The sequence below is a fragment of the Bacillus atrophaeus genome (genome assembly GCF_039519175.1).
GTDB classification, from domain to species: Bacteria; Bacillota; Bacilli; order Bacillales; family Bacillaceae; genus Bacillus; species Bacillus atrophaeus.
The window spans coordinates 4,081,433-4,196,775 of sequence record NZ_CP154443.1; the positions used below are offsets into that span (position 1 = coordinate 4,081,433).

Below are 115,343 nucleotides of genomic sequence, written 5' to 3' on the forward strand. Positions count from 1 at the left end.
ATTTCAATCGCGCTTGTCTCACGTGCCAACACAACACGGTCAAGCCCCTCTTCCTTCCAGAACTGCACAGCTTTCCAGTTTGAAAGAGACTGCTGCGTACTTAAATGAACTTCTACATGAGGAGCGACTCTGCGGCAGGTTTCGATAATGAGCGGATCCGCTACGATGATACCCGCAACCCCGGCTTCTCCTAAACCTTTTAAATATTCATCAAGGCCGTCTATGTTTTCATTATGGGCAAAAATATTGGTTGTTACGTAGATTTTCGCACCGTATTTTTTTGCAAACTCTACGCCTTCAGCGATTTCTTCCAATGAAAAATTGTCAGCATTTGAGCGCAGCCCGTATTCCCGGCCTCCGATAAATACCGCGTCCGCACCGTAATGGACAGCGATCTTAAGCTTTTCAAGGTTGCCAGCAGGAGCGAGAAGCTCGGGCTTTTTCGTAATCACGCGCTTACCATTCACAATTTCGGAAATCTTATCATTTACGGCATTCATAGCTTAACCCCCTTTTATTAATAAACCGTTTCTTTGAAGAAAAATCCGGTATCTATGCTTCTGTTAACAGGCTGTATGCATTCGATCCGTTCAATCCAGCCTTCTTTTTTATCTTCATATTCGTCACGTTTTTCGATGCATAAATCAATCGCTTCTCTGTACATCCGTGTCACTTCAATCAAATATTCAGAGGATTTTAATACCCCGTCGATTTTGAAAGAGTCAACGCCGGCATCGATCAGCTCTTCCAGTTCGTCAATGATGCATACATCGTTCGGGCTCATGATATGTGTTCCGTTTTCATCTTCAAAAATTGGATATTTGTTGTGACGTTCCTTATCATGCAAAAACAGGCCGGTTTCTTTTTTCTTTCCTTCAATATCCATAACCTTGCCTTGGTATTCAAAGTAATTGCCGACTAATGAACGCTTTGATTGGAACATGCATGTCATGCCGTGGACCTGAATTTCAATCTCAACTTCGGCGTTTTCTTTAATTTCCACAATGCTGTCCATATTTAATTCCTTAGCCAGCACCGCGCGGACCGCACCTTTTCGTCCCCAATAATTGCATGTATAATAATTGGTTCCCGTAGTCTCTGTACTCCAGTGAAGCTTCAACTCCGGTGCTGATTCTCTCGCAGCCATGAGGACGGCCGGATCGCCGAACACCGCGGCATCAACGCCCGCTTCAGATAAGAAAGCGAGGTAGTCACCTAGTTCTGCCACTTTGTCATTGTGAAATAAACCGTTTACCGCCGCATATACCTTTGCCCCTTCTTTATGGGCGATATTGACGGCCGTTTGAATATCTTCTCTAGTGAATTCGCCCGCCAATCTCAGGCCGTATCTCTGTTCTCCAACTAAAAACGCTGTCGCTCCAGCTTGAATGAGCGGCAAAATATCCGCTGTATTTGTGGGTGTCACCAAAAGCTCCGGTGTTTTCATCACGTTCACCTCTTCTTTTTACTAATGGCCAGTCCGTCCCCGACGGGTATAATTGCTGTTTGATAGTCAGGGTGGTCCATCAGCCATTGATTGTAATGATCAATTTTTGAGATCAGCTGACGCCTTCTCTTTGGTTCGATTTTGCTGTAATCCTCCGCAACCAGACCTTTAAACAGCACATTGTCTGTTATAATCACCCCGTCCGGCGCAAGCATCGGTTCATATAGATGAAAAAAGTTTTTGTACTGGCCTTTTGCCGCGTCGATAAATATCACGTCATACGGCGCCGCCGGACGAACTTCATCTGCCAGTTCTAGCGCATCTCCGTAAAACAAATGAATCCGATCCTCCAGCTGAAAGTCCCTTACATTGTTCAAGGCTTCTCCATGTCTTTTTTCATGTCGCTCAATTGTATATATTTCGGCTTCTGGCAGTTCGAGTGCCATACGAATGGCGGAATACCCGATTGCCGTTCCGATTTCCAATATTTTTTTCGCCTGTTTCACAGACAAGATTTGAAGCAGCACTTCCATGCCTGCTTGCTCCATAATCGGAACATGATGTTCATCCGCATATGTTTCGAGCTTTCTTACTTTATCCGGCTGAGGCTTCAGCAACGCTTCTATATAGTCATTTATTTGTTCATACCGGTCATTCACGACAAATTGCCTCCCCGTCCTAAAAAGGAGTGCCCCTGGCTTTTCACCGGGCACTCTCTGAACTCAACATTTATACATAAGTAAACAACCCGATATATTTTACCATAAAACCTTACGGAATGCGAATAAAAGGAGAGCTTTTGCCCTCCCCTTATTCACTGTCTTTATTTGTAATATACTTTTCTTTCGCTTTGTTATGTTCTTTTAATGTTTTGGTGAATACGACTTCACCATTTGATTTGGCCAAAAAGTAAAGATAATCGGTTTTGTCCGGGTTGAGCGCCGCATCCCAGGAAGATTCGCCCGCATTGGCAATCGGTCCGGGCGGCAGCCCTTTATTTTTATACGTATTATAAGGCGAATCTATTTTTAGATCTTTATAAAACACACGGTCTTTATGCTTGCCGGCTGCATATAAAACGGTCGGGTCCGTTTGAAGCGGCATGTCTTTTTCAAGCCGGTTATAAAAGACGCTTGCGATTTTGTGGCGGTCCACTTTCGCCGTCGCTTCTTCTTCTATAAGAGAAGCCATTGTGAGTGCGTCGTGGATGGAGAGCTTCTTCTTCTCCAACTTAGATTTGTACGTCTCCACATATGAGTTTGTTTGCTTAATCATCGCCGTGATAATGTCTTCAAGAGACGCATCCGGATCTGTAAATGGATATGTAGCAGGGAACAGATACCCTTCCAGAGGATGCTTAATGTCATTATTTGAAACATCATCTGTAATCGTGTCAGGATATTGTTTTTTCAGCTTGCTGATAAATGTTTGGTCATCCAGTTTAGCGATAATGTCTTTTTCCGAGTATTTCGTTTCCTTAGCGATTGCCGATGCAATCTGCGTGAGCTGTTTACCTTCAGGAACAGTAATTTGAAACGCGTAATTTGTTCCTCCGTTTGTAAGCTTTTTGATAATGGTGTTCAAATCCATTCCTTTGGTTAAATGGTAATATCCCGCTTGAAAGCCGGAGGCGCCTTTATATTTCACATAATATTGAAAAGCCTTCTCGCTTTTAATCACATTATTTTCTTTTAATATATCGGCAATGGCAGATACGGATGATCCGCTTGGAATATTGACATTCACTGTTGTTTTACTGCCTTTTTTGACTGGCTCCAGCAGTGATTTCCCATATAAGAATGCTCCGCCTATGACTAAAACAAACACAATAATGGAGGCCAGCGCAATCGTTCTTTTTTTATTGTCGGCTGTTATTCTTTTGAGAAATGGTTTTTTTGGCTGATTGATATACATACAGGTCTCCTCCCATCAGCTCTTATACTACATGATTCAAGTACTTTCGGCAATTTATTACAAAAAAAAGCCGCCGATCGGCAGCTTCACTTTTTCGAAAGAAAACGAAAGGCCAGAGCTCATGTGTAAGCCCCGGCCTTTTCGCTTTTTTACTCTTCGTCCTCTTCAGCAAGAAACGTGTTTAATGTTTCTTCGATCATATCCCACTCTTCATCGGTTTCGATCGGTGTTAATTCGCCGTCTTCTCCGTCCGCGTTTGGCGTGAAGCTTGAAGCGTGAATTTCGATTTCTTCCTCACCTTCAGAAGCGATCGGGTAGTAAAGAACGTAAGATTTTCCGAATTCGTCGTTTTCAAATGTGAACAGCACTTCGCAAAGCTGTTCGTTACCTTGATCATCTACAATTGTAATTTGTTTTTCGCCATGTTCCATTTTTTTCACCTCTTAGTTTAAGCTGTCCAGATATCCCTGAAGAATCATCACAGCCGCCATTTTATCAATGACTTTTTTTCGTTTTTGTCTGCTGACATCAGCAGCAATCAGCATTTTTTCAGCCGCCATTGTGGTAAGACGCTCGTCCCACAGCACAACAGGAACATTGTACGTTGTTTCAAGCAGTTTCGCAAATGTTTGGCTGGCTTCGCCTCTCGGACCGACAGTTCCGTTCATATTCTTCGGAAAGCCCAGCACGATTTTATCTATAGTATGGTCTTTTGTCAGTTCTGATAAACGGGGCAATCCATAATCGCCTTCCGCCTCATTAATCTTTATCGTTTCAATGCCCTGAGCGGTCCAGCCCATTTCATCGCTCAGCGCAACGCCAAGTGTTTTCGTTCCCAAATCAAGCCCTAATATTCTCATGTGTAGTTTACGCCTCTTTATGCTGTTCTAAGTATGACTTTACCAATTCCTCGATTAATTCGTCTCTTTCAAGCTTGCGAATTAAATTACGAGCGTCACGATGCCTTGGAATATAAGCGGGATCACCTGACAGCAAGTATCCGACAATCTGATTGATGGGATTATAGCCTTTTTCCTGAAGCGCGTCATAGACCGTAATCAGCACCTCATTTACGTTTGTTTCGGCAGAATCATCGGAGAAATTAAATTTCATCGTTTTATCAAACGAGCTCACCGTTTTGCACCTCTTTCCCAAATTCGCAGGCAAAGTTCAGCCTGAGTCCTTATCTTACCATCATTCTACACTACATAAACGAATTATAAAACGGATTTCACCCATTCTTCCACAGAAGTTAATGCGTCTTGCAGTTTTTCAGGCTGCTTTCCGCCCGCCTGAGCCATATCAGGACGGCCGCCTCCGCCGCCTCCGCACATTTCTGCCGCTTGTTTCACAAGCTTTCCTGCATGAAGGCCTTTGTCAATCAGATCTTTTGTGACGCCTGCTGAAATATTCACTTTATCATTTTGAACCGCGCCTAGCACAACAACCGCTGAACCGAGCTTCGCTTTTAGCTCATCCACCATTGTGCGCAAATGATTCATATCTTTGGCGTTCACCTTTTCAGCAAGAACCTTTACGCCGCTGATGTCTTTTACGTTAGAAAGAATTGCGCCTGCTTCTGCGTTTCCTAATTTCGCAAGAAGGGATTCATTTTCTCTCTGTGCCTCTTTCAGGTCAGCCTGAAGTGCAGCGACGCGTTTTGGCACATCTTTCACATTTGTCTTCAATTCCCCGGCTACTTGTTTCAATAGTCCGATTTGGCTGTTCATCTCAAGGTAAGCGCCCTGCCCCGTGACAGCTTCAATCCGTCTTGTTCCCGCACCGATTCCGGATTCAGACACAATTTTAAACAAGCCGATTTCAGCGGTGTTTTTGACATGGCAGCCGCCGCAAAGCTCAAGACTGTAACCGCCAACTTGAACGACACGCACGATATCTCCGTATTTTTCGCCGAATAAAGCCATGGCGCCCATTTCTTTCGCTTCGTTGATCGGTTTTAAATCAATGCTGACAGGAATGCTCTCCCAGATCTTTTCATTTACGATCACTTCAATCCGCTCCAGCTCTTCTTTCGTCACCTGTCCGAAGTGTGAGAAGTCAAAGCGGAGGCGGTTTTCAGTTACGAGTGATCCCGCCTGGTTGACATGTGTGCCTAATACATCTTTAAGCGCCTGATGCAAAAGGTGAGTGGCTGTATGGTTTTTAATAACGCCGCTTCTCATATGGTCTTCTACTTCCGCTGTCACGTGCATTCCTTTTTGAAGCGTTCCGCTTTCAACAAGGCCTTCATGCACATTCTGCCCGTTCGGCGCTTTTTGCACGTCTGTAATTCTTACAACAGCCTGAGCGCTTCTCAAATAGCCTTTATCGCCGATTTGACCGCCGCTTTCTGCATAAAAAGGTGTTTCGTTTAGAAGAATTTGAATGGTTTCGCCTTCATGAGCCTCTTCAATTAATTCACCGTCTTGCAGAAGCTCAACAACACTTGAGTCAGACTTTGTATTTGTATAGCCGACAAACGTGCTTTCAACTGTCACATCGCGTAAAGCTCCGCCTTGCACCTGCATGCTTCCGACATCTTGGCGAGCGTTTCGGGCCCGAGCGCGCTGCTTTTCCATTTCTTCTTCAAAGCCTTTATGGTCAACTTTCATTTGCTCGTCTTCCGCGTATTCTTCAGTTAACTCGACCGGGAATCCGTACGTATCATAAAGTTTGAAGACATCTGTGCCAGAGATGAGGCTGCTGCCTTTGTCTTTTTCTTTCTTAATCATTTCTGACAAGATCGCAAGCCCTTCATTTAAAGTTTCGTGGAAACGTTCTTCCTCAGTTTTGATCACTTTAGCGATGAATTCTTCCTTCTCTTTAACCTCAGGATAGAAGTCCACCATGATTTCAGCGACTACCGGAACCAGGTCATACATGAACGGGCGGTTGATATTGATCGTTTTGGCATAGCGCACAGCCCGCCGGAGAAGTCTTCTCAGCACATATCCTCGTCCTTCATTAGATGGAAGCGCTCCGTCACTTACCGCAAAGGCAACTGTTCTGATATGGTCGGCGATCACTTTAAACGCAGTGTTCTTTACGTCATCTTGGCCATACGCCTCACCGGAAATCGTTTCAGTCGCCTTGATGATCGGCATAAATAAGTCAGTATCAAAGTTTGTCGGTACATTCTGGATGACAGACACCATTCGTTCAAGCCCCATGCCGGTATCAATGTTCTTCTTCGGCAGCGGTGTGTACGTGCCGTCCGGATTATGGTTAAATTCAGAGAAAACGAGGTTCCACACCTCAAGATAGCGGTCATTTTCTCCGCCCGGGTACAGCTCAGGGTCAGCCGGATCGTTACCATACGCTTCGCCGCGGTCGTAGAAAATTTCGGTATTTGGTCCGCTCGGGCCTTCTCCGATATCCCAGAAGTTCCCTTCCAGACGGATGATTCTCTCCTCCGGAACACCGATTTTTTTCGCCCACAGCTCATACGCTTCATCATCTTCTGGGTGAACTGTCACAGAAAGAAGCTCTTCGTCGAAACCGATCCACTTCTCACTTGTCAAAAACTCCCACGCCCAAGTGATGGCTTCTTCTTTAAAATAATCTCCGATGGAAAAATTGCCGAGCATTTCAAAGAATGTGTGGTGGCGGGCTGTTTTCCCGACATTTTCAATATCGTTTGTGCGGATTGATTTTTGCGCGTTAACAATTCTCGGGTTTTCCGGCACAACTCTTCCGTCAAAATATTTTTTCAAAGTTGCTACCCCGCTGTTAATCCATAGCAATGAAGGATCTTCATGCGGCACTAATGACGCGCTCGGTTCAACCGCATGGCCTTTTTCCTTAAAGAAATCTAAAAACATTTGACGCACTTCAGCAGAAGTTAAGTGTTTCATTATATGTCCTCCTCTATTGAAATCGAAATTCTCTTCAGCGACAACAAAAAAGCTCCCTCCCTATGCAAACAACACGTTCACACAGGGACGAGAGCTGTCTCGCGGTACCACCCTGATTACGGAGAAAAAATGAATATTCCCCGTCACCTTTGATCCTGTAACGCAGGACTTGCGGCAGCTTTTAACTGCACTCAGGATTAGCTTCCTCCGATCTTCTGTTAAAGCTCCTTTCAGCAAATGGAGCTTCTCTCTTTAACAGGGCTTCGTCGTACTCAGATCCGTCACTCGAGATTCGTATGTATTCTACTCGAAATTATAGACAAGCAGGCTTCCGATGTCAATGCTCCGTCCTCATCCGCAAAAAATGGATCATCATCACCTTCAGCACAGCCGCGGCGGGCACCGCAACGATCATACCGATGATGCCCGCCAGCTCTCCTCCGGCAAGAAGCGCAAGCATGATCACAACGGGATGCATCTTAAGGCTTCGGCCGACAATCAGCGGGCTGAGAATATTGCCTTCTAAAAACTGCAATATCAAAATGGTGATGACGACGGTAATCACAGCTTTCGCCGAGACAGCCATCGCAATCAACAGCGCAGGGACCGCTCCGATAACAGGCCCGAAATAAGGGATGACATTTGTAAGCCCAATAATAAGTCCCAGGATTAGCGGATACGGCAGATCAAAAAACCAGAACGACACCCCGGCTCCCAAACCGATTAAAAAACAGACCAGCAGCTGTCCGCGAATATAATCACCCAGAGAATCATCCACATCCCGCAAAAAAGCACTGCCTCTTTTTCTCCAAGATTTTGGCGTTAAATACCAGACGGTTTTTTTCATGAGATCAATATCCTTTACCATATAAAAGACGAGAAAAGGAATCGTGGCCGCAATGAGAATATAATCAAAGACAAATCGGATGCTCCTTATCGTCCCTTCTATCGTTTTGGCGACAAATTCCTCCGTCCGCTGAATAAACCGGTCCATTCGGCTGTGTATGCCGTCCGGCCATTCGTCGGTATGGTCATGAAGTTTCAATAACAATCCGTCATAAGTCTCAGCAATCCCGGGAATGCTCTCTGACAGATCGGTAAGCTGTTCAATCAAAACCGGGACCCCTTTATACAACCCATAACCGATCCCGCCGAAAAAAAGCAGATAAATAATCAGCAGGCTCAGTGTTCTCGGAAGGCCTGATCTATGAAGCCATTCAATAATAGGGAGTAATAGATAAGAAATAAAAATGGCGATTATAAGCGGTATCAAAATAGATTTTACGACAAGACAAAATGGCGCCCATAGCATTTCAAGCTTGATGAATACATATACTATCAACAATACAAGCAAACAAACAGCCGCCCAAATTAAAAGCCGCAGCGGTTTTTGCATCATCACCCATCACCTCCCTCTTATCTTTTGACGAATGGGCCGAATTATTCCCTTCCCAAGACTAAAGACGGCCAGCCTTAAGTATTAGCCATTTCCGCATAAATAATTATCTGAAATTACAAAATAGTTTGACTAATGTTACATTTGCTCTATATAATATCAATACAATGTTATTTTTCTTGACAGCAAGAGTCATAAGACTTACATAATTAACCAAAACAAAATACAGGAGGTTTGCAATGATTTTATTTGAAGAAGTGAACAAACATTATGGCAGCTTTCATGTATTAAAACAGATTAATCTTCGAATAAAGAAAGGAGAAGTTGTGGTTGTCATCGGTCCTTCCGGTTCCGGCAAAAGCACCATGCTCAGATGTATTAACCGGCTCGAATCAATAGATGACGGAACTCTCACCGTTAATGGAACCGTTATTAATGACAGAAAAACTGACATCAATAAAGTGCGCCGGAATATCGGGATGGTGTTTCAGCATTTCTACCTTTATCCCCACAAAACGGTTTTGCAAAATATCATGCTCGCTCCGATGAAAGTCCTTAAACAATCCGCAGAAGAAGCAAAGGAAACCGCTCAATACTATCTGCAAAAAGTCGGGATTCCCGATAAAGCAGACGCCTATCCATCCCAGTTGTCAGGCGGTCAGCAGCAGCGGGTCGCAATCGCCAGAGGCCTTGCCATGAAGCCCGAAGTCATGCTGTTTGATGAACCGACATCCGCCCTCGATCCCGAGATGATCGGAGAAGTCCTCGATGTAATGAAAAAACTCGCAAAAGAAGGCATGACAATGGTCGTGGTTACACATGAAATGGGATTTGCCAGAGAAGTGGCAGATAGAATCGTATTTATTGACGAGGGAAAGATTTTAGAAGAGGCACCCCCGGCTGAGTTTTATGCCAGCCCGCGCGAGGAACGGGCGCGTCTATTTTTAAGCCGGATATTAAATCACTAAAAAAGAAACGGGGGACGAACAAATGTCACGTATCAAAAAACTATTATCAATCGGTTTCATCTCATTGGCGGCGATTCTTCTTTTAGCAGCTTGCGGAGGCAAGGAATCCAGCTCAGGAACATCAAAAGACAGCAAAAACACATTAGAAGCGATCAAAGACAACGACAAAATCGTTTTCGGCGTTAAAACAGATACAAGATTATTCGGACTGAAAAATCCAAGCTCTGGAGACATTGAAGGGTTTGATATCGACATCGCCAAACAACTGGCGAAAGATATAGCAGGTGATGAAAACAAGGCGGAGTTTAAAGAAGTAACATCTAAAACAAGAATTCCGATGCTGCAAAACGGCGACATTGACGCGATCGTAGCCACGATGACGATCACGGATGAACGAAAAAAAGAAGTCGACTTCTCCAATGTGTATTTTGAAGCAGGCCAGTCGCTTCTAGTGAAAAAAGGAAGCGCCATAAAAAGTGTAAAAGACCTTAATAAAGGGACAAAAGTTCTTGCAGTTAAAGGCTCTACTTCCTCACAAAATATCCGAGAAAAAGCGCCTGATGCCACTGTGCTGGAATTTGAAAATTATGCGGAAGCCTTCACAGCCTTAAAATCCGGCCAAGGCGAAGCCCTCACAACAGATAATGCCATCTTATACGGTATGGCCGATGAAAATAAAGATTACCAGTTGACGGGAAAAACATTTACAGATGAACCTTACGGCATAGCCGTTAAAAAAGGCCAATCAGAACTGGTGAAAGAAATCAACGCTTCTTTGAAAAAAATGAAATCTGACAGAAGATATGATGAAATCTATAAAAAGTGGATTAAAGAAGACCCAGAACAGTAGCTAACCACATCCGGGATGAGCAGAGCGTGCTCATCCTGATTCATTAAGGAGTGAAAAGCGCATGAACTTCTCTATTCTAATCGATAACCTCGACATGTATCTCGACGGCTTTTATCATACCTTGCTTGCCAGTGTCATCGCCTTAGCCGGAAGTTTTGTACTGGGCGTGCTCGTTGCGGTTATGAGGATTACAACCTTTAAACCGCTGCAATGGATCGGAACGGCCTATGTTGAATTTATCCGCAATATTCCGCTCCTATTAATTACATTTGTATTTTTCTTCGGGCTGCCTAACGCCGGAGTAAAGCTGGACGGTTTTCAAGCGGGCACCATCGCGCTGACGATCTACACGTCGGCCTTCATTGCAGAAGCGATCAGAGCGGGAATTCAATCTGTATCAAAAGGGCAGATGGAGGCGGCCAGATCATCGGGTTTTACATACAGCCAAGCTATGCTTTATATCATTTTGCCGCAAGCGATTAAAATTGTTATGCCGCCTCTTGGAAATCAGTTTTTAAATCTGGTCAAAAACTCATCCATCCTTGGCGTAGTAGCCGGTCTGGATCTGATGTATCAGGCAGATTTAGTTTCTTCAAGAACACTGGTCGTCTTTGATGTCTATATTTTTGTCGCATTGTTTTACCTCGTGCTCACCATACCTCTGAGCCTTGGTGTCACATATTTGGAAAAACGGCTTGAAAGAAGCTATTAATAAAGGAGGGAGTAACCCATGAATTTCATCGAAGCCTACTCATCAGACCATTTAACATTTTTATTAGACGGCTTTCTCGTTACCCTATATGTTGCATTTATTTCCATTGTTCTCAGCTTTATGTTCGGAGGCGTAATCGGGACACTGCGCTATGCAAACATCCCGATTGTCTCCAACATTCTCGCTGTCGTCGTAGAAACCATAAGGAATCTTCCCCTGTTGTTAATTATCTTCTTTACTTATTTTGCTCTGCCTGAAATCGGGATTAAATTAGAAATTACCGCCGCAGCCATAACGGCTTTAACGATTTTTGAATCAGCTATGCTGTCTGAAATCATCCGCAGCGGACTGAAATCGGTGGAAAAAGGGCAATCGGAAGCAGGGCGCTCATCCGGTCTGTCTTATGTGCAAACTCTGTTTCTCATCATTATGCCGCAGGCTCTCCGCCGTATGGTCCCTCCGATTGTAAGCCAATTTATTTCTTTATTAAAGGATACCTCGCTTGCCGTTGTTATCGCGCTGCCGGAGCTCATTCATAATGCGCAAATCATCAATGGGCAAAGCGCTGACAGCAGTTACTTTTTTCCGATCTTTTTACTAGCGGCTTTCATGTATTTTGCAGTCAATTACAGCCTGTCCCTCGCCGCCAGAAAGCTCGAATTGAAACAAATGTAAAAGGATACTCTTTTTTGCAGAGTATCCTTTTTCTCATTAAAACATTTTGTTCATGCGTTTTCTCATTCGTTTCATCGTTTTTTTATTTGGCATATCATATTGTGATGCCATTCTGTACATCAGCGCGCCGGCTCCCAGTGTTAAAAGAGAGGTCATTGTTTTGTTCATAGCAAAGTTCCCCCTTCATCATGTTTTAAAGATTCATGGTGCGTTCATCATCTGTAAACAGATCATCAAGACTGCTTAACGTTCCGTCTTCTTCTACTTGATGAGTCGATATTTTTCCCTTTGCCACCGTCAACTCAATGAAACAGCCCCAGCAATAATATTGGTTCACGCCGATCTTACCGATATCTTTACTTTTGCAGTTCGGGCATAAAAGCACGCGCAACACCTCTTATCCGTTCAGGACGATGCCGTCTTTCCCCGCTTCAACAAGCGCATCCGCTTTTTGGATTTGGCGTTTGCTTCCCGTCAAATCAGAAAAGAAGCCGTCCGAGAGTTCATATGCTACGATTATGCCCTTATCCAAACAAAAGTATACATCTTCCAATAAACCCAAAATGTCTCCCTTTTGGGTTTTAACCAGCTGCAATTTAAGCTCCCCATATGTTAAACAATCCTTCGGGAGAGGTTTAAGCTGCTCTGAACCGATATTTGCAATGACGCTGTCGTCAAGGATATACGCCACATCAGCAGCCTGCAAAAGCGCATGACGGTGATGGAAAAATCGTTTCTGTTCAAGAATAAAACCAAGACAATCTCCTTCAAAGGAAAAACAGATATCTGAAATGGTTCCCAGAAAAAAAGAGGTGCTTTTTTCGTAAACAGATCGCCCTTCTACCTCATGACATGTTCTCAAAGTGTGATCAACCACCTTCCGAACACCTTTAGGTTTTGCAGCGCGCCTGTGCGGCATACAAAGAAATGACTTCCACCAAAAACAAAGAGGCTTCCGCATGCTGCGAAAAGCCTCTTTAGCTATGTTCTTCTTTCATAAAATCAAATGGCGTAATGCCTTCCATGCCGATATTTGCGTCGTATACGCTAAACGGCAGCTCTTTTTGAAGAGCTATAAGTTCTTCATCCATTTCCTCAGCCTGCAGGGTCAGCCTTCTTTGTAAAGAGGTTTGTCTGACTGTCGCATCATTATTTTTCACGCCCCACTCCAGCGCTTCCTCTTCACCGCATAAAATGAGAAACTTTTTCGCTCTTGTAATTGCCGTATAGAGGAGATTTCTTCTCAGCATTCGATAATAGCCTTTTACAACGGGAAGCACGACTATCGGAAATTCACTGCCTTGAGATTTATGAATGGAGCAGCAATAGGCGTGCGTAAACTGGCCGAAGTCTTTTTTGGTGAAGGTCATTTCATTTCCGTCAAAGGAAACAACCGCCATATCTTCTTTTTCTGTATTTTCCTTCGCGTAGAAAATGGATGTAATCTCACCAATATCACCATTAAACACATTATTTTCCGGCTGATTCACAAGCTGTAAAATTTTATCGCCGGTTCTATAAACAACATCGCCGAATTTAATTTCGCGCCGTTTTTCTTTCGGCGGATTTAAGATGCCCTGCAGCAGCACATTAAGCTCATTAATGCCTGCTTTTCCTCTGTACATCGGAGCCAGCACCTGTATATCCCTTGCTGTGTAGCCCTTTTTCAATGCATTGGTGACGACCTTTTCGACAACTTCTTTGATTTGTAATGAGCCGCAGCGAATAAAGGAACGATCCTTGGTGGGTGCTGTCAGGTTAGCCGGAAGCAAGCCTTTTTTCATGTCGTGAGCAAGCTCCACAATAGATGAACCTTCCGCCTGCCGGTAAATATCTGTCAGCCTGACTGTCGGAATGACCTGCGAAGCCAACAGATCCCGCAGCACCTGTCCCGGCCCGACAGAAGGAAGCTGGTCCTCATCCCCCACTATAATAATTTGAATATGATCGGGTATCGCTTTAAACAAATGGTTTGCGAGCCATATATCAAGCATACTCGCTTCGTCTATAATTAACAGCTTTCCTTCAATCGGATTTTCGTCTGTATGAGTAAACCCTTCAGCCCCGTTCCAGCCAAGCAGCCTGTGAATCGTGACGGCCGGAAGTCCGGTCGATTCACTCATTCGTTTTGCGGCTCTTCCTGTCGGCGCAGCCAAAACAAACGGAAAAACTTCATCTTTCTTATAATCGGACGGATCAAGCGAAGCGCCGTGAAGCTCACTGTATAACTCCACAATCCCTCTGATAACGGTGGTTTTTCCGGTGCCGGGTCCTCCCGTTAACAGAAGCATCGGGGACGAGAGCGCTTTTTGAATCGCTTCTTTTTGGCTTGCCGCATACTGAACTTTCGTACGCTCTTCGAGATCACCGAGCGCGAGTAAAAACTCAGATTCAGGAAATTGGTCTTCATACTCAGTTTGGCTTGCAATATGCCGGACACGCTTGGCTACGTTTTGTTCCGCATAATATAACGATGGAAAGTAACAGCGGTCATCCTCAATCATGATAGCTTTATTTTCGCCAAGCGCGATGATTTCATTCGCTGCGTCCATCTCTGTCACCAGCTGTCCTTCTGATGATTGGTTCAAAAGCTTTTGCGTATCAATAATAAGCTGCTTTGTTTCTATGTACGTATGTCCTTCTGAAAGACATGTCGTTTCAATGGAATACAAAATCGCTGCTTTAATCCGCTCAGGGTGATTGCCGGAAATCCCCATTCTTCCCCCGAGTTCATCGGCTTTCACAAACCCGATGCCTTCCACATCTTTCACAAGCTGATACGGATTTTCTTGAATCTTCTCAAGTGTTTCCGATTCATATGCCTGATAAATTTTCATTGAAAGCTGCGGACCGAATCCGAACTGGTTCAGCGAGATCATAATTTGTTCCAGGCCTTGATGCCGCTGAAGAGCTCCTGCCAGCGTATCAGCTTTCTTTTTTGACAGCTTCGGCACATCGTAAAGCACTGAGGAGTCAGCGAGAATTCGATTAAGAGCGCTGTCTCCCAGTCTTTTGACGATTTCTTCAGCCGTTTTCTTTCCGATTCCTTCAAACAGATCACTTGATAAGTATTGGATGATCCCTTCCTTCGTAGTCGGGATCTCTTTTTTAAAGTGCTCCGCTTGAAACTGGAGCCCGAATTTAGGATGGGTGGCTGTTTTTCCGTAAAACGTGTAGGTCTCTTCTTCTTGCAGCGCAGGGAAGTAGCCCGTCACGGATACGACTTTATCTTCAATCGCTTCGGAGGTCTCTGTGACTTTCACTTTCAATACTGTATATAAATTGACATCATTATGATAAATGACAGTGGTTACCGCACCTTTTAAAAAGGGTTCTTCCTCCATTTTCAGCTGATCCGGATGCTGCTGCACGAGCCTTCCCTCCTCCTGTGCTTTCCCTGCATGTTATGATTGTGTGATGAGCTGCTTTGCATGAAGCGCAAGCATATGATCCGGCTGAACCTCGAGCGCGCGATCAAGCATTTCAAGCGCTTTTTCCCTGTTTTCTTTATAAGCATAAGCTACACCTGCATTATAAAAAGCATCAGCGTGCCCGGGATCATGTTCAGTGACAATCGTGAACTGGCTGAGCGCTTCGTCGAGCATTTCTTCATTGGCAAGGCACATTCCAAATTGAAAGCGCGCCTCATCGTCGTCCTCATTTAACTCGACAGCCCTCTGCAAATACGGCAAAGCAAGCTTCGGCTGTTCAAGCTTCACAAGAACCGTGCCGAGCATATAAAATAAATCTCCGTTTTCCATGCCGGCTTGCAGCGCTTTTTCAAACATATCTTTAGCTTCTTTATAGGATTCTTTCAGGACATATACATTTCCTGCTCCATAGTAAGCGGTTGCCGCTTCACTGTCCAATTCAAGCGCTTTTTCATAAAATGCCATAGCGCGTTCTAACTCGTTGACAGACGAAAGCAAATTCGCAAAATTGATATAAGGAATCGGATCTTCTTTATTTTCTTCAATCGCTTTTGTAAAAGCTTCGGCCGCTTTTTCGAAATCGCCTTCCTGCATCGCCTCTATACCCGTTTGGTTATAATCCATCAATATCTTCCTTTCGCTAAAAAACCTCAACTCACATGTTGAGGTTTTTAAGAATTGTTTTTACACATACCATAGTTTCGTTCCGTCTTTAAACACATCATCAATTGTTCCGCCGCCCAAGCATTCTTCGCCGTCGTAAAACACAACCGCTTGTCCGGGTGTGACGGCGCGGACCTGTTCATCAAAAATCACTTCCGCTTCGCTTTCTCCCGTCATTCTCACCGTGACTTTATAGTCTTCTTGACGGTAGCGGAATTTAGCGGTGCAAGAAATTTCTTTGCCGTCAAGTATGCCGGGCCGGGTCCAGCTGACATCGGCCGCCGTAATTTTGTCCGAGTACAGAAGCGGATTATGAAACCCTTGATCGACATATAAAATGTTTTTTTCAAGGTCTTTCCCGACAGCAAACCAAGGTTCTCCGCTTCCGCCGATACCAAGGCCGTGACGCTGTCCTATCGTGTAATACATTAATCCGTCGTGGCGCCCCTTTACTTCTCCGTCCATCGTCATCATATCGCCGGGCTGTGCCGGAAGATATTGACTGAGAAAGGTTTTGAAGTTGCGTTCGCCGATAAAACAAATTCCTGTGCTGTCTTTTTTAGCCGCCGTCGCAAGCTCCGCTTCCTTCGCGATCTCGCGCACACGGCTTTTTTGCAGCTCACCGATCGGAAACATCACTTTGCTAAGCTGTTCTTCTGTAAGCTGATTTAAAAAGTAAGTTTGGTCTTTGTTTTCATCCAGGCCGCGCAGCATTCTTACTTTGCCGCCGCTTCTGTCAACACGCGCATAATGTCCGGTCGCCAAATAATCAGCGCCGAGCGACAGCGCATGCTCTAAAAACGCTTTGAATTTAATTTCTTTGTTGCACATGACATCCGGATTCGGTGTTCTTCCGGCTTTATATTCATCTAGAAAATATTGAAACACTTTGTCCCAATATTGTTTTTCAAAATTAACGGCATAATACGGAATGCCAATTTGATTGCAGACGCGGATAACATCTTCATAGTCCTCAGTCGCCGTGCAAAAACCGTTTTCATCTGTATCATCCCAGTTTTTCATAAAAATTCCGATTACATCATAGCCCTGTTCTTTTAATAAAAGGGCTGCCACAGACGAGTCCACACCGCCGGACATGCCGACAACGACTCTTGTATCCTCCGGCCGTTTTTCCATTTTCATTCACTCCATTAAGAAACTGATTCCGCCTTATTGCGCCAGGCGTTTAACTATAGCGGCCGTCTGTTCGGCAGCGGTTTTGACTTGTTCAGCCGTATTGCCGAGCCCGAAGCTGATTCGAATAGAAGAGGTCAGCCGGTCACTATCCTCCCCAAACATAGCAGTCAGAACATGAGACGGCAAAACCGATCCGGCCGTGCACGCAGACCCGCTTGAAACGGCAATGCCCGCCATATCAAGATTCACCAGCAGCGCTTCAACCGATACGTGCGGGAAGTAAAGGTTCAATATGTGCGGCAGACTGTGCTCACGATCTCCATTGACCTCGGCCTTAACTCCGGCCTTTGTAAGGGTATCGATCATGATATCTTTAAATGTCCGGTACATGGCTGTTTTCTCTTCCCGTTCCTCGCCCGAGAGGACGACAGCTTCCTTCAAGCCCACAATTCCCGGAACATTTTCCGTTCCGGCGCGGCGTTTTCTTTCCTGCTCGCCTCCAAACAGCAGCGGAGAGAGCTTCACATCTTTATTTGCATATAAAAAGCCTGTCCCCTTGGGTCCGTTTAGCTTATGCCCAGAAACAGACAGCAGGTCAATATGGCTGTTTTTCACATCAATCGGAAGAAAACCGAACGCTTGTACAGCATCGGTATGAAAATAAGCCTGATGGCCGTTCAGCAATTCGCCTATCTCAGCAATCGGCTGTACAGTGCCGACCTCATTATTTCCATACATCACTGTCACTAGGATTGTATCATCACGCAGCGCATCTTTCACCTGATTTGCACTGACGCGGCCGTTTGAGCCGACATCAAGATAGGTCACTTCAAAACCGTCTTGTTCCAGTTTTTCACATGTGTGAAGCACAGCATGATGTTCTACTTTTGTGGTGATGATATGTTTTCCGAGATCCCGTCTGGCCAGAGCGCTTCCGAGTATCGCCAAATTATCAGCCTCTGTGCCGCCGCTCGTAAAGATGATTTCCTGTTCTGCGGCCCCGATTTGATCCGCAATTTGCGATCTCGCTTCATCCACCCATTTTCGCGTTTCTCTTCCAAAAGAATGAATGCTGGATGGATTGCCGAAACTTCCGGTGAAATGCGGCACCATTTTTTTCAGCACACGCTCATCCATCGGCGAGGTCGCGGCATGGTCTAAATAAATCCGTTCCATAATGTGTACACCTCTGATTTAAATATAGAACATATAGGCTTCTTGCTCTCCGTCTGTATAACTGGCAAGGTCCTCTAATGTTGTACTGTCTAAAACTTCTTTCACGGCGTCTCTGATGCGTATCCACAGTTCGCGTTTAGCGGGCTCCTCATCTTCAAGCACCTCAACAGGGCTGATAGGCCCTTCTAACACGCGGATAATATCACCGGCTGTAATCGTCTCAGGCTCGCTGCCTAATACATAACCGCCGTACGCGCCTCTGATGCTTTTCACAAGACCGGCGTTTCTGAGCGGAGATACAAGCTGCTCAAGGTAGTGCTCTGACAGGTTATTTGTCTGGGCGATGGTTTTTAATGAGGTCGGGCCGTCACCGTGCTTTTTGGCGAGCTCAATCATAATGGTGAGTCCGTATCTTCCTTTAGTCGATATTTTCAACTCTAACACCTCTGTTTTTTTTTCTGGATTTTACAATTTATATTGGTATTTTTATATGAATTATCCGTTTAGTATCTTATAGACCAACTGTTATTATAACATAACGAAAAGGAATTTTCATTGAACGCACGTAAGGCAGAGCCGCCCCCTTTTCTTCTCCTTCGTTTTCCGTTACCCTGTTATTATGTAAGGAGAGATGATAATGAAGCCTTTGGCGTTTCGGATGCGTCCGACGAAAATAGAAGATATTATCGGTCAGCAGCATCTGGTCGGAAAAGATAAAATTATCGGCAGAATGGTTCAGGCGAAGCATTTGTCATCCATGATTTTATACGGACCGCCCGGCATCGGAAAAACCTCGATTGCAACGGCGATCGCAGGTTCCACAAGTATTGCATTCCGCAAGCTGAATGCTGTCATAAACAATAAAAAAGATATGGAAATTGTAGCCCAGGAAGCAAAAATGTCAGGACAGGTCATTTTGATTCTCGATGAAGTTCACAGGCTTGATAAAGGCAAGCAGGATTTCCTGCTGCCTTATTTAGAAAACGGCATGATTATCTTAATCGGAGCAACAACGGCCAACCCCTATCATGCCATTAACCCGGCGATCAGAAGCCGAACACAAATTTTCGAGCTTGAGCCTTTAACACCTGAACTGATTAAACAAGCAATGGAAAGGGCGCTTCAAGATGAACATCACGGACTTGGTTCCTACAATGTGTCGGTTGATGATCAGGCAATGGACCATTTCGCCCATGGATGCGGAGGAGACGTCCGTTCCGCTTTAAATGCGCTTGAACTCGCCGTATTATCAACAAAGGAATCCTCGGACGGAACAATTCACATATCGTTAGCAACTGCTGAAGAATGCCTTCAGAAAAAAAGCTTTGCCCACGATAAAGATGGCGACGCTCATTACGATGTGCTGTCCGCCTTTCAAAAATCAATCCGCGGCTCTGATGCAAATGCTGCCCTGCACTACTTGGCAAGATTAATTGAAGCAGGCGACTTAGAAAGCATCGCAAGACGGCTGCTCGTCATCGCCTATGAAGATATCGGGCTGGCAAGCCCCCAAGCAGGGCCAAGAGTGCTTCATGCCGTCCAGACGGCTGAGAGAATCGGCTTCCCTGAAGCACGCATTCCGCTTGCCAACGCGGTGATCGAGTTATGTCTGTCACCGAAATCTAATTCCGCTGTGCTCGCCGTCGAAGCAGCCATCGCAGACATCAGAGCGGGAAAAATTGGCGATGTTCCGAAGCATCTGAAGGACGCTCATTACAAAGGAGCAGAAGAGCTGGGCCGGGGAATCGGTTACAAATATCCGCACGACTATGATAACGGCTGGGTTGAACAACAGTACTTGCCTGATCCTTTAAAGAACAAGCAATATTACAAGCCAAAGCAGACGGGAAAATTCGAATCCGCTTTAAAACAAGTATACGATAAGCTAATGAAACAAAAAAAATAGCAGACAAGGACCAACATTGTGTCCTTGTTTTTTTGTGCCGTTTTTGGTCCTTTCCGCACGGGCACCGCACCTGCTTGACAATCATTGTTTGCCACCCGAAGCTTATTTGAAGTTTTCCGCCAAACCATCCGGGTCAATGGCGGATTTATTTAATTGATCATTGAGAAGTGAACCGCAAAAAGACCCCAAACGCATAAAAGAGGCCGGAATATATCCAGCCTCTTTTCACCGATTCTTTTTATTTGTCCTTTACTCTTGTAATTTGAATATCTTTCAGGAGATCCATCACAACGTGCCCGCCCATAATTAAACCGGCAACCGACGGCACGAATGCATTGGAAGACGGCGGCATTTTCGCTTTGCGGATGTCCGCGTTGTCATTCCCTACTTCTTTTCTGACGTCTTCACGGATGACAATCGGACTTTCATCAGAAAAAATCACTTGGACACCTTTTTTAATGCCTTCTTTACGAAGCCTTGTTCGGATAACTTTTGCGATAGGGTCCGTATGGGTTTTGGAAATATCAGCGATTTGAAAGCGCGTCGGGTCTGTTTTATTCGCCGCGCCCATGCTGGAGATTAAAGGAATGTCTCTTTTCAGGCATTCTTTAATTAAGTGAATTTTATAATGAATCGTGTCTGATGCGTCAATGACATAGTCAAGATGATAGTCAAAAAATTGTTCATAGGTTTCTTCCGTGTAGAACATTTTTAAGGCGATAACCTCACAATCGGGATTGATATCGGCAATCCGCGCTTTCATCAAATCCGTTTTCGGCTGGCCGACAGTTGACAGCAGCGCATGAAGCTGGCGGTTTACGTTTGTAATGTCTACATCGTCTTTATCTACGAGAAGAATGCGGCCCACTCCTGAACGCGCAAGAGCCTCCGCTGCGAAAGATCCGACGCCTCCGACTCCCAATACAGCCACGGTGCTGTTTTTGAGCGTCTCGAGCCCCTCTTTTCCGATAGCTAATTCATTACGAGAAAACTGGTGTAACAAGAACCTCACTCCACATTCGTATTCTGATTTCATATCTTAATGGCTGATACAGCCGTTTTTTTAGCGCACAAAAAATAAAGTCCCAATTGTGCCGTTGCCGCTTTCCTTTGTTTTGAACCCGCTCTCAGCAGGTGGGTGCCCTTTTCTAAATCTTGTAAGTCCTCTTTATCGAATGAAAAGAGGCATGTACGCCATTTAAAAATACGGGCTCCCAAATCAAAAAAATGTTCGGTCAAAACTAGGTGTACAACTAACACATCAGGACTTTATTTAACTTGTAAAAATCATATCACAGGCGTTTTTGATTTTCAAGAATCGAGAGATGCAATTTGCATATTCAATTCTTCACTTTTCTATTCACCGCAAGATGCAGTTCGTCAAGCTGCGCTTCGCTCACTTCTCCCGGCGCATCTGTCATCAGACAGCTCGCACTTGCAGTTTTCGGGAACGCGATGGTGTCTCTTAAATTCGTGCGGCCGGCAAGCAGCATCACCAAACGGTCAAGTCCCAGTGCGATACCGCCATGCGGCGGCGCGCCAAATTCAAAAGCTTCCATCAAGTATCCAAATTGCTCATGGGCTTCTTCTTTTGTGAAGCCTAAAAGCTTAAACATTTTTTCCTGAATCTCTTTTTCAAAAATACGGATTGATCCGCCGCCAAGCTCATAACCATTCAAGACAAGGTCATAGGCTTGCGCCTTCATGTTTTCCGGAGCGGTATCAACAAGTTTAAGATCCTCACGCACCGGCATTGTAAATGGATGGTGAGCGGCATAAAAACGGCCTTCTTCCGCGTCGTGCTCGAGCAGCGGCCAGTCAATCACCCATAAGAAATTAAAGAGACTTTCATCAATAAGGCCGCGCTCTTTCCCAAGCTTCAATCGAAGTGCGCCAAGTGATTGAGCGACAACTTCAAATTGGTCTGCTCCGAACAGGAGAAGGTCTCCATCGTTTGCATCGAGCGATTTAATCAGCTTAGCCTGCTTTTCTTCATCAAAGAATTTCGCGATCGGCCCTTTTACGCCTTCTTGCTCGACTTTAACCCAGGCAAGGCCCTTAGCTCCGTAGTTCGCAGCGAAAGCGCCGAGAGCGTCAATATCTTTTCTTGAATAGTCTGCCGCAGCACCCTTCACATTGATTGCTTTGACAACGCCCCCGTTTGCAACCGCGGAGGAGAATACCTTAAATTCTGTATCTTTCACAATATCAGACACGTCAGTCAAAAGCATGGCAAAACGGGTATCCGGTTTGTCGGAGCCGTATAGATTCATGGCATCTTCATAAGTCATTCGAGGCAGCGGAAGAGATACTTCTACCCCTTTTGTCTCACGCATGACCTTCGCCATCATATCCTCTGCCAAAGCCATGATCTCTTCTTGGCTCATGAAGGACATTTCGATATCAATCTGCGTAAACTCAGGCTGGCGGTCCGCACGTAAATCTTCATCCCGGAAGCAGCGGGCGATTTGATAATAGCGGTCTACCCCTGAAACCATCAGCAGCTGTTTGAAAAGCTGAGGCGACTGAGGAAGCGCGTAAAATTCACCCTCATGCACGCGGCTCGGCACTAAATAGTCACGGGCTCCTTCAGGTGAACTTTTTGTTAAAATCGGTGTTTCAATATCGAGAAAACCATTTTCGTCTAAGAAATGGCGTACCGCTTTCGTCACATTATGGCGCATTTGCAGCGTATTAAACATCGCCGGCCGGCGGAGGTCCAAATAACGGTGCTTTAAGCGGACGTCTTCAGAAACCTCATCGGCTTGGTCAGAGATGGCAAAAGGCGGTGTCTTAGCTGCGCTTAGCACAGCCACCTCGTCAGCATGAATTTCTATGGCTCCTGTTTTTAAATTCTTGTTAACAGTACCTTCTTCACGCGCTACTACGGTCCCTTGTATATCAAGAACGTATTCGTTACGGATTCCTTCGGCTATTTCCAGAGCTTCTTTTGAGGCGTCAGGATTAAATACCACTTGAACAATCCCTGAACGGTCACGCAAATCTATAAAGATCAAGCCGCCGAGATCACGTCTTTTTTGCACCCATCCTTTAAGTTTAACGGTTTCGCCTATTGCTTTTTCAGTGATGTCACCACAGTAAAATGTTCTTCCAAACAAAGCGTTCCTCTCCTTTACCCCAGTTGGTTAGCTTTCATAAAACGTATCAATTCATCAAGAGCCACTTCCAGCTGTTCCCCGGTCTTCGCATCCTTTACATTGATTCGATTTTGAGCAAGCTCATCTTCTCCCAAAATCGCAATGAATCGCGCGTTCAGACGGTCCGCCGTTTTAAATTGGCCTTTCATTTTCTTATTTTCGTAATCAATTTCACTTGAAATGCCTGCTTCTCTCAGTTTGTACACAAGAGAGACGGAATAATCCTTCGCTTTTTCTCCAAGCGTGACGATGTAGCAATCAATAGCCTGGCTGACAGGAAGTTCTGTCTTTTCCGCATCAATGGCGGCAAGCAAGCGTTCAATACTCATGGCAAAACCGATCCCCGGAGCTTCAGGGCCTCCGATTTGCTCAACCAAGCCGTCATAACGTCCGCCGCCGGCAAGCGTTGTGATCGCGCCAAATCCTTCCGCATTGCTCATAATTTCAAATGCAGTATGGTTATAGTAATCAAGCCCCCTCACAAGATTAGGGTCGATTTCAAACGGAATGCCTAATTCGGTTACATACTGCTGGACTTTTTGGAAATATGCTTTTGATTCTTCGTTTAAATATTCAAGAATAGACGGCGCAGTCTTCATCAGTTCATGATCTCTGTCTTTCTTACAATCTAAAATTCTGAGCGGATTCGTGTGCAGCCGTGATTGGCAATCGGAACAGAATTCATCAATGCGCGGTTCAAAGTGTTTGACCAGCGCTTCTCTGTAACTAGTCCGGCTTTCTTTATCACCAAGGCTGTTAAGTACAAGCTTAACATTCTTTAGGCCCGCTCTTTGGTATATACTCATCGCAAGCGCTATGACTTCAGCGTCAATCGCAGGATCCTTGGAACCGATCGCTTCGATTCCGAATTGATAAAACTGACGAAAACGCCCCGTCTGCGGCCGTTCGTAGCGAAACATCGGACCGACATAATACAGCTTTGTCGGCTGTACGGGATTTGCAAATAATTTATTTTCGGTAAATGCGCGAACCGCCGCCGCTGTTCCCTCCGGACGAAGCGTCAGGCTTCTTCCTTTTCGGTCCTGAAAGGTATACATTTCTTTTTGTACAATGTCAGTGGATTCTCCGACCCCTCTTGCAAACAGCTCGGTATGTTCAAAAATCGGCGTGCGGATTTCTTTATACTGATATGTGCGGCATGTGTCCCTCATTATTTGTTCAACGTACTGCCACCGGTCTGATTCACCCGGCAGAATATCCTGTGTTCCTCTTGGAATGTTATATGCCATATGTAGCCCTCCTTGTTAAGTTTCTTTACTAAAGATACCGTATGTTTAAAATGATGAAATCAAAAAACTCCCGCCTCTACTATACATGTATAGTAGGGACGAGAGTTATACCCGTGGTGCCACCCTAGTTGGAACATATGAAATGTTCCCGCTCAATCCTTTAACGCAGGTTCACGTTCTCTGCCTAATGACGTTTGCAAAAAAAGCACAGCGTTCAGCAGGAAACCTCCGGAGTGTTGTTTCGAGAAAGATGCAATGCAGAGCCGCTTTCAGCCTAGGCGGTTCCTCTCTTTACATGCAGTCTGACCTACTCTTCTCCATTACAGGTTCAACAATTCATCATTTATATGTACATCAATTTCTATTATAATAATGGGATTGCCGTTCTCTGTCAAGCTTTATTCCGGGTGTTTTTCCGCCGCACTGCTTCTTTAGACGCAAGGCCGAGCTCTGAAGAAGTCTCTTCAAGATAGCCGATTGTTTCAGAATCAACGTGGTCGCTGAAGTGCGTATTTGCTTCTTTGTCGTGTAAAGCGCGTCCTAGTTTTGGATGATATTTCATGATTTGCACACCTTTTTTACCTTATTTATAAGTAGTATAAACAAATCATTTTCATTTTATTTAACATTCAGCAAGGAATTTACGATAATAAACAAGAATGTACTTGTTCAATGTTTTTTCAGAAAGGAGGAAGCCATGAATAAGAAATGCACTATTCTTATTTTATGCTTTGTTATTATCGCAGCGTTATTCTCCCCTCCGCGCACGGTTACAGCCGCACAGGGAGAAGCTGTTATCGCTACAGACGAGATGAACGTCAGAAGCGGCCCCGGGCTGAGCTACGGGATCACGGCTGAAGTTAAAAAAGGAGAAAGCTACCCTATCCTGAAGGAGGACGGGGATTGGGTGCAAATTCAGCTTAGCTCCGGAGAAAAGGGCTGGGTTGTTTCTTGGCTGATCAAAAAGAAAACAGGAGAAAGCAACCGTGCATCAGCCGGCAGCGAAACTGTCACATCGACCGATTCTGATTTAAGAATCAGAAAAGGACCGGGCACTTCTTATGAGGTCATCGGCAAATTCCCGCAAGGTGAGCAGGCAAAGATAATTGATAAGGACAATAGCTGGATTAAAATTTCATATCAAGGTGTGACCGGATGGGTTGCTTCTGTCTACACATCCAAAAGCGGAGGAGGCTCACAGGAGAGCGGACAAGCAAGCACTTCGCAAAACAAAAGCGGCACAGTCGGCGTTTCTTCCCTGAATGTCAGAAGTTCGGCCTCGCATGATTCAGCCATCATTACTAAGTTGACGCGAGGAACAAAACTGTCCATTTTAACCGAGGAGAACGGCTGGCTGAAAATTGAAGCAAACGGGCAAAGAGGATGGGTTGCCAGTCATTATATCGTGACAGGCTCAAACCAATCGACCAGCTCATCAGGCGGCAGCGGCAGCAGCAGCGGCAGCAGCGGCAGCAGCAGCTCTTCCTCAGCGAAAAAAGCGTATATCGTTTATGGAGGAACCAATTTAAGAAGTTCGGCTTCGACATCCGCCTCTATTGTCGAACGGGCTGAAAAAGGCTCTTCATACACGATCACCGGCACAAAGGGCAGCTGGTATGAAGTAACACTTGAGAACGGGCAAACGGCGTACGTAGCCAACTGGGTGGTTCAAACGTCGAAAAAAGACGAAGAAGCTGGTGAAGCACCCGTAGCCAAATCATCTTCTTCCGGCAGCGGCTCTCTGCAAAACAAATCGATTGTGGTTGATCCGGGTCACGGCGGAAAAGACAGCGGAACAATCGGCTATACCGGTAAATTCGAGAAGAACTTAACGATTAAGACGGCAAATCTTCTTGCAAGCAAACTGCGATCGGCGGGAGCGAATGTGTATGTGACGCGTCAAGATGATACGTTTGTCAGCTTACAGTCACGTGTTTCCACATCACACTACCGCAATGCAGATGCCTTTATCAGCATTCACTATGACAGCTACGCAAACTCTTCTGTAAGAGGCAGCACCGCCTATTATTACAGTCCTGCGAAGGATCGGGAGCTTGCCTCCGATGTTCATTCAGAAGTAGCCAAGCGCTCCCCTATACCGGATCGCGGCGTGCTGTTTGGCGACTATTATGTGCTTCGGGAAAATAAACAACCCGCCATGCTGTATGAACTTGGGTATTTAAGCCATCCGCAAGAAGAATCTATCGTACATAGCGGCTCATTCCAAGAAAAAGTAACAGACGGGATTGAAAGCGGGCTGGAACAATATTTTAATTAGAACGACAAAAAAGCTGCCTTCGGGCAGCTTTTTACAGTTTAGAATCAATAATCAATGTGACCGGACCTGAATTTGTGAGCTGTACATCCATCATAGCACCAAATTTCCCCGTCTCTACCTTTATCCCTTTTTCCCTCAGCAGCTCGTTAAACTTTTCATAAAGACCGAGGGCCTGATCAGGTTTTGCGGCATTCATGAAGTTGGGGCGGCGTCCTTTTTTTGTTTCTCCGTAAAGAGTAAATTGAGAAACGGATAATACCTCTCCTCTTACATCAAGCAACGACAAATTCATCTTGCCATCACCGTCTTCAAAGATACGGAGATTGGCGGTTTTATCCGCTAAATAAACGGCATCTTCCTCCGTGTCCTCATGAGTCACGCCGACAAGCACCATAACGCCGTTGGCGATTTGACCGATAACAGCGCCGTCCACCGTCACATTCGCTTCTGTTACACGCTGAACAACTAATTTCATTGTCTATCTCCTTTAATTCATGACTCGGCGAACAGAATATATATCTCTTATTTGCTTAATACGTTCGACAACTTTATGCAAGTGATTGATATTCTGAATAAAAATCGCCATATGAATCGTCGCCACTTTGTTGCGGTCCGATTTGCCTGAAACGGATGAAATGTTCGTTTTTGTTTCATTTACAGCCTGAAGCACCTCATTTAGCAATCCGCGGCGATCATAGCCTAATATTTCAATTTCGACATTATATTCTTTACGCTTCTGAACTTGTGATTCATGCTCCCATTCAACAGGTATCAGTCGCTCTTGCGCTTCATTCGTCTTGACATTCGGACAGTCATCACGATGGACGGAAACCCCTCGGCCTTTCGTAATAAACCCGACAATATGGTCGCCCGGCACTGGATTACAGCATTTGGACAAACGGACAAGGAGATTGTCGATTCCTTTAACGCGCACGCCCGCTTCCCGTTTTCTGCCTTGGGGATATGATTTTGGCTCCGCGGTGACTTCCTGAACGGTTTTTTCTTGTTCTTCCTGGTCACGAAGCTTTCTCTCTTTTTCCGTCAGGCGGTTTGCAACCTGCAAGGCGGTGATTCCATTGTAGCCGACTGCCGCATACATATCCTCTTCATTCGAGAAATTAAATTTATCGGCAACTTTCTGAATATTTTCGGCTGTCAGCACATCTTTCACTTCAAAATCCAGATTTTTAATTTCTTTTTCTACCAATTCACGGCCTTTTTCGACATTTTCTTCGCGCCGCTGTTTCTTAAAAAACTGGCGGATCTTATGCTTAGCCTGTGAGGTCTGGGCAAGCTTGACCCAATCCTGGCTGGGCCCGTATGAATGCTTGGACGTCAAAATTTCGACAATATCGCCTGTCCGAAGCTTATGATCCAGCGTCACCATTTTCCCGTTGACCTTCGCGCCGATCGTCTTGTTGCCGATTTCCGAGTGGATTCTGTATGAGAAGTCAATCGGGACTGAGCCGGACGGCAGCTCAATGACGTCGCCTTTTGGCGTAAAGACGAACACCATGTCCGAAAACAAGTCGATTTTTAAGGACTCCATAAATTCTTCCGCATCAGTTGATTCATTTTGAAATTCTAAGATTTCGCGGAACCAGGAAAGCTTCTTCTCAAATGTTGCTTCTTCATTCGCCGCTTTTCCTTCTTTGTAAGCCCAATGCGCCGCGACTCCATATTCAGCAATTTCATGCATTTCAAAGGTCCTGATCTGCACTTCTAAAGGATCGCCTTTAGGTCCTATCACTGTCGTATGAAGGGACTGATACATATTCGGCTTCGGCATGGCGATATAATCTTTAAACCTGCCCGGCATCGGCTTCCAGCAAGTATGGATAATGCCGAGTACAGCGTAGCAGTCCTTTATGCTCCCTACAAGAATACGGACCGCCAGCAGGTCATAAATTTCATTGAACTGTTTATTTTGCAGAACCATTTTTCTGTAAATGCTGTATATATGTTTCGGCCGGCCGGAGAAATCTGCGCTGATGTTGACCTCTTCGACTCGGTTTTTCACTTCATCGACAACCTCTTCGACATACTGTTCACGTTCCGCGCGTTTTTTCTTCATGAGGTTGACGATTCTGTAATATTGCTGAGGATTCAAATAACGGAGTGCGGTGTCTTCCAGCTCCCATTTGATTTTTGAGATCCCGAGGCGGTGCGCCAAAGGAGCAAATATCTCCAGCGTTTCATTAGAAATTCTGCGCTGTTTTTCTTGCGGCAGATGTTTCAGCGTCCGCATGTTGTGGAGGCGATCCGCCAGCTTGATCAATATGACCCGGATATCTTGAGCCATAGCGACAAACATTTTGCGATGATTTTCCGCCTGCTGTTCTTCTTGAGATTTATACTTAATTTTACCGAGCTTTGTCACCCCGTCCACAAGCATTGCCACTTCTTCAGAAAAAGCTTCCTTCAGGTCATCAAGCGTTACATCCGTATCTTCCACCACATCGTGGAGAAATCCTCCCGCAATGGTTGAAGGGTCCATTTCAAGGTCAACGAGAATGCCCGCCACTTGAATCGGGTGGATGATATATGGCTCACCTGACTTCCGGTACTGCTCGCGATGAGCGTCTTCAGCGTACAGGTATGCTTTTTCTACAAATGCAATATGCTCATCGGTTAGATAACTGCGCGCTTTGTCAATCACTTGCTCGGCAGTTAATACTTGTTCGTTCGCCATGGAATCACCTTTTTTTAAATGTAAACTGTATTGTAGTTTATTATCAAGAAAAAAACGATAGATGTAAAGAGAAGAAGTTCAATCTCCAAAGATTACATAAACAAATAATCAGATAATAGGAAAAAAGCACCCGGATAGAGAGTGCTTTTTTCCTTTATGCGGTTTAGCCTAGTATTGCATTAACGTTAAAATATCGTATTTATCAAGCTTTTCTCTACCATTAAGATACGTAAGCTCGATTAAGAAAGCGATACCCGCTACTACGCCTCCAAGCTCTTCAACAAGCTTGATCGTCGCTTCTATTGTGCCTCCTGTTGCCAAAAGGTCATCTGTGATGAGCACACGCTGGCCAGGAAGAATCGCGTCTTTGTGGATGGTTAACACATCTTTGCCGTATTCGAGGCCGTAATCTACCTTCACGACTTCACGCGGAAGCTTGCCTTCTTTACGGACGGGCGCAAAACCTACGCCAAGCGCGTATGCCACCGGGCAGCCGATGATGAAGCCTCTTGCTTCCGGCCCGACAACTAAGTCAATTTGTTTTTCATTAGCGTATTCAACAATCTGGTCAGTCGCATATCGGTATACGTCGCCTTTATCCATTAATGTTGTAATATCTTTAAATTGCACGCCCTCTTTCGGGTAGTCCGGCACAATTGTTACATATTTCTTTAAATCCATCTGTTTTATGTCCTCCTCGTACTTTCATAAGCCCCTGAATCTTGATTCATCAGCTTATTCAGCCATTCCTTCAGCTCTTCAGCCGCAGAATAATTCAGCTTCTGATCCAATTCCATCAGCTGCTGTTTTGCCTGATAGGTTTGCGAGTCTGTCAAATCGCGTTTTTTCACATCATAAATAACAGACAGCACGCCATTCTCTATTCTAACAAAACCGAGATCAAAAAACACCTTTGTCATGAAATTGATTGTGTCTTTTGTCCAGCCTTTATGTTTTGCAAGCTCTGAACCGTGTGTTTTCAGATCGAAAGTTCCTCTTTTCAGCAAGAAACCGTAGTACCATTTAAAATAATCCCGGGTCGGAAATGCTGACAGAAAATGCTCCTCGTTATTCATAAAGATAAAATAGACACGCTCGGGTCTCTTTCCTTCTACCAAGCTTGAAAGCAGATCTAATGAAGGAGGCGCATCAAGGAATACCACATATGCGCCGTCCAGTTCAAGGTCTCTCGCTTCCTGCTCCGAGCTCACCGCATGCAGCTGATGGCGCAGCTCTTCGTTTTGAAGCAGCTGTTTCGTTTCCTCCTTAAAACAAACAATGACCCGTTTTTCAGACGGAAGCGCAACTAATGTCTCTTCCCACGTACGTTTTCCACGCAAGTCAAACAGCTGCCACTCAGAAACGGCTGCATCCTTTATCATTAACTGAGGTTTTTTTCTGTTATTCCATTCGTTAATCGACATTTCGCCGACTAATGAGATTCTTGAACCTGGCACAATACCTGTCTCAAGCTCCCCCTTATGAAAGCCGACACAATCAAGCTTTGCCGATTGGTCTTTGACCGTCATTTTGATATGGTTTTTATTGGCTCCGATTCTCCGGACGTCTTCCAAAAGCGCATTTTCCACCATCACATGCGGTTTCGGATTCTGCATGCCAAAGGGAGACAGGAGATTGATTTCAGAAATGCTTTCAACCGTAATATCCTCTACGCTGCATACGAGATCAATTTCCTGAACCGGAATAAAATCCTCTTCTGTAAGCGTCTCATCCGCGATTTGATTGAGCCTGTCCCTCAAGTCAGATACATCATCAGCAGAAAGTGTCATTCCTGCAGCCATCGGATGTCCTCCGAAATGGGGAAGGATGTCTCTGCAAGAAGAAAGGCTTTTAAATAAATCAAAGCCTTTAATGCTTCGAGCCGATCCTTTCGCGATGCCCTTTTCTTCATCAATTCCAAGAACAACGGCCGGACGGTAAAAACGGTCAACAAGCTTTGAAGCCACAATGCCGACAACCCCGGGGTTCCAGCCGGGCTTTGCCACTACGATGGCAGATCTATTGAGCCCTTGCTGCTCAATCATTTCAATCGCTTCATCCGTCATTTTGCTGACAATCTTTTGGCGCTCTTTGTTGAGCTGGTCGATTTCAGTTGCAAGCTCATCTGCTTCGAACTCATCCTCTGTCATCAGCAGATGGACAGCCGGATCAGCCTGTTCAATTCTCCCGACAGCATTAAGCCTCGGTGCAAGCTGAAATCCGATTGTTTCTTCATTCGCTTGCCCGATGTCACCGCCTGATAGTTTAATCAATGCTTTTAGCCCCGGCCGGTTTGTCATTCGAAGCTTCTGCATGCCTAACGTTGCTAATAATCTGTTTTCATCATGCAGCGGCACAAGATCGGCTATAGTTCCGATTGCCGCCAAATCGAGCAGGTCCTCAGGCAAAGCGCCTAAAAGAGCATGTGCAAGCTTAAACGCCACACCCACTCCGGCAAGCTCCTTAAACGGATAGGTGCAACCCGGCTGCTTCGGATGAACAATGGCACACACATCAGGCAGCACAGGGCCGGGCTCATGGTGGTCAGTGATGATGACATCCAGTCCTAGTTCCTTCGCTGCCTCTGCTTCATGAACAGCCGCAATCCCCGTATCAACCGTGATAATAAGAGAGAAGCCTTGCTCTTTAATCGAGCGGAAGGCTTGCTCATTCGGTCCGTAGCCCTCTTTAAACCGGTCAGGTATGTAAAAGTCAACGTGAGCCGAGAGCTTTTGTAATGTTTTCAGCATGACGGACGTACTGGTGACGCCGTCCGCATCATAATCTCCGTATATCATAATGGGCTCTTGCTGTGAAATGGCCTCTTTAATCCGCTCAACTGCTTCTTTCATGCCCTTCATCTCAAAGGGATCATAAAAATCAGCTTCTTTTGTATTTAAAAACAGCCTTGCGCTTTCCGCTGTATCAAATCCTCTTTTTACAAGCAGAGATGCCACAAGAGGTGTTATGTCCAATTGTTCTGTGAGTGATTTGACCTTATCCTGATCTGGTCGCTGTATTTCCCAACGCATTTTTGACGCTAACATAAATTCACCCCTCAACCACCCTATTATACTAGAGCAAGCTGAGGGGTTTCAAATGTTATTCGAGAATCTAATCCTTTTTCTCCAACGGAAGCGCCGAATCCGCCTTCACTGCTTCGCTGTCATACTGCTGTACGCCTTCTGTTTCAGGCATAGGGTCTTGTTGTATGGCTTTTCTTTCTTTTCTTAAAGTCTTGATTTCACGCTTTAATTTCATAACCTGAAATATACCTGCGGAAAATACAATCAAGGCCCCCATTAATACTGATCCGAGAATCACGAGAATTAAAGGCCATTCTGATCTTCCGAAAAGGTAATCTACTTCAACAGACCTTACGTTAATCACTGCAAAAATAGCAACAATCAAAGTAAATATAAGAGCAAAAATAATCGTCCATTGTTTGTTCATGCTGGTTCCCCCAAACTGGCTTTTTGAGGTAAGTTTCCCTTTTGCTTCCCGTTTTAAACAGGTTTTCAAAAGAGAATCAAGTCTCAGATGCGGTTAATTTCTCTTGAATCAGCTTTTTCAGCCCTTTTCTTTCTCCGGAAATGACCAGTGTATCTCCTTCTTCAATCACCGTATCAGACCCCGGATTCAGCTGTTTCTGCTGATTTTTTTTCACGATGGCAATGACTGTAACCTGATAATGCTGCCGAACGTCCAAGTCGCCGAGTGTCAGTTGAACAGCAGGGGCTTTTGCCTCTACTTTGAACCATTCAATGATCAAATCATCAAGCGCTACCTCAACCGATTCAAGAGCCTTCGGTTTATACGCCATTCCTCCCAGAATAGCGGACAGCTGTCTCGCTTCTGCGTCATTAAACTGCACGGATGTTACACATTCTTCGTGATCATTCTCATCAAAATAATACAGCTCTCTTCTGCCATCATCATGGATAATAATGCAAATTTTATCCTGATTTCTGGTCAGAATCTCAACTTTTTGCCCTATTCCCGGAAGCTCCGACTCACGAACCTTCATAAAAACCCTCCTACATCATGTTACAACCTGTTTATACCAAAATGATCATGACACCATTTATATGTTTTATTGTAAGCGTATGTCATTATAGCAAATGTATATTTCAAGTTCAATGAAACGTAAAGAAAAATAATGGAAAAGCGTTAAGGATAAAAAAACAGGCTGCCCGAAAGACGGACAGCCTGAGATTTTGTTCATTATTCTTCAATACGTTGTTTATCCTTTTTAAATTCTTTCCCTTTCCACACGAGCCAAATTTGCGCTGCAATGTACAGAGAAGAATAGACACCTGTCAACAAACCGATCAATAACGCGATTGAGAAGTTTGTAATCGATGTTGATCCTAACAGCAAGAGAACGACAACAACAATCACTACCGTAAGGACAGTGTTGACCGAACGGGTAAAGGTCTGCTGCAAACTCAGGTTTACAATATGGTTTAAATCAGCAAACGTTTTAGGCTTGCGCTTTTTCATATGCTCCCGAATCCTGTCAAAGGTTACGATGGTGTCGTTTATCGAATAACCAATAATCGTCAGAACCGCCGCAATGAAAGTAACGTCCACTTCCAGCCTTGTCACGCTGAAAAATGCGAGAATAAAGAAAGCGTCATACAGCAATGAAACAATAGCTGCTATCGCCATTTTGTATTCGAACCGGATGGACACGTAAATAATAATGCCGAGAGAAGCGATGGCCACTGCATATAAAGCGTTTCGCGCCAGTTCCTTCCCGACTGTCGGCGAGACTGTGCTGACATTAGGCTCAGATCCGTACTTATCTTTAAAGTAATCTTTCACCTTGGCAACTGTTTCTTTATCAGGGACACCTACAAACCTTGCAACCCCGATATTGCTTTTTTCTCCCGACAATACAATAGTATCAGGCTTCATGCCAAGTGAAGTGAAATCTTTCTCAACCTGCTGGGTGGTCAGCTTATGATCACTCTGTACTTCAATCCGCGCGCCGCTTGCAAAGTCAATACCGAGGTTCAGCTTAAATACCAGCAGCAAAATAATCCCGGCAATGGTTATGGCACTTGAGAAAATAAAGAAAAATTTTCGTTTGCTCGTAAAATCCCATTTTTCAAATGGAGTGTACGGCTCTGTATATTCGTCCGTCTTCTGAATGTCCATAATATGTTTCTTCTTAACGCCGAACCAGCCTTTTTTCCGGTCAAGCCATCTGCTTTCCACAAGCAGCGACAGCAGGAACCTTGATAAGAAAACAGCTGTAATAAAACTGGTCAGAATCGATAGGATCAGCATTGTAGCGAATCCCTTGACAGAACTTGTCCCGAAAACAAAGAGCACAACGGCAGCGATGATAGTGGTGATATTTGCGTCAAGTATCGTCGCAAATGACCGTCGGTTCCCCGAACGGAACGCCGAACGGACAGATTTACCGAGTTTCAGTTCCTCTTTAATTCGTTCATAGGTGATGATATTCGCATCCACCGCCATCCCGACACCTAATATAAGCGCGGCGATTCCCGGCAGCGTCAGGACTGCATTCATCCAGTCAAAGACCTGCAGGGTGATATACACATAAACTGACAGAGTAATAACGGCAATCAGCCCAGGCAAACGGTAGTAAAGCAGCATAAACAAGAAAATAAGAGCAATACCGATAATACCCGCGTAAACTGTTTCATTCAGCGCCTGCTGCCCAAATTGCGCACCTACTGAAGTAGAATATTTTTCAGTCAGTTTCACCGGCAGCGCCCCGGCATTTAAAATACTGGCTAAATCTTTAGCTTCCTGAACTTTAAAATTGCCCTCAATTGTCACGTCTTTTGTGTTTAATTCTTGGCTGACATTCGGAGCAGATACATATTTAGGATTCTCTTTTTGGACTTCTTTTTTAAAAGAATCGCCTTTTTCGTAATCCATCCAAATGACCAGCTGGTTGTTCGGCGCCATTTTCAAGACTTTTTTTGTCACTTCTCCGAATTTATCAGCGTCTTTGAGTTTCACACTGACAATCGGTTCATTTGTAGTTCCGTCATAAGTTTGTTTCGCGCCATTTTCGACAAGATCAGAGCCGTCTAGAAGCTCTTTATCATTTGTATCTCTGAATGAGAGCTGAGCTTCTGTAGATAAGATTTCGCGCGCCCTGTTCTGGTTGGTAACACCCGCAAGCTGAACGCGAATCCGGTTATTCCCTTCAATCTGGATGTTCGGCTCACTGACCCCAAGCACATTGGCCCTGCGGTTTAACGCTTCAACCGTGCTGACGAGAACATCTTTTGTGATTTTATCACCTTTTTTGACGGGTTTCACATCGTACAGAACCTCAAATCCGCCTTGTAAATCTAATCCCAGCGTAATATTCTCAGCTGCCGGCTTTGTGAAATATCCAAGTCCGGTGCCGATCAATAATACGAATAGGAAAAACGCAATCAAGCGCCCCTTTTTCATTATGTATATCCTCCTTAACCTAGGTAAATCAGACAGTGCTATTTCAGCAGCTCGTCCAAAACTTCTTGACCTTCTTCACTGCCCAGCCAATTAGACGTTTTAAATGATTCTACGGTTGCATAGTTCATAAATTCGCCAATTTTCACTGATAAAATATCGCTTGCCAATTCATAAATCTGTTTTTCTGTTTTCTTTTTCCACTTTTTATTTAATAAGTATGACCATAAACTGTCAAGCTCAACATCATCGTACCCGAGGATTTTGAACTCTTCCAGCTTACTGTAAAGAAAAGGCCTCAAGTGGTCTTTATATATGCCGGCGGGATGTTTATCCACGAACTGCACGCTCCTTTTTTTGTTTTTCAAGAAGACTTGTCATGCTTGGACGATATATACGCATATCTTTATTGTATATGATTACAGGTTGTTTGAGAAGGCAGGGGGTCAAAATGACGAAACAGACGTTTTTAAAAGGCACACTTATTCTCATCGCTGCGGGGATGATTACAAGGATGCTCGGCTTTGTCAACCGGGTGGTTATCGCCCGGTTTATCGGTGAAGAAGGAGTCGGGCTTTATATGATGGCGGCTCCCACTTTTTTCTTGGCCACAACGCTGACGCAATTCGGGCTTCCCGTCGCCATCAGCAAGCTTGTCGCTGAAGCCAGCGCGCGGGGAGACCATCAAAAAACAAAGAATATTTTAGTCATGTCGCTTACGATTACCGGGGTGCTCAGTCTTATCTTTACCCCGCTGTTCTTATTATTTGCTCCGGTAATGGCGGAAACGATGCTGACAGACGGCAGAACGGTTTATCCTCTGCTGGCGATTACACCGGTTGTGCCGATTATAGCGATTTCCAGCGTGCTGAGAGGATATTTTCAAGGAAAACAAAATATGAACCCGCTCGCTGTTTCGCAGGTCCTTGAACAAATTGTGCGCATTTCCCTTGTCGCCGTCTGCACGACGATCTTCCTTCCATACGGGATTGAATACGCGGCAGCCGGAGCGATGATATCCTCTGTTATCGGCGAGCTTGCATCACTGGTTTATTTATTCATTGCTTTTAAATTTAAAAAGAAAATCAGAATCAGAAAGCAGTTTTTCCACTCGATTAAAACCGGTAAAGATACGTTTTCTCAATTAATGAGTGTGTCGCTTCCTACGACAGGAAGCCGGTTTATCGGCAACCTGTCTTGGTTTTTCGAACCGATCGTTGTCGCTCAGAGCCTCGCTATCGCCGGGGTCGCAACAGCCGCGGCAACAAGCCAGTACGGAGAGCTGACAGGACTTGCAATGACGGTTTTAACACTTCCCAGCTTTATTACGTATTCTTTATCGACAGCGCTGGTTCCTGCGATTAGCGAAGGGATGGAGCAAAAAAAGCTGCAGGTGGTGGAATACCGGCTGGAACAAGCCATGAGGCTATGTCTTCTTAGCGGAGGAATATCTGTTGTTATTTTATTTACGTTTGCAGAGGAACTGATGAGCGTGATGTATGGCTCATCTGGAGCAGCTGTATTTATAAAAGTTATGGCGCCTTTTTTTCTGCTCTATTATTTTCAAGGCCCTCTACAGGCTGTGCTGCAGGCGCTTAATCTGGCGGGGGCTGCCATGATGAACAGTTTAATAGGAGCGGTCGTAAAAACAGGCCTTATCTTTGCCCTTGCAACCAGACCGTCTCTCGGCATTATGGGAGCGGCCTTGGCTATTGTAACCGGCATGGTGCTCGTTACGCTTTTACATGCGGCTACTGTGAGCAAGGTCCTGCCGATCAGCATAAAAATAAAAGAATACGCAATGTGCATCGCCATTATTTTCGTCAGCGGTTACCTCAGCTCCATCATGAAACATTACATTCGGTTCTCCGGGTCTGAGGCTGTGAATCTCGTCGGATGGGTCACATTAAGCGCGGCGCTGTATATCATTTTACTTCTGTTGTTCCGCTTAATAAAAAAAGACGAGCTCCGCCGCATTCCCGTCATCGGCCGGTTTGTTGCCCGATAAACATTAAGGCCGGACTTGCTCGTCTTTCAGGTCAACATAAAATGCACCGTCCGTAAAGCTGCAAAACGATATATCTGAAATGTTATGATAACCTCTTTTTGAAAGCATCTTTATAAGCCATTGTTCGTCTTTTCCTATTCTGTCTACATGTTCTTTTTGAATGACGCCATCCACGATAAGCGGGGTTTCAAGCTGTTTATGTTTTTCATTAGGCTCTTTTTGGACGACCGTCAGTTTGCCTGACGGCTCAAGAATAGCAAATGACACATCGGCAATCCTGTCAATGTTATTTTCTCTGAGCTGAACCATTAGGTCATCAAAATTATAGCGCTGTGATCTCATTGCGCGTTCATCAATTTTTCCGTGCTCAATGATGATGGTCGGCTTGCCGTCAAGCATCTGGCGCACTTTCTGGCTTTTTAAAGACAAATACGCTAACGATACTTGTATGATCATTAAAACGATCATCGGCACAATCGTATGAGAGAGGTGATCTTCTACATCTTCAATCGCCAAAACCGCAATTTCCGCAATCATGATAAAAACGACCAGATCCAAAATACTGAGTTCACCGATTTCCCGCTTTCCCATTAAACGGAAAATAATAAGAATCACAAAATACAGCAGGATTGTCCGAAACGCAATAATGAAAATTTCTTCCATAGCGCACCTCCATCTCATCATAGCCTGCATCAAATTCACTGATTTATGTAAGAAAAAGCAATGTGATAATTATGCTTTTTCAAGTCTAATTCTCCTCATGAGAGAATACATTTTTAAAAAGACGAGCCGTCTGCTTGTATGGCGGTGAGTTGAAGAAAGAACCAGACAGCCTTTGGGCTGGAAGGCAGAGAGGAGACACTCACTCATGGAGGAAACAAAACAAGTAGGAAAAGGCATTCTTTACGGCCTGATCGTTATTTTTGCGGCAATGCTTGCCACAAGTTTGGCCATTTCACTTTTACTTACAGCTACTTCGCTGCAAGAGTCATCGTTCAACTGGCTCGTCACCGCCCTTTCGTTCCTTTCTTTATTTATCGGCGGGTTTATTTCAGGAGGAAAAGCAAAGGAAAAAGGCTGGATGATCGGCGCATTGACCTCTATATGTTTTTCATTGATCATTTTGTTATTTCAGTATTTGGGGTTTGGGAAAACATTTACCGGCGAACAGCTCCTCTTTCATCTCGGCTTTTTAGGAGTTTGTATGCTCGGCGGCATTTTTGGAGTGAATTTGCGGGGCAGCAGATCGTCATAACGAAAAAAAGAGCGGATTTCCGCTCTTTTTTTCGTTATGTATAAGCTTCGCTGTTATTCAGCGGAAGCTTCTCTGATCGCGCGCCGGTCGAATGTAAGGCGGGTATTTTCACCAGTCTTAATCACGACTTTGCTTTCGTCGATCGAATCAACGGTGCCGTGCAATCCGCCGATTGTCACAACCGCGTCGCCTTTTTTCAGTTCTTCCTGCATTCTTTTCACAGCTTTTTGCTGCTTTTGCTGCGGACGAATTAATAGGAAATAAAGAACCGCGAACATTAAAATAATAGGAACCAAAGTGCCTAATGTACCTGTCATCTGTTTCACCCCTTTCGAAACAAAATAGCCATGAGGCTTTTTATTTAGAAGCTTTTCGCATTTGGCTTGTTATAGCCGTAACGCTCAAAGAACTCTTCTCTGAAATCACCCAGGCGATCCTCGCGAATGGCCTGTCTTACTTGCTCCATTAAGTTTAACAGAAAATGAAGATTATGATAAGTTGTTAATCGGATTCCGAATGTTTCATTACAGCGAATTAAATGTCTGATGTAAGCGCGTGAGTAATTTTTACAAGTATGGCAATCGCACTCTTCATCAATCGGGCGGAAATCTCTTTCGAATTTTGCATTTTTCATATTGAGACGTCCTTCAGCCGTAAACACGGTTCCGTTTCTCGCAATACGGGTCGGCAGCACACAGTCGAACATGTCAACACCGCGCAACGCTCCGTCAATCAAAGCATCAGGAGATCCGACACCCATCAGGTATCTCGGCTTATCTTTCGGTAAAAGAGGCGTTGTGAACTCAAGCACCCGGTTCATGACATCTTTCGGTTCGCCGACAGACAGTCCGCCTATAGCATAGCCCGGAAAATCAAGAGAAATCAAGTCCTTCGCGCTTTGTGTCCGTAATTCTTCATATTCTCCGCCTTGTACGATGCCAAACAGACCCTGTTCGTCTGAACGGCTGTGGGCTTCAAGGCAGCGCTCCGCCCAACGGCTCGTCCGTTCAACAGACCGTTTCATATAATCATATTCAGCTGGATATGGCGGGCATTCATCAAACGCCATCATAATATCGGATCCGAGCGCATTTTGGATTTCCATTGCTTTTTCGGGTGAAAGGAACAGCTTATCTCCGTTTAAGTGATTACGGAAATGAACGCCTTCCTCTTCTATATTACGAAACTTACTTAACGAAAAGACCTGAAAACCGCCTGAATCCGTTAAAATCGCACGGTCCCAGTTCATAAATTTGTGAAGGCCGCCCGCTTCTTTGACGATGTCATGGCCGGGTCTCAGCCAAAGATGGTAGGTATTGCTCAAAATAATTCCCGCGTCCATTGCCTTCAGCTCGTCAGGCGACATCGTTTTGACTGTCGCCAGTGTGCCGACCGGCATAAAAACAGGTGTGTCAAAGGAGCCGTGCGGAGTATGCACTCTTCCCAAGCGTGCTCCCGTTTGTTTGCATTCTTTTATAAATTCATAGCGTATTGGTTGTTCAGCCACTTTATATGAGGCCTCCTGTCTTTCAAATTAGATAATCAGCATCGCATCGCCGAAGCTGAAAAAGCGATATTCCTTTTCCACCGCATGGTTGTACGCGCGGAGTACATGTTCTCTCCCAGCAAGTGCGCTGACAAGCATAATAAGCGATGATTTCGGCAGATGAAAATTCGTAATCATTCCGTCAATCGCTTTAAATTCATATCCGGGGTAAATAAAAATAGACGTCCATCCGCTCGAAGCTTTAAAGGTACCGTTATTCTCCCCGGCAATGGTTTCAAGCGTGCGCGTTGATGTCGTACCGACCGACACAATCCGTCCGCCCGTTTCCCTTACATGATTTAAAGCAGCCGCTGTTTCTGCAGACATTTCATAAAACTCCGCGTGCATATTGTGCTCCTCTACTTCATCGGCACTGACAGGACGAAACGTTCCAAGTCCGACATGCAGAGTAATAAACTCGATCCGAACGCCTTTTTCCTTTAATTCACCTAATATCTCTTCCGTAAAATGGAGTCCCGCTGTCGGTGCAGCAGCAGACCCAATTTCTTTAGAAAACACCGTTTGGTACCGCTCTCTGTCATCGAGCTGCTCTTTAATATACGGAGGAAGCGGCATTTCTCCTAAGGATTCCAGCACTTCATAAAAGATCCCGTCATATCGGAATTCAACTTTTCTCCCGCCGTGTTCCAGCTCTTCTGTGCACACTGCCTGTAACAAGCCGTCGCCGAAAGTCAGAACGGTTCCTTTTTTCACGCGTTTCGCCGGCTTGACAAGGGTTTCCCATCTGTCACCTGTTTCCTGCTTTAATAAAAGCAGTTCAACTTTGGCGCCCGTATCCTCTTTTACTCCGAATAAACGGGCAGGCAAAACGCGGGTATTGTTCAGGACAAGACAATCCCCTTCCTTGAAAAAGCTTACAATTTCCTTAAACGAGCTGTCTGACAGCCCGCCTGTATGTTTATCAAGCACCATAAGCCTTGAAGCATCACGCTGTTCAAGAGGCACTTGGGCAATTAAACGCTCTGGAAGTTCAAAATCAAATAACTCGACTTTCATAATTTCACCTTTATTCTGTCAGTAGTCTTTAATTATTTCATTCTGCCGAAAAGGTTGATTAAAATTGATAATACCACACTAATGATAATACAACTCACAACCGGAAAGAAAAAAGTAACATTCCCTTTTTTAACAAAAATATCCCCCGGCACCTTTCCGACAAAGTGGAGCACCGCACCGGCAATGAGCAAAACAGCGCCAAGAATCATTAATATCTTAGGAAATTCAATCATGCCGGGGAGCCTCCATATTAAAATGATGATATACAGCCGGTGTCACGATACGTCCGCGCGGCGTTCTCTGAAGAAACCCGATCTGCAGAAGATACGGCTCATACACATCTTCAATTGTATGAGGTTCTTCGCCAATTGTCGCGGAAATGGTATCAAGGCCGACCGGACCGCCGCTGAATTTTTCGATCATACCCATCAGCAGCTTGTGATCAATGTGATCCAGTCCAAGCCGGTCAACCTGAAGCCGCTCCAGCGCATCCTGGGCAATATCGTCCGTAATGCGGCTGTCGCCTAGCACTTGGGCAAAATCGCGAACTCTCCTGAGAAGCCGGTTGGCAACCCGCGGCGTTCCCCTTGAACGTCTCGCAATTTCGAGCGCTGACGGTTTGTCGATTTCCACTTCGAACAAATCAGCCGTTCTCACGACAATATCGGACAGCTCTTCCTGTGTATAATATTCAAGACGGGACAAGACGCCGAACCGATCCCTTAAAGGCGCCGTCAACAGACCTACCCTTGTCGTTGCGCCGACGAGCGTAAAGGGCGGAAGATCAAGGCGGACGGAACGGGCGGAAGGGCCTTTTCCGATCACAATATCAAGACAAAAATCCTCCATAGCGGGATACAGCACTTCTTCAATCGACCTGTGGAGTCTGTGAATCTCATCAATAAATAATACATCTCCGGGTTCCAGAGCCGTTAAAATGGCTGCCAGATCTCCCGGCCTTTCAATCGCCGGCCCTGAGGTGGTCCGCATTTCCACACCCATTTCATTGGCAACGATGGAAGCAAGCGTCGTTTTCCCAAGTCCCGGAGGCCCGTAAAGAAGGACATGATCAAGCGTCTCTTCTCTCATTTTTGCCGCGTCAATGAATACGCGCAGATTTTCTTTCACCTTTTTTTGGCCGATATATTGAACCAGACTTTGCGGCCGCAGGCTTTGCTCTATCGCTGATTCATGGTTGTCTGCTTCACTTGAGACAAGCCGTTCATCCATGAACATCACCTTACTTTAATAGTTTTTGTAATGCTTTTTTCACATATTGATCAGTGGTAAGCGTCGTGTCCTCTTTTAGATGAGGAAGCACCTTTTTAATTTCTTTCTCCGCATAGCCGAGGACACGCAATGCTTCAAGCGCCTCATCAAGAGCAGTCTCAGCCGTATGCTTTTCGATTCTGTCCTCATGGTTAAACAGATTTTCAATCATTTCAGGCACAACATCGGCGAGCTTCCCTTTTAGATCGAGAATAATCTGGCGCGCCGTCTTCTTGCCGACGCCTGGGAATTTCACCAAAAAAGCTTCATCTTCCTGTTCAATGGCTTCAATGACAGCCCCCGGGTCACCGGACGCAAGAATGGCAAGGGCGCCTTTAGGCCCGATGCCCGTCACATTTAAAAGCTTCGTAAAAAGCGCTTTTTCTTCCCGCGTGGAAAAGCCGTATAAAGAAAAAGCGTCCTCTCTGATATGATGGTACGTAAAGATTGTTTCTTGATTTCTCTCCTTGTATATGAACGGATTCGGCGTAAAAATCTGATAGCCGATTCCGCCGTTTTCTATCACAATATATTGGGGAGATACATAATCAATCGTCCCTTTGACAAATTCAATCACCCATATTCACCTCTTTGACTGTTCTTCATTGTACCATAAAAACAGGCAAAGTCTTATAGAAATGTTAACGTATGTTCGCTTTCGAATCGATCTTTTCACGAAAAAAAAGACATGGGGGCATGTCTTAAAACGTCAAGCAGCACGGGTCATCCGCTGTATGTCTTTATATTCTCGATGACGTGCTCAAATTCGGCTTTTGTGCGAAACGGAATGCCGTTTTGCAAGTTTTTTTGGATCCGGCTCTCCAATCTCTCTAAATCAATTTGAAAAAAAGATTGAATCGGTTCAGCTACGGAATCAGGGCGTCCGTGAAAGGTGGAAATTACCCCGTCGTCCGTTATCCCGATATAACCGTTTACCTTGCTGAGGGGAGAAATATCATCCACTTGTTTCCGAAAAAGGACAAATCCTTTTTTTTGTTCAACGAGTGTCCACCCGGCATATGCCGCCCAGAAATCTTCCATGGCAAGAACCGTCTCGTGCTTATGCTCAATGCTTACATCTCCGTCCATATACACTTTTTCAAGCTGCACATGAAGCTGCAGCGGTTCATAGTGCTCAACTTCAGCAGCAAATACGGAAGATGTACACAACAGCAAAGCCGCGGCTGCACAGAAAACCGCCATCATAAGACGCACGCTGAAAATTTGTTTCACCATTAACACCTCTTTATATACACTAGATCAAATCAGCTTTACGCCTAGTTTGACCAAAGGTATTACGGCTTAACCATTTTCTTGAAATTTGTTTTCACCACCCTGCTGACCGCCCTTTTCTCCGTATGGACAGCACCGGACTCAGGCAGCTTCAGAAATTGTGTAAGAAATGCGCTGAAAAAATATAAGACTGCAAAAATCCAAATCACGCCGCCCGCACCTAACGGGCCGATAAAAAGACTGACGATGCCGGGTGCGATAAAAGCACATAAACCTGAACCTAGATTTAACACAGACATCGCCGCCCCTTTATTATCAGGGGCAAGAGTCGGCATAAGAGCACTTAACGGAATATAACCGGCAAGACACGCCCCGTAGCAGCAGGCAATGATCATTAATACCCAGTAGTTGTGTCCGATGATTTGCGGCGTATAGTAGATAGCCAGCGTGAAGATTCCGCTCCCTACCCCGCCGAACCACATGACGGTATTGCGCCAGCCCAATTTATCACCGACAATGCCGAAAATTAAATTAAACACGATATTGACAAAAAACAGCGTCCCCCAAATTTGCAGCCACTCTGAAACAGAATAGCCATAGCCTGCCAAATAAGTCGGCAGAAATATGGCAAATCCAAATTGGCCAAGGGCATTAATTGTTTTCACGATTCCTCCGATGCCGACTTTCGGATTTTCATACATAATCGTGAACGCTTTTGAAAGCTCTTTCCATTTATGATCGCTTTGTTTTGCCGTTGCCGTAAACTTATCTTTATTAAAAAACAATGCGAGAATGCCGCCTGCAGCAACGAAAACAAGTGCGCTCCAAAGCGTATTGATTTCTCCGATGAGCGGGACTGCGAAGCTTGAATAAAAAGGGCCGAGCACGTTGAGGCCGCATGTAAACACAAACCAAAACCAGCCGACTGCTTTACCAAGAATCTGTTGGGAGGTGCTGTACGATACCCATACGAGAAAAGAATAAGCAAACAGCGGGTAGCCTAATCCTCTGAGCGCGTAGCTTCCCAATAGAGCAGGATAATACATGTGAGGAATGGCCCATCCGATAAATACGGCCGAACCAAGAATAAATGCAATAAGGCCTGCGGTCATCGCCTTTTTTGGCCCCCATGCCTGTACAAAGATGCCGGAAAACCAGGCAGAAATCGTCACGGCGATACCATAAAAGGTGTATAACGATGCAGATTGCTGCATGCTGAGTCCGTGTTCTACTAGAAAAGGAGACAGCCAGCCTTGCTCAAGTCCGTCCCCTATCATAAAGATCACGATACCCATGTACCCCCAAACCAAGTGAGATGGGATTCCTATTTTGTTTAAAAAAGCTCCTTTAGTTTGTACTGAGTTCTTCATTCTCTCCACCGCCTGCTTTTGCTTTTATGTATGAATGCATCTTATATACCCCTCACTTTTTCTTTTTAATCCTGCAAACTGTTTGTCATATTTCATATTTAGAAAGCGCTTAATTTCAGGGTCATAGGTGCTTTACATAAGCGCTTTTCAAGAATCAATGCTGGCAAATATTCGCTTCACTATTTCGCTTTGATGACAATCAATGCATATATGTAGCCATCGCCTCCAAGACCAGATACACTATAAATAGCTCTTTTCCTTAACAGTTAAGGATTTTCCTATAGACAACTGCATAAAATAGAGCAAAGAAGGTGAATGAAATGCTTACAAAAGCAGCGGCACTGGCTCATTCAGTTATATACCACTCAAACAGCAGAATGGATAAACTCAAAGAAAAACCCGATGAATTAACCTTAATCGGAAAAGGAAGAAGCGCTTATGTGTTTGCTTTCACAGATGGTAATAAACAAAAGGCTCTCAAAGTGTTTTTTCCTGAATTTCAAGCGACTGCACTAAAAGAAGCGAAGATATATGAAAAACTGTCCGGATCACCTTACTATCCTGACATTTATGAAACCGGCGATACATTTATATTAATGGAATATATTAAAGGCTATACTTTCTATAATTGCCTGACAAAAGGGATTTCAATAAATGATGGCATGATACAGCAAGTGGAAGACGCTCTCAGCGAAGCAAGGGCTGCGGGTCTGAATCCGTCCGATATTCATTTGCGTAATCTGATTTTGACAAAGAGCGGGGCCGTAAGAGTTATTGACGTCGCCAGATTTAATCAGTCAAAAACGTGCACCCAGTGGGATGATTTAAAAGGCGCCTACAATACCCTGTATAAAAAACCGGTCTTCCCTAAGAAAATCCCGGCCTTCTGGCTGGAAGCCATCGCCTTTTTATATAAGAAAAACTGGTTTCAAAAATCCTTTTCAGAACGCAAAAAGAAATATTCCTCATAAAAAAAGGCAGCCGGTTATACGGCTGCCTTTTTTGCTTTTCACGCAAACTCTTCTGTTTTAATACTGTTCACATTCCGCAAATTGATAATGTCATCGTTCATTTTAAACCAGCTGTTTGCTTCATCAATTTTTTTAAAGAAATCATACGTGGCAGGACGGGTAATTTCGAATGTCAGCTCTTCTCCATTGTTCATATGAAATGTGAGTCGATAGGTTTTCATCATTCTCCTCCTTTTATTCTGTTACACTAATACCCTTATTTACGGCATCTTTAACAGAAAAAAAGCATTAAAAACAAAAAATCAGCGCGGTGGCTGATTTTTACTTGTTATTTGCGATTAGCGGAAATAAGTTTCATTTGTTCGGGAGTCAGTTTGATGCAGTATCCCCTGACAGTCAGGTATTCCACGTCAGATGGTTCGTTGTTTTTATCGGATCGCCATTCTGTTTTAATCGGCACGTTTTCTCCCCCCATCCCTTTGGTTGATATTTTCATCATAACAAGGCAATGTAGAGGCCGTTTTAAAGAAATGTAAAGTGTTTGTGAAAGTAAGGTAAAATAATGTTAAAACTTGGAGCGAACACGATGAACACACGAGCAAAATCCTTCTCGGTCCCTCTTCTTATGTTCACTTGGCTTGTTCAATTGGAAGTTTTTTTCACTAAACGGCGTTCCGAAAGGGACTCTCGTACAAATGGCTGCTATGCGGTAAAGATCTATTCTTCAGGAAATTCTTTTACGACGATTATGGCTTAGCCGAAAACCAATATCGCTGATTTCACCCGAGGCAGACAAAAATTAATGGGCCATGCTGGGATTGAAGCTTGTGACCTTAGCAGCAACATTCTACGGAGCCGTTAAGACTGCGACGTTGGCATGGGCACTGGGCCACGCCGGGCTAGGCATTATGGTTTAGCTTAATGTGATTGCGATTGTATTGCTTGCCAAACCGGCGCTGTTGCCTCTGAAAGACTACGAGAGACAGAAAAACAAGGGCTGGATCCCGTGTTTGATCCTAAAGCCCTCGGTATTAAAAATGCTGATTTTTGGAAGAAAAAATATGTTCAACGAAGATGAACGCGTTTCGTAAACAATGTAAATGAAAAAAACGGCAGGCTTGGAAGGACATATTCTGCCGGCCGTTTTTTATAAAATTTTTCACATTTATTTCCCTAATTGGTTCCATCTGGCATGACCCCAACGGATCTCTGCGTTTAATCTTCGTCAGCACCGGATGTAAAGTTCGTGTACACTTCCTGCACATCGTCATCATCCTCAAGCATGTCAATCAGCTTTTCCAATTTTTCCGCCGCAGCTTGATCGACTTCCGCAAATGTTTGGGGAATCATGGTGACTTCGGCTGAAACGATTGGGTATTTTCCTTCTAAGGCTTTTCTCACTTCTTCAAATTTTTCCGGCTCGGTAAAGATCTCGAATAAATTGTCGCTTGTTTGAAGATCTTCCGCTCCTGCTTCTATCGCTTCCAGCATCATCTCGTCTTCAGCCGTTTTCAGGTCTGTACGGTCAATCGCGATAAATCCTTTTCGGTCAAACATGTACGAAACGCAGCCGCTTTCCCCCAGGCTGCCTCCGTTTTTGTTAAAGGCGGTTCTAACGTTTGTCGCTGTGCGGTTTTTATTATCTGTTAAACATGTAACCATGACGGCAATTCCTGAGGGACCGTAGCCTTCATAGGTGATGTCCTCATAGTTGTTTCCGTCATGATTTCCAGCTGCTTTTTTTATAGCCCGGTCTATATTGTCATTTGGCATATTCGCCCCTTTTGCTTTGTCAATAACCAGCCGCAAGTTTGCGTTGGACTCCGGATCTGTTCCTCCTTGCTTGGCCGCTACATATAATTCTTTGGCGAGCTTCATAAAAATCTTTCCGCGTTTTGAATCCTGTGCGTTTTTTCGTTTTTGGATGTTTTTCCATTTAGAATGTCCGGCCATTTCTTCTCCCTCCATTAAAACCTGAATTTTCTATGTACACTGTAAATGATCTGCTGCAAGCTTGTAAAGGCAAAAAAACTGCCGGATAATTCCGGCAGTCAGGCTGTCGAGAAAATTGAGCCATCGAACTCAGTGAGCCAATTGGCAACACTGCCGGTTATTTTGGATCATCATACACCACTTCATCCCTCGTTGGGACAAGCGTGACCGGCAGCAGATATCCAGGTGACACACCATCGGGCGCACAGTGGCAGCATTCAGGATCGATCGCCGTATCAGAAACTACAAACTGCAATATGCGATGGACACTTACGGAAGGCAAAGCGGTTCACCTGTATTTGGCAAAGCAGTTCACGCGGCCCATGCTCTCTTGCGGTTATGCGAATGGAGTATACGGAGGTTCTTCATACAACAGAGGCACCCGTATCACAAAAAGAGTCTTTGATAATTCCATAAACTAGAAACACAGCGCGCGATAAGGACATGAAGACAGCCCGCTTCCCTCGGGAACGGGCTTGTCTTCGTTTTTTGCTACAGCAGTGCTTGCCGGAATAGGAGCCGCCCTCACTGGCCTTTCAGACTGTACTTTTTACCATCTATGGTGATGGTGAAATGAGATGGTCCGCTGATAGGCAAGTAATAGACAAGCTGAAACTCCTCTGTCTCACCTGGTTTAATTGACTTCCAATTTGATAGGGTCACACCGATGCGGTGGAAATCTCCTGTCAGCCCGCCAATGTTCGGCCCTGTATGCCCTTTAGAAATGACTTCAACCTGGTCACCGCTCCAGCTTCCAAATCGGGGTGAAGTAGAGGTAGGCACATCAAATTCAATCACAGATCCTCCTGTTATTGTGACATCACTGTTATTCGTCAGTCTCATTTTGGGATGGATGGGGTAATTTTGATCTCCTAACGGATAATCGGTAAACTCTATATTGATATCTAGTGATTCGCCAGGTAAAGGTGACGTACTGAGCCAATTATCGTATGGTGTCGTGTCCGCAAATTTATGATATAAGGTTCTCGTTAATGTCTTGCCGATACCATACTCTCCATTGTTGCCATTTCTGTCGGGATACCAGTCATAGTCACCGCTTAAGTCCCAAAACATGACACCGCCGATTCCTTTTTCAATGACATAATCGGCCTTTGTTTCTATTGATTCCTCGTCTTCAGTAGATAGAAACACTTTCTTTTCGTCATTCCATAGCCAAGGTGCCGCAAGCGCTGAGTCATAATATCTAGTGTAAGCGCCTTTTAAATCGGCTTTGCTTAGTCCATACCTTTCTAAATAAGAACCGGCAATGCCTTTTTCGAGATTTTTGGCATGCCACATCGGATTTGCTCCTGCCCCCAGTTCATTTCCCTGTTCATCTTGATCATGCCAAATATTATCGATCCCGACTGCCCCGTCGCCGCATTTGGTAAGGCCTTGAGGACAATTTGAACCTTTAGCGCTCCCCCACAAACCGTTTACTCCTCCGCTCACGTTTTTCCAGCCCCTCGTATAATAAGGAACACCGATATTGATTCTGCCTGCCTCCATCGCTCCCCTAAAATAATGGTAAGCCCAGTCTGTATTTAAATATCCGATCCCCTCATATTCCGGCGTGCTGTATATGTTGGACTGCTTTAACTCCGCATCCTCGCCGTTATCATATAAGGATGCGTTAGGTCCTACAAACTCATTCCAGGCTCCATGGAGATCATAGGACATAATGTTGACATAATCGACATATCGGAGCGGTTTAAAGGTTTCCATGCCCCTCAGCAAATAGGCTGATGATGGCGCCGCAATGGTGAGCATGTAATATTGTTCATCTTCAGCAGATGCTTGATCAAGTTTTTCTCTTAATGTTTTCATCAATACATCGAAGCTTTGATTTAATCCCTTGCGTCTCGGGTTGGATATGCTCCAATCTAGCGGATTGCCGGCATCTTGCATGGTTGTGGGATATTCGTAGTCAATATCAATTCCATCCAATTCATATTTTCTGAGAAATGCTACGACAGATTCGGCAAAGGTGTTGATTGCCTTATGGTTCAAAGAACCATCACCATTCGTTGTCATAGAGTAAAAGCCTCCGCTTGGTATTCGGTTCCCATCCTTATCAACATAACCGCCGGTTTCAGCCCAGCCACCGACTGCCGCCAACACTTTTACATCAGGGTGTTTCTTTTTAAACTGGTGAAGAAGGTTAAAATGGCCTTTATACGGCAATGTTTGATCCATCTTTACATCCGGATACTCCGGCCAGGTCATCCCTAGAGATGGGTTGTTTGCATCCGTCTCGCTCCCGATTGAAACCCGATGATCCTCCCCGATATGAGCAAATGCATAATTAATGTGGCTTAAGTACTTCCATGGGATATCGTTTACTAAATAACGATCTTGATTGCCTTTTCCCGTACGCCAGCCCGTAAAATAGCCGATCATTCTGCGGTCTAAATCATTGGCCAGCTTTTCGCGTCCCTCCAGATCGTATACATCACAATATGGAATATTGGCAACACCAGAGTCCCACAGCCCTTCTGGACGGCAAGTCTGTTTTTTGCTTGGAGACTCTGCGGAAATGTTGTGGAACGGGGTCAAAAGTGACAGGAGCAGCATCGATGACAAAGTAAATAAAGCGGTTCTTTTCACTTCATTCATACTCCTTTCTCATAAAGAGAGATGGGGAGCCCACTCTCTCTTTATCGTTTTCTATCAAACTGATTTATTTGCAATCACCAATTAATTTCCATACACCCGACTCACCAGCCTGATCCGGCTGCTCTCCTTTCGTCCACCATTTCGCTTCATACACTTTGCCGTTAAAGACGACTCGGTCTCCGCCTGTGTAGACGGCTGTATCTTTCCATTCGTTATACCCACATGTTTGATCAGAGTTTGTTGCTGCTTCTATCGTTGGCCCGGTATGGAGCTTTCCGTCCGCATCCTTTGCCGATACTGTAAATGAGTATGTCGTATTCGGCTTTAATTGCCCGATTGTCGCCGATGTATCCTTGACCGATACGGCCCCGCCTTCATATGACAGCACATACTCTGCGATGTTTGCTCCGTCGCTCGGTGCATCCCACGCCAGACTGATACTGGTTGCGGTTTTTTCGGTCACACGCAAATTACCCGGTGCAGATGAAGGCGGCTCTGGATTACCCCCACCCGGAGCGAACCCTAAATCGGCTGCTAATTTGTTGAGCAAAGTCTGATTTGAATCACCGCTGAAATCCCAAAACATAGCCCCGCTTAATCCGTTTGATTGAATTAAATCGGTTTTGTATCCATATGATTCTTCATCATCGTAGGTAATGAAGTTTCCATTCTCCGCATTATACAAAAACGGCACTTTTGCTCGATCATTCCAATATCTTTTATATCCGTTTTTATTGATGTAGTTCTTTTCAAGATCTGAAAAATCAAATACCCCCTTTTCCCACGTCCCTTCTTTAGCCGGTCCGCATTTTTGATATTCTCCGTTGTCTGCAGGCTCACAATTGCTCCAGCCTCTGCCATAGAACGGTGTGCCAAGCACTAATTTGTCCGCTTTGACACCGGCTTCCTTGTAGCGCTTCACGGTGCTTTCAATGTTAAATGTCTCAGCGTTTGGAACGCCGGCTTCTTTCGCTTTTGGATCATAGAATAATGGGGCATTATGAGCGCTTATACTTTGCCATCCGCCATTAAAGTCATAGGTCATAATGTTAATCCAATCAACGGTTTCAGCAATCTTATCTAATTCAGTGTTGCTTACATATTCAGGACTGGCGCCGGAGGCGATCGTCAGCAAGTATTTCTTGCCATCCTTCGCTTCTGCGGCGTCAAGCTTTTCTCGCACATCCTGCAAGAGTAGCGTGTAGTTTCTCTTATCCTCCGGACGGGTGCTGTTTCCCGGCAGCCCTCCACTAACCGGGTATTCCCAGTCAAGGTCGACCCCATCAAACCCATATTTTCTTAAAAAATTTACTGCTGAAGCAGCAAAATTCTCTCTTGCCGCAGGATCTGCCGCAACATCTGAAAAGCGATTTGACCAAGACCATCCGCCAACTGATATGAATGTTTTCAAATGAGGATGGTTCTTTTTCAGCTTCAATAGTTGTTTAAAGTTGCCCCGAATCGGCTCATCCCAAGTATCTCCGGCATTTGACTTTTGCACATCGATCCATGGGTCCCCCATAACGATTGATCCATTTGGAACATCAATCACTCCGTTTTCATCCTGGCAAGACCATGTCTGGGGATTCGGGCCTGTCGGATCAGGGTTTCCATGCCTCCCCTCCCAGCAAATATCAGCAAATGCATAATTAATATGGCTGACTTTAGAAGCATCCATATCCCATACTTGAAAATCCCTTCCATAAGCGCCCCAGGACGGATAGTAGCCGATGATTTTATAACTTTTGTCAGAACTGGCTTTTGCACTTTCCCCATTAAAAAAAGACAGACTTAAAATCATCGCAAAAATGAAAGAAAAAACGAGAAACTTTTTGTTTGAAAACACTTTTTTCATCTCCTTTTCATCAATTTTTTTGGCTGTTCATCAATGAAACTCTATTTTGTTCACCCCCTTTTCAATAGGTTTATATTCACCTTGTCCTGACATAGCAGCTGATGACACTGAAGACAACAAGGGGAAAACGCTTACATTTTTGGTTTTCATACGCCTCTTCAAACCGTATGTGTGGGTGGAGAGCAAACATTAGAATGACGTTTTGAATAACAGGTATGGATGTCTAGACCTTATTTGGTAAGAATAGCTTCAAGCAAAAGTTTGATGACGCATAAATTTGTTATGACAAATTTATGATAATTAGAATATTCAGAATTGTCAATGCTATTTTTGCATTACATGCTGGAAATGCCTTGGACATTTCCAGCATCAAGACTTGGAGAACGGCGAGCTGATGATAACTATGAGCGCTTTTCATATTTTTACAAGAATTGTAGATTTAAAGACCGGCATAAGAAATAAGGCGAATATCCGAACATTGTATGAAAGCCGCTTTCAACAAAGGGTCTGTCAGCAATGAAAGCTCATAAACCCGAGGATAATGGAATGAAGATTTTTCGAGCAGTAATTTATCAACATAAGCCGGGTGGCACATGACTTCAATGACTTCCGCGTCTTGATGAAGATCAAGGAAGGATGATAAGTCTTTCAGTCTGTCTACTTTCAACTCAAAGGCATCATTTGATCTCACATTCTTCCACAAGGAAGGATGATGATCGTTCACCTTTCTGCAGGGCAGATCATACTCTTTCGCCAGCTTCACAAACACCTCGGGAAGATTTCCGTATGTATGGATATGATGGTGGCTGTCGATATGCGTCGGATGCAAGCCGCAGGAGAGGGCTTTTTCTATCTGTGCTCTCCATTCCTGATACACTTCATCAAGATCGATGTCGAAAAAACCTTGATAGTATGAAAGCTTGCGAAAATTCCCATCCTCATCCGTAACCGTTTGCAGGCCGCTGAGAAGCGGACGTCCTGCTGTCAATGTTAAGTGAACGCCGACCCCAAGTTCATGATTTCCCCTTGCAAGTAAGACGGCATGTTCCATTTCTAGCATATTGGTCATGAGCGTAGTCGATGTGAGCACCCCGCGCTGAAACGCATCAATGATGCCGAGGTTGACGCCCCGTGAAAATCCAAAATCATCGGCGTTTATGATCAAAGATTTCATCCTTCATCCCCTCTTTCTTCATAGTCGCGTTCTATGAAGAATTCAACGCGATCTCCGCGGAAATAAGCCAGAGAAAACTCCACGACTTCTTCAGATGCCAAAAATGTTTGTGTTGCAATCTGAAAGCAAGGCGTGCCTTGTGTGATATTCAAATGCTGTGCAATTTCTTCATCCGAAATAAAGATTTTGATTTGCTCTTCGGTTCTTTTAATCGTATTTCCTTGACTGTTAATACACTGGTACAGTGAAGTATTGGCCATTTCTTCCGTTATCTCCGGCACGAGATCGGCCCTGATAAAGGCCATTTCGAACTGGATTTCTTCCTCATCCGCATACCGAATCCGCTTCACCTGATAGACCATTTGTTCATCATCAATTCCAAGGCGATTTTGGATCTTTTTGGCTGGTTTTAATTTTTGCAAATCGACAACTTTGATTTTCGGTTTCATACCTTGCGCTTTTAATTGATCTGCATAGCGAAGATTGCTGGAACTTAATATCTGCTTTACTTTTCCTTTTGCGACAAATGTCCCTTTCCCCTGTTTGCGGTAAATAGCTCCTTCCATAAGCAAATGGTTCAAGGCGGTCCGCAGCGTTGTTCGGCTGACATCGTACATTTTACAAAATTCGGATTCCGTCGGAAGCAGACTGCCAGACGGGTAATAGCCGCTCTCTATTTTATCTACAATATCTTGTTTAATTCGACTGTGGAGTTGTGGTTGCTTTGCCATTCATTTTCTCCTTTGGAGTGAAATTATTAACTATAGAATAACACAAAAAGTTCTCAAAAAAAATAATTTATCATAACAAATATGTATGGACAAATTTGTTACTACATGTTAAATTCCAAATGTGTGAAGCGCTTTCAAAAATTGAGACTTGAGGAGGGGGATTATGGCGCTGAAGTTAGTCATTATAGGCGGGGGATCAAGCTACACACCAGAAATCATTGAAGGTATCATCAAACGGTATCAGCATTTTCCAGTGAAAGAGGTTGTCCTCGTCGACATTGAGGAAGGGGAAGAAAAAGTACGCATCACTTCAGAACTCGCGAAGCGAATGATCAAACATGCTGATGTTCCGATTGAATTGAGCTATACAAAAGATCGTGCGAGAGCGCTTAAACATGCGGATTTCGTCACGGTTCAAATAAGAGTCGGAGGATTGAATGCCAGATCGCTGGATGAAAGAATCCCGCTCAGCCATGGTCTTATCGGCCAAGAAACAAATGGAGCCGGCGGTATTTTTAAAGCTTTGCGGACCATTCCCGTCATGCTGGATATCGCTCGCGATATAAAGGAGATTTGTCCAGAAGCGTGGCTGATCAATTTTACAAATCCAGCAGGCATCGTAACTGAAGCTTTATTGAAACATGGATCCCATCAAAAAGTCATCGGGGTTTGCAATATTCCTTATAACATGAAAAACAGCATTGCAGAAATTTTCGACGTGAATGTGAACCGTGTCATGATTGAATTCGCAGGGCTTAACCATTTTGTCTTCGGACAAAAGGTATGGATTGATGGGGTAGACCGCACAGAAGAGGCAATAGGTCATCTATTGAATGACACCATAGACTATTCTCCTTCCAATATTGCGATGCTGCCTTGGAATCGCCAATTTTTACGTTCTTTGCGCATGCTTCCGAATCCGTATCATCAGTACTATTATCAGTATGAAGATGTACTCGCAAAAGATATCGAAGCATACAAGAACAAAGGGACACGCGCAGAAGCCGTCATGGACGTAGAAAAGCAGCTGTTTGAAAAATACAATGACGCAGACATCCATGAAAAGCCTAAAGAATTGGAAGAACGCGGCGGGGCTTATTATAGTGAAGCAGCCTGCTCATTAATGAACTCGCTTTATCATCATTCGATGGATATTCAGACCGTCAACACATTGAATAGAGGAAGCATACCAGATCTTCCACATGATGCGGTGATCGAAGTCAACAGTGTCATCACAAAAAGCGGCCCCATACCGCTGACAGTCGGAAAACTGCCAGATTCAATCAGCGGGACGGTGATCTCTATAAAAAAATTCGAACAATTAGTCATCGAAGCAGCGATCACGGGTGATGACAACATATTGTATTCCGCTATGATCATGAATCCACTGATTCCCTCTGATCATAAAGCCCAATCGGTGATGAATGAAATGCTTGAGGCTCATAAACGTTATCTCCCGCAGTTCTTTAAGGAGGCTGTACATGATGAAACAAAATAAAACCATGGCGTTCATCGAATCTAAAATCATGCCGATCGCTGGAAGAATCGGCTCCCAAAGGCACTTAATTGCCATACGCGATGGATTCATTGCCATTATGCCTTTAATCATCATCGGCTCTCTTGCCATACTGATCAATCATTTCCCTATACCGGCATTTCAAGATTTCATGACGGGTCTTTTTGGAGAAGGATGGACGGCTGCCGGCGGAGCTATATGGAATGGATCATTTGCTATTTTAAGTTTGCTGGCTGTTGCAGCTATCAGTTTCAAGCTTGCAGAGTCTTATAAGACTGATGGTCTTTCTGCCGCATTAATCGGGGTCGGGGCATTCGCCGTACTTACGCCGACGACAGAAGACTTTGGTTTTTCAATGACTTGGCTGGGGGCTCAAGGTCTTTTCGTTGGATTAATCGTGGCTTTGCTATCAACGGAAGCATTCAGGCTCTTCTCTCAAAATGAGAAACTTAAAATCAAAATGCCTGATGGTGTACCTGATGGCGTTACAAAATCCTTGAACGCTTTATTGCCGGCTGCTGTGATATTGGCGACAGCAGGATTACTTAACACCCTGATCGTTTATTTTTTCGGACAAAGCATCCACGAGCTAGTCTTCAGCTCGATCCAGGAGCCGCTGCAAGGCCTTTCCAACACGATTGGATCCGCTTTGATTTTCACTTTTTTGAATCATTTGCTTTGGTTTTTCGGATTGCACGGAACAAATATTCTGGGACCGATCATGGAATCCATCTATCTTCCGCTCATTCAGGAAAATCAACATTTATTCTCGCAAGGAATGAGCGCTTTTGAAGTGCCTTATATCGTGACCAAGCCCTTCTTTGATTCTTATGTGTTTATGGGAGGATCGGGGACGACATTGGCTTTGCTCGCTACTATTTTCATCGGCGTGAAATCGAAACACTACAAAACAATCGGAAAGGTATCCTTCGCACCCGGCCTTTTTAACATTAATGAACCTATTCTGTTCGGACTTCCTATCGTATTAAATCCGATTATGTTCATTCCATTTTTATTGATTCCATTAGTTTTAACGGTTACGTCGTACATCGCTTTAGCCTGTGGACTCGTTCCGAAAACTGTAGCCATTCTCCCGTGGACGACGCCGCCGATTGTCAGCGGTTATCTCGTAACCGGAGGATCAATCCGGGGAGTCTTTCTGCAAATCTTCAACTTGGTGCTGGCTGTCTTGCTCTACCTGCCATTCATTAAAGCAGCAGAACGAGCCGCTCTGCATCAGGCAACAAAATAACTAAACAAGGGGGTCATTTCATGGCGGACACACTCCATTTAGAACAGGTCTCTTTTGAAATCATCTTGCATGCTGGAAATGCGCGTTCATCTGCAATGGAAGCATTACAGCATGTGAAAAATAACGAGTACGATTCAGGGAATCAAAAGATCCAAGAAGCAGAAGCGGAACTGCTTCAAGCGCATCAGGCGCAAACCCGCTTATTGCAAAAAGAAGCACAAGGCGAAGGCCTTTCACCCAATCTATTGTTAATCCATGCACAAGACCATTTGATGACGTCAATGACTGTAAAAGATGTAGCGAAAGAAATGATTCATTTATATCAAGAGCTGAGGAGTGGAAAACAAAAATGAAGATAGCACTTGTATGTTCTGCCGGCATGTCGACCAGCATGCTGGTGAAAAAAATGAGAGAAGAAGCGGAAAACCGTGAAATAGTCGCTGAAATCAACGCTTATGCTGAAGCGGATTTACAAAGCCATATGAATGATATTGATGTCATATTGATCGGACCTCAAGTCCGCTATTTAAAAACACAAATTGCAGAACGAGCGAAACAATACCAGATACCGGTCGATATCATTGACCAAATGGCATATGGAATGATGAACGGAGCAAAAGTTCTGGACCAAGCGATCGAGCTGACACAATAATGTCTTCTCTTCACACTAAAAACAACCCATTTTCTTTTGAAAACGGGTTGTTTTTAATAAATAAACGACGGTTTCGTTAGAAATCGTCGTTTCTGATTGTTGACAACATCCTGACTCGGGAAAAATCCTCTACAAAAAAGGAAAAGATAGAGCGAAGCTTTGCAAATTCAAAACAGCTGCATGGACTTCGCTACTGCCGGTTGAGGGGAAAACGAAATGTGAACGAACAAGTTTTCCTCACAGCCGCTTGCCAGAATATGAAGAAGATTGCCACACACCTAGCGAAGCTAGACTAGGGGTGTGGGAGGCCTTTTTCTGTTTCTTTCATAAAGATGAAAAACACATTAAAACCATTTAAAACAAAAAAGCTTGTAGAAAAACATAGGTTTCTCTACAAGCTGACTGCCGGATAATTCCGGCAGTTTTTTATTTAGCGGTTGTGCATATTGCGAAGCCTAGTAAACGTCCCGTTATCTGTGAGCACTTGAACGGACCGGCCGTCAGCAAAGTTCTGCGCCGCTTTTTCTACTTGGTTTTTGTCATCGTTCGAAAAAGCATTGGCGCTTCTGACTGCAATAATGACTCTGTCATCTGTTACCATTACTTGGCTGTCACTGACATCATTCACTTGTTTAACACGGTTTGCGATCTTTGCAGCCAGCCTTTTGTTCTCTTCTTTTTCATAACCATTAAAAGTCATGTGATTATGGTAGTTCATGTCTCCATGGCTGTATGTCCCGTCAGTTGCTATAGGCAAACGGCCATTCTCTTGATTACCGTTGCGGTCGGCCACATTCGTTGTATTGTTTCGGCCGTCCGCATCTTCCATCAGCTCCGAAACAGGGCCGTCGTGATCCATTCCGTCTCCCCGTCTGTCGGCATCATTTTCATTGGAGTAGTAGCCTATCGGCCGGGCGCCGTTATTATTATTTCCAGAATCATTCAAGGCGTCGTTGGTACCGCAAGCTGTCAGACCTGCTGTTAACAACATGAGACCCGCTATGCTTACCTTTTTACCCAAAGGAAAAACCCCCCCGCATGATAAGATTTTCTCTCCTGAGCGTTTGCGCTCTTTTTTATCATGTGCGCGAAAGGGTCATGTTAAGCTTGTCAGTTATGACCAGTGAAATGGAAAACAATAAAAAAAGGAACGATTTACATCGTCCCAAAAGGATCAATCTTCTTCCTCATCCGGCCGGCCGAACATCTGGTTTGGCGCGGGCTGATTTGGCCCAAACGCCCCTGCGCCATACGGATTTGCTCCGCCGTAAGGCATCTGCGGCGCTCCATAAGCTCCGGCTCCCGGGAAACCCGGTCCTTGGGGATATGGATAGTGCTGATCATCGTCACATCCGCAATCATCATGGTCCTTAAATTGCGGTGCATTCTCATAACCATGAGCCACATTCGGCTGATAGTGATAAGGGCTTTGGGCTTGAGGACCGCCGTATCCTCCCATATGTCCGCCATAATGCGATGCATACGGCATTTGGCCATAAGGAGCTCCGTAGGCATGTGCTCCATATTGAGGCGCGTACGGAGCGCCATATGACGGATAATGGTGCTGAGAATAATGATGGTGGTCATCATTTTCATGGTGCTTATTTTCATATCCCCCATGGCCGTACCCGGCTGGCGAGACAAAGCCCGGCTGATATCCGTATGGCTGATGTACCGGATATGCATGCGGTGCAGGATAACACGGGTAACATAAACCCGAACCCGGCAGCACCGGCGAAATAGGAACAGGACAAGGCGCGAAATGAACCGGATGATGATGATGGTAATACGGCTCCGGCCCCGGCATATTCGGAACTGCGTGATGAATATTTTCTTCTTCTAAACCGCCAACATCGGGCGCCTTTGGCATGTTAGGCATATTCGGATAATTAGCATTTTCCATATTATTCATTGCCTCCTGATGTGGAAATTGGTCTTGCAGATAATGCTCATTTTCAGTGTTCTCAAAATGATACTTTTCAGGTTCCTCCGGTTTTGGAGGCGACCAAGGCTGAAACAGCTGATTGACATTATAATAATCATTGGTATCAGCTTCCGGATACACATCTTCATGCTGCTGAGGCATTGGCGGCACATATGGCACGGACTGTTTTTCTTTTGGCTTTGTGTCTTCTATGTCCACAACTGATTTCGGTTTCTCTTTTGAATAAGGATGCTCATGTTTCGGTGAAGCCTCTGATGACGGCCCTTGGCCAGTCGGCTCCTTCCTTACCGGGACACCTCCTGAAGGCACTTTTATTTTCATTCCAGGCATGATTAAGTCCGGATTGCTGAGCTGTGTATTCAATTTTTTCACTTCTTCAAAATCTACTCCGTATTTTTCAGCTATCTTCCAGAGCGAATCGCCTTTTTGAACGATATGAATTTTCAACGTTTTCCCCTCCTATGCAAAACGTGAACAGTTCATCTGTCATTACAATATGTTTCTTCACAATGTATGTTCAAACGTTTAGAGTTATGATCAAAACTTGTTTTCAGGAGGGGAACTTTTTTCTTTTTAGTCCTTATGTGTTTTTCAGCATTCGGTTTAAAGCTAAAAGCGCATCTTTTTGAATGGTTTCTGAAACTTTAATAACGCCGGCAGGCTCTCCTTTTTCAATTTGTTCCAAAGACCAAAGCAAATGCGGCAGATCAATTCTGTTCATTGTAAGGCACGGACACATGTCCGGGTTCAGCGACATAATTTGTTTATCAGGGTGCTCCTGAATGATGCGCTGCACTAGGTTCATTTCTGTGCCGATCGCCCATTTGGTTCCCGGCTCTGCCCTATTGATCGCTTCGATAATATATTTGGTTGATCCGCTGTCATCACTAAGAGCCACCACTTCGTGTGAGCATTCGGGGTGAACGATAATTTGAATATCAGGATCACGCTCTCTCAGATCAGCAATGTTTTTTACTGTGAATTTTTCATGGACTGAGCAATGCCCTTTCCACAGAATCACTTTCATTTGCTCATGGTTGTATTCGGTTTGTAATTCCTCATGAATCGGGTCCCAGACTGCCATGTATTCAAGAGGAATGCCGAGGTCAAATGCGGTATTTCTCCCTAAATGCTGGTCAGGCAAAAACATAATTCTTTCTTTTTGCGCAAATGCCCATTCCAGCACTTTTTTCGCATTGGAAGAAGTTACGGTCGCTCCCCCATGCTTCCCGACAAAAGCTTTAATTTCGGCTGTGGAATTGACATAAGTTAAAGGTATGATCGTATCGCCGTATGTATGCTGAAGTTTTTCCCACGCCCTGTTCGTCTGCTGCATATTAGCCATGTCCGCCATGGAACATCCTGCCCGCATGTCAGGCAGAATGACCGTTTGATGTTTTTCAGTCAGCATATCTGCGGTTTCAGCCATAAAATGAACGCCGCAAAATACAATATAATCTGCGTCCTTATTCTTTTCAGCAATTTGGGCAAGCTGAAGAGAATCGCCTGTTTCATCAGCGAATTGGATGACCTCGTCCTTTTGATAATGGTGCCCGGGAATAAACAGCCTTTTGCCAAATTTTCGCTTGATATGTGCCACACGCTTCTCCATTTCCTCTCTGGACAGCTCTTTATAGCGATCCGGCATCATCCCTTCAACTTGTTTGATGGCATCAAGAATTGACATGATGGATCCCTCCGTTTTTAATTTGTACATCCATACTGATATCCAGGCTTTGCACAGAATGAGTCAGACACCCTAATGAAATAAACTGTACACCGGTGCCTTTATAAGATGGCAGTGTTTCTAACGAAATCCCGCCTGAAGCTTCCGTTTTGATATGATGAGGTGTGATTTCCGCAAAATGCCTGACAGTGTCTGGCGGGCAGTTATCAAACATGATGACATCTGCACCAGCCAAAATCGCCTCTCGCAGCTGCTCTTCAGATTCAATTTCTACTTCAATATTTACCATGTGTCCGGCCGCCCGGCGCGCTCTTTCACAAGCCTTCTGAATGGAACCGCAGGCGGCAATATGATTATCTTTAATCATCATTCCGTCATATAAGCCAAACCGATGATTATAGCCGCCGCCAACACGGACAGCATACTTTTCCAACATTCTTAGCCCCGGTGTCGTTTTTCTCGTGTCACACAGCTTAATGTTCGGATCATCAAGCCTATCAACGGCATGCTTTGTCATCGTCGCAATCCCGGAAAGCCTTTGAATCAGATTTAAGATCACTCGTTCTCCAGTAAGCAAGGCTGCCGCCGGGCCGCTTAATGCAGCGATGGCGTCTCCTTTACGCACCGTATCTCCATCTTCTTTTTTCAGGACGGTTCGCACTTCCTTATCTATAAGGGCATATCCTTCTTTAATAATTGAGCCTCCCGCGAAGATTCCGTTCGATTTGGCAATGATAAAAGCCTCGCAGGAGTGTCCTGAAAAGATCGCCTGAGACGTGAGATCCCCTGTTCCAATATCTTCTTGAAAGAAATATTCCAGCATTTTCTTCAGCTGTAAACGGTCCATCGTTTCCAAATCCCTTCATTTTGTCTTATAACAGTTCCATGCTTTGATTGAATGATTTGTTTTCCCCGCCAATGGTTGTCGGTTTCAGGAAAATCGGAGCGAAAATGCGCGCCCCTGCTTTCTTCTCTTAATAAAGCAGATGAGGTCATCAGCTTTGCGACCTGCCATAAATGAGAACACTCTAATTGTTCAATTGTGATATCCTTCACATTAATTTCCTGCGAAGGCAAGGTGTTAAGCCAGTCTGACAAACTCTTCAGCCCATCCTTTTTTCTTGTGATCGACATGTCGACTGTCATTCTTTCTTGCAGCTGATGAAGCGGAATTTCTGGTACGTGATAGACGGCGTTTATCGGACGGTCTGTTTTTTTATTCCAACGGCCTGCTGGTTTTTTGTTGATATGTTCAGCAGCTCTTTTTCCAAACACAAGCGCTTCAAGCAATGAATTGCTAGCTAATCGGTTTGCTCCGTGAAAGCCGGTGCACGCTGTTTCGCCTATTGCATATAGATCAGGGACTGATGTTTCTCCCCATTTGTTGACTGAGACGCCTCCCATTAAAAAATGCATGCCCGGAGCCACGGGAATTCTATCCTCGTTAACAGAAATTCCCGCCTTGCGGCAAATGCCTGTGATTGTAGGAAAACGTGTTTCGAAATGAGGGATGCGACTTCTGTCCATATAAATTCGGCTGCCTTTTATCATCTCTTCATGGATGACTCTTGAAACCACGTCTCTTGGCGCAAGATCTTCTAACGGATGTCTTCCTGCCATGATGCGTCTCCCATTTTCATCGGTTAAAAATCCCCCTTCACCTCTGACTGCCTCTGAAACGAGACCGTAGGAAACTCCGTTTTTCACAAGCAGCGTGGGATGAAACTGGGTAAATTCTAAATCTGTTAATTCAGCCCCCGCCCGGTAAGCGAGTGAAAGCCCGTCACCAGTAATTGTTTGATCATTCGTATGGTATCGGAACAGGCTGCCGCATCCTCCTGCGGCAAGCACCACATGATCCGCCCGTCTAGCCTTAATGCGGCCGCCGCTATCTTTGGTTATGACACCCGCACAGCGGCCGTCCTCGATCAATAAATCGACTGCTGTTTCATACTCCTTTACTTGATTGCCTTTTTGTATGTTCTCAAGCAAATAATCAATTAACAGCCTGCCAGTGGCATCCCCGCCCGCGTGAAAAATGCGGTTGAATGAGTGTGCGCCTTCCTTGCCGAGACGATACTCTCCATCTCCGTCCCGATCAAACGGAAAACCGTTCTTCAGCAATTCATGAATAATCGTCTTTCCCTCGCTTATAATCTCTGCCGTCAGTTTTCCATCATTATGGCCGCATCCGGCATACAAAGTATCTTCGGTATGAGCTGCAACCGAATCTCCTTCCAAATGAGAAGCGGCGATGCCTCCTTGGGCAAATGCAGAATTGCTGTTTTTTTTACTTTTTTTCGTTATGACCGTCACATTGTTTGCGGGCAGTAAGGCGGAAGCTAAGAAAAGTGCCGCTGCCCCAGAACCAATGACTATAACCTTCTTTCCAGACATAAACCGCCCTCCTGTTATTTACACCTGTCTTGACACCTATATTTACACAGAGATAAAATAAACTCAAGAGTTTTTTATTTTGAACGGATAGGAGACTGACATCATGATCTATTTGGATTTTGCAGCGTCAACACCGATATGCAGTGAGGCCCTTCTGGTGTTCAACCAGCTGAGCACCGATATTTACGGGAATGCGAGCAGTCTTCACGATGCGGGCGGAGAAGCGAAACTTATAGTAGATTACAGCCGGAGAAAAATAGCGGAGCTGATCGGGGGATCGGCTGAAGGGATTTATTTTACTAGCGGCGGGACGGAAGCTAATATGCTGGCCATACAGTCTTTATTAAACGGGCTGCCTGAACAAAAAAGACACTTTATTACTACTGCTATGGAACATCAATCTATTCATAACACAGCCGCCTTTCTCGCTAATCAGGGCTTTGATATTACAACCATTGAGCCTGACGAATATGGACATATTACCAGGGAAATATTAGAATCGCACCTCCGCCCCGAGACGGGATTGGTATCGATTCAGCATGCCAATTCAGAAACAGGGGTTGTCCAGGATATTCGGAGCATTTCAGCACTCCTCCATGAAAAAGATATCCTGCTTCATTGCGATGCTGTCCAAACCTTTGGGAAAATTCCGATTGATGCAGATGATTCAGGGATTGACGCTCTTTCTGTTTCAAGCCATAAAGTTTACGGCCCAAAAGGAGTCGGCGCCGTTTATATTCGGCCGGGTATCAATTGGAAGCCTGTGTATCCGTATACTCTGCATGAAGACGGATTCAGGGCCGGGACAGTGAATGTGCCTGGGATAGGAGCTTTTGCTGAGGCAGCGGAGCACACAGTGAACCACTTGTCTCAAAACATTACGCATTATCAAAACTTACGGCGTTATTTCCTGAAACAGATCAGGATACGCTCCCTTCCCGTGACGCTTGCATTGGAAGACTCAAAAGCCTATTGCCTCCCCCATATTGTCGGGTGTTTTTTTCACTCCTTTGAAGGACAATATGTTATGTTAGAATGTAATCGTAATAATATTTGCATTTCAACCGGAAGCGCTTGTTCTGCGGGATACCATGGACCTTCTCAAACAATGAAAGCTTTGAAAAAGACGGAACAGGAAGCGCTCCAATTTATTCGCATTTCTTTCGGGAACACGACAACAACCGAACAGCTGGACTTATTATTACATACGTTTACATTGCTGCAGAAGCAAAAGAAAGGAGATCATGATTTTGACAGAAAGAGTAAAGCTTACGGGCGCCAGCAGGCGTGACAAGCTTCTTCTTTGGCTAAAAGAATCCACATCACCGCTTACGGGAGGGCAACTGGCGAAACAAGCGAATGTTTCAAGACAGGTGATTGTGCAGGATATTTCACTTTTAAAAGCTAAAAATGAACCGATCATTGCTACCAGCCAAGGATATGTATATATAGATTCAACCGGACAGCAGCAGGCGGCGGAAAAAATCGTAGCATGCCTGCATGGCCCGGAACGGACTGAAGAAGAGCTGCAGCTTATTGTAGATGAGGGCGTAACGGTGAAAGATGTGATCATTGAACACCCTGTGTACGGAGATTTAACCGCTTCCTTACGGGTCGGCACCCGGAAAGAAGTACAGCATTTCATGAAAAAAATCAATTCAACGAATGCCTCGTACTTATCGCAGCTGACCAATGGCGTTCACCTTCACACTTTAACGGCTTCTGATGAGCACCGGATTCAACAGGCTTGCCAGGCACTGGAAGCAGCCGGCATTTTAATCACAGACTAAAAAAAGCCCTTCTGAGGGCTTTTTTTCTACAGCTTGTATGACTGATAGTTTCCAAGAAGCTTCACACTGCATCCCAGCGTTTCAAGCTCTTGAATGGCTCCCGGAATCAATACAGCATCAAGCGCCATTTCGATATCAATAATAAAGAAATAATGGCCTAATCCTGTCTTTGTCGGACGGGATTCTATTTTTGAAAGGTTTAAATTTCTCCATGAAAAAGCCGATAACACTCTGTGAAGCGCTCCTGATTGGTCATCCTGAGGCAGCGTGACCATAAGCGTCGTTTTTGGTCTGGAGACTAAATGCGGGTTGACTTCATACCCCGCGTTCTCATCAGGAGACAAGATAACAAATCTGGTATGATTATCTCTGTAATCCTGAATATCATGCTTTACGATTTTTAATCCGTATGTAGCAGCCGCCATTTCATTGGCAATGACACCGATATTAAGCTGCGGATTTTCACTGACATACTTTGCCGCCGCTCCGGTCGATTTGGCATATTCATATGGCACTGTTTTAAAATGCTTGTGGAGAAACTTGTGGCATTGTGCAATGGCATGAGAATGCGAGTATATTTGCTCCAGGCTCTCCCATTTGTTCTCTCTGGAGGGATGAACGAGCAAATGCTGATGAATCGGCAGCGTCATTTCACCCACAATGGGTAATGGCTGCTCATGTATTAAGTAGTCTATCGTTAAGTTAACAGAACCCTCCAATGCATTTTCTAAAGGCACAAAGGCGAAATCAATTTCTCCCGCCACTGCCGCATCCATGCATTCCGGGATCGTGTGGTACGCAACATGAGTGACGTCGTTTTGAAAACAAGAACTGACTGCTAAATGTGTAAATGTAGCTTCTGGACCTAAGTAACCGACTTTCATATGTAAACTCTCTCCCCTTACGCACCTGAACCTAAGATTTCGACTTTTTCTACAAAATCAAACTTTCTCAGTTTATTCATTAAGGTATGAATGTCCTCTTCCATTGCCGATGTACTGATTGACAGCGTTACATTTGCTCTTCCCTGAAGCGGGATGGTTTGGTGAATGGAAAGAACGTTGCTTCCGGAGTCAGCTACAGCTTGAAGCAGCTGTGATAACGCGCCTGACCTGTCCTCTAAATGAAAAAAAAGCGTGATAATTTGTTCTTTCACCATTGTGTAAAAAGGAAAAACCGCATCTCTGTATTTATAGAACGCGCTTCTGCTTAAATCTACCTTTTGAACGGCGTCCGCAACAGATTCTGCCTTTTTTCTGTCAATTAGTTTCTTGACTTCGAGGGTTTTTCTCATAGCTTCAGGCAAAACGTCTTCACGGACAAGATAAAACGTCTCCTCTTTCACTTGCATCCCTCCTTTTTACATAAGAGAGCCCGGCTTGCAGGCTCTCTACGTGTATTAATCAATAAATTCAAACTCAAATTCGAGGAGCCTGATAATATCTCCGTCTTTTGCCCCGCGTTCTCTCAGTGCTTCATCTACACCCATTCCGCGCATCTGTCTGGCGAAACGTTTGACTGATTCGTCTCTGGAGAAGTCTGTCATTTTGAATAACCGCTCAAGACTGTCTCCTGAAAGCACAAATACACCGTCAGGGTCTCGGGTAATTTCAAATGGCGATTCCTCATCTTCCATTGTGTACATAACGCGATTTTCCGCCAGCTCTTCCTCATTGTAAAGAGGGAATTCAGGAGTTGTTTCCAATTGGTTGGCGATTTCAAACAGAAGATCACGAAGACCGCTTCTTGTCACCGCACTGATTGGAAAAACGGGATAGTCATCTGTCAGCTTTTCTTTAAAAGCCGCCAGATGTTCTTCCGCCTCAGGCACGTCCATTTTATTGGCAACAATAATTTGCGGACGCTCTGTCAGCCGAAGGTTATACTGGCTCAGCTCCTGATTAATGGTCAGATAATCCTCGTAAGGGTCCCGGCCTTCCAAGCCTGACATATCAATGACATGCACAATTACGCGAGTCCGCTCAATATGGCGCAAAAATTGGTGTCCAAGTCCGACACCTTCATGGGCTCCTTCGATTAATCCCGGCAAATCTGCCATAACAAAACTGCGGCCATCATCAGTTTCAACCATGCCTAGATTCGGCACTAGCGTTGTAAAATGATAATCCGCGATTTTCGGCTTTGCTGAAGATACAACGGACAGCAACGTCGATTTTCCAACACTCGGGAAGCCAACAAGCCCGACATCTGCGAGCACTTTTAATTCAAGCACGATATACCGCTCTTTCCCTGGCTCGCCTTGCTCTGAAAGCTGCGGAGCGGGATTGGCCGGCGTCGCGAAACGTGTATTTCCTCTTCCGCCTCTTCCGCCTCTTGCGATCACCGCTATTTGTCCGTGCTCTGTCAAATCAGCAATGACCTGCTTTGTATCATCATCTGTAACGACAGTGCCCGGCGGAACTTTAATCACCATATCATCAGCGTTGCGGCCATGCTGATTTTTAGACATGCCATGCTCTCCGCGAATCGCTTTAAAGTGCCTTTGATATCTGAAATCCATTAACGTCCGGAGACCTTCATCCACCTGAAAAACGACGTCGCCGCCTTTTCCTCCGTCACCGCCGGCAGGTCCGCCTTTCGGAACATATTTTTCACGGCGAAACGCAACCATACCGTTGCCGCCGTCGCCGCCCTTTACATACACTTTCACCTGATCTACAAACATAATGTCCTCCGTTCTAAACCGTAAAAAAACACCGCTAATTCATCCCAATTTCAACCAGACACTCGTGACTGGTCATCTCAAAACGCATGACGTCAAAATCCTCGTACCCGGCCTTCCGAAACTCGTCAAATGCGCTTGCATTGTCAAAAGCTCCATGAAAGTCAAGGTACAGGATAAGCTGTTTGTCAGGATGGTCTGTTTGCAGCGATACGGTCAGATGATTTTCACTTTCTTTACTAACCGCCTGATCAAATATATGAAAAAGCTTCCTCATCAGTTTTGCCAATTTCACATCATAGGCAGACATATCCTTAATATCTCCGAGCACTTCATATTCAAGCGTCATATATTGGGCTTTCCAATTAAACGTGAGAAAATCAAATGCTAAATGCGGTGTTTTCAGGTTTGAGAGCTTTGATTCATGCTTTGCATCAATGACCATTTCATCAATGATTTCAAAAACACGGTCATATTTCTGCAAGCTTAAGTTTCCTTTAATGAGCTGCAGCTTATTCATCCAATCATGCCTTGAATGGCTGAGCAGATGGATAAGCTCGTTTGTTAAAGCTGTTTCGCTGAGATTTTCTTCTTGTTTTCTTGATACATCCTTCATTTTCGCACTCCCAATCATTTGAATTTCTATTTAGGAGTCTGTATAAGTGTGTACTATGAATTATAACAGAGAAGGCAATGTTAGAAAAACACTTGTTTTTCCTAGAAAATCATGTTCCTTTTTTCTGAGCATGCTTCTTTTGCAGCCAGGCAGAAACATTTTGTGTATTACTGCTTGGGGAACATTCCAGTGGGTATGAGAAACCAAATTCTCGCTCAAGCCGGGGTTCACTTCGCACATACTCTGCTCATCATTCTTGATGTTACTCCGCGTATTGCAAAAAAAACTCCAGTCCATCGACCGGAGTTTTTGTGTCATTATTGAGCTGCAGGATATACGCTCACTTTTTTGCGGTCACGTCCGAAACGTTCGAATTTAACAGTTCCGTCGATTTTAGCGAAAAGAGTGTCATCTCCTCCGCGGCCCACGTTTTCACCTGGGTAAATCTTTGTTCCGCGTTGACGGTAAAGGATAGAACCACCAGATACGAATTGACCGTCTGCACGTTTAGCACCTAAACGTTTAGACTCAGAGTCACGTCCGTTCTTTGTAGAACCTACCCCTTTTTTAGAAGCGAAAAACTGAAGATCTAATCTAAGCATGTAGCTCACCTCCTATATTTTGTTTGTGGTTACCCGCAAGTAACCATTATAATCCCGTTCAATTGTCTCAAGTGAAACAATCATGCCTTCAATCAGCAGCTGAGCTTTTTGAAGGGCCTCCTGATCAGGGGCTTCAGGGAATTCAAAGTAGAAATATCCTCCGTCGTCCCCTATATCAAGAACCGGCTCTATGCCGGTGAGCGCAATAACCGCGTTGACCGCTCCAAATACGACAGCAGTGACTCCTGCACATACGAGATCTTGTCCATGTTCAGCAAAATTCGCGTGGCCCGTCATTTCAAAGGACAATATGCCTTTTTCTGAGCCGGACCTTCTGATTGTTGCCTGAATCATATCACACACGCCTTACGCGTTGATTTTTTCGATCGTAACTTTAGAATAAGGCTGACGATGACCTTGTTTTTTATGCACATTTTTCTTTGCTTTGTATCTGAAAACAGTGATCTTTTTAGCACGGCCTTGTTTTTCAACTTTAGCTGTAACTGTTGCGCCTTCAACTGTAGGGTTGCCGACTTTCACATTGTCTCCGCCAACAAACAAAACGTCTTCAAAAGTCACTGTATCGCCTGCTTCAGCAGCAAGTTTTTCGATATAAACAGATTGACCTTCTTCAACTTTGATTTGTTTTCCGCCTGTTTTAATGATTGCGTACATTCTCTGCACCTCCTATTAGACTAAGACTCGCCAGACAGCAGGGGGCATAAGCACTTATCACCTGCGCTGAGCGGTTGTAGCAATGGTGCTACATCCATAACATTAAAAAATATATCAAAATAGAGGGCTTATGTCAATCTATTTCCTCACTAATACGGAAGCAAAAGATCTTCCATTGAGGAATTTGTCCGTTTATCCGCAAAATAAGCGTGAAGCACTTCGTTTTCATCCAGCTCACTGACCTTCTCGCCGGCTTTTTCAATAATAATCGGATGTTTGCAGCCGCGTTTAAATTTAGCCATCACATGATACACTTTGTCCTCAGCCTTTACCGTAAGCGGAATCAATTTTTCGACATCACGCTTTTTTCCGTAATATCTTTCTAACAGAAACCTTACGTGTGTATAATGCCGCTGCCGATGTTCATCAAATAATGAAGCCGCGAGAAAAACAAACAGCACCCATGCGCTGATTTGCATGGGGACCGCAAATAAAATCCAGCAGCCAAGAAGCAAACCGCAGCACAGCGAAGTTCTTAAACAGAGCCAATGCGCTTTTTGAAAGGCAAATCGCTTAGACAACAAAAGAAATACGATTTTCCCGCCATCAAGCGGCCAAATCGGCAGCAGATTCACGAAAAGAATCGTCAGGTTATAGAATGTAAACATCTCAAACGTGTGCGGCTCTATGATCTCGAAGCTCGCAAGTATCCAAACGGCGAGCTGGAGCCATATGTGCTGTAAGGGACCGGCGATGATCACCGCAAATTCTTCTTTCAGCGGCCTGTTTCCATGCTCTTCAACCTCCACGGCTCCTCCAAACGGCAGCAAAAAAACACGTTTGATCCGCCACGAATAAAAAACCGCCAAAGCAGCGTGCCCCAGCTCATGGATTAATACTATGACAAGCAGACACAATATTTCTTTGATGCGTCCCGTCACCAGCCCAATCCCTATGATGATCCAAAGAAAAGGGTGAACATGAATTCTCATGATAAGGTCCAGCCATTTATTCAAATGTAATCACCTGAATCGGGTCGACAAATGTGTCTCCTTCTTTGATGGCAAAATAATAGAGCCCTTTATTTTTCTCATCCAGCTTAATCGTGCCGAGCTTGCTGCCTTTATCGACAAAATCATACAAAGCTACATCAACATCTTTTAGCTGTCCGTATATGCTGTATGTATTGTCGGCGTGCTGCACCTTAACGGTCAAACCTGTCTCACTGTCTTTATTCACTTCGATGATGTAGCCTTCTTTCATACTGTCTATCGTATCACTGCTTGTTTCAACTGTTATCCCCTCGCCATTATCCTGAAAATCTTGCTGAATTTTCCCTGAAGCCGGTACAGCAAGGTCTTGGCCCACTTCTACCTGGCTATCTTTTTTCTTCGTTTCAGGAGTGAGAAAAGCCAGAGGGTCTCCGAATTTTGCTTCAAACCAATTGCTTGCTGATGCAAATTGAAATTCTTTCCCAAAGGTTTGGGCAATAGCCGGCTTGATCTGGTGTAACGGTTCAAAGTTTGCTTTATAGGCTATAGCAGATACAAGGACAAGACAAGCCGACAGCAGGCATTTTAATATGATTGAATCAGTTTTGAACAAAGGGTGTTTTCCGTTGAATGGCGGGATTTCATCCTCGTACGCCGGTAGTGCCCCATGTTTTTCATGCTCCGGCATTATTACCCAAGACGGAGGCTTCTTTTTTTCGGAAACCGTCTGAATAGAGGAACGCTTTGATCCAGCCTGCTGTTTTCTTTTTTTCGCCAATCTTTTTCTAATCTCATCTGCTCTGTGAGTCATAGCCATCATCCTTTGCATTCGTTGGGTTTGTACATAATATGTCTTGTCCACAGCAAATATTCGTTTAAACCCAAGGATGAAAAACGTTAACTCAAAACACAAAAAAGATCTGACAAAGCCATCGCTTTCATGTCAGATCTTTTTCTGCCGTTCTATGAAAAAATAAAATTAAGACCGCACTCCGAAAAAGGATTTAATCTTAGCCATCATTCCTTTGTTTTGCTCTTCAAGCACCTGTAAAGGAACAGATTCTCCTAAAATACGGCGGGCAATGTTGCGGTATGCGATAGAAGCGCGATTTTTTGAATCCATCGCAATCGGCTCGCCTATATTCGAGGCTTTAATGACTTCATCATCATCGGCAACGATTCCAATCAAATCAATCGACAAGTGATGAACGACTTCATCGACATCCATGGTGTCTCCGTTTTTCATCAGGTGATTCCTGATTCTATTCACAATGAGACGAGGCGGCTCGATATTTTCCTCTTGCTCCAGCAAACCTATAATACGATCAGCATCTCTGACCGCTGAAATTTCAGGTGTCGTTACGACGATTGCTTTGTCAGCTCCGGAGACCGCGTTTTTATATCCCTGCTCGATACCCGCAGGACAGTCGATAATCACGTAGTCAAATTCTTGCTTGAGCTGCTGAATCAGCGTCTTTATTTGGTCAGGAACAACAGCTGTCTTGTCGCTCGTTTGCGCTGCCGGCATTAAATAAAGCAGGTCATCAAAACGCTTGTCTTTCACAAGCGCCTGATGCATTTTGCATCTGCCCTCTACAACGTCTACTAAGTCGTATATGATTCTATTTTCAAGACCCATTACGACATCAAGGTTGCGCAGCCCTATATCTGTATCTACCAAACATACGCGCTTCCCTAAAATGGCTAAGGCGGTACCGAGGTTTGCAGATGTTGTTGTTTTACCTACTCCGCCTTTTCCCGAAGTTATTACGATAGCCTCACCCAATTTCACATTCCTCCCTCAAGCCTTGTTAGATCAGGTCTTAAATGAGCCAAATGTTGAAGGCGTTCAATGACCATATTTCCGTCTGTATCTAAATAAGCACATTCCATGTCGTTCCCTTGTTGAATGTGGTCTGGGGAGCGATTTAATACGTGACTGATTCTCAATTGTGTCGGCAGCATTTCAGAAGCGGCGATCACAGCCTGTTTGTTCCCGTTATATCCGGCGTGGGCTATTCCTTTTAAAGATCCAAGAACAAAGATATTTCCACCGGCCTGAACCGTTCCGCCCGGATTCACATCTCCGATCAGCAGCAAATCACCCGTCACGTGAAGCACTTGGCCAGAACGGACAATTCTAGAAACGGAAATAATCTCCGATTCTTCTTTCATACGCCGTGCTTCTTTTTTAGTGATGACTTCACTGACAATAGAATGAACAAATAAATCTTTCTTTGACGCTATTAATTCAATCAGCTGTTCTTCTTGCTCCTGATGCAAATAACGATTTCCGAGTTTAATATGAACACTGATTTTCTGGCCTTTACCATCGGTATATTGTTCGATTGACAGCATATTCTGAAGACCGTCCAGAAGCTCATCAAAAGAACACGAATCATCCAGATGCAATGTCAAACCATTCTTTGTTCCTTTTATTGTTACATATTGCTGCTTTCTGGTCTTCACAATGTTCACCTCAACAACATACTCATTTCGTCAAAAAAAGCTAAAATCCTTTTTTACTCGTCTCGCAATTCTTTCTTTAGACTCATATAAAATAATCTAAAAGGTACAATAAGAACGATCGCACCTGCAATATTCAGTATAGCTGTCGGTAAAAACCGCTGAATGACAAAGTCATTAAATGACATAATGTCTTTATTTATTAACGACTGGATGCCATACACATAAAATTCAAGCACACAAACTGCCACCACTGCCACCAGCATCACAACAAATGCATTTGTTTGCAGCACTTTAAAGGCTTTCGCAGCTAAGTAGCATAGGCCCGCAAATCCAAACATATAAACCCCAAGCAGCCCTGTATAATTTATATCATATAGGAGGCCGAAAATGAAACCATAGACGACTGCATGCTTTTTGTTTATATATGCAGACATAAAGATCAGCACGATCATAAGAAAATGCGGAACGGCCAGTTGATCATCCGTGACAAAAGGAAGTTTCACCAGATCGGTATAGATGCTTTCTGCAGAAAAAACCACCAGCATAATCAAAGGGAGAAGGAAACGTTTCACGATCCTTCCTCCTCTGAATCAACAGCCGGCACATCACGTTTTACGACGATGACATTGTTTAGGTCATATATATCTGCAGCAGGTTTCACGTGGGCAATTTTTGTTAAACCATAGGCATCAGGCTCTACCTCAGTCACTTCTCCGACTGTCAGCCCTTCAGGGAATACTCCCCCTGTGCCTGATGTTTCCACAAGGTCGCCTTTTTTCACTTCTCGTTTTTCGTCAGGATCAAGGATTTTCATCGTGAGCGTTTTTTTCTTCGTATCATAGCCTTCGATTAAACCGTAGCCTTTGCTGCCTTTTTTCCCTGAAATTTTTGTCGCAACCCGATTATTTCGGTCAGTATCGCTTAAAAGCTGCACCGCAGACGTAAAGTTATTCAGCCCCGAGCTTTTAATTTTACCGACTAAAGCACCTTTTTCATTAGTGACAGCCATATCTTTTGCCACTTTTTGCTGAGTGCCCTTATTAATCGTAATCTGCGTGTACCATTTATCCGGATTTCGCGCGATGACTGTTGCTAAAATCGGATCGTAATCTTTAATTGATTTTACATGGCCGAGTTCGTCACGCAAGGATTTATTTTCATCCTTAAGCGCCTGAAGTTTGGCTTCATATTGCGTCTGTCCGTCAAGCTTCTTTCTCAGCCGTTCATTTTCTTCATATGTGTTTTTCAGATCATCAATGTCTTCAAATATTCCTGCGAAAAATTCGGCAGGCGTGTGAAAAATATTTTGAAATACTCCCGTCGTATCACCGATAAGTTTTTCAGGCCAGGTGGTCTTTCGGCCGTCCTTCAGCGAGAATCCAATCATAGCCACCAATATGATAATACACAGAAGTAATAGCATTAACCGTTTATTCGGCATCGTGTTACACCTCTTCTATTTAACTCCCGATTATCTTGTTTTCCCTTTAAAAAGATGGATATGCTCCAGTGCTTTTCCTGTGCCGATTGCAACACAATCAAGCGGGTCTTCGGCGATCAGAACCGGCATTTTTGTTTCTTCGCTGATGATTTTGTCAAGATTGCGGAGAAGGGCTCCGCCTCCGGTTAATACAATTCCTCTGTCCATGATGTCGGCAGCAAGCTCCGGCGGTGTTTTTTCAAGCGTGCTTTTCACCGCTTCAACAATGGTAGATACGGTATCCCGCAATGCATTAGAAATTTCTTTTCCTGTAATTTCGATCGTTTTCGGCAGGCCAGTCAGCAAGTCGCGGCCGCGAATTTCCATTTTGTCTGATTCTTCGGCAGATTCAGCAGATCCGATTTCCATTTTAATCGCTTCAGCGGTGCGGTCTCCGATCATCAGGTTGTATGTTTTTCTGATGTAGCTGATAATCGCGTCATCCATTTCATCCCCTGCGACGCGGATGGATTGTGAGGTTACGATGCCTCCGAGGGAGATAATCGCCACTTCCGTGGTGCCGCCTCCGATATCAACGACCATGCTTCCTGTCGGTTCCCAAACAGGGAGATTCGCACCGATCGCAGCAGCAAACGGCTCTTCAATCGGGTAAGCGTCTCGAGCTCCGGCTTGTCTTGTTGCATCAATGACAGCGCGTTCCTCGACCGCTGTAATGCCTGAAGGGACACAAACCATGACATAAGGTTTTCTCGCAAACATGCCTTTATTTTTAATGGCCTGATTGATGTAATATTTCATCATTGTTGCCGTTGTTTCATAGTCAGCGATAACGCCGTCTTTCATCGGACGAAGGGCCACAACATTTCCCGGCGTTCTCCCGATCATGTTTTTCGCATCATTCCCGACGGCGACGATTGACTTCGTATCCGTCTGCAGCGCCACAACTGACGGCTCTCTCACAACAATTCCTTTACCTTTTACAAACACAAGCGTATTCGCTGTTCCAAGATCTATACCAAGGTCTCTTGTACCAATTCCAAACATATGTATGTATCTTCCTTTCTTAAAGCAAAAATACCCTAAAGGGAAAAACTCATAAACTCTATTATAGCTTAATTTAACGAAAAAAAAAGTGTTACAAATATCCTTTTTCCTTTAAACTCACAAATTTTTTGTCGCCGATGACTAAATGGTCAAGCAGTTCAATGCCGATTAAATTTCCGCATTCAAACAGCCGTCTTGTGACTTCAATATCTTCCCTGCTCGGAGTAGGATCGCCGGAAGGATGATTATGAATGCAGATGAAGGAAGCGGCTGAGCGTTTGAAAGCTTCTTTAAACACCTCCCGGGGATGGACAATAGATGAATTCAGACTTCCGATAAATATAGTGCGTTTATGGATGACTTCATTTTTTGTATTTAAATATAAACAGACAAAATGCTCTTGGGTTAAGAAACGCATGTCCTCCATCACGAAGTTTGCCCCGTCTTCCGGGGAACGGACGACATATTTTTCTTCATTGGCGAGTTTATGGATGCGGCTGCCCAGTTCCATGGCTGCCAAAATTTGAACAGCCTTCACTAAGCCGATTCCTGAGATGCCGGAAAGCTCTTCAACAGAGGCTTCCTTTAGCAGACGCAAACCTTCAAATGAGTGCAGAAGCCGATTTGAAAGATCCATCACAGATTCTTTTTTCGTACCTGTTCTTAACAAAATGGCGAGCAATTCATTGTTGGCTAAGTTTTCAGCCCCGTATTGGAGCAGCCGTTCTCTTGGTTTTTCTTTTTCAGGGAAATCTCTGAGTTTTAACGGCAGATCATGAATGATCAAGCCCCCCTTTGTTTTCCCCTTCTCGTTTTGATAATCAGGCCTCTATATCAAAATCTTTCAGGACTCTCATCGTTTTCGATATTGGAAGCCCTACGACTGAATAATAATCCCCGTCTATTTTTTTTACAAAAAGCGCGCCTTTTCCTTGAATACCGTACGCACCTGCTTTATCCATCGGTTCTTTCGTTTCAATATAAGTCCATATGTCCTTTTCGCTAAGCGGCCAGAACGTTACTTCAGTTGTTTCATAGAAAGTTTCGCTGTGATCATGGGATTGGATACTGACGGCTGTCAATACAACATGGTTTCGGCCCGAAAGCCTCCGCAGCATATCCGCCGCTTCTTCTTTATCTTGAGGTTTGCCGAGGCACTCGCCGTCCAGGCAGACAATCGTGTCAGCACCGATAACGACAGCATCCGGATAATCCTTAGCTACAGCTTCAGCTTTTTGTTTTGCCAACCATTGGACGTTTTCTTCCGGTGAAAGGTTTCGGTTTAATTTTTCCTCCACTTGGCTGACGATAATGCTGTAGGGCAGCTGGAGAAGATTGAGGAGTTCTTTTCTTCGCGGAGATTGTGATGCCAGAATAAGCCGCTTTGTCATGATAGTCATCCTTTCAGGGTTTGCTTAAGAAAAAAAGATACTTGTTTATACTACCAAATGATAGAGTTAACCACAATTTCAGAAAAATAACTTTTTCATGACAAAATGAAAAAAGCCCGTCACAAGGACGCAGCTCTGGCATTCATTTATTTGATTAATCCCAACAAAATCTGCTGGGCTTTCCAGCCGGATTCCGCACTTGGGTCTTCTAATTCCTTTAAAGCCTGAAGGATCGCTTCTTTTTGTTCTGTTTTACCCGCATCTGTTTTGCTGAGCGATTTTTCTATTTTCTCTACACTCGACTTTGGCACTTCACTGCCGATAATGGCCTTCGCTGAGAGTTCTGATGTTTCCTTGAAGGAATCCGTCATATCCTGATCTATGGACAAGGACAGTTCTTTTCCTCCCCATGCTTCAAAATCATTATCAATTAACGATTGTCCTAATTTTTGCGATATATCTTTTTCCGCTGCTAGACCGGCTATCACATAGGTATACCCGTCATCTTTTGATAAAGAAACGGCTGAGTATCCTTTTTCGGTCAGCTGCTTGGCTAACGTTTTGGCCCCTTTTTCAGAAGAGAATTTACCCGCTTGCACAGCATATGTTTTGTATGTACCGTCCGCCTGTCCCGTTTGCCCTGCACCGCTGTCAGTTTGACTATCTGCCGCCGCATCTCCCGCTTTCGCTGTTTGTCCTTGTGAACCTTGGCTTGCCGACGCGGGTGCCGACGCTTCTTTATTTCCAGAAAGATTTAAAGCAAAAAGACCCAGCCCTGTTCCTAACACCGCTGCAAACGCGACGGTTGTGACCAGTCTTTTCACAGGCTTGCCCGGTCCTGTTTTCTTTTTAGATTGCAAGGGAGCCCCTGTTTTTTTCTTCTTTTTATACGGCGGAACGACTTTCGGGTCTTCTTTAAACACTTCATCCTCTTGGGAATCCCAGTTGAATTCATCTTCGTCAATCTTTGATGTCTCTTCTTGGGAAGCCGCGATCTCTTGTTCTGCCTTTCTTCTTTCCTCCCAATTAGAAAAAGTTACGGATTTGTCCTGCTTTTCTTCTGAATGATCATCTTCAAACACGGTTTCTTCTTTTCCGTTAATCGTCACCTTAAGGGCTTTTTCTGAAGCTTTTCCGTTTTTTTTGCTTTTCCGTTTTTTCATTTTCACTTCCCCCTCGCTTTCTTTGACCGTTCTATGGACTTTTCATGCTTCACACTTTAGCATAGGCGAAAAAAAAAAGAACAAGACTTTTGTCGCCTTGTCCAAAAACCGTTCGTCAAATTTTTCAGCGGGGTCAGTATATGGCGATTTTGACATAGAGTGATAATATTTCTTCACCGTACAAATAACTTACCAAGCTTCCGGCAGCTATCGCAGGGGCGAAGGGGATCGGCTGTTTTCGATCGAGCTTTCCTGACAGCGTGCCGCATGCGCCGTACAGCATACCTATAAAGACAGCAAGGACAAAGGCTGCGATCAGCATTTTAACACCAAGCGCGATACCCAAAACGGCAAATAACTTAATATCGCCGCCCCCGATTCCTCCTTTACTGAGTACGGCAATCAAGACCAGCATGAAAAAACCGGCTGCGGCTCCTGATAAACTATCATACCAAGCAGGAAGCGGTACAATCATTCTTCCTGCTATCAAAAAAGGAAGAAAAAACATCAGCACGCTGTCAGGGATCAGCATATAGTGAATATCTGATGCCACGATAATGCTCAGCAATGATATGAGCAGCAGCGCGACAAAAAGTTCCCCGGATAAACCGAAACGCAGATAAGCTGCCGTAAACAAACCCGCTGTCCAAAGCTCTGCGGCCGGATACATCAGCGACAGTTTTTGTGAACAGCATTTACATCGGCCTTTTTGCAGAAAGAAAGAGAAAACCGGGATTAATTCAGCATAAGACAACGGATGGCGGCAGAATGAACAGAAGGAGCGCGGTTTTATAATAGAGATTTGTAAGGGGATACGGCAGCCTGCCGCATAGAAAAAGGACCCGAAGATGAGACCGAGGATAAACATGACAAAAACCATCAAACAACACACCTTTTCTGTCTTAAGTTCTGGTGTGGATTGTAGCACAGAAAGCCACTTTACCCTTCATGTACAAAATGAGATTTTCACCATGAAAAAACCGGCAAAATAGACATATGGCCTGTCTGTTCTGCCGGTTCATAAGAATAACCGCTATGATATTATTCTTTTCCTAATGTCAGAGATAAAATACAAGGAACCGGTGACAATGACAATTTCATTTGGATCTTTTTTGCTTTCTATCCAATTGATCACATGGTCAGGATCCTCATCCCAGGTTTTATTACATATATCACTTGCATCATAAAGCTCTTTGGCAAGGGATGCCCGCGGAAAATCAAAGGACGCAAAATGGATAGAATGGGCAATCTCTTCCATAGCTTTGATCATTTCGTAATAAGGCTTATCCTTTAAAGCACTGAATACGATGTTTACCTTTTTATCGCCAAACCGCTGTTTAACCGTCTCAATCAGTTTATCGATTCCCTCTTTGTTATGTGCGCCGTCCAGGTACACAGGAGGATTTTCCTTCACGAGCTCAAATCTTCCCGGCCATGCTGCTTTCTTTAATCCTTGCCGCAATGCTGCGTCACTGATGCCTGCCTGTTTTTGTCTGTTAAGCCACTCAGCAGCCAATATCGCTAAAGAGGCGTTTTGTCTTTGATGTGTCCCGATTAAGGATGTCTGCATCTCTTCATACAGCTTTTCGCCGGTCTTCAATGAAAAGCGTTCGCCTGAAGACAATGCTTCTTCGTCAAAAAGAGTGCAAGTCTCATGCAAAGACTGAAACGGGGCTGATTTTTCAGCGGCTTCGTCTTGGATCACCCGCAAGGCTTCCCGCTGCGCAACGGCTGTAATGATCGGAATTCCTGCTTTAATAATCCCCGCTTTTTCGCCGGCGATTTCTTCTATAGAGTTTCCTAAAATATTCATATGGTCATGCCCGATACTCGTAATGGCAGTTAAAATCGGCTCGACAATGTTCGTGGAGTCGTATCTTCCCCCCAGCCCGGTTTCAAAAATAACAAAATCAACAGAGCTGTGCTTTGCAAAATATAGGAACGCACAGGCCGTAATGATTTCAAATTCTGTCGGAGGCCCAAGTTCTGTTTGATCAAGCTCATCGACAAGGGGTTTTATTTCATTGACAAGCATGGTCCATTCCCCGTCGGAAATCGGTGCGCCGTTCACACTGATCCGTTCATTAAATGTGATGATAAACGGTGATGTAAAAGTTCCGACTGAATAACCTGCTTCCTGTAAAAATGAACGGATAAACGCCACGGTGGACCCTTTTCCATTTGTCCCCGCCACATGCAGAGCGCGGATCTTTTTTTCAGGATGCTCCAGGCCCTTCATCAGCCGTTTCATTCGCTCAATTCCGGGCTTCACGCCGAATTTCAGGCGCCCGTGAATCCAGCTGATCGCTTCCTCATAGGTAGTAAACACTTAAATCCCCTCTTTTATAGGACAAGGCGGCTTCCGAAGAAACCGCCCCGGCTTTTATCAGCCTTTCAGCTCAGCCATTCTTGCTTGAACAGCATCGCGTTTTGTCACATAATCTTTTTCTTTTTCACGTTCTTCTTCAATGACGTGTGCAGGAGCTTTTTTGATAAAGCCTTCATTTCCAAGTTTCTTTTGGACACGTTCGACTTCTTTTGTCAGCTTATCGAATTCCTTTTGCAGACGGGCGATTTCTTCATCTATGTTAATCAGCCCTTCTAACGGGAGAATGACCTCTGCACCGGTCACTACAGCTGTCATTGCTTTATCGGCAGACTCGATATCAGTGCCGATTTTCAGCATGCTCGGATTCGTAAAACGCTCAACGTATGAGCGATTCGCTTCAAGGCGTGCTGCGATTTCTTCTGTGCTTGTTTTAATATACAGTTCGACCTGCTTGCTCATCGGCGTATTGACTTCGCTTCTGATATTACGCACAGAACGGATAAGCTCTACGAGAAGTTTCATATCCGCTGCCGCTTCTGTGTCGGTATGCTCCGATACTGAAACAGGCCATGCGCTGACTGTAATGGATTCCCCTTCGTGAGGAAGGTGCTGCCAAATTTCCTCCGTTAAAAACGGCATAAACGGGTGAAGCAGACGCATCGTCTGATCCAGCACATAAGCAAGGATGGAACGGGTTGTCTTCTTAGCCGCTTCATCTTCACCGTACAGCGGAAGCTTCGCCATTTCAATGTACCAATCGCAGAAGTCATCCCATATGAAGTTGTACAAATGGCGGCCGACTTCACCGAATTCATATTTATCAGCGAGTTGAGTCACGCTCTCGATCGTTTCATTCAAACGCGTTAATATCCATTTATCAGCCACAGTTTTTTCGCCAGAGAGATCAAGCTCATCGTAAGTCATGCCATCCATGTTCATTAAAGCAAAACGGGAGGCGTTCCAAATTTTATTGGCGAAATTCCATGTTGATTCCACTTTTTCATAGCTGAAACGAAGATCCTGGCCAGGTGAACTTCCGGTCGCTAAGAAATACCGCAGTGAATCAGCGCCGTATTGATCAATGACATCCATCGGATCGACACCGTTGCCAAGCGATTTACTCATTTTTCTGCCTTGTTCATCGCGGATTAAACCGTGAATTAAGACATCTTTAAACGGACGCTCCCCAGTAAATTCAATTCCTTGGAAGATCATACGGGACACCCAGAAGAAAATGATATCGTACCCTGTCACAAGAACGTCCGTCGGGTAATATCGTTTGAAGTCTTCCGCAGTGATATCAGGCCAGCCCATTGTCGAGAACGGCCAAAGCGCTGAGCTGAACCACGTATCAAGCACATCATTGTCCTGCTCCCAATTTTCGCTGTCTTCCGGCGCTTCCAGACCGACGTACACTTCTCCGGTTTCTTTATGATACCAAGCTGGAATGCGGTGTCCCCACCATAATTGTCGGGATATGCACCAATCGCGGATATTTTCCATCCAGTGCAAATACGTTTTTTCAAAGCGGTCAGGAACAAAGTTCACTTTTTCTTCTTTTTCCTGCAAGTTAATGGCTGCATCGGCAAGGGGCTGCATATGAACAAACCATTGGGTTGATAGGTATGGCTCGACAACTGCGCCGCTCCGTTCACTATGTCCTACAGAATGCATATGGTCCTCGATTTTAAAGAGGACGCCGGCCTCCTGCAAGTCCTTAACAAGCGTTTTGCGGCAATCGAAACGGTCCATGCCGTTATATTGTAATGCGTTTTCGTTCATCGTGCCGTCTTCATTCATAACAAGGATTCGTTCTAAATTGTGACGGTTGCCAAGTTCGAAATCATTCGGATCATGCGCAGGCGTGATTTTAACGGCGCCTGAACCAAAGTCCATATCGACATAATCATCTCCGACGATCGGAATTTCGCGGTTTGTGATCGGCAGAATGACCGTTTTCCCGATAAGATGCTTGTAGCGTTCATCTTCAGGGTGGACCGCCACTGCCGTATCGCCAAGCATCGTTTCAGGGCGGGTTGTGGCGATTTCAATTGTTCCTGATCCGTCAGACAGCGGATAGCTCATATGATAGAAAGCGCCTTGAACGTCTTTGTAAATGACTTCAATATCAGATAGCGCAGTCTTTGTCGCAGGGTCCCAGTTGATGATGTATTCCCCTCTGTAGATCAAGCCTTTTTCATAAAGTTTCACAAATACTTCTCGCACGGCTTTATTTAAGCCTTCATCTAGCGTAAAGCGCTCACGTGAATAATCAAGGCCAAGGCCCATTTTCGCCCACTGGCTGCGGATGAATTCAGCGTACTCTTCTTTCCACTTCCACGTTTCTTCAAGGAATTTCTCACGGCCTAAATCATAGCGGCTTGTGCCCTCTTCACGCAGTTTTGCCTCAACCTTCGCCTGAGTGGCGATCCCGGCATGATCCATCCCCGGAAGCCACAGAACGTCATAGCCCTGCATCCGTTTCATCCGTGTCACAATGTCCTGCAGCGTCGTATCCCACGCATGGCCCAAGTGAAGCCGGCCTGTTACGTTTGGCGGCGGGATAACCACAGAGTAAGGCTCTTTTGTTTCATCGTTTTTGGCTTCAAAGAATTTTCCCTTTAACCAAAAGTCATATCTGTCCTTTTCAACTGCCGCCGGATCATATTTCGTCGGCATTGTTTGTTCATTCGTTTCCATCGTAACCCTCCAGCATGTTTAGAAATGGCTGAGCAACTAAAAAAGAGCCCTTCATCCCTGTAAAGGACGAAAAGCTCTTTCGCGGTACCACCTTTTTTCATGAACAATACGTTCATGCACTTAAACGGATAACGGGTGCGCCCCGAATTTCTCTACTCGAGTTCAAGAAATTTTGCTCCCGGGCGACCTTCCAATAAGACTGTCATAAGAAGCCTTTCAGCAAGCGGCTTCTCTCTCTGCATGCGTCTTTTTTGTACTCTTCCCGTTCCAAGCAGGTGTATATATCAGCTCGTTATATACTTCATTTATGCTCTTTATTATAGTAAAAGTGTTTTCTATTCGTCAATCATCTTTTCCAAAAACCCGGCTGCCTATACAAAAATGGGCATGCACCCATCGCCCAAGGTTACATATGATGCTTGCATATACGAAGAGGGGGATGCATTGTGAGAAAAAGAATCAACTCTTATTCGTTGCCGCCGTGGGTCAGACAGATACGTCACGCCTCCGCGCAAGTCATTATTCCGATAACAGTCTTTCAAGCTATCAGGACTATCATCTTTCCGACAACATTTGATGTTTTGCTGCTCGGGATATTAATATTTTTCGCCTGTGCGTTTCATTTGGAATGGCTGTAATCAAAACGGGTCCGCGCCATTAAGACGCAGACCCGTTTTCAGTTTGAAATTTTTTCTCTTGTTCAATCTGATGAACCTTCATAACAAAGGGTTCCGTATTTTTCATCTGCCAATAAGCCCTCAGCAAATGGGCGCATTCCTCTTTCTCATGAAGCCTTTGATTGGTTTGGTAGCGGTTCAGCACTTTATATAAAGCAGCGGGGTAAGCCATATAACTGAGAAAAAGGCTGTTTTCCGATTCATATAGAGGAAAAGCTTTATGATACGTATAAAACCAGTCAAGACACTCCGGACAAGATTTAGGATAGCTTCTGAACGTTCTCGTATAAAAGCCGATCAAATCATTTTGAGGCGGACCGACAGAGGCTTTCTCGAAATTTGTAAAAAAACCTGATCCCGCATCGTTATATAAAAAATGATGGATTGAGAGGCTCCCATGATTCATGACAATTCTGTAATCACTCTTTTCCTTCATGGCTTCGTACCAGTCTCCAAGCCGGTCAATCGCAAAATTCACAGCAGAGATCGTTTCGGAAAAACATGTGACAGCCTGCAGTTCAAACGGTGAAAGGTACCATTCTTTTTCTGCCTGATCTACAAACTGCTCATAACTTAGCTTTTCCTTCTCCCACTTTTTCTTCGTGTTCTCATAATGGCGTCTAATATCCTCGCTGCTGATTTTGATTTCCTGCACAGTCCTCTCATGAAGACGCGCAGTTTCTCTAAACAGATATTCATGCTTTTGATCCCGTTCTTCCGCTTGGTCATATTGAAGCCAAGGCATCAGATAATAATAAGCATTCCGAGTCATTCCGCCTGAAAAAAATTCACCCGAATTCGTTCTGTATATAGGCACAAAAGAACGAAAACCTTTTTCCTCCAGCGTCAGCATTTGATCTGTAAAAAGCCTGCTTCGTTTCACATCAAGCTGTTTCAGCGCAAAAATGCCGTAATTTGTATACACTTTACATACACGCGGACTGACAGGTTCTATAAATTCCGCTGTCAGCCCATATTCCGCAAGAACCGTTTGGACATCTTCCATTCCATTCACCACATTTTCAAATCACTCGGATTTATGCATGGCTGTTGTTGTATTCCGGTATATAGAGAATCTGCCCTTCTTCTAATTCTGCATCCAATGATAAAGCATTCATTCTGATCAGCTGCTGTGAACTGATATCATACCGTTCACACACACGGTCAATCGTATCCTGCTGCTGAACAATGCATATTTTCATTCTTGAAAACTCTTCTTCTTCTCTTGTGAAAAGTTTTGTTAAATAGAGAGAATTATTATTTTCTCTAGCTTGCGGTTCCTCCGTTTCAGCTGTTGGCGCTCTTTTTGTATGAGCCGCCGGTTCTTTACTTCCCGATTCTGGCGTATGGGACAGCTGAAAGGAAAATTCAGGATGGAACTCTTCATCGGCCTTTTCAGCTGATGATGTTTTTCTCACTTCGATTTCAAAACCGGCTTCCTCTCGTTCTTCCTCTTTCTCCTCTAATAGCTTAGGCGCTGAGTAGAGTGAGTGTTCCTCTGGTTCATGTTCAGGTAAAAATGCGCGATAAGCAGGTGTCAGGTCTGCCTCAGGCTCTTCAGTCAATGACTGATTTTCCGCAAAGCTATTCTCACCCGCTTCATCAGATGGTTCCTGCTCGGCATGCAGACTAGGTTCACATTCCGAATCCGCCTTTTCCTCCGAACGTTTTTTCGTACCGACGCGCAGAAGCGGTTCAAACTCCTTCTTTTCCTCTTGATGAAGCACTGGCTCAGAAGCCGGCGGGGCAGCAGCTTCCGCTTCTTCTTTCGATTCTTGGCGCAGCGCAGCCTCAGGCAGCGGCGGGGCAGAAATTTTCGCTACACTTGCTTCTTCTTCCGCCTCTTGACGCAGTACAGTCTCAGGGAGCGGCGATGAGTAAACTTCCGCAGCCTTCTCTTCCGCTTTTTCCTCCGGTTCTTGGCGCAGCTTTGCTTCCGGCACTGACGGCGAGGCCTCTTCTGCTACACTCATTTCCGCTGTTTCTTCCGGCTCTTGACGCAGTGCTGTTTCTGGCGGCGCGGCAGTGATTTCTCCTGCCTGCTTTTCTGCTTCGGCCTCTTGGCGCAGCTCTGCTTCTGGCAACGGCGGCGCGACCTCTTCTGCTGCACTCATTTCCGCTGTTTCTTCCGGCTCTTGACGCAGTGCTGCTTCTGGCGGCGCGGCAGTGATTTCTCCTGCTTGCTTTTCTGCTTCGGCCTCTTGGCGCAGCTCTGCTTCCGGCACCGGCGGAGCGGCTTCTTCCGCTGCACTCATTTTCGCTGTTTCTTCCGGCTCTTTACGCAGTGCTGCTTCTGGCGGCGCGGCAGTGATTTCTCCTGCCTGCTTTTCTGCTTCGGCCTCTTGGCGCAGCTCTGCTTCCGGCACCGGCGGCGAGGCTTCTTCTGCTGCACTCATTTTCGCTGTTTCTTCCGGCTCTTTACGCAGTGCTGTTTCTGGCGGCACCGCAGTGATTTCTCCTGCTTGCTTTTCTGCTTCGGCCTCTTGGCGCAGCTCTGCTTCTAGCATCGGCGCGACCTCTTCTGCTGCACTCATTTCCGCTGTTTCTTCCGGCTCTTGACGCAGTGCTGCTTCTGGCGGCGCGGCAGTGATTTCTCCTGCTTGCTTTTCTGCTTCGGCCTCTTGGCGCAGCTCTGCTTCCGGCACCGGCGGAGCGGCTTCTTCCGATTCTAGGTGCAGACCCGCTTCTGGGGCGAGCGATGCCAAATCTTCCGCTGCATTCTCTTCTGCTTCTTCTGACTCTTGACGAAGTACAGCTTCGGGAGCCGGCGGGGCGGAGTCTTCCGCTTGATTTTCATCAGTTTCTGGCTCTCGATTATTTAGTGACAGCGACTCAGATGTATGGTTATCCTCATCTTTGTCCTGCAAAAATTCCGGCGCAGCATACAGAGGAGCTTCAGGCTGCCTGATCTCATTTTCATCAAGCAGACCCTCAATGGCTAAATCAGCTTGGATGGTTAAAAGGCGTGACTCCGATAATTGATAATCAAACGCATCAATAAACACAAACACATCATTCAAATGGCTTACTTTATTTTTCGGAATGGTGATGTCAACAGGGAAGCAATGGGTCAGCTCTGCCGTTCCGTCCTCTCTGGTCCTGACTTCCTCTACAAACCGCTTTTCCGTAATCAGTTCTTCAAAATCTCTGCTTTGATCTATGTTGTACTCACCTGTAAGTTCTAGCGATCCTCTGATTGATACGTAATCATTTACTTCCTGCACCCTAATATCAGGATCTAATGAAATGGAAAGCAATTCAGAAACTTCCTGTCCTTTTTGGAAACAGATTGATTCTTCTACAGAAAATTGCAAACGATGATTTTGCGGCAAGTTCATATCCTCCTTTCACCTAATCCTTAAAATTAGATGTCACTAAAGGTGTATGTCTGAAGGGGGGGAAATATGAATGGGGAATACAGAAAAAACCGGTACAAGGAAGGCCTTATACCGGTTTTGATAGCTTACGCCCGACTGATATCAGCAAATACTTTTTCAGCCGCCTGGATTGTTTTTTCAATGTCTTCATCGGAATGCGCAGTCGACAGGAAAAGTCCCTCAAACTGTGATGGCGGGAGGAACACACCTTCGTTTGCCATTCCTTTATAATACTTGGCGAACAGCTTCAAATCAGATGATTTGGCTGCCTCATAGTTAACAACAGGATCGTTAGTAAAGAAGAAACCGATCATCGAACCGGCGCGGTTAAACGTATGCGGAATTCCGTAAGTTTCAGCCGCTTTTGAAATGCCTTCTTCCAGTCTGTCGCCTTTTTTGATAAATGCTTTATAGGAGTCAGGAGTGAGCTGCTTTAACGTTTCAAGCCCCGCGGTCATAGCGAGCGGGTTGCCTGATAACGTGCCGGCCTGATAAATCGGACCGCTTGGTGCAATCCGCTCCATGATTTCCGCTTTTCCGCCATATGCGCCGACTGGAAGGCCGCCGCCGATGACCTTGCCTAAACATGTCAAATCAGGCGTCACGCCAAAATAGCCTTGCGCACACTGGTAGTCCACTCTAAATCCAGTCATGACTTCATCAAAGATCAACAGCGAGCCGTGCTGTTCAGTGATATCACGCAACCCTTGAAGGAAGCCTTCACGCGGAGGAACAACCCCCATATTTCCGGCTACCGGTTCAACGATGACACCGGCGATATCTTCACCGTACTCTTGAAAAGCAAGTTTAACACTTTCCATATCATTGTACGGCACAGTAATTGTATTTTTTGCCACGCCTTCCGGAACCCCCGGGCTGTCAGGCAGACCGAGCGTCGCTACACCGGAACCCGCTTTAATAAGCAGAGAATCGCCGTGCCCGTGGTAGCATCCTTCAAATTTGAGAATTTTATTTCTTCCCGTATAACCCCTTGCCAAACGAAGTGCACTCATAGTCGCTTCGGTTCCCGAGCTGACCATCCGAACAATTTCCAATGAAGGCACACGGTCTATGACCAGCTTCGCAAGCTCATTTTCCACCTCTGTCGAAGCGCCGAAGCTCGTCCCGTATTCAGCCACTTTTTTAAGGCTTTCCACAACCTGATCGTTTGTGTGCCCAAGAATTAAAGGACCCCAAGACAGGACATAATCAATATATTCGTTTCCATCAATGTCAAAAATTTTTGATCCTTTTCCACGCTCCATAAAGATAGGGTCCATGTCCACAGATTTAAAGGCGCGCACAGGGCTGTTCACCCCGCCCGGCATTAGTTTTAGAGCTTCCTTAAAAGCGGCTTTTGATTTTTCATAGCTTCTCATCTGCCTCAACTCCCGTCAAATGAAATAATTACTCCGCAAGCCATTTGGCTGCGTCTTTTGCATGGTACGTCATAATAAGGTCCGCGCCTGCACGCTTCATGCTTGTTAAAATTTCTAACACCATTTCTTTTTCTTTGATCCAGCCGTTTTGTGCCGCAGCCTTCACCATCGAATACTCCCCGCTTACATTATAAGCCACAAGCGGCAGGTTATATTGATTTTTCACGTCACGCATGATGTCTAAATAAGACATAGACGGCTTGACGATTAAAAAGTCTGCGCCTTCGGCAACGTCTGATTCCGCTTCACGAAGCGCTTCCAGACGGTTGGCAGGATCCATTTGATACGTTTTACGGTCGCCGAATTGCGGTGTGCTGTCAGCCGCATCACGGAACGGGCCGTAAAATTCACTTGAATATTTTACAGCATAAGACATGATCGGAATATTGACGAATCCTTCTTGATCGAGCGCTTCTCTGATAACTGCGACAAAGCCGTCCATCATGTTTGATGGCGCAATAATGTCCGCACCCGCTTTAGCTTGGCTTACCGCGGTTTGCGCTAACAGCTCAAGCGATTCATCATTCAGAATTTCCCCCTCTTTGACAAGGCCGCAATGCCCGTGGTCCGTATACTCACATAAACAAGTATCAGCGATGACGACAAGCTCAGGAAAATGCTTTTTGATTTCGGCAATGGCTTTTTGCACAATTCCGTGATCATGGAAAGCCTGAGTGCCGCAGCTGTCTTTTTCTTCCGGGATTCCGAATACGATGACAGACTTAATGCCGAGATTGACAAGCTCAGCCATTTCGTCCTTCAGTATATCTAATGATACATGATAAACGTCCGGCATTGAAGGGACGGCTTTTTTTCCCTCAAGCCCTTCCACGACAAAAATCGGATAAATAAAATCCGACGGGTGCAAACGTGTTTCCTTTACTAATTCTCTCATACTTGCGTTTGCGCGCAAACGGCGGTGTCTGTTAAACGTTTGATTCATCTTAATCCTTCCTTTCTTGACATGCTGCACATCAATGTCAGCATTCCTTCTACCGTGAATGTCTCGGGGATATGAGACGAAATGCCGTACTGCATCAGTGCCTCCTGTGTTAAAGGGCCTATGCTGATATAATTCGTCCTGTCATTCTCCCAGACTCTTTCTTCATTTCCCAGCGCGTGCATAAATGTATGCACAGAGGATGAGCTTGTAAATGTAATATAATCAAATGAAGAACGGCCAGCAGCTTGTCTCAGCTCAGCTATGCCTTGTTCATCGGGAATGGTATTGTACAACACCCATTCTCTGACCTGAAAGCCAAGAGGCTCCAGCTCTGTTTTTATCACACCCCGTGATAAATTGCCTTTTATGACCGTGACCCGATCACTTATTAATGCATGCTGCTTTAATGTATCAGCCAAGCACTCCGCAATATATGTATCCGGCATTACATCCACCGTTACATGACGGGTTTGCAAGTACCTAGCCGTCTTCTCGCCGACAGCAGCAATCTTTTTCTGCGCCGGATGAGGCAGTCCGTTTTCCTTCAGGTAGGAAAAAAAGAATTGAGCGCCATTTACACTGGTAAAGACAAGCCATCCCGGTTCAGAAAGATCCTTTTGAAGCTTGTTTGCATTTTCATTGGGTAAAGCTTTCTGAAATGTAATAAGCGAAGCTGAAACAACCGATCCGCCGAGCGCTTCCACTTTCTGTTGAAACGAAGCCGCCTGCGCTTTGTTGCGGGTGACAAGCACGGTCTTTCCTTCTAAAGGAAGATCATCACTCCGCATCCTGATCAAGCTCCTGTTTGACACGATCGATTAATGCTTTGGCTCCTTTATCCGACATAAGCGCTGCACAGCGTTTGCCGATTTCTTCAGGATCGTTTCCAGCCACCTTCTCTTTGAAAATCGTTTTTCCGTCAGGTGAAGCCACAAGCCCTGTTAACTGAACTTCATCTTGATCATTTATTGTCGCATAACCGGCGATCGGAACCTGACAGCCGCCTTCCATTGCATTCAGAAAGGCTCTTTCGGCTAATACAGTGCGTTTTGTATATTCGTCGGTAAATTGAGAGAACAGCCGCAGCAGCCCCTCATCCGATTCTCTGCACTCAATCGCAAGCGCTCCTTGGCCGACAGCAGGGAGACAGCGCTCCGGCTCGAGAAATTCCGTGACGACATCATCCTTCCAGCCCATTCTGGACAGACCGGCGGCAGCTAAAATGATCGCATCGTAATCTTCTGTTTCCAGCTTATGAAGCCTCGTATCTATGTTGCCTCTAATCCACTTAATTGTAAGATCCGGACGCTCGACTAACAGCTGAGCGCTTCTTCTCAGACTGCTTGTGCCGATCACTCCGCCTTCCTTAATGTCAGAAAGTTTTTGATGACGTTTTGATATCAGCGCATCACGCGGGTCCTCCCGTTTCGGGATACACCCGATAGTAAGACCTTCCGGCAGTGAAGCCGGCATGTCCTTCATGCTGTGGACCGCCATATCAATGTCTTCGTTCAAAAGCGCCTGCTCGATTTCTTTCACAAACAGCCCTTTGCCGCCCACTTTTGACAATGTGACATCAAGGATACGATCACCTTTCGTCACAATTTCTTTAATTTCAAATGTATAGGAGGCATCTATTTCCTCCAGTTTTTTAATCACCCATTTTGTTTGGGTCATCGCGAGTTTGCTCCGTCTGGAACCTACCTTAATCGTTCTCATTTATCTTTCCTCCCGAATCTGTTTGGGAACCGTTATTTTAGCTGAACCAATGGAATTGCGACAGGCTTCCGAGCAGAAAGTAATTAATCATCAGCACGAGAAAACAAGCAGTATTCCACAGCGCTGCTACTTTTCCCTGAAGCTCTTTAATCAATCTGATATATAAGTAGTAGCTGTATAAAAGCAGCACGATAAACGAGCCCATCACCTTGGCGTCAAACCAATACAGCGTTTCAATCGAGACATACGCCCAAATTACGCCGAGAATCAAGCTCAGCAAAAGCATCGGAACCCCGATGACATTCAGAACATATGCCATATAATCGAGCTTTGATAAATCCTCAATCCTCAGCAGCCATTTTCCCCACTTTTTCTTTTTCAACAAATTGTATTGAAATAGGTAAAGCACTGAAAACACAAAGGAAAGCGAAAAGGCCCCGTATGAGAGGATCGCCATTGTAATATGGATAACCAAAAGCTCCGAGACAAGCTGTCCGGAAAAAGCCGCAGAATGCTGATCCGTCGGTGAAAACGTATGAATGGCTATCATAGAAAACCCGATAACGTTAGTAAAAAACACAATAAAGTCCACACGCAAAAGCTTTGTCAGCACAAGAGACAAGGTGACAAGCACCCACGCATAAAAATAAAGGGCTTCTGTCACATTTAAGACGGGGAACCTTCCTGTCACCCACATAAAGTAAGTAAGATAGACAGTTTGAAGAGTCCAGACAATAGAAAGCAACCAGAAGGCCATTTTCCCAGCCTTCCGGTTGTGTTGAAGAAAGTCTATAAAATAAAAGAGTACGCTAAGTGCATAAATGACAATGGTGCCCTCATTAAGTCTTGCCATTGCTGTATCAATCATCGAGCCTTCACTCACTTACAAGTGGGGCAAAGCCCGCTTTTGATTCAGCCTGTTTAAACGTATGGACCGGTTGACGGCCATCCGCGCTTTTCTCCGTTTGCCGCCCTGATGCTTCTTCAATATCAAAAATTTGCATGAACAAAGCAAGCTTTTCCTCTGAATCAGCCTCAGCCGCAAGCTCTTTCGCTTTCAAAATCGGATCACGGAGCATTTGATTAATAATGCTTTTTGTATGTTTATTCAGCAATTTCTTCTCTCTCGTGCTCAAATGGGGCAGCTTTCGTTCAATGCTGTTCATTGTCTCTGATTGAATGGAAAGCGCCTTTTCTCGCAACGCCGAAATGACCGGAACCACACCGAGTGTATTCAGCCATTGTTTAAACTCAACAATCTCCGCTTCAATAAACAGTTCAACCTTTTCAGCTGTTTCACGGCGCTCCTTCAAGTTGGCTTCGACGATTCCTTCAAGGTCGTCAATGTCATAAAGGAAAACGCCCTCGACATCGCTTAAAGCAGGATCAAGGTCTCTCGGCACAGCGATATCCACCATAAATAACGGACGCCCTTTTCGAAGTTTATTCGCCCGCTCCATCATTTCTTTTGACACGACAAAATCATTCGCCCCAGTAGAACTGATTAAAATATCGGCTTTTGATAGCGCGCTTTCAAGCTGGTTCAAGCTTTGCGCTTCTCCGGAAAAACGGTCTGCAAGTTCTTTTGCTTTCATATATGTTCGGTTAATGACAGTCACCTTGCCGATTCCCTGCCCGTGAAGATTTTCAGCGGCCAGCTCGCCCATTTTTCCCGCACCGAGAATTAAAATGTGCTTCCCGGAAAGAGAGCCGAAGATTTTCTTTGCAAGTTCAACGGCAGCATAACTGACTGAAACCGCGTTTGAGCCGATGTCTGTTTCAGCATGAGTCCGTTTGCCCACCGTTACAGCCTGTTTAAACAGCGCATTGAAAACGGTGCCAATCGTTTTCTCTTCTTGGGCCGCCTTAAAACTCGCACGAACTTGACCGAGAATCTGTGTTTCGCCGATGATCATAGAATCAAGTCCGCAGGCCACCCGGAATAAATGCTCTACAGCCGCATCGCTTTCATAAAAGGTTAAAAACGGCGATAGATCTTCTTTGCTTAGCCCAAACCACTCGGCTAAAAATCTTTTTATATAATAACGGCCGGTATGAAGCTGGTCCACGACCGCATAAATTTCAGTGCGGTTGCAGGTCGACACAATGATATTTTCTAGAATGCTCTTTTCTTCTTTTAATTGAAGCATCGCTTCTGCCAGCTCATCCGGCTGAAAACTTACTTTTTCACGTATTTCAATTGGGGCTGATTTATAATCTACTCCCACAACAAGAATATGCATAGCCTTTTATTGCACCCCCAACACCCAACTTTTATTTATAATCATTCTAACATAGAATTCATTATTTATAATGATTATAACATAGTTTCTTTTAGAAAATGTGAACAGATTTCAAAAATGTTATGCTATATTATAAAAAGCTTCACGAAGGAAGCAGGTTCCTATTGAAAATACCAAAAACAGCAGAGATTTACCAAAAATCCGCTCAACAAACAAGAAGGTGATCCAATGAAAAAATCAATTTTATTTCCTTGTCTGCTGCTGGCCTCGTCATTATACGCATGGCTTCAAAGCGGTCAATTAGAATTATTTTCAGGCCAGGATCAATGGCCCGTTCTTCTTATGCTATTAGGCGCCGCGTTTATTTATCAAGGTAAAAAAGAAGCGGCAGCCTCTCATTTCTTTATTGGCATGGTTCTTTTCGGAATCGGTTTGCACTTTTTCGCGAAACCGTCATTAGACTGGTGGCCGGACGATTTTGAAATGATCATATTCGTTATCGGCTTCTCTCTGCTTGCGTCAACCATTCAAAAAAAAGAATATGTATATGAAGCCGTTTCGATGATTTGTTTTTCCCTGTTTCTGTACTTTTTTAAACAGATTACAGCTTGGCTTGATTCTGCGCACATCCCGACGGCGCTTTTTAAAGAGTACTGGCCGTTTGTGTTTATTGCGATCAGTTTATTGTTATTATTGATAAAAAGAAAAAAAACTATACGATAAATAAAAAACCGGCAGAGAAAGTCTCTACCGGTTTATCATTTTTTTAATGGCTCCCCACGCTTCATCTTTCCCCTTTTTCGTTTCAGAGGAAAACAGAATCAGCTCGTCTTCCGGCTCGATATTAAGCGTTTGTCTGACCACTTTTGCGTGTTTATCCCATTTCCCTTTCGGAATCTTGTCCGCTTTCGTAGCGATAATAATCACAGGAATGCCATAATGCTTTAAGAAATCATACATTGACACGTCATCTGCTGACGGGGCGTGCCTCAAATCCACGATCTGCACCACGGCTTTCAATTCCTCACGTGTGGTGATATAGGTTTCAATCATCCTGCCCCACGCTTCACGCTCTGTTTTTGAGACTTTGGCAAAGCCATAACCAGGTACATCCACGAAATGAAGGTCATCGTTTATGATATAAAAATTCAAAGTTTGTGTTTTTCCCGGTTTTGATGATGTTCTGGCAAGATTTTTACGATTGATTAATGAATTGATAAAAGATGACTTTCCTACGTTTGATCTTCCGGCCAGCGCAATTTCCGGCAGGCCCCCCTCAGGGTACTGTTCCGGTTTTACTGCGCTGATCACGATATCTGACTTTGTTACTTTCATGTTTTCTCTCCCACTAAAGCATACTCCAAAACTTCGTCTAGATGTGACGCTAACACAAAGGTTAACCCTTCTCTGACGCTTTCGGGTATGTCTTCTATATCTTTTTCGTTGTCCTTCGGCGCAATGATTGTGGTTAGACCCGCACGATGTGCGCCGAGCGCTTTTTCTTTCAGTCCGCCGATCGGCAGCACACGGCCTCTCAGCGTAATTTCTCCTGTCATTCCGACTTCCCGGGATACCGGGCGCCCTGTTAAAGCGGAAACAAGCGCTGTGGCCATTGTTATTCCCGCTGACGGCCCGTCTTTAGGGACTGCTCCTTCCGGAACATGGATGTGAATATCATATTTTTCATGAAAATCAGGTTTGATTCCGAGCTCTTCAGCTTTTGAACGGACATAACTGAATGCCGCCTGTGCCGATTCTCTCATCACATCCCCAAGCTTTCCGGTCAAAATGAGCTTGCCTTTCCCAGGTGATAACGATACTTCAATGGACAGCGTGTCTCCTCCGACCGTCGTGTAGGCCAATCCCGTGACGACCCCCACCTGATCTTCCGTTTCCGCTTGGCCGTATCTGAAAATCCGTTTGCCGATAAAATCCTGAAGATTTTTTTCAGTCACCGTAATCCGCTTTCTTTCCTTTGCTACAATTGATTTGGCAGCTTTACGGCAAATTGCGGCAAGCTGGCGTTCAAGGCTTCTGACCCCTGCTTCTCTCGTATAGTAACGGATGATATCAAGAATCGCCTGATCGCGTATTTGCAAGTTTCCTTTTTTCAGCCCGTGCTCTTTAAGCTGTTTCGGCAGTAAATGATCTTTTACAATTTCAAGCTTCTCTATTTCAGTGTAACCTGATATATTGATGATTTCCATTCTGTCTCTGAGAGGGCCAGGAATCGTTGCCAGATTATTAGCCGTTGCGATAAAAAGGACTTTCGATAAATCAAAGTTTTCTTCGATGTAGTGATCACTGAATGTGCTGTTTTGTTCCGGGTCCAGCACTTCAAGCATAGCAGACGAAGGGTCGCCTCTGAAATCCGAAGACATCTTATCAATTTCATCTAACAAGAAAACCGGATTCAGCTTGCCGGCTTTTTTCATTCCCTGAATAATACGCCCCGGCATCGCACCAACATAGGTTCGTCTGTGTCCGCGGATTTCTGATTCATCACGAACACCGCCAAGCGAGATTCTCACAAAGCTGCGGCCCATGCTTTTTGCAATGGACTTTGCCAGAGATGTTTTCCCGACTCCCGGAGGTCCCGCCAGACAAAGAATCGGACCTTTTAATGATTTTGTCAGCTGCTGAACGGCTAAGTATTCCAAAATCCGTTCTTTTACTTTCTCAAGTCCGTGATGCTCTTCATCTAAAAGATCACCGGCTGCTTTTATGTCAAGCTTATCTTCTGTCGCATCCGTCCAAGGGAGCGCAATAAGCCAGTCGATATAATTGCGGATCACAGAGCTTTCCGCGGAACTGGACGGGACTTTTTCGTAACGGCTTAATTCTTTCAGCGCCGTTTCTTTGACATGGTCCGGCATGCCCGCTTGTTCAATTTTTTCTGTCAAGCTTTGGACCTCGCCCGTTTTCCCTTCTTTATCGCCAAGCTCTTTTTGAATCGCCTTCATCTGTTCGCGCAAATAATATTCCTTTTGCGTACGCTCCATCGACCGTTTGACACGCTGGCCGATTTTCTTCTCAATTTCAAGCACTTCTTTTTCATTATTGATCAAATCAATTACTTTGTTCAGCCTGTCTTTTACAGCAGCCGTTTCTAAAATATCCTGTTTGTCCTTTAATTTCAGCGGAAGATGCGAAGCGACGATGTCCGCCATTCTGCCGGGCTCTTCAATATCAGTAACAGCGGCATAGGTTTCAGCCGATATTTTTTTAGAAATTTTTATGTACTGGTCAAAATGATCCAACAAGGTACGCATCAAGGCTTCGTCTTCTACGTCTTTCGAATCATCTTCGTGAATAAGCTGAATATCAACTGTTGTATACTCTTCCAGTTCCGTGTATTCAGTGATTTGCGCGCGTTGTATCCCCTCAACCAGAACTCGGATTGTTCCGTTCGGAAGTTTCAGCATCTGTTTGATTTTTGTATAGGTGCCGACAGTAAAAATTTCATTTTCACCCGGTTCGTCTATAGAAATATCCTGCTGAGTGGCTAAAAATATCATATGATCATGCATCATTGCCTGTTCAAGAGCCTGAACCGACTTATCACGGCCCACATCTAAATGCAAAACCATCGTCGGGTACACCAATAAGCCTCTTAAAGGGAGGAGCGGGATGCTGCGTTTTAATTCTTCTGCCATGTGACTGACACCTCCGTGACTTTAGTATGAACCATTATAATACAACTTTTTCATCCTTGTACAATTCCAGGATTTCATAGTTCCGAAATTGACAACATGTATCCATCCGGTTCGATTTTCTAAAAAGCAGTCTCCTCGTAGTATACCCTTTCTTTCTAATCTGAAAAAGGAAAAGATGACCTTCATGAAAAAAACCCTATTATTATAATAGGGTTAAACGGATTCTTTATTGATTTCGATGGGAAATGGTTTTTGCTCAGAAGGCGGATCAATCAACGCCGCATCCAGCACCTCTTGGAACGTTTTGACCGTTATAATAGTGATGCCATCAATTTGTTTGAGAATCGACTGCTTATTGTCATAAGGAATAATGACCTTCTGTGCACCGGAGTGTTTCGCCGCTTTAATTTTAGGAATTACACCGCCGATTGGCTTTACAAGCCCGTTCAAGCTGATTTCTCCTGTCATCGCAACCTTATTGTCAATCGGAATCTTATGGATCGCAGAAAAAATCCCCGCTGCCATCGCTATACCCGCGGAAGGTCCGTCAATCGGAATGCCGCCGGGGAAATTGATATGAATATCATAATCCGTCGGTTTGATTCCCATTGTGCGGAGAACGGTTAACACGTTTTCCACTGAGCCTTTCGCCATGCTTTTCCGGCGAATTGATTTTGACTGGCTGCCGATGCTTTCTTCTTCCGCAATCCCGGTGATGTTAATTGACCCCTTATCCTGAGCTGCCGTTACATTCACTTCAATTTCGAGCAATGAGCCGCTGTTAGGTCCGTAAACAGCAAGTCCGTTTACGATCCCGACTTGCGGAGCGGAACCGATTTTCTGTTCGTGTTTAGGAGTAAGCTGACTGGAATGGACGACCCATTCAACATCTTCAATGGTAATGTCTTTCCGTTCTTCAGTGACTGCCATACCGGCAGCGATTTGAATCATATTGACAACTTCCCGCCCGTTTCGTGTATAGCTCGTTAATAAATCAAGCCCCTTGTCAGAAATGTCTTTTTGAATCTTATCTGCCGCGGTTTTCGCAACTGCTTTCAGCTCGTCTTTCTCAAGTTCCCGGAAAAATACTTCTAAACAGCGGGAACGAATCGCCGGCGGAATCTCGTTCGGCATTCTCGTTGTCGCCCCAATAAGGCGAAAATCAGCGGGAAGCCCGTTTTGAAAAATATCATGGATGTGATTGGGGATTTGCGTATTCTCTTCACTGTAATAAGCGCTGTCCAAGAACACTTTGCGATCCTCAAGCACCTTGAGCATTTTATTCATTTGAATAGGATGCAGCTCGCCGATTTCATCAATAAACAGCACCCCTCCGTGGGCATGCGTCACAGCCCCCTGCTTCGGCTGCGGAATTCCGGCCTGCCCCATTGCACCCGCTCCTTGATAAATCGGATCATGCACTGAGCCGATGAGCGGATCTGCAATTCCCCTTTCGTCAAAACGGGCTGTCGTCGCATCCAATTCTACAAAAACAGCTTGTTCATTAAAGGGTGATTGTTTATGTTTTTTTGCTTCTTCCAGCACAAGACGGGCCGCAGCTGTTTTGCCGACACCCGGAGGCCCGTAGACGATAACGTGCTGCGGATTAGGCCCGCACAATGCGGCTTTTAAAGCTTTAATCCCATCTTCCTGTCCGACAATATCCTGAAAGCTTTTAGGCCGAACTTTTTCTGATAAAGGCTCCGATAAGCGGATAGAGCGCATTTTACGCAGCTGCTCCATCTCCTTTTTCGATTCTTTATCTATTGTAACCTTCTGTGTCCTTTGGTTTTTCAGCAAATTCCAAAAATATAATCCGATGACAATCCCAAAAAACAGCTGTATAAATAATGCGATCCCTGTCCAACTCATGATGGTCCCTCCTGAAAAAACGATTTATGTATCAATTTATTCCTCTGCCTGCTAGTATCTCCCAGACAAGAGCTGAATAAACGTTTTTGAGAAGAGTTTACACGAGAAAAAAGCCTCCTGAATGTCACCACTCAGGAGGCTTTTTAGACGCATTATGCAGATGTTTTATCTTCATTAATAACTGTGCCGTCTTTTAACACAAGACGCGGCGCTTCACCGTCTGCCACTGTTGCTCCGGTAATGACACATTTTTCGATATCATCACGGGAAGGCAGATCAAACATTACATCAAGCATGATGCCTTCAATAATAGAACGAAGTCCGCGCGCGCCTGTTTTGCGCTCGATCGCTTTTTTGGCAATTTCAGCTAAAGCGTCTTCTTCAAACTCAAGCTCAACGTCATCAAGCTCAAGCATTTTCTTATATTGTTTGACAAGAGCGTTTTTCGGTTTAGTTAAAATTTCAACCAACGCTGTTTCATCAAGCTGTTCAAGGCTTGCAATGACTGGAAGACGACCGATAAATTCAGGAATTAACCCGAAACGAAGCAAATCTTCAGGAAGTACTTTTGAGAGAAGCTCTTCTTTTTCCAGATCTGCAACTTTGTTATCCGATCCGAATCCGATCACTTTTTGGCCTAAACGGCGTTTAATGATCTGTTCGATCCCGTCAAAGGCACCGCCGCAAATAAACAGAATGTTTGTTGTGTCGATTTGGATAAACTCCTGATGCGGGTGCTTACGTCCGCCTTGAGGCGGCACGCTTGCTACTGTGCCTTCAAGGATTTTCAGCAATGCCTGCTGCACACCTTCACCGGACACATCGCGTGTAATAGACGGATTCTCAGATTTTCTTGCAACTTTATCAATTTCGTCAATATAGATAATGCCTTTTTCCGCTTTTTCGACATCATAATCGGCTGCTTGGATGAGCTTTAATAGGATGTTTTCAACATCTTCACCGACATATCCGGCTTCCGTTAATGATGTAGCGTCAGCAATGGCAAACGGTACATTTAATATACGGGCCAGAGTTTGGGCAAGAAGGGTTTTACCGCTTCCCGTCGGTCCGATCATTGAAATGTTACTTTTTGACAGCTCGACATCGTCCACTTTGCTGTTAGAGTTGATACGCTTGTAGTGGTTATAAACCGCAACAGCCAGTGATTTTTTCGCTTGTTCCTGTCCGATAACATATTCGTTGAGAATTTCACGAATTTCCTGCGGCTTCGGAACGTCCTTAAATTCCACTTCTTCTTCTGTTCCGAGTTCCTCTTCTACAATCTCCGTACAGAGCTCGATACATTCGTCGCATATATAAACACCAGGTCCGGCAACCAGCTTACGAACCTGGTCCTGTGTTTTTCCGCAGAACGAGCATTTTAATTGTCCTTTTTCCTCGTTGAATTTAAACATTCTTTCACCCCTTAATCTTGTCTCACTTTTTTCTTTTACCGGCAGAGCAAAAGAAAATGATTCTTGAAACGATCGAGTATGTATTGCATTTTACCATACTTTCCAAAAAGACGGTAACGATGTGTTTCTTACTTGCACATTCTATATGTATGACAAAAAACAGCCCGGCATTAACTATCTTGCCCCAAGAAAAAGAGATATATCATAATTGTACAAAACAAGGCACGAATTATTCGCGCCCTGTTTTGTTATAACTATTATTATGCACCATCTTAGCGGTTTTCTACAAGAAAATCAATTGCTTTGCGAACTTTTAAATCTTCTTTCATTGCGTCAGTTGAACCGATCGCTTGTTTGATGTTTTCAACAGGCATGTTGTATGCTTCAGCCATTTTAGTAAGCTCAGCATCTACTTCCTCATCTGTTACTTCAAGATTTTCCGCTTGAGCGATTGCTTCAAGAGTCAGGTTAGATTTTACGCGTTTTGCAGCATCTTCTTTCATTTGCTCTTTTAACGCGTTTTCGTCTTGTCCTGAGAATTGAGTGTAAAGCTCAAGGTTCATACCTTGCATTTGCAGACGCTGTTCGAATTCTTTCATCATGCGGTCAAGCTCAGTGTCAATCATAGCCTGAGGCACGTCAGCTTCAGCATTTTCAGAAGCTTTCAGAACAAGCTCTTCACGCAATTTAGCGTCAGCTTCGTTTTCTTTCGCTTCTTCTAAACGTTTCTTTGTTTTTTCAGTCAATTCAGCAAGAGTTTCAACTTCTTCGTCTACGTCTTTTGCGAATTCGTCATCAAGCTCAGGAAGTTCTTTTGCTTTGATTTCATGGATTTTCACTTTGAAAACAGCAGGCTTTCCGGCAAGGTCTTCAGCATGGTACTCTTCAGGGAATGTCACTTCAACATCCTTTTCAGCGCCAGCTTCAAGGCCTGTAAGCTGCTCTTCGAAGCCAGGAATGAATGAGCCTGAACCAACTTCAAGTGAGTAGTTCTCAGCTTTTCCGCCTTCGAATGCTTCTCCGTCTACGAATCCTTCGAAATCAAGAACAACTGTGTTTCCTTCTTCTACAGTGCCTTCTTCTTTTACGACAAGCTCAGCTTGACGCTCTTGAAGTGCTTTCAATTCGTTTTGGACGTCTTCGTCAGTTACAGCCGTTTCGTCTTTTTCAACGTTTAGGCCTTTGTAATCGCCAAGCTTCACTTCAGGTTTAACAGTCACTTTAGCAGTGAAGATCAAGCTTTCGCCTTTTTCGATTTTTTCAACGTCGATTTCCGGACGGTCTACAGGCTCGATACCCGCTTCTTCAATTGCTTTCGGGTATTCTACAGGAAGTAAAATATCCAAAGCATCTTGGTAAAGAGCTTCAACGCCAAAGCGCTGTTCGAATAATCCGCGAGGAATTTTTCCTTTACGGAAGCCTGGAATTGATACTTGCTTCACTACTTTTTTAAATGCATCATCAAGAGCTGTTTTAAACGTTTCAGCATCAACTTCAACCGTTAAAACGCCTTCGTTTCCTTCTTGTTTTTCCCATTTTACAGACATGTGTTTCCCTCCAAAAATCTATTCAGGTTGTGTCGGTTTTCCATTCTAAAGCAATGTAACGGCTTCGTCCAACAAAAACAAAGCTGCTAAAGATCAGAATCATTATGTACAATGAAAGCCTGTCCAACCATATTTCCTATTCTTTAACCCGTTATACACAAATACAACCATTATATTATAACATAACACATAACGCTTTCAACTATATGGCGCGATTTACAAATAAGAAATTTCTTCAATATCTTTGATCATCGTACACGCTTCTTCAAGTTCTCTGTCGGTGAACTCATACATCATGTGCAGTTCTTCTCTGTCAATTTCAATTCCGTGCAGCTCATAACCGACTTTATGCAGAGCAGCCGCCCACAAGTCGGCACTAAGCAATTTGGGCTGAAACGGATATAAAACGTACAGATGCCTTCTCCACAGCTCCTCAACGGCAGCGTACAGGGTCGGATTCTCATTTCCGAGCGTCTCATCAAGCAAGCGGAGCACACGGTGTAAAATAGGCGCGGCTTCAGGCTGTACAGCTTCGCTTGGAAGAGTCGTCATGGATTCGCCAAACTTGTTGATATGGACCGGTTTGTTATAGTCATGCTCCGCCATTAAATGGAGAATCATTGTTTTGATGACCGGATGCGCGGCGGGGTCCTGAAGGATTGTTTTTAACAGTCCTGTATGGCTGGCCAGATTGCGGTCTTTTAATGAATGGATCAAATTCATTTGTTCCTCAGGGCTTGATAACAGTTTCTCTGTGTCCAGGCCGTCCTCGTCTTCTTCAGCCCAGGCTTCGTCCTGACGCTCCGGATCAGTCATTTTCCGGCTGAAATCAAGCAGCTTATAAAATTGTTCTGCGCTTTCCGCCGGAAACTGATTTTCTTCCAGAACGGCTTCAATCGTGCTTTTCACTTCTTCATATTGCTTTAGCTGAATCAAAATGGTCATGTAGACCTGTAAAACGGTAAAATAATGGCCGTATCCTTCTTTCAGCATTTTTTCACACACGTTTTTTGCATCTTCCAGTTCGCCAAGCTCTAAAAAACAGATAGCCATCCCTAAATGAAGATCGGATTCTGTATCTTCATAGTGCATGGCTTCTGAAAACAGCTGAAGGGCTTCCTGATACTTTTTTTCCTTCAAAGCAGCCATTCCCTTATCCACAAGCCGGTCTTTCAGATTAGGAAAAGGAATAATCTTTGCGTTTTTCTTGTCATGCGTCATACCTATATTCCTTTCAGGCACTTATTTTTTTCAAGTGTAACAACACACGTTCATAAACACAAGAAAGGAAAGGCTTGTCATTGATAAAAAAAAGCTGCCGACCAAATGTCGGGCAGCTTTTTTTCAGGCTTGAAGCCAAGAACTTCTTTTCGTTTCAAATTGATTGATTTCATCTTCAAGCAAAAGCGTTAATGAAATTTCATCATGTCCGTTTACAAGCATCTCTTTCCAATGCGGATCAACATCAAAGGAAATCTGGTTCCCCTCGCTGTCATGAATCAGCTGATTTTCAAGATCAACAGTCATTGTCAAAGACTGATTTTCATACTGACCGGCGAGTTCCTTCCAGTTTTCATATGGCATACGAATCGGCAACATACCGTTTTTAAAGCAGTTTTGATGAAAAATGTCGGCAAATGACGGTGCGATGATAATCTTAAAGCCGTAATCATCAAGCGCCCATGGAGCATGTTCGCGTGATGATCCGCAGCCGAAGTTTTCTCCGGCTATTAAAATGGATGCTCCCTGGTAAGCCGGCTGGTTTAATTCAAAATCCGGATTCGGCTCTCCGTCAGCTGAGTATCTCCAGTCGAAAAATGCAAATCGGCCGTAACCCGTTCTTTCAATTCTTTTCAAAAACTGTTTCGGAATAATCTGGTCCGTGTCCACGTTAATTCGGTTTAATACGGCCGTTTTTCCTGTATGGGTTTTTAAAGGTTCCATCTCGCGCACTCCTTACACAACTGTTTTTTCCTGATAATACTTCCTTACATCAACGAAGCGGCCGTGAATAGCGGCCATAGCAGCCATTGCCGGGCTGACGAGATGAGTTTTGGCGCCTTTCCCCTGTCTTCCTTCGAAGTTGCGGTTGGATGTCGACGCACAGCGTTCTCCCTCAGGGACAACATCATTATTCATGCTTAAACACATGCTGCATCCTGACTCTCTCCACTCAAACCCGGCTTCCAGGAAAATATGATGAAGCCCTTCTTTCTCAGCCTCCAGCTTTACGCTTTGGGAGCCGGGAACAACGATTGCTCTGACTTTATCAGATACCTTTTGGCCCTTGATCATTTCGGCGGCTTGACGAAGATCCGTCATGCGAGAATTCGTGCATGATCCGATAAACACATGCTCCACCATAATGTCTTCTATTTTTTGATGAGGCGTAACACCCATGTATTCATATGCGCGGATTGCTTCCTTCTTATCGTCTTCCGCCGCAAAGCTTTCAGGCGCCGGAATTTCTGAATCCACAGGAAGAACCATTCCAGGATTGATTCCCCATGTCACCATCGGAGAAATCTCGTTTCCATTCAGGACGATTGATTTATCGTACACAGCACCAGGGTCTGTTCTTAACGCTTTCCATTCATCCACCGCTTTATCAAACTCTTCGCCTTTAGGCGTGTACTTGCGGTTTTTGCAATACTCAAATGTAATCTCATCGGGCGCAATCATGCCTGCTCTGGCGCCTGCTTCGATCGACATGTTGCAAACAGTCATCCGCTCATCCATCGACATGTTTCTGAATACTTCCCCAGTGTATTCAATGACATATCCCGTGCCGAATTTCACGCCGTATTTACCGATGACGGCAAGAATGACATCCTTCGCCGTTACCCCTTTTTGAAGCGTTCCGTCTACGCGGACTTCAAGCGTTTTCGGTCGCTGCTGCCAAAGTGTCTGTGTGGAAAGAACATGTTCAACCTCACTCGTGCCGATACCAAAAGCAAGTGCACCGAATGCTCCGTGAGTTGATGTATGGCTGTCGCCGCACACAATGGTTTTACCCGGCAGCGTCAATCCGAGCTCAGGTCCGACCACATGGACAATTCCTTGATCCACGCTGTGAAGATCGGCAAGGCGGACGCCAAAATCTTCACAATTCCGTTCCAGCGCAGTCACCTGACGCTTCGCAACTTCATCCTTAATCTCAAAGCGATTCACGGTAGGAATATTATGATCCATTGTCGCAAACGTATTTTGAGGCCTTCTGACCTTTCTTCCTTTTTGTCTCAAGCCTTCAAAGGCCTGAGGAGATGTCACCTCATGAATAAGGTGCAAATCAATATAGAGAAGATCCGGTTTTCCCTCACCATTTTTTACTACATGCCGATCCCAAATCTTTTCGATGATCGTTCGAGGCATCATCTTTATTTCCTCCCTCTACCTATGAACTAAGACCGCTTATTTTTCAAGCTGTCACACTATAGAAATTGTATTTTCCCCGGCTAACGCAGCCTTAACTTCCTCAGTAATCGTCTGAGTGTTGCTATACTCTTGATTTTTCGTTAAATCTCTTGTTCTTTTACCAGCGGCGAGTACTTTGTTTACCGCATTTTCTACCGCTTTTGCTTCGTCTTCCAGACCGAAAGATGTTCTCAAAAGCATTGCCGCTGACAAAATGGCCGCAAAAGGATTTGCCATTCCCTTACCTGCGATATCAGGAGCAGAGCCATGGACAGGTTCAAATAAATGAAGACCGGAGCTTGATAAGCTGGCTGATGGGAGCATTCCGAGAGAACCCGTCAGCATGGAAGCTTCGTCACTTAAAATGTCTCCGAACATATTTTCCGTCACGACCACATCAAATTGGCTCGGCGCGTAGATCAGCTGCATCGCCGCATTATCGACGAGCATATGCTCAAGCTTCACATCTGGAAATTCTTTAGCGACATCTTCAGCCACTTCACGCCATAAACGGCTGGATTCAAGAACATTCGCTTTATCGACAGACGTTACTTTGCCTTTTCTCCCTTGAGCCATTTTAAAGCCTTCTCTGATCACACGTTCAATCTCTTCCCGCTTATAAAAGAGAGTGTCTACAGCCTCTTGTTCTCCTTCGCTGTTTACGTATCGTTTGCTCGGCTGACCGAAATATAAACCGCCTGTCAGCTCTCGCACAATAACGAAATCAACGTTATCAATGTATTCCTGTTTTAAAGGAGACGCGTCAGCAAGGCTATCAAACACTTTCACAGGACGCAGGTTCGCAAAAAGATCAAGCTGTTTTCTGATGCCGAGCAAGCCTTTCTCAGGTCTAAGCTCTGAAGGGTTTTGATCCCATTTTGGGCCGCCGACAGCGCCCAGCAAAATCGCGTCCGCATTTTTACAAACGGTGACCGTTTCTTCTGGCAGAGGATTGTTATGTTCATCGATCGCGGCTCCTCCAATCAGGCCGTATTCGAATACAAACTCATGGCTGAACCTTTCGGCAACACTTTTCAATACGTCTACCGCTGATTCAAGTACTTCTGGGCCGATCCCGTCTCCGGGTAAAAGAGCAATTCTTTTCTTCAAGTTAACCGTTCTCCTTTCTGCTACGATCCGACAGCTGTATAGTTCTTTAATCCGCTCATATTAGATTGAAAGACCAATTGGCGATTAACTGCGTTTAAATAGGCTTTTGCGGAAGCTTCCAGCACATCCTGTGCGATGCCCCGCCCAGCTGATTCTTTACCATTAACAAGCACTCTCACATAAACTTGCGCAAATGCGTCTTCGCCTTTTCTATTAGACTGAATCCGATAATCAAGCAGTTCTATATCTTTATCCATACAGCGCTCAAGTGTGTTATAGATGGCTTCTACGCTTCCGGCTCCCGTAGCAGCTTCCTGTATCAGTTCGTCAGTTTCTTGATTTTTTAATGACACAGTCGCAGTCGGCACTTGTGATGTTCCATAATGAACTTGAAGAGAAAGAAAGTCATAGCCAATCTTGCGGTCTGTTACTTTTTCTTCTAAAATAAGAGAGACAAGATCCTCATCTGTGATTTCCTTTTTCTTCTCTGTCAGGTCTTTAAACATCGTAAAGAATTTATTAATTTCCTCATGATCAAACTGGAACCCTAAAGTGACAAGTCTGTCTTTAAACGCATGGCGTCCGGAATGCTTTCCTAACACTAAAGCGTCAACCGTGACACCGACCAGCTCAGGTGAGATAATTTCATAAGTGGATTTTTCTTTCAAGAAGCCGTCCTGGTGAATGCCTGATTCGTGGGCGAATGCATTGTCTCCAACAACTGCTTTGTTGCGCGGAACCGCCATTCCGGTCAACTTGCTCACCAAATCACTTGTACGCTTTACTTCATTTAAAGTAATAGATGACTCAGCGTTGTAGTAATCTTTTCTGATGTGGAGGGCAACTGCGACTTCTTCAAGCGCTGCATTTCCGGCTCTTTCACCGATTCCGTTAATGGCACATTCAATTTGATCAGCACCGTTTTCAATTGCGGCGAGCGAATTCGCAACCGCCATTCCCAAATCATCGTGGCAGTGAGCGGAAAGCTTCACTTTATCAATGTTCGGAACGTTTTCTTTCATATATTTAAAGATTTTTCCGTACTCTGCAGGAGCTAAATAACCGACAGTATCAGGAAGGTTAATGACACTCGCCCCGGCATCTATCACTTTTTCAACAATCTCCGCTAAAAATGGAAGCTCAGTCCGGCACGCGTCCTCTGCGGACCATTGGACAACCGGGAAGCGTTCCTTCGCATATTTCACCATCGCAACCGCTTTTTCAACGACCTCATCACGGGTCATTTTCAGTTTGTGCTTCAAATGGATGTCAGATGTGGCGATAAACACGTGTATCCTTGGAAAAGCTCCGTCTTTTAATGCGTCCCAAGCCGCGTCGATGTCCCCTTTAACAGCGCGGGCAAGCCCGGTGACTGAACATTGCTTAACAGTTCTTGCAATTTCCTGAACAGCTAAGAAATCCCCTCGGGATGAAGCGGGAAACCCCGCTTCGATTACATCTGCCCCGAGTCTTTCAAGCTGCTTTGCAATGGCTAACTTCTCTTGAGCGTTTAAGTTCACGCCGGGAGACTGTTCACCGTCACGAAGCGTCGTGTCAAAGAAATTAATTTTGCGCAACGGAGACCACCGCTTCCTTCTTCTTACCTTGTTTGACAAACGGCATCATTTCACGAAGCTTTCTGCCGACGATTTCAATTTGATGCTCGTTTTCACTTGTATTAATTGCGTTGAAGCGAGGGCGGTTCACTTGATTTTCTACGATCCATTCTTTTGCGAATGTTCCGTTTTGGATATCTTTTAAGACTTCTTTCATAGATTCTTTTACACTTTCGTCTACAACGCGAGGTCCTGATACGAAGTCTCCCCACTGCGCAGTGTCAGAGATAGAATATCTCATTCCAGCCAAGCCTTCTTCATACATAAGGTCTACGATTAATTTCAACTCATGAAGACATTCGAAGTATGCAAGTTCAGGCTGATAACCAGCTTCTGTCAACGTTTCAAAACCTGCTTTCACAAGTGCTGATAATCCTCCGCAAAGGACTGCCTGCTCACCGAAAAGATCTGTTTCTGTTTCTTCTTTAAACGTTGTTTCCAACACGCCCGCTCTTGCTCCGCCGATTCCTTTTGCATAAGCTAGCGCAGTATCTTTCGCTTCGCCTGTAACGTCTTGATAGATAGCGAACAATGCAGGTACGCCGGCGCCTTGCTCATATGTTCTTCTTACAAGATGCCCCGGTCCTTTTGGAGCTACAAGGAATACGTCTACATCTTCCGGAGGAACGATCTGGTGGAAATGAACGTTGAACCCGTGGGCGAATACCAATGATTTCCCTGCTGTTAATTCATCTTTGATTTCAGCTTCATATACTTTTTGCTGCTGCTCATCCGGAAGAAGAACCATGATGATATCTGCTTGCGCCGCTGCTTCTTTTACCGAGAATACCTTATGGCCGTCTTCTTGAGCCTGAGTAAAGGACTTACCTTGTCTTACGCCGACTACAACGTCAATTCCGCTTTCTTTTAAGTTCAAAGCATGCGCGTGTCCTTGCGAACCGTAACCGATAATCGCTACTTTTTTGCCATTCAATACGTTTTCTTTGATATCACCGTTATAATATACTTTTACCATTTCAATCTCTCCCTTGTTTGTTTTATACAATAGATATTGTTTTATTGGATGACGGTTTTTGCTGGGTTCCCCTGGCAAAAGCCGTTGTGCCTGTTCTCGCTACTTCTTTGATGCCATAAGGTTTTAACAATTCAATCAGCGCTTCAATTTTATTTGATTCGCCAGTCACCTGGACGACCAAACTGTCTCTGCTGACATCGACAACAGAGGCGCGGAACGGTTCTATTATCCCGTTAATCTCCGTCCTTGTTGACGGCGCTGATACGACCTTGATTAAGGCCAGCTCGCGCTGTACGATAGATTGATTTGTAATATCAGTAACTTTTAATACATCAATCTGTTTGTTCAGCTGCTTTGTCAGCTGTTCAACGTCGTTTTCCCCTTCTACATGGACAACGAATGTAATTCTTGAGACTCCGGCTGTTTCTGTGTGCCCGACTGTGATGCTTTCAATGTTATAGTGTCTTTTTGAGAAAAGGCCGGTAATTCGATTTAACACGCCGGAGCGGTTAACCACAGTCAGTGTAATAATTCTTTTCAAGGTTTCACCCCCACCATTTCATGCAGCCCTTTACCCGGCGCTATCATTGGAAATACTTTTTCGTCTCTTGCAACCCGGACATCAATGACGACCGGTTCATTCGAGGTTAAGGCCTCTTCCAGTTGTTCTTTCGCTTCCGCTTCAGATGTAATTCTGATGCCTTTGATTCCGTATGCCTCTGACAGCTTAACGAAGTCCGGCTGAGAAGAGAATTTAGACTCTGAATAACGTTCTTCATAGAAAATTTCCTGCCATTGTCTTACCATTCCGAGACACTCATTATTTAAAATGATGACTTTAACCGGAAGATGTAATTGGCGGATGACATCTAATTCTTGAAGGGTCATTTGGAATCCGCCGTCTCCGAGCACCGCCACCACTGTGGCATCTTTGTCGGCAAGCTGTGCCCCGATCGCTGCCGGAAGGCCAAATCCCATTGTTCCCAAACCGCCGGATGTCACCCATCTGTCAGCCTTTTGCAAAGGATAGAATTGAGCTGACCACATTTGATGCTGGCCGACATCAGTAGCTACAATCGCTTCGCCTTTTGTAAATTGGTGAATGTACTCAATCAGCTTCTGCGGTTTAAAGCCCTCTTCCTCATTGTCTACGTACCACAGAGGATACTCTTCCTTCCAATCAGCCAGCTGCTTTTTCCATTCGTCTGAATTGCTCTGCTTGCCGTTTTGTTTCATCAGCTCGCTCAAGACAATTTTGCTGTCGCCGACCACCGGGATTTGCGTTTCAATATTTTTTCCGATTTCAGCCGGGTCAATATCGATATGGGCGACTTTCGCGTATTTTGCAAAGTGTTTCAGATTTCCGGTGACACGGTCGTCAAATCGGGCACCGATGCTGATCAGCAGATCACAATGATAGAGAGCCATGTTGGCTGTATAAGTGCCATGCATGCCTGCCATTCCTAAGAAAAGCGGATGATCGGCAGGGAATCCGCCAAGCCCCAGAAGTGTATGAGCAACCGGGATTTGCTGCTGTTCAGCATAATTTTTTAATTCTTCTGACGCTTTTCCGTGCAAAACGCCCGCGCCCGCTAAAATGACTGGCTTCTTCGCGCTGCTTACGGCTTCTACCAGCTTGCGGATCTGTAAATAGTTAGGCTCTTTCGTCGGCTGGTATCCCGGGAGGTCAAGTTCATGATCGTAACTGAATTCACCTTCAATTGAAGCGACATCTTTCGGTATGTCGATCAATACCGGTCCCGGTCTTCCCGTTGTTGCGATATGAAAAGCCTCTTTGATGATTCTCGGCAGATCTTCCGGCTCACGCACTTGGTAGCTATGTTTTGTGACCGGCATCGTAATTCCCAAAATATCAGCTTCTTGGAAAGCATCGCTTCCGATAACAGAAGTCGCGACCTGGCCGGTAAAGACCACCAAAGGCAAGGAATCAATCATAGCGTCCGCAAGCCCTGTAACTAAATTTGTCGCTCCCGGCCCTGAAGTCGCGATGACAACACCAGGTTTGCCTGATACTCTCGCATAGCCTTCTGCCGCATGAATGGCCCCCTGTTCGTGACGGGGAAGGATATGTACCATTCCCGAGTTATAAAGCTTGTCATAGATCGGAAGGACGGCTCCGCCCGGATACCCAAAAATCATTTCAACTTTTTCTTTCTTTAATGATTCAATCAGCATCAGTGCCCCGTTCATCGTCTGTGTACATTTGGCAGAGGCAGAATCCACCTGTACATTTGTCCCCATTTGATTTCCTCCTTTTAGTTGCGAATCCTCCATAGATCAACATCTATTGATATAGCTGATTATTCAAATAAAAAAGCCTTTCCGCCCACAATTGGTCACGCAATGCCTGCGTTAGCCAAAAGGGGCGAAAAGGCTTTTCTTTCCGCGGTACCACCCTTGTTTACGGCCGTAAAATAGCCGTCTCATGGATATTTCTATCCGTTTTGGTAACGAGTAAACATCAATGTTCACTCGGCCGAGTCCTACTCTCATTTCAGACCGGCACTCTGAGGCGAGTTCACTCTGTGAAGTTCCGCCGGTTCTCAGCAATTCCCGGCTCTCTGTGGAAAACTTTTTCAAAGCTACTTATCCTCATCTTCGTTTTGATTATTCAGACTAATTTAACAACATGTTCTCAAAGGTTCAAAAAGTTAATGTGTATGGTTTGTTTTACAGCATCATATTAAGGTCTTTCAAAGTGTGAAACATGCATTTATCTTTTGTTTGAACTCATCTTACGCCGCTTTGAACGCAGTGTCAACAGCATTTTTAAAATTATTAGACAATTTAGATTAATCAATCTTATTTGTATACGCTTACATTATTGATGTATAAGGACCTATAAAAAGTAAAAGTTTTTATAATTTTTTTATTAATCTATTAACATTACCTCATCATTTCTCAAATTCCTATCAATATGTCACATTTTATAACGCAATATATAGCATTAGAAACTTTTTTGACAGATATCAGCAAAAAGATTTTCAAAAGTAAAAGCTCTTCGTCAGAAAATAGGCATAAACTGTTGTTATCTTGTATAGAAAAGGTAATTTTATGAATAAAGCGTATGCAGATATCCACGGATTGCCGCCGGCTTCCCTTCTTTTCCGCAATAGTACCAACCTTCTTTTCCAGGCGGATATCAGCAGGGATATCATCCTTGCGGTTCCCGCACAGTCCATACAGCGGTTGCCAGCTTTAATCTCAATTCCCTTATGGCTCAAGACACTATGGACAGCATTTCGGAGCCGCGAGAGGAAGCTATGGATTTTCGGGCCGCGGCGGTAGCGGATACAGCTTCGCGGGGGCTCATGGCGGCAGATTCAGCAGGGCGTCCAGGAGACACGGAGGGTTTAGGCAGGTTTTCGGTTAACAAAGCTTCGGAAGAACCACAGAAAACTTGCTTTATGGGCACATAAGATAAACTGAAAGCGCCAAATCGTCCTCGATAGTTTGGGATTTTTACATATATTTCAACTAAAAAATAATTCTCAAACATGATGAATGGATAATGAATGACCTCCTAGGAGAGTTTCTGAACTCCCGACCGACTTGGCTTAGAAGGCCCTCTTTATATAAGTACCATATGTAAACCGATAGTTTTGTGAGTTTTCCTGTCATCATACTTGGAAGTAAGATTGTATATATATAGACTTAATTTAACATGTAAACAGTGTAATCCACTTCACTGCTTATCCAAATGGATTATTACGGAGGGATTTTGTTATGAATATTAAAATAGATGATGTAACAAGTTCTGAAGTGGCTGAATTAGTGAGAGAGCATTTACATAGCATGTCGCTAATTTCTCCGCCGGAAAGTATACATGCATTAAATCTTGATGAATTGAAAAGGCCGGAGATGACCTTCTGGAGCGCATGGGAAGAAGATGAATTAGTTGGGTGCGGAGCGCTTAAGGAACTTGATGGTCTGCATGGAGAAATAAAATCAATGCGAACATCTTCGTCTCATTTAAGAAAGGGTGTTGCAAAACGACTTCTTCAGCACATCATTGAAGAGGCCAAGCAACGCGGCTATCGGCGGTTAAGTTTGGAAACGGGCTCAATAGCCTCTTTCGAACCGGCAAGAAGACTTTATGCCAGTTTTGGGTTCCAGTATTGCGAGCCGTTTTCGGACTATACTGATGACCCGAATAGTGTCTTTATGACAAAGGAATTATGAGCTTGTTTTTAACTAAAAGGAACGTACTTTAATAGCTTAGACATAAAATTGTCGCAGGAAATCGTACAAAAGAGGAGAGATAAAGCAGGTAATCATTGCTTTATCTCTCCTTATCTTTTATCTATAACCGTATACGCGCCAGCGCTTTCGTATCTAGTTCACCAGACTATGATGAATCGGCCGCGCAAATGTGCTTTTCATGCCGTTCCAGTTCTCTTAAATACGGTGCAGAAGACCATACTAACCTTTTAATTGAATTAATAACGTTCTATAAAAATTCAGATAGTATGCTGTTATGTTTTCTATTTTGTTTATTTTAAAGAGTAACGGGAATTAAAGACGACATGAACGATAATATTTAAAATTTAAAGGAGGAGATCCATATGACTAAAAGTGTAGTAGGTATCTATGAAACGCCAAGAGAAACGGTTGCAGCCATTGAAGGATTAAAGACCAGAGGGTATGATTCTGACAATATTTCTGTCGTTACAAATCGTAAAGATACAGATTATTTAGAGTCTCAGACAGGGACACAAGTAAAGCAAGCAGCTGATACAAATGATAGCGACTCAGAATCATTTTTCGATAAACTAAAAGATTATTTCACTATGGACGACTCTGGAACAAATCAAAACAAATTATCCGATTTAGATATTGCAAATGAAGATGCAGAGCGGTATCAAGAAGAATTAAATGACGGGAAAATTTTATTAGCAGTTGATACAGATGCAGAGTTAGACAACTCAACTATTGATAATGGACATGTTCTTTCAGGCGGATTTTCAAATGCACGCACATCTGATG

At 44.6% G+C, this 115,343-nt stretch carries 110 protein-coding genes, 1 other RNA gene, 3 pseudogenes and 4 other annotated features (2 of these 118 running past the window's edge); of the genes and pseudogenes, 22 read left to right on the forward strand and 92 right to left on the reverse strand.

Annotation, left to right across the window (positions count from 1 at the left end; genetic code table 11):
* The 9 genes from AAHT65_RS20615 to AAHT65_RS20655 form a co-directional block, all read right to left on the reverse strand.
* Positions 1 to 500, reverse strand: the 5' portion of a protein-coding gene (locus AAHT65_RS20615) for a peptidase U32 family protein (protein ID WP_088117649.1). 769 nt of this gene lie to the left of the window's left edge; only the first 500 of its 1,269 coding nucleotides appear in the window; it begins with the start codon at positions 498 to 500; its stop codon lies off the left edge, out of view.
* A gap of 17 nt (positions 501 to 517) precedes the next feature.
* Positions 518 to 1,447, reverse strand: coding sequence for a peptidase U32 family protein (locus tag AAHT65_RS20620; protein ID WP_343311567.1), 930 nt, complete (start codon positions 1,445 to 1,447; stop codon positions 518 to 520).
* A gap of 5 nt (positions 1,448 to 1,452) precedes the next feature.
* The gene (locus tag AAHT65_RS20625) at positions 1,453 to 2,106 is read right to left on the reverse strand and encodes an O-methyltransferase (RefSeq protein ID WP_010789318.1); all 654 of its coding nucleotides are present in this window, start codon (positions 2,104 to 2,106) and stop codon (positions 1,453 to 1,455) included.
* Between the two features lie 151 nt (positions 2,107 to 2,257).
* Entirely contained in the window at positions 2,258 to 3,361 is a 1,104-nt protein-coding gene (mltG, locus tag AAHT65_RS20630; protein ID WP_343310753.1) for an endolytic transglycosylase MltG, read from the reverse strand.
* A gap of 149 nt (positions 3,362 to 3,510) precedes the next feature.
* Entirely contained in the window at positions 3,511 to 3,792 is a 282-nt protein-coding gene (locus AAHT65_RS20635; RefSeq protein WP_003325324.1) for a DUF1292 domain-containing protein, read from the reverse strand.
* Between the two features lie 12 nt (positions 3,793 to 3,804).
* Positions 3,805 to 4,221 carry a Holliday junction resolvase RuvX gene (gene ruvX, locus AAHT65_RS20640; protein WP_003325323.1) on the reverse strand — a complete coding sequence of 139 codons (417 nt, stop codon included), beginning with the start codon at positions 4,219 to 4,221 and terminating at the stop codon, positions 3,805 to 3,807.
* 7 nt (positions 4,222 to 4,228) lie between these two features.
* Positions 4,229 to 4,495, reverse strand: a complete 267-nt coding sequence (locus AAHT65_RS20645; RefSeq protein ID WP_003225903.1) for an IreB family regulatory phosphoprotein — start codon at positions 4,493 to 4,495, stop codon at positions 4,229 to 4,231.
* A gap of 83 nt (positions 4,496 to 4,578) precedes the next feature.
* Complete coding sequence (gene alaS, locus AAHT65_RS20650) at positions 4,579 to 7,215, reverse strand: alanine--tRNA ligase (RefSeq protein ID WP_088117654.1); 2,637 nt, start codon at positions 7,213 to 7,215, stop codon at positions 4,579 to 4,581.
* 337 nt (positions 7,216 to 7,552) lie between these two features.
* Positions 7,553 to 8,614 (reverse strand): AI-2E family transporter, encoded by a 1,062-nt coding sequence (locus AAHT65_RS20655; protein WP_094232495.1) that lies wholly within the window; start codon positions 8,612 to 8,614, stop codon positions 7,553 to 7,555.
* A 236-nt stretch (positions 8,615 to 8,850) separates the two neighbouring features.
* Between AAHT65_RS20655 and AAHT65_RS20660 the strand changes: the two genes are divergently transcribed.
* The 4 genes from AAHT65_RS20660 to AAHT65_RS20675 all read left to right on the forward strand — a co-directional run bounded on the left by AAHT65_RS20660 (position 8,851) and on the right by AAHT65_RS20675 (position 11,816).
* On the forward strand, positions 8,851 to 9,579 hold the full coding sequence (locus AAHT65_RS20660) for an amino acid ABC transporter ATP-binding protein (protein ID WP_061572700.1): 729 nt from the start codon (positions 8,851 to 8,853) through the stop codon (positions 9,577 to 9,579).
* Positions 9,580 to 9,601: 22 nt separating this feature from the next.
* Positions 9,602 to 10,429: a transporter substrate-binding domain-containing protein gene (locus AAHT65_RS20665; RefSeq protein WP_425524839.1), complete on the forward strand. Its 828-nt coding sequence runs from the start codon at positions 9,602 to 9,604 to the stop codon at positions 10,427 to 10,429.
* A gap of 61 nt (positions 10,430 to 10,490) precedes the next feature.
* Positions 10,491 to 11,141 (forward strand): amino acid ABC transporter permease, encoded by a 651-nt coding sequence (locus AAHT65_RS20670; protein WP_106270879.1) that lies wholly within the window; start codon positions 10,491 to 10,493, stop codon positions 11,139 to 11,141.
* 18 nt (positions 11,142 to 11,159) lie between these two features.
* Positions 11,160 to 11,816, forward strand: a complete 657-nt coding sequence (locus tag AAHT65_RS20675) for an amino acid ABC transporter permease (RefSeq protein ID WP_343310754.1) — start codon at positions 11,160 to 11,162, stop codon at positions 11,814 to 11,816.
* A gap of 36 nt (positions 11,817 to 11,852) precedes the next feature.
* On the opposite strand, the gene AAHT65_RS20680 is transcribed toward AAHT65_RS20675, so the two are convergent.
* From AAHT65_RS20680 to cymR, 8 genes are all read right to left on the reverse strand, one after another.
* The gene (locus tag AAHT65_RS20680) at positions 11,853 to 11,984 is read right to left on the reverse strand and encodes a YrzQ family protein (protein WP_003325315.1); all 132 of its coding nucleotides are present in this window, start codon (positions 11,982 to 11,984) and stop codon (positions 11,853 to 11,855) included.
* Between the two features lie 25 nt (positions 11,985 to 12,009).
* The gene (locus AAHT65_RS20685) at positions 12,010 to 12,201 is read right to left on the reverse strand and encodes a hypothetical protein (protein ID WP_003325314.1); all 192 of its coding nucleotides are present in this window, start codon (positions 12,199 to 12,201) and stop codon (positions 12,010 to 12,012) included.
* A 12-nt stretch (positions 12,202 to 12,213) separates the two neighbouring features.
* Positions 12,214 to 12,678, reverse strand: a complete 465-nt coding sequence (locus AAHT65_RS20690; protein ID WP_061572696.1) for a PRC-barrel domain-containing protein — start codon at positions 12,676 to 12,678, stop codon at positions 12,214 to 12,216.
* 115 nt (positions 12,679 to 12,793) lie between these two features.
* On the reverse strand, positions 12,794 to 15,187 hold the full coding sequence (recD2, locus tag AAHT65_RS20695) for an SF1B family DNA helicase RecD2 (protein WP_343310755.1): 2,394 nt from the start codon (positions 15,185 to 15,187) through the stop codon (positions 12,794 to 12,796).
* A gap of 33 nt (positions 15,188 to 15,220) precedes the next feature.
* A complete protein-coding gene (locus AAHT65_RS20700) occupies positions 15,221 to 15,841 on the reverse strand; it encodes a tetratricopeptide repeat protein (RefSeq protein WP_094233205.1) in 621 nt (206 codons plus the stop codon).
* A gap of 90 nt (positions 15,842 to 15,931) precedes the next feature.
* Positions 15,932 to 17,047: a tRNA 2-thiouridine(34) synthase MnmA gene (gene mnmA / locus AAHT65_RS20705; protein WP_088117657.1), complete on the reverse strand. Its 1,116-nt coding sequence runs from the start codon at positions 17,045 to 17,047 to the stop codon at positions 15,932 to 15,934.
* Positions 17,048 to 17,080: 33 nt separating this feature from the next.
* Positions 17,081 to 18,223, reverse strand: coding sequence for a cysteine desulfurase family protein (locus AAHT65_RS20710; RefSeq protein ID WP_343310756.1), 1,143 nt, complete (start codon positions 18,221 to 18,223; stop codon positions 17,081 to 17,083).
* A gap of 18 nt (positions 18,224 to 18,241) precedes the next feature.
* The gene (gene cymR / locus AAHT65_RS20715; RefSeq protein ID WP_010789329.1) at positions 18,242 to 18,658 is read right to left on the reverse strand and encodes a cysteine metabolism transcriptional regulator CymR; all 417 of its coding nucleotides are present in this window, start codon (positions 18,656 to 18,658) and stop codon (positions 18,242 to 18,244) included.
* Positions 18,659 to 18,860: 202 nt separating this feature from the next.
* On the opposite strand from cymR, the gene AAHT65_RS20720 reads away from it, so the two are divergent.
* Complete coding sequence (locus AAHT65_RS20720; protein WP_003325306.1) at positions 18,861 to 20,129, forward strand: replication-associated recombination protein A; 1,269 nt, start codon at positions 18,861 to 18,863, stop codon at positions 20,127 to 20,129.
* A gap of 238 nt (positions 20,130 to 20,367) precedes the next feature.
* Here the strand turns inward: AAHT65_RS20720 and AAHT65_RS20725 are convergent, their stop codons facing one another.
* The 5 genes from AAHT65_RS20725 to AAHT65_RS20745 all read right to left on the reverse strand — a co-directional run bounded on the left by AAHT65_RS20725 (position 20,368) and on the right by AAHT65_RS20745 (position 25,099).
* Positions 20,368 to 21,132 carry a tRNA threonylcarbamoyladenosine dehydratase gene (locus tag AAHT65_RS20725; RefSeq protein WP_003325305.1) on the reverse strand — a complete coding sequence of 255 codons (765 nt, stop codon included), beginning with the start codon at positions 21,130 to 21,132 and terminating at the stop codon, positions 20,368 to 20,370.
* A 75-nt stretch (positions 21,133 to 21,207) separates the two neighbouring features.
* Positions 21,208 to 21,400: non-coding RNA, 6S RNA (gene ssrS, locus AAHT65_RS20730), on the reverse strand.
* 69 nt (positions 21,401 to 21,469) lie between these two features.
* Complete coding sequence (gene aspS, locus AAHT65_RS20735; RefSeq protein WP_088117659.1) at positions 21,470 to 23,248, reverse strand: aspartate--tRNA ligase; 1,779 nt, start codon at positions 23,246 to 23,248, stop codon at positions 21,470 to 21,472.
* A gap of 14 nt (positions 23,249 to 23,262) precedes the next feature.
* Positions 23,263 to 24,537 carry a histidine--tRNA ligase gene (hisS, locus tag AAHT65_RS20740; RefSeq protein ID WP_061572690.1) on the reverse strand — a complete coding sequence of 425 codons (1,275 nt, stop codon included), beginning with the start codon at positions 24,535 to 24,537 and terminating at the stop codon, positions 23,263 to 23,265.
* 91 nt (positions 24,538 to 24,628) lie between these two features.
* Positions 24,629 to 24,870, reverse strand: a binding site (T-box leader).
* Positions 24,871 to 24,928: 58 nt separating this feature from the next.
* On the reverse strand, positions 24,929 to 25,099 hold the full coding sequence (locus tag AAHT65_RS20745; protein ID WP_003325301.1) for a YrzK family protein: 171 nt from the start codon (positions 25,097 to 25,099) through the stop codon (positions 24,929 to 24,931).
* Between the two features lie 135 nt (positions 25,100 to 25,234).
* On the opposite strand from AAHT65_RS20745, the gene AAHT65_RS20750 reads away from it, so the two are divergent.
* Entirely contained in the window at positions 25,235 to 26,815 is a 1,581-nt protein-coding gene (locus tag AAHT65_RS20750) for an SH3 domain-containing protein (RefSeq protein ID WP_343310758.1), read from the forward strand.
* Between the two features lie 31 nt (positions 26,816 to 26,846).
* Here AAHT65_RS20750 and dtd read toward each other — a convergent pair whose 3' ends face one another.
* The 8 genes from dtd to AAHT65_RS20790 all read right to left on the reverse strand — a co-directional run bounded on the left by dtd (position 26,847) and on the right by AAHT65_RS20790 (position 36,289).
* On the reverse strand, positions 26,847 to 27,290 hold the full coding sequence (dtd, locus tag AAHT65_RS20755; protein WP_061572688.1) for a D-aminoacyl-tRNA deacylase: 444 nt from the start codon (positions 27,288 to 27,290) through the stop codon (positions 26,847 to 26,849).
* 12 nt (positions 27,291 to 27,302) lie between these two features.
* Positions 27,303 to 29,507, reverse strand: coding sequence for a GTP diphosphokinase (gene relA / locus AAHT65_RS20760; protein ID WP_003325298.1), 2,205 nt, complete (start codon positions 29,505 to 29,507; stop codon positions 27,303 to 27,305).
* 168 nt (positions 29,508 to 29,675) lie between these two features.
* A complete protein-coding gene (locus tag AAHT65_RS20765; protein ID WP_003325297.1) occupies positions 29,676 to 30,188 on the reverse strand; it encodes an adenine phosphoribosyltransferase in 513 nt (170 codons plus the stop codon).
* Positions 30,189 to 30,193: 5 nt separating this feature from the next.
* The gene (gene recJ / locus AAHT65_RS20770; protein ID WP_343310759.1) at positions 30,194 to 32,554 is read right to left on the reverse strand and encodes a single-stranded-DNA-specific exonuclease RecJ; all 2,361 of its coding nucleotides are present in this window, start codon (positions 32,552 to 32,554) and stop codon (positions 30,194 to 30,196) included.
* Positions 32,555 to 32,621: 67 nt separating this feature from the next.
* Complete coding sequence (locus AAHT65_RS20775; RefSeq protein WP_343310760.1) at positions 32,622 to 32,960, reverse strand: lipopolysaccharide assembly LapA domain-containing protein; 339 nt, start codon at positions 32,958 to 32,960, stop codon at positions 32,622 to 32,624.
* Between the two features lie 76 nt (positions 32,961 to 33,036).
* Positions 33,037 to 33,534, reverse strand: coding sequence for a cation:proton antiporter regulatory subunit (locus AAHT65_RS20780; protein ID WP_003325293.1), 498 nt, complete (start codon positions 33,532 to 33,534; stop codon positions 33,037 to 33,039).
* Positions 33,535 to 33,731: 197 nt separating this feature from the next.
* The gene (secDF, locus tag AAHT65_RS20785) at positions 33,732 to 35,954 is read right to left on the reverse strand and encodes a protein translocase subunit SecDF (protein ID WP_343310761.1); all 2,223 of its coding nucleotides are present in this window, start codon (positions 35,952 to 35,954) and stop codon (positions 33,732 to 33,734) included.
* A gap of 38 nt (positions 35,955 to 35,992) precedes the next feature.
* Positions 35,993 to 36,289 (reverse strand): post-transcriptional regulator, encoded by a 297-nt coding sequence (locus AAHT65_RS20790; RefSeq protein ID WP_003325291.1) that lies wholly within the window; start codon positions 36,287 to 36,289, stop codon positions 35,993 to 35,995.
* Between the two features lie 113 nt (positions 36,290 to 36,402).
* Between AAHT65_RS20790 and spoVB the strand changes: the two genes are divergently transcribed.
* Positions 36,403 to 37,959 carry a stage V sporulation protein B gene (gene spoVB / locus AAHT65_RS20795; RefSeq protein ID WP_010789340.1) on the forward strand — a complete coding sequence of 519 codons (1,557 nt, stop codon included), beginning with the start codon at positions 36,403 to 36,405 and terminating at the stop codon, positions 37,957 to 37,959.
* Between the two features lie 3 nt (positions 37,960 to 37,962).
* Here spoVB and AAHT65_RS20800 read toward each other — a convergent pair whose 3' ends face one another.
* On the reverse strand, positions 37,963 to 38,622 hold the full coding sequence (locus AAHT65_RS20800) for a DUF421 domain-containing protein (protein ID WP_003325289.1): 660 nt from the start codon (positions 38,620 to 38,622) through the stop codon (positions 37,963 to 37,965).
* 205 nt (positions 38,623 to 38,827) lie between these two features.
* On the opposite strand from AAHT65_RS20800, the gene AAHT65_RS20805 reads away from it, so the two are divergent.
* On the forward strand, positions 38,828 to 39,214 hold the full coding sequence (locus AAHT65_RS20805; RefSeq protein WP_003325288.1) for a TIGR04086 family membrane protein: 387 nt from the start codon (positions 38,828 to 38,830) through the stop codon (positions 39,212 to 39,214).
* Between the two features lie 53 nt (positions 39,215 to 39,267).
* Here the strand turns inward: AAHT65_RS20805 and yajC are convergent, their stop codons facing one another.
* The 8 genes from yajC to AAHT65_RS20845 all read right to left on the reverse strand — a co-directional run bounded on the left by yajC (position 39,268) and on the right by AAHT65_RS20845 (position 45,649).
* Positions 39,268 to 39,531, reverse strand: coding sequence for a preprotein translocase subunit YajC (gene yajC, locus AAHT65_RS20810; protein WP_003325287.1), 264 nt, complete (start codon positions 39,529 to 39,531; stop codon positions 39,268 to 39,270).
* Positions 39,532 to 39,575: 44 nt separating this feature from the next.
* Positions 39,576 to 40,721, reverse strand: coding sequence for a tRNA guanosine(34) transglycosylase Tgt (tgt, locus tag AAHT65_RS20815; RefSeq protein WP_003325286.1), 1,146 nt, complete (start codon positions 40,719 to 40,721; stop codon positions 39,576 to 39,578).
* Between the two features lie 27 nt (positions 40,722 to 40,748).
* Positions 40,749 to 41,777, reverse strand: coding sequence for a tRNA preQ1(34) S-adenosylmethionine ribosyltransferase-isomerase QueA (gene queA, locus AAHT65_RS20820; protein ID WP_010789342.1), 1,029 nt, complete (start codon positions 41,775 to 41,777; stop codon positions 40,749 to 40,751).
* 32 nt (positions 41,778 to 41,809) lie between these two features.
* On the reverse strand, positions 41,810 to 42,010 hold the full coding sequence (locus AAHT65_RS20825) for a DUF2905 domain-containing protein (RefSeq protein ID WP_343310762.1): 201 nt from the start codon (positions 42,008 to 42,010) through the stop codon (positions 41,810 to 41,812).
* The gene (ruvB, locus tag AAHT65_RS20830; protein WP_003325280.1) at positions 42,003 to 43,007 is read right to left on the reverse strand and encodes a Holliday junction branch migration DNA helicase RuvB; all 1,005 of its coding nucleotides are present in this window, start codon (positions 43,005 to 43,007) and stop codon (positions 42,003 to 42,005) included. The genes AAHT65_RS20825 and ruvB overlap by 8 nt, the downstream gene beginning before the upstream one ends.
* 10 nt (positions 43,008 to 43,017) lie before the next feature.
* Positions 43,018 to 43,623 carry a Holliday junction branch migration protein RuvA gene (gene ruvA / locus AAHT65_RS20835; RefSeq protein ID WP_010789345.1) on the reverse strand — a complete coding sequence of 202 codons (606 nt, stop codon included), beginning with the start codon at positions 43,621 to 43,623 and terminating at the stop codon, positions 43,018 to 43,020.
* Between the two features lie 146 nt (positions 43,624 to 43,769).
* A complete protein-coding gene (locus tag AAHT65_RS20840) occupies positions 43,770 to 44,252 on the reverse strand; it encodes a BofC C-terminal domain-containing protein (RefSeq protein ID WP_370499846.1) in 483 nt (160 codons plus the stop codon).
* Between the two features lie 89 nt (positions 44,253 to 44,341).
* Entirely contained in the window at positions 44,342 to 45,649 is a 1,308-nt protein-coding gene (locus tag AAHT65_RS20845; protein WP_315915503.1) for an RbtT/DalT/CsbX family MFS transporter, read from the reverse strand.
* Between the two features lie 320 nt (positions 45,650 to 45,969).
* Between AAHT65_RS20845 and AAHT65_RS20850 the strand changes: the two genes are divergently transcribed.
* Positions 45,970 to 46,620, forward strand: coding sequence for a serine/threonine protein kinase (locus AAHT65_RS20850; protein ID WP_010789348.1), 651 nt, complete (start codon positions 45,970 to 45,972; stop codon positions 46,618 to 46,620).
* Positions 46,621 to 46,658: 38 nt separating this feature from the next.
* Here AAHT65_RS20850 and AAHT65_RS20855 read toward each other — a convergent pair whose 3' ends face one another.
* Positions 46,659 to 46,841 carry a hypothetical protein gene (locus AAHT65_RS20855; RefSeq protein WP_003325275.1) on the reverse strand — a complete coding sequence of 61 codons (183 nt, stop codon included), beginning with the start codon at positions 46,839 to 46,841 and terminating at the stop codon, positions 46,659 to 46,661.
* 107 nt (positions 46,842 to 46,948) lie between these two features.
* Positions 46,949 to 47,080, reverse strand: a complete 132-nt coding sequence (locus AAHT65_RS20860; protein WP_223254913.1) for a hypothetical protein — start codon at positions 47,078 to 47,080, stop codon at positions 46,949 to 46,951.
* Between the two features lie 300 nt (positions 47,081 to 47,380).
* Here AAHT65_RS20860 and AAHT65_RS20865 point away from each other — a divergent pair.
* Positions 47,381 to 47,711, forward strand: a pseudogene (locus AAHT65_RS20865) (alanine:cation symporter family protein); the annotation flags it as partial.
* A 124-nt stretch (positions 47,712 to 47,835) separates the two neighbouring features.
* Here AAHT65_RS20865 and AAHT65_RS20870 read toward each other — a convergent pair.
* On the reverse strand, positions 47,836 to 48,573 hold the full coding sequence (locus tag AAHT65_RS20870) for a YebC/PmpR family DNA-binding transcriptional regulator (protein ID WP_268364391.1): 738 nt from the start codon (positions 48,571 to 48,573) through the stop codon (positions 47,836 to 47,838).
* Positions 48,574 to 48,692: 119 nt separating this feature from the next.
* On the opposite strand from AAHT65_RS20870, the pseudogene AAHT65_RS20875 reads away from it, so the two are divergent.
* Positions 48,693 to 49,034, forward strand: a pseudogene (locus AAHT65_RS20875) (trypsin-like serine peptidase); the annotation flags it as partial.
* A gap of 103 nt (positions 49,035 to 49,137) precedes the next feature.
* On the opposite strand, the gene AAHT65_RS20880 reads toward AAHT65_RS20875, so the two are convergent.
* The 4 genes from AAHT65_RS20880 to AAHT65_RS20895 all read right to left on the reverse strand — a co-directional run bounded on the left by AAHT65_RS20880 (position 49,138) and on the right by AAHT65_RS20895 (position 54,988).
* Positions 49,138 to 51,228 (reverse strand): glycosyl hydrolase family 18 protein, encoded by a 2,091-nt coding sequence (locus AAHT65_RS20880; protein WP_425524840.1) that lies wholly within the window; start codon positions 51,226 to 51,228, stop codon positions 49,138 to 49,140.
* Between the two features lie 64 nt (positions 51,229 to 51,292).
* Entirely contained in the window at positions 51,293 to 53,083 is a 1,791-nt protein-coding gene (locus tag AAHT65_RS20885; RefSeq protein ID WP_106360466.1) for a glycosyl hydrolase family 18 protein, read from the reverse strand.
* Between the two features lie 439 nt (positions 53,084 to 53,522).
* Positions 53,523 to 54,257, reverse strand: a complete 735-nt coding sequence (gene chbG, locus AAHT65_RS20890; protein ID WP_003325269.1) for a chitin disaccharide deacetylase — start codon at positions 54,255 to 54,257, stop codon at positions 53,523 to 53,525.
* Entirely contained in the window at positions 54,254 to 54,988 is a 735-nt protein-coding gene (locus AAHT65_RS20895) for a GntR family transcriptional regulator (protein ID WP_061669859.1), read from the reverse strand. The genes chbG and AAHT65_RS20895 overlap by 4 nt, the downstream gene beginning before the upstream one ends.
* Before the next feature lie 163 nt (positions 54,989 to 55,151).
* On the opposite strand from AAHT65_RS20895, the gene AAHT65_RS20900 reads away from it, so the two are divergent.
* The 5 genes and pseudogenes from AAHT65_RS20900 to AAHT65_RS20920 form a co-directional block, all read left to right on the forward strand.
* The gene (locus tag AAHT65_RS20900; protein WP_343310763.1) at positions 55,152 to 56,486 is read left to right on the forward strand and encodes a 6-phospho-beta-glucosidase; all 1,335 of its coding nucleotides are present in this window, start codon (positions 55,152 to 55,154) and stop codon (positions 56,484 to 56,486) included.
* On the forward strand, positions 56,473 to 57,756 hold the full coding sequence (celB, locus tag AAHT65_RS20905) for a PTS cellobiose transporter subunit IIC (protein WP_343311570.1): 1,284 nt from the start codon (positions 56,473 to 56,475) through the stop codon (positions 57,754 to 57,756). The genes AAHT65_RS20900 and celB overlap by 14 nt, the downstream gene beginning before the upstream one ends.
* 20 nt (positions 57,757 to 57,776) lie before the next feature.
* Complete coding sequence (locus tag AAHT65_RS20910) at positions 57,777 to 58,109, forward strand: PTS lactose/cellobiose transporter subunit IIA (RefSeq protein ID WP_003325265.1); 333 nt, start codon at positions 57,777 to 57,779, stop codon at positions 58,107 to 58,109.
* Positions 58,106 to 58,408, forward strand: a complete 303-nt coding sequence (locus AAHT65_RS20915) for a PTS sugar transporter subunit IIB (RefSeq protein ID WP_003325264.1) — start codon at positions 58,106 to 58,108, stop codon at positions 58,406 to 58,408. Before AAHT65_RS20910 ends, AAHT65_RS20915 begins: the two co-directional genes overlap by 4 nt.
* Positions 58,409 to 58,542: 134 nt before the next feature.
* A pseudogene (locus AAHT65_RS20920) lies at positions 58,543 to 58,704 on the forward strand (transposase); the annotation flags it as partial.
* A 134-nt stretch (positions 58,705 to 58,838) separates the two neighbouring features.
* On the opposite strand, the gene AAHT65_RS20925 reads toward AAHT65_RS20920, so the two are convergent.
* The 5 genes from AAHT65_RS20925 to nadB form a co-directional block, all read right to left on the reverse strand.
* On the reverse strand, positions 58,839 to 59,429 hold the full coding sequence (locus tag AAHT65_RS20925) for a YhcN/YlaJ family sporulation lipoprotein (protein ID WP_061670236.1): 591 nt from the start codon (positions 59,427 to 59,429) through the stop codon (positions 58,839 to 58,841).
* 153 nt (positions 59,430 to 59,582) lie between these two features.
* Entirely contained in the window at positions 59,583 to 60,800 is a 1,218-nt protein-coding gene (gene safA / locus AAHT65_RS20930) for a spore coat assembly protein SafA (RefSeq protein ID WP_343310764.1), read from the reverse strand.
* Positions 60,801 to 60,933: 133 nt separating this feature from the next.
* A complete protein-coding gene (gene nadA, locus AAHT65_RS20935) occupies positions 60,934 to 62,040 on the reverse strand; it encodes a quinolinate synthase NadA (RefSeq protein WP_106270854.1) in 1,107 nt (368 codons plus the stop codon).
* On the reverse strand, positions 62,027 to 62,887 hold the full coding sequence (nadC, locus tag AAHT65_RS20940; protein WP_343310765.1) for a carboxylating nicotinate-nucleotide diphosphorylase: 861 nt from the start codon (positions 62,885 to 62,887) through the stop codon (positions 62,027 to 62,029). Before nadC ends, nadA begins: the two co-directional genes overlap by 14 nt.
* Positions 62,869 to 64,437 (reverse strand): L-aspartate oxidase, encoded by a 1,569-nt coding sequence (nadB, locus tag AAHT65_RS20945; protein ID WP_343310766.1) that lies wholly within the window; start codon positions 64,435 to 64,437, stop codon positions 62,869 to 62,871. The genes nadC and nadB overlap by 19 nt, the downstream gene beginning before the upstream one ends.
* Before the next feature lie 103 nt (positions 64,438 to 64,540).
* Here nadB and AAHT65_RS20950 point away from each other — a divergent pair, with 103 nt between their 5' ends.
* Together AAHT65_RS20950 and AAHT65_RS20955 are read left to right on the forward strand one after the other, a co-directional pair.
* Positions 64,541 to 65,728, forward strand: coding sequence for an IscS subfamily cysteine desulfurase (locus AAHT65_RS20950; RefSeq protein WP_343310767.1), 1,188 nt, complete (start codon positions 64,541 to 64,543; stop codon positions 65,726 to 65,728).
* Positions 65,688 to 66,227 (forward strand): transcription repressor NadR, encoded by a 540-nt coding sequence (locus tag AAHT65_RS20955; RefSeq protein WP_010789366.1) that lies wholly within the window; start codon positions 65,688 to 65,690, stop codon positions 66,225 to 66,227. The genes AAHT65_RS20950 and AAHT65_RS20955 overlap by 41 nt, the downstream gene beginning before the upstream one ends.
* A gap of 26 nt (positions 66,228 to 66,253) precedes the next feature.
* On the opposite strand, the gene pheA is transcribed toward AAHT65_RS20955, so the two are convergent.
* The 20 genes from pheA to valS form a co-directional block, all read right to left on the reverse strand.
* Positions 66,254 to 67,111: a prephenate dehydratase gene (gene pheA, locus AAHT65_RS20960; protein WP_088117675.1), complete on the reverse strand. Its 858-nt coding sequence runs from the start codon at positions 67,109 to 67,111 to the stop codon at positions 66,254 to 66,256.
* A gap of 17 nt (positions 67,112 to 67,128) precedes the next feature.
* Positions 67,129 to 67,572 (reverse strand): transcriptional regulator ThrR, encoded by a 444-nt coding sequence (gene thrR / locus AAHT65_RS20965; protein WP_003325254.1) that lies wholly within the window; start codon positions 67,570 to 67,572, stop codon positions 67,129 to 67,131.
* A 54-nt stretch (positions 67,573 to 67,626) separates the two neighbouring features.
* A complete protein-coding gene (gene obgE / locus AAHT65_RS20970; protein WP_003325253.1) occupies positions 67,627 to 68,913 on the reverse strand; it encodes a GTPase ObgE in 1,287 nt (428 codons plus the stop codon).
* Between the two features lie 34 nt (positions 68,914 to 68,947).
* Positions 68,948 to 69,526: a sporulation initiation phosphotransferase B gene (locus AAHT65_RS20975; protein ID WP_010789368.1), complete on the reverse strand. Its 579-nt coding sequence runs from the start codon at positions 69,524 to 69,526 to the stop codon at positions 68,948 to 68,950.
* A gap of 317 nt (positions 69,527 to 69,843) precedes the next feature.
* Entirely contained in the window at positions 69,844 to 70,128 is a 285-nt protein-coding gene (rpmA, locus tag AAHT65_RS20980; protein WP_003325251.1) for a 50S ribosomal protein L27, read from the reverse strand.
* Positions 70,129 to 70,140: 12 nt separating this feature from the next.
* The gene (locus tag AAHT65_RS20985) at positions 70,141 to 70,482 is read right to left on the reverse strand and encodes a ribosomal-processing cysteine protease Prp (RefSeq protein ID WP_003325250.1); all 342 of its coding nucleotides are present in this window, start codon (positions 70,480 to 70,482) and stop codon (positions 70,141 to 70,143) included.
* A gap of 12 nt (positions 70,483 to 70,494) precedes the next feature.
* Positions 70,495 to 70,803: a 50S ribosomal protein L21 gene (gene rplU / locus AAHT65_RS20990; RefSeq protein WP_003325249.1), complete on the reverse strand. Its 309-nt coding sequence runs from the start codon at positions 70,801 to 70,803 to the stop codon at positions 70,495 to 70,497.
* Between the two features lie 13 nt (positions 70,804 to 70,816).
* Positions 70,817 to 70,889 (reverse strand) — a sequence feature (ribosomal protein L21 leader region).
* A 63-nt stretch (positions 70,890 to 70,952) separates the two neighbouring features.
* Positions 70,953 to 71,819, reverse strand: coding sequence for a M50 family metallopeptidase (locus tag AAHT65_RS20995; protein WP_106046815.1), 867 nt, complete (start codon positions 71,817 to 71,819; stop codon positions 70,953 to 70,955).
* Positions 71,812 to 72,606 carry a peptidoglycan DD-metalloendopeptidase family protein gene (locus AAHT65_RS21000; RefSeq protein WP_343310768.1) on the reverse strand — a complete coding sequence of 265 codons (795 nt, stop codon included), beginning with the start codon at positions 72,604 to 72,606 and terminating at the stop codon, positions 71,812 to 71,814. The genes AAHT65_RS20995 and AAHT65_RS21000 overlap by 8 nt, the downstream gene beginning before the upstream one ends.
* A 168-nt stretch (positions 72,607 to 72,774) precedes the next feature.
* A complete protein-coding gene (minD, locus tag AAHT65_RS21005) occupies positions 72,775 to 73,581 on the reverse strand; it encodes a septum site-determining protein MinD (protein WP_003325243.1) in 807 nt (268 codons plus the stop codon).
* A gap of 2 nt (positions 73,582 to 73,583) precedes the next feature.
* Complete coding sequence (gene minC, locus AAHT65_RS21010; RefSeq protein WP_003325242.1) at positions 73,584 to 74,264, reverse strand: septum site-determining protein MinC; 681 nt, start codon at positions 74,262 to 74,264, stop codon at positions 73,584 to 73,586.
* A 53-nt stretch (positions 74,265 to 74,317) separates the two neighbouring features.
* Positions 74,318 to 74,836 (reverse strand): rod shape-determining protein MreD, encoded by a 519-nt coding sequence (gene mreD / locus AAHT65_RS21015; RefSeq protein WP_010789374.1) that lies wholly within the window; start codon positions 74,834 to 74,836, stop codon positions 74,318 to 74,320.
* On the reverse strand, positions 74,833 to 75,705 hold the full coding sequence (gene mreC / locus AAHT65_RS21020) for a rod shape-determining protein MreC (protein WP_003325240.1): 873 nt from the start codon (positions 75,703 to 75,705) through the stop codon (positions 74,833 to 74,835). The genes mreD and mreC overlap by 4 nt, the downstream gene beginning before the upstream one ends.
* Positions 75,706 to 75,735: 30 nt before the next feature.
* The gene (mreB, locus tag AAHT65_RS21025) at positions 75,736 to 76,749 is read right to left on the reverse strand and encodes a cell shape-determining protein MreB (protein WP_003325239.1); all 1,014 of its coding nucleotides are present in this window, start codon (positions 76,747 to 76,749) and stop codon (positions 75,736 to 75,738) included.
* 91 nt (positions 76,750 to 76,840) lie between these two features.
* Positions 76,841 to 77,536 carry a RadC family protein gene (gene radC, locus AAHT65_RS21030; RefSeq protein ID WP_003325238.1) on the reverse strand — a complete coding sequence of 232 codons (696 nt, stop codon included), beginning with the start codon at positions 77,534 to 77,536 and terminating at the stop codon, positions 76,841 to 76,843.
* Positions 77,537 to 77,570: 34 nt separating this feature from the next.
* Positions 77,571 to 78,140 (reverse strand): Maf family protein, encoded by a 570-nt coding sequence (locus AAHT65_RS21035; RefSeq protein WP_010789377.1) that lies wholly within the window; start codon positions 78,138 to 78,140, stop codon positions 77,571 to 77,573.
* A 146-nt stretch (positions 78,141 to 78,286) separates the two neighbouring features.
* The gene (locus tag AAHT65_RS21040; protein ID WP_343310769.1) at positions 78,287 to 79,303 is read right to left on the reverse strand and encodes an SPOR domain-containing protein; all 1,017 of its coding nucleotides are present in this window, start codon (positions 79,301 to 79,303) and stop codon (positions 78,287 to 78,289) included.
* Positions 79,304 to 79,436: 133 nt separating this feature from the next.
* The gene (locus AAHT65_RS21045) at positions 79,437 to 80,183 is read right to left on the reverse strand and encodes a prepilin peptidase (protein WP_343310770.1); all 747 of its coding nucleotides are present in this window, start codon (positions 80,181 to 80,183) and stop codon (positions 79,437 to 79,439) included.
* A 153-nt stretch (positions 80,184 to 80,336) separates the two neighbouring features.
* Positions 80,337 to 81,632, reverse strand: coding sequence for a folylpolyglutamate synthase/dihydrofolate synthase family protein (locus AAHT65_RS21050; RefSeq protein WP_343310771.1), 1,296 nt, complete (start codon positions 81,630 to 81,632; stop codon positions 80,337 to 80,339).
* A 57-nt stretch (positions 81,633 to 81,689) separates the two neighbouring features.
* Complete coding sequence (gene valS / locus AAHT65_RS21055) at positions 81,690 to 84,332, reverse strand: valine--tRNA ligase (RefSeq protein WP_315915539.1); 2,643 nt, start codon at positions 84,330 to 84,332, stop codon at positions 81,690 to 81,692.
* A 59-nt stretch (positions 84,333 to 84,391) separates the two neighbouring features.
* Positions 84,392 to 84,611: a binding site (T-box leader), on the reverse strand.
* A 167-nt stretch (positions 84,612 to 84,778) separates the two neighbouring features.
* Between valS and AAHT65_RS21060 the strand changes: the two genes are divergently transcribed.
* Positions 84,779 to 84,970 carry a hypothetical protein gene (locus AAHT65_RS21060; protein ID WP_010789382.1) on the forward strand — a complete coding sequence of 64 codons (192 nt, stop codon included), beginning with the start codon at positions 84,779 to 84,781 and terminating at the stop codon, positions 84,968 to 84,970.
* A 19-nt stretch (positions 84,971 to 84,989) separates the two neighbouring features.
* On the opposite strand, the gene ysxE is transcribed toward AAHT65_RS21060, so the two are convergent.
* From ysxE to hemA, 8 genes are all read right to left on the reverse strand, one after another.
* The gene (gene ysxE, locus AAHT65_RS21065) at positions 84,990 to 86,015 is read right to left on the reverse strand and encodes a spore coat protein YsxE (protein WP_343310772.1); all 1,026 of its coding nucleotides are present in this window, start codon (positions 86,013 to 86,015) and stop codon (positions 84,990 to 84,992) included.
* 31 nt (positions 86,016 to 86,046) lie between these two features.
* The gene (locus AAHT65_RS21070; RefSeq protein ID WP_343310773.1) at positions 86,047 to 88,341 is read right to left on the reverse strand and encodes a LysM peptidoglycan-binding domain-containing protein; all 2,295 of its coding nucleotides are present in this window, start codon (positions 88,339 to 88,341) and stop codon (positions 86,047 to 86,049) included.
* Positions 88,342 to 88,472: 131 nt separating this feature from the next.
* Positions 88,473 to 89,765, reverse strand: coding sequence for a glutamate-1-semialdehyde 2,1-aminomutase (hemL, locus tag AAHT65_RS21075; RefSeq protein ID WP_088117685.1), 1,293 nt, complete (start codon positions 89,763 to 89,765; stop codon positions 88,473 to 88,475).
* 28 nt (positions 89,766 to 89,793) lie between these two features.
* On the reverse strand, positions 89,794 to 90,768 hold the full coding sequence (gene hemB / locus AAHT65_RS21080; RefSeq protein WP_003325221.1) for a porphobilinogen synthase: 975 nt from the start codon (positions 90,766 to 90,768) through the stop codon (positions 89,794 to 89,796).
* A complete protein-coding gene (locus AAHT65_RS21085) occupies positions 90,765 to 91,556 on the reverse strand; it encodes a uroporphyrinogen-III synthase (RefSeq protein WP_343310774.1) in 792 nt (263 codons plus the stop codon). Before AAHT65_RS21085 ends, hemB begins: the two co-directional genes overlap by 4 nt.
* Complete coding sequence (gene hemC, locus AAHT65_RS21090; RefSeq protein WP_343310775.1) at positions 91,546 to 92,487, reverse strand: hydroxymethylbilane synthase; 942 nt, start codon at positions 92,485 to 92,487, stop codon at positions 91,546 to 91,548. Before hemC ends, AAHT65_RS21085 begins: the two co-directional genes overlap by 11 nt.
* A 37-nt stretch (positions 92,488 to 92,524) precedes the next feature.
* The gene (locus tag AAHT65_RS21095) at positions 92,525 to 93,355 is read right to left on the reverse strand and encodes a cytochrome c biogenesis protein (RefSeq protein WP_003325218.1); all 831 of its coding nucleotides are present in this window, start codon (positions 93,353 to 93,355) and stop codon (positions 92,525 to 92,527) included.
* Positions 93,356 to 93,362: 7 nt separating this feature from the next.
* Entirely contained in the window at positions 93,363 to 94,730 is a 1,368-nt protein-coding gene (gene hemA, locus AAHT65_RS21100) for a glutamyl-tRNA reductase (RefSeq protein ID WP_343310776.1), read from the reverse strand.
* Between the two features lie 228 nt (positions 94,731 to 94,958).
* Between hemA and AAHT65_RS21105 the strand changes: the two genes are divergently transcribed.
* Positions 94,959 to 95,453 carry a hypothetical protein gene (locus tag AAHT65_RS21105; protein ID WP_088117689.1) on the forward strand — a complete coding sequence of 165 codons (495 nt, stop codon included), beginning with the start codon at positions 94,959 to 94,961 and terminating at the stop codon, positions 95,451 to 95,453.
* Between the two features lie 24 nt (positions 95,454 to 95,477).
* Here the strand turns inward: AAHT65_RS21105 and yihA are convergent, their stop codons facing one another.
* From yihA to ilvB, 13 genes are all read right to left on the reverse strand, one after another.
* Entirely contained in the window at positions 95,478 to 96,065 is a 588-nt protein-coding gene (yihA, locus tag AAHT65_RS21110; protein ID WP_003325215.1) for a ribosome biogenesis GTP-binding protein YihA/YsxC, read from the reverse strand.
* Positions 96,062 to 98,386, reverse strand: coding sequence for an endopeptidase La (lon, locus tag AAHT65_RS21115; protein WP_010789393.1), 2,325 nt, complete (start codon positions 98,384 to 98,386; stop codon positions 96,062 to 96,064). The genes yihA and lon overlap by 4 nt, the downstream gene beginning before the upstream one ends.
* 213 nt (positions 98,387 to 98,599) lie before the next feature.
* The gene (gene lonB, locus AAHT65_RS21120) at positions 98,600 to 100,258 is read right to left on the reverse strand and encodes an ATP-dependent protease LonB (protein ID WP_088117691.1); all 1,659 of its coding nucleotides are present in this window, start codon (positions 100,256 to 100,258) and stop codon (positions 98,600 to 98,602) included.
* A 152-nt stretch (positions 100,259 to 100,410) separates the two neighbouring features.
* Positions 100,411 to 101,673 carry an ATP-dependent protease ATP-binding subunit ClpX gene (gene clpX, locus AAHT65_RS21125; protein ID WP_003325212.1) on the reverse strand — a complete coding sequence of 421 codons (1,263 nt, stop codon included), beginning with the start codon at positions 101,671 to 101,673 and terminating at the stop codon, positions 100,411 to 100,413.
* A 272-nt stretch (positions 101,674 to 101,945) separates the two neighbouring features.
* The gene (gene tig / locus AAHT65_RS21130; protein WP_003325210.1) at positions 101,946 to 103,220 is read right to left on the reverse strand and encodes a trigger factor; all 1,275 of its coding nucleotides are present in this window, start codon (positions 103,218 to 103,220) and stop codon (positions 101,946 to 101,948) included.
* A gap of 216 nt (positions 103,221 to 103,436) precedes the next feature.
* A complete protein-coding gene (gene ddcA / locus AAHT65_RS21135) occupies positions 103,437 to 104,441 on the reverse strand; it encodes a DNA damage checkpoint antagonist DdcA (protein ID WP_343310777.1) in 1,005 nt (334 codons plus the stop codon).
* 123 nt (positions 104,442 to 104,564) lie between these two features.
* Positions 104,565 to 105,164 carry a 3-isopropylmalate dehydratase small subunit gene (leuD, locus tag AAHT65_RS21140; protein ID WP_010789397.1) on the reverse strand — a complete coding sequence of 200 codons (600 nt, stop codon included), beginning with the start codon at positions 105,162 to 105,164 and terminating at the stop codon, positions 104,565 to 104,567.
* A gap of 12 nt (positions 105,165 to 105,176) precedes the next feature.
* Positions 105,177 to 106,595 carry a 3-isopropylmalate dehydratase large subunit gene (gene leuC, locus AAHT65_RS21145; protein WP_343310778.1) on the reverse strand — a complete coding sequence of 473 codons (1,419 nt, stop codon included), beginning with the start codon at positions 106,593 to 106,595 and terminating at the stop codon, positions 105,177 to 105,179.
* Positions 106,596 to 106,646: 51 nt separating this feature from the next.
* Positions 106,647 to 107,744, reverse strand: a complete 1,098-nt coding sequence (gene leuB / locus AAHT65_RS21150; RefSeq protein WP_151290363.1) for a 3-isopropylmalate dehydrogenase — start codon at positions 107,742 to 107,744, stop codon at positions 106,647 to 106,649.
* Positions 107,745 to 107,764: 20 nt separating this feature from the next.
* Positions 107,765 to 109,321: a 2-isopropylmalate synthase gene (locus AAHT65_RS21155; RefSeq protein WP_268507708.1), complete on the reverse strand. Its 1,557-nt coding sequence runs from the start codon at positions 109,319 to 109,321 to the stop codon at positions 107,765 to 107,767.
* The gene (gene ilvC, locus AAHT65_RS21160; RefSeq protein ID WP_343310780.1) at positions 109,308 to 110,336 is read right to left on the reverse strand and encodes a ketol-acid reductoisomerase; all 1,029 of its coding nucleotides are present in this window, start codon (positions 110,334 to 110,336) and stop codon (positions 109,308 to 109,310) included. The genes AAHT65_RS21155 and ilvC overlap by 14 nt, the downstream gene beginning before the upstream one ends.
* A 22-nt stretch (positions 110,337 to 110,358) precedes the next feature.
* Positions 110,359 to 110,877 carry an acetolactate synthase small subunit gene (ilvN, locus tag AAHT65_RS21165; protein WP_003325202.1) on the reverse strand — a complete coding sequence of 173 codons (519 nt, stop codon included), beginning with the start codon at positions 110,875 to 110,877 and terminating at the stop codon, positions 110,359 to 110,361.
* Positions 110,874 to 112,598 (reverse strand): acetolactate synthase large subunit, encoded by a 1,725-nt coding sequence (gene ilvB, locus AAHT65_RS21170; RefSeq protein WP_106046829.1) that lies wholly within the window; start codon positions 112,596 to 112,598, stop codon positions 110,874 to 110,876. The genes ilvN and ilvB overlap by 4 nt, the downstream gene beginning before the upstream one ends.
* A gap of 117 nt (positions 112,599 to 112,715) precedes the next feature.
* Positions 112,716 to 112,965, reverse strand: a binding site (T-box leader).
* Positions 112,966 to 114,083: 1,118 nt separating this feature from the next.
* Between ilvB and AAHT65_RS21175 the strand changes: the two genes are divergently transcribed.
* A complete protein-coding gene (locus tag AAHT65_RS21175) occupies positions 114,084 to 114,539 on the forward strand; it encodes a GNAT family N-acetyltransferase (RefSeq protein ID WP_343310781.1) in 456 nt (151 codons plus the stop codon).
* Between the two features lie 383 nt (positions 114,540 to 114,922).
* Positions 114,923 to 115,343 carry the 5' end (the start) of a YsnF/AvaK domain-containing protein gene (locus tag AAHT65_RS21180; protein ID WP_061670269.1) on the forward strand. The gene runs 425 nt beyond the window's last position, so the window shows 421 of its 846 coding nt (coding positions 1-421); the start codon lies at positions 114,923 to 114,925; its stop codon lies beyond the right edge, outside the window.

Excerpts from the sequence above, each read along its gene's own strand:
- AAHT65_RS21035 (WP_010789377.1), bottom strand. The coding sequence starts at position 78,140 with ATGACAAAGCGGCTTATTCTGGCATCACAATCTCCGCGAAGAAAAGAA.
- AAHT65_RS20775 (WP_343310760.1), bottom strand. The coding sequence starts at position 32,960 with ATGAACAAACAATGGACGATTATTTTTGCTCTTATATTTACTTTGATT.
- AAHT65_RS20675 (WP_343310754.1), top strand. The coding sequence starts at position 11,160 with ATGAATTTCATCGAAGCCTACTCATCAGACCATTTAACATTTTTATTA.
- obgE (WP_003325253.1), bottom strand. The coding sequence starts at position 68,913 with ATGTTTGTAGATCAGGTGAAAGTGTATGTAAAGGGCGGCGACGGCGGC.
- AAHT65_RS20635 (WP_003325324.1), bottom strand. The coding sequence starts at position 3,792 with ATGGAACATGGCGAAAAACAAATTACAATTGTAGATGATCAAGGTAAC.
- mreB (WP_003325239.1), bottom strand. The coding sequence starts at position 76,749 with ATGTTTGGAATTGGTACAAGAGACCTTGGTATAGATCTTGGAACAGCG.
- ruvB (WP_003325280.1), bottom strand. The coding sequence starts at position 43,007 with ATGGATGAACGGCTTGTCTCAAGTGAAGCAGACAACCATGAATCAGCG.
- yajC (WP_003325287.1), bottom strand. The coding sequence starts at position 39,531 with ATGACAGGTACATTAGGCACTTTGGTTCCTATTATTTTAATGTTCGCG.
- AAHT65_RS20850 (WP_010789348.1), top strand. The coding sequence starts at position 45,970 with ATGCTTACAAAAGCAGCGGCACTGGCTCATTCAGTTATATACCACTCA.
- alaS (WP_088117654.1), bottom strand. The coding sequence starts at position 7,215 with ATGAAACACTTAACTTCTGCTGAAGTGCGTCAAATGTTTTTAGATTTC.
- AAHT65_RS20950 (WP_343310767.1), top strand. The coding sequence starts at position 64,541 with ATGATCTATTTGGATTTTGCAGCGTCAACACCGATATGCAGTGAGGCC.
- AAHT65_RS20870 (WP_268364391.1), bottom strand. The coding sequence starts at position 48,573 with ATGGCCGGACATTCTAAATGGAAAAACATCCAAAAACGAAAAAACGCA.
- secDF (WP_343310761.1), bottom strand. The coding sequence starts at position 35,954 with ATGAAAAAGGGGCGCTTGATTGCGTTTTTCCTATTCGTATTATTGATC.
- nadA (WP_106270854.1), bottom strand. The coding sequence starts at position 62,040 with ATGTCAATTCTTGATGCCATCAAACAAGTTGAAGGGATGATGCCGGAT.
- pheA (WP_088117675.1), bottom strand. The coding sequence starts at position 67,111 with ATGAAAGTCGGTTACTTAGGTCCAGAAGCTACATTTACACATTTAGCA.
- AAHT65_RS21000 (WP_343310768.1), bottom strand. The coding sequence starts at position 72,606 with ATGACTCACAGAGCAGATGAGATTAGAAAAAGATTGGCGAAAAAAAGA.
- AAHT65_RS20900 (WP_343310763.1), top strand. The coding sequence starts at position 55,152 with ATGGCGCTGAAGTTAGTCATTATAGGCGGGGGATCAAGCTACACACCA.
- AAHT65_RS20620 (WP_343311567.1), bottom strand. The coding sequence starts at position 1,447 with ATGAAAACACCGGAGCTTTTGGTGACACCCACAAATACAGCGGATATT.
- AAHT65_RS20880 (WP_425524840.1), bottom strand. The coding sequence starts at position 51,228 with ATGAATGAAGTGAAAAGAACCGCTTTATTTACTTTGTCATCGATGCTG.
- AAHT65_RS21085 (WP_343310774.1), bottom strand. The coding sequence starts at position 91,556 with ATGCGGAGTGATGATCTTCCTTTAGAAGGAAAGACCGTGCTTGTCACC.
- AAHT65_RS20680 (WP_003325315.1), bottom strand. The coding sequence starts at position 11,984 with ATGAACAAAACAATGACCTCTCTTTTAACACTGGGAGCCGGCGCGCTG.
- AAHT65_RS20915 (WP_003325264.1), top strand. The coding sequence starts at position 58,106 with ATGAAGATAGCACTTGTATGTTCTGCCGGCATGTCGACCAGCATGCTG.
- AAHT65_RS20800 (WP_003325289.1), bottom strand. The coding sequence starts at position 38,622 with ATGGAAGAAATTTTCATTATTGCGTTTCGGACAATCCTGCTGTATTTT.
- AAHT65_RS21175 (WP_343310781.1), top strand. The coding sequence starts at position 114,084 with ATGAATATTAAAATAGATGATGTAACAAGTTCTGAAGTGGCTGAATTA.
- queA (WP_010789342.1), bottom strand. The coding sequence starts at position 41,777 with ATGAAAGTCGAGTTATTTGATTTTGAACTTCCAGAGCGTTTAATTGCC.
- AAHT65_RS20895 (WP_061669859.1), bottom strand. The coding sequence starts at position 54,988 with ATGGCAAAGCAACCACAACTCCACAGTCGAATTAAACAAGATATTGTA.
- hemC (WP_343310775.1), bottom strand. The coding sequence starts at position 92,487 with ATGAGAACGATTAAGGTAGGTTCCAGACGGAGCAAACTCGCGATGACC.
- AAHT65_RS21095 (WP_003325218.1), bottom strand. The coding sequence starts at position 93,355 with ATGATTGATACAGCAATGGCAAGACTTAATGAGGGCACCATTGTCATT.
- AAHT65_RS20765 (WP_003325297.1), bottom strand. The coding sequence starts at position 30,188 with ATGGATTTAAAGAAATATGTAACAATTGTGCCGGACTACCCGAAAGAG.
- AAHT65_RS20670 (WP_106270879.1), top strand. The coding sequence starts at position 10,491 with ATGAACTTCTCTATTCTAATCGATAACCTCGACATGTATCTCGACGGC.
- AAHT65_RS20975 (WP_010789368.1), bottom strand. The coding sequence starts at position 69,526 with ATGAAGGATGTATCAAGAAAACAAGAAGAAAATCTCAGCGAAACAGCT.
- AAHT65_RS21040 (WP_343310769.1), bottom strand. The coding sequence starts at position 79,303 with ATGAAAAAACGGAAAAGCAAAAAAAACGGAAAAGCTTCAGAAAAAGCC.
- AAHT65_RS20780 (WP_003325293.1), bottom strand. The coding sequence starts at position 33,534 with ATGAAGGTTCGTGAGTCGGAGCTTCCGGGAATAGGGCAAAAAGTTGAG.
- leuC (WP_343310778.1), bottom strand. The coding sequence starts at position 106,595 with ATGATGCCTCGAACGATCATCGAAAAGATTTGGGATCGGCATGTAGTA.
- nadC (WP_343310765.1), bottom strand. The coding sequence starts at position 62,887 with ATGGACCGTTTACAGCTGAAGAAAATGCTGGAATATTTCTTTCAAGAA.
- AAHT65_RS21045 (WP_343310770.1), bottom strand. The coding sequence starts at position 80,183 with ATGGTTTTTGTCATGTTTATCCTCGGTCTCATCTTCGGGTCCTTTTTC.
- AAHT65_RS21105 (WP_088117689.1), top strand. The coding sequence starts at position 94,959 with ATGAAAAAATCAATTTTATTTCCTTGTCTGCTGCTGGCCTCGTCATTA.
- AAHT65_RS20885 (WP_106360466.1), bottom strand. The coding sequence starts at position 53,083 with ATGAAAAAAGTGTTTTCAAACAAAAAGTTTCTCGTTTTTTCTTTCATT.
- valS (WP_315915539.1), bottom strand. The coding sequence starts at position 84,332 with ATGGAAACGAATGAACAAACAATGCCGACGAAATATGATCCGGCGGCA.
- AAHT65_RS20845 (WP_315915503.1), bottom strand. The coding sequence starts at position 45,649 with ATGAAGAACTCAGTACAAACTAAAGGAGCTTTTTTAAACAAAATAGGA.
- relA (WP_003325298.1), bottom strand. The coding sequence starts at position 29,507 with ATGGCGAACGAACAAGTATTAACTGCCGAGCAAGTGATTGACAAAGCG.
- AAHT65_RS20700 (WP_094233205.1), bottom strand. The coding sequence starts at position 15,841 with ATGCAGGAAGGCGATTTCGAAAAAGCGGCCGAAGCTTTTACAAAAGCG.
- tig (WP_003325210.1), bottom strand. The coding sequence starts at position 103,220 with ATGTCTGTAAAATGGGAAAAACAAGAAGGAAACGAAGGCGTTTTAACG.
- lon (WP_010789393.1), bottom strand. The coding sequence starts at position 98,386 with ATGGCAGAAGAATTAAAACGCAGCATCCCGCTCCTCCCTTTAAGAGGC.
- ddcA (WP_343310777.1), bottom strand. The coding sequence starts at position 104,441 with ATGACGCATGACAAGAAAAACGCAAAGATTATTCCTTTTCCTAATCTG.
- yihA (WP_003325215.1), bottom strand. The coding sequence starts at position 96,065 with ATGAAAGTAACAAAGTCAGATATCGTGATCAGCGCAGTAAAACCGGAA.
- hemB (WP_003325221.1), bottom strand. The coding sequence starts at position 90,768 with ATGAATCAAACGTTTAACAGACACCGCCGTTTGCGCGCAAACGCAAGT.
- hisS (WP_061572690.1), bottom strand. The coding sequence starts at position 24,537 with ATGGCATATAACATTCCAAGAGGAACACAGGATATTCTGCCGGGTGAA.
- spoVB (WP_010789340.1), top strand. The coding sequence starts at position 36,403 with ATGACGAAACAGACGTTTTTAAAAGGCACACTTATTCTCATCGCTGCG.
- AAHT65_RS20655 (WP_094232495.1), bottom strand. The coding sequence starts at position 8,614 with ATGATGCAAAAACCGCTGCGGCTTTTAATTTGGGCGGCTGTTTGTTTG.
- rplU (WP_003325249.1), bottom strand. The coding sequence starts at position 70,803 with ATGTACGCAATCATTAAAACAGGCGGAAAACAAATCAAAGTTGAAGAA.
- AAHT65_RS20710 (WP_343310756.1), bottom strand. The coding sequence starts at position 18,223 with ATGGAACGGATTTATTTAGACCATGCCGCGACCTCGCCGATGGATGAG.
- AAHT65_RS20985 (WP_003325250.1), bottom strand. The coding sequence starts at position 70,482 with ATGATTCAGGCAACAATCAGAAGGTCCGGCTCAGAAAAAGGCATATTG.
- ruvX (WP_003325323.1), bottom strand. The coding sequence starts at position 4,221 with ATGAGAATATTAGGGCTTGATTTGGGAACGAAAACACTTGGCGTTGCG.
- hemA (WP_343310776.1), bottom strand. The coding sequence starts at position 94,730 with ATGCATATTCTTGTTGTGGGAGTAGATTATAAATCAGCCCCAATTGAA.
- mltG (WP_343310753.1), bottom strand. The coding sequence starts at position 3,361 with ATGTATATCAATCAGCCAAAAAAACCATTTCTCAAAAGAATAACAGCC.
- AAHT65_RS20720 (WP_003325306.1), top strand. The coding sequence starts at position 18,861 with ATGAAGCCTTTGGCGTTTCGGATGCGTCCGACGAAAATAGAAGATATT.
- AAHT65_RS20665 (WP_425524839.1), top strand. The coding sequence starts at position 9,602 with ATGTCACGTATCAAAAAACTATTATCAATCGGTTTCATCTCATTGGCG.
- ysxE (WP_343310772.1), bottom strand. The coding sequence starts at position 86,015 with ATGGAAGATGTCCAAACGGTTCTTGCGGAATATGGGCTGACAGCGGAA.
- mnmA (WP_088117657.1), bottom strand. The coding sequence starts at position 17,047 with ATGGAAAAACGGCCGGAGGATACAAGAGTCGTTGTCGGCATGTCCGGC.
- ilvB (WP_106046829.1), bottom strand. The coding sequence starts at position 112,598 with ATGGGGACAAATGTACAGGTGGATTCTGCCTCTGCCAAATGTACACAG.
- AAHT65_RS20745 (WP_003325301.1), bottom strand. The coding sequence starts at position 25,099 with ATGAAATATCATCCAAAACTAGGACGCGCTTTACACGACAAAGAAGCA.
- mreC (WP_003325240.1), bottom strand. The coding sequence starts at position 75,705 with ATGCCGAATAAACGGTTAATGCTATTACTTCTGTGTATTATCATATTG.
- hemL (WP_088117685.1), bottom strand. The coding sequence starts at position 89,765 with ATGAGAAGCTATGAAAAATCAAAAGCCGCTTTTAAGGAAGCTCTAAAA.
- nadB (WP_343310766.1), bottom strand. The coding sequence starts at position 64,437 with ATGTCTGGAAAGAAGGTTATAGTCATTGGTTCTGGGGCAGCGGCACTT.
- AAHT65_RS20660 (WP_061572700.1), top strand. The coding sequence starts at position 8,851 with ATGATTTTATTTGAAGAAGTGAACAAACATTATGGCAGCTTTCATGTA.
- dtd (WP_061572688.1), bottom strand. The coding sequence starts at position 27,290 with ATGAAATTAGTTGTTCAGCGTGTAACAGAAGCGAATGTGACGGTGGAC.
- recJ (WP_343310759.1), bottom strand. The coding sequence starts at position 32,554 with ATGTTAGCGTCAAAAATGCGTTGGGAAATACAGCGACCAGATCAGGAT.
- ilvC (WP_343310780.1), bottom strand. The coding sequence starts at position 110,336 with ATGGTAAAAGTATATTATAACGGTGATATCAAAGAAAACGTATTGAAT.
- AAHT65_RS20805 (WP_003325288.1), top strand. The coding sequence starts at position 38,828 with ATGGAGGAAACAAAACAAGTAGGAAAAGGCATTCTTTACGGCCTGATC.
- AAHT65_RS20910 (WP_003325265.1), top strand. The coding sequence starts at position 57,777 with ATGGCGGACACACTCCATTTAGAACAGGTCTCTTTTGAAATCATCTTG.
- AAHT65_RS20825 (WP_343310762.1), bottom strand. The coding sequence starts at position 42,010 with ATGATTGAATTTCCTAAGATATTAATGATTCTTGGCGCTGTTTTGCTC.
- AAHT65_RS20840 (WP_370499846.1), bottom strand. The coding sequence starts at position 44,252 with ATGATGGCGGTTTTCTGTGCAGCCGCGGCTTTGCTGTTGTGTACATCT.
- AAHT65_RS20855 (WP_003325275.1), bottom strand. The coding sequence starts at position 46,841 with ATGAAAACCTATCGACTCACATTTCATATGAACAATGGAGAAGAGCTG.
- leuD (WP_010789397.1), bottom strand. The coding sequence starts at position 105,164 with ATGGAACCTTTAAAAACCCATACAGGAAAAACGGCCGTATTAAACCGA.
- AAHT65_RS20750 (WP_343310758.1), top strand. The coding sequence starts at position 25,235 with ATGAATAAGAAATGCACTATTCTTATTTTATGCTTTGTTATTATCGCA.
- rpmA (WP_003325251.1), bottom strand. The coding sequence starts at position 70,128 with ATGCTTAGATTAGATCTTCAGTTTTTCGCTTCTAAAAAAGGGGTAGGT.
- chbG (WP_003325269.1), bottom strand. The coding sequence starts at position 54,257 with ATGAAATCTTTGATCATAAACGCCGATGATTTTGGATTTTCACGGGGC.
- lonB (WP_088117691.1), bottom strand. The coding sequence starts at position 100,258 with ATGAGTTGGACAGGGATCGCATTATTTATACAGCTGTTTTTTGGGATT.
- clpX (WP_003325212.1), bottom strand. The coding sequence starts at position 101,673 with ATGTTTAAATTCAACGAGGAAAAAGGACAATTAAAATGCTCGTTCTGC.
- celB (WP_343311570.1), top strand. The coding sequence starts at position 56,473 with ATGAAACAAAATAAAACCATGGCGTTCATCGAATCTAAAATCATGCCG.